Annotated in this window: 110 protein-coding genes, 1 rRNA gene, 1 riboswitch and 1 other annotated feature (1 of these 113 running past the window's edge); of the genes, 100 read left to right on the top strand and 11 right to left on the bottom strand. The window is 27.6% G+C overall.

Annotated features, from left to right (window positions below):
- From nrdD to I2A66_RS05200, 6 genes are all read left to right on the top strand, one after another.
- Positions 1-1,122 carry the 3' portion of an anaerobic ribonucleoside-triphosphate reductase gene (nrdD, locus tag I2A66_RS05225; RefSeq protein ID WP_122640090.1) on the top strand. The gene continues 1,008 nt to the left of window position 1, outside the view, so the window shows 1,122 of its 2,130 coding nt (coding positions 1,009-2,130); its start codon lies off the left edge, out of view; the stop codon is at positions 1,120-1,122.
- Positions 1,123-1,139: 17 nt separating this feature from the next.
- Positions 1,140-1,643: an anaerobic ribonucleoside-triphosphate reductase activating protein gene (nrdG, locus tag I2A66_RS05220; protein WP_122640089.1), complete on the top strand. Its 504-nt coding sequence runs from the start codon at positions 1,140-1,142 to the stop codon at positions 1,641-1,643.
- Between the two features lie 33 nt (positions 1,644-1,676).
- Positions 1,677-2,132 carry a dUTP diphosphatase gene (dut, locus tag I2A66_RS05215; protein WP_122640088.1) on the top strand — a complete coding sequence of 152 codons (456 nt, stop codon included), beginning with the start codon at positions 1,677-1,679 and terminating at the stop codon, positions 2,130-2,132.
- A 153-nt stretch (positions 2,133-2,285) separates the two neighbouring features.
- Entirely contained in the window at positions 2,286-3,170 is an 885-nt protein-coding gene (locus tag I2A66_RS05210) for a DMT family transporter (protein WP_122640087.1), read from the top strand.
- Positions 3,171-3,279: 109 nt separating this feature from the next.
- Entirely contained in the window at positions 3,280-4,440 is a 1,161-nt protein-coding gene (locus I2A66_RS05205; RefSeq protein WP_122640086.1) for a class I SAM-dependent methyltransferase, read from the top strand.
- A 16-nt stretch (positions 4,441-4,456) separates the two neighbouring features.
- Positions 4,457-4,939, top strand: a complete 483-nt coding sequence (locus I2A66_RS05200) for a deoxycytidylate deaminase (RefSeq protein WP_147516288.1) — start codon at positions 4,457-4,459, stop codon at positions 4,937-4,939.
- 112 nt (positions 4,940-5,051) lie between these two features.
- On the opposite strand, the gene I2A66_RS05195 is transcribed toward I2A66_RS05200, so the two are convergent.
- From I2A66_RS05195 to I2A66_RS05185, 3 genes are all read right to left on the bottom strand, one after another.
- Positions 5,052-5,483 carry a threonine/serine exporter family protein gene (locus tag I2A66_RS05195; protein WP_122640084.1) on the bottom strand — a complete coding sequence of 144 codons (432 nt, stop codon included), beginning with the start codon at positions 5,481-5,483 and terminating at the stop codon, positions 5,052-5,054.
- A 1-nt stretch (position 5,484) separates the two neighbouring features.
- Positions 5,485-6,246 (bottom strand): threonine/serine ThrE exporter family protein, encoded by a 762-nt coding sequence (locus I2A66_RS05190; protein ID WP_122640083.1) that lies wholly within the window; start codon positions 6,244-6,246, stop codon positions 5,485-5,487.
- A gap of 134 nt (positions 6,247-6,380) precedes the next feature.
- The gene (locus I2A66_RS05185; RefSeq protein WP_195251147.1) at positions 6,381-7,001 is read right to left on the bottom strand and encodes a PIN domain-containing protein; all 621 of its coding nucleotides are present in this window, start codon (positions 6,999-7,001) and stop codon (positions 6,381-6,383) included.
- A gap of 329 nt (positions 7,002-7,330) precedes the next feature.
- Between I2A66_RS05185 and I2A66_RS05180 the strand changes: the two genes are divergently transcribed.
- The 28 genes from I2A66_RS05180 to I2A66_RS05045 all read left to right on the top strand — a co-directional run bounded on the left by I2A66_RS05180 (position 7,331) and on the right by I2A66_RS05045 (position 35,806).
- Positions 7,331-8,047 carry an energy-coupling factor ABC transporter permease gene (locus I2A66_RS05180; RefSeq protein WP_195251146.1) on the top strand — a complete coding sequence of 239 codons (717 nt, stop codon included), beginning with the start codon at positions 7,331-7,333 and terminating at the stop codon, positions 8,045-8,047.
- 1 nt (position 8,048) lies between these two features.
- Positions 8,049-8,351, top strand: coding sequence for an energy-coupling factor ABC transporter substrate-binding protein (locus I2A66_RS05175; RefSeq protein ID WP_122640080.1), 303 nt, complete (start codon positions 8,049-8,051; stop codon positions 8,349-8,351).
- A 151-nt stretch (positions 8,352-8,502) separates the two neighbouring features.
- Positions 8,503-9,192: a response regulator transcription factor gene (locus I2A66_RS05170; RefSeq protein ID WP_122640079.1), complete on the top strand. Its 690-nt coding sequence runs from the start codon at positions 8,503-8,505 to the stop codon at positions 9,190-9,192.
- 23 nt (positions 9,193-9,215) lie between these two features.
- Positions 9,216-10,625, top strand: a complete 1,410-nt coding sequence (locus I2A66_RS05165; RefSeq protein ID WP_195251145.1) for a HAMP domain-containing sensor histidine kinase — start codon at positions 9,216-9,218, stop codon at positions 10,623-10,625.
- A gap of 219 nt (positions 10,626-10,844) precedes the next feature.
- On the top strand, positions 10,845-11,096 hold the full coding sequence (locus tag I2A66_RS05160) for a TM1266 family iron-only hydrogenase system putative regulator (protein WP_122640077.1): 252 nt from the start codon (positions 10,845-10,847) through the stop codon (positions 11,094-11,096).
- A 120-nt stretch (positions 11,097-11,216) separates the two neighbouring features.
- Positions 11,217-12,668 carry a [FeFe] hydrogenase H-cluster radical SAM maturase HydG gene (gene hydG / locus I2A66_RS05155; RefSeq protein WP_122640076.1) on the top strand — a complete coding sequence of 484 codons (1,452 nt, stop codon included), beginning with the start codon at positions 11,217-11,219 and terminating at the stop codon, positions 12,666-12,668.
- Between the two features lie 243 nt (positions 12,669-12,911).
- Complete coding sequence (locus I2A66_RS05150) at positions 12,912-13,403, top strand: MarR family winged helix-turn-helix transcriptional regulator (RefSeq protein ID WP_195251144.1); 492 nt, start codon at positions 12,912-12,914, stop codon at positions 13,401-13,403.
- Positions 13,404-15,644 carry an ABC transporter ATP-binding protein gene (locus tag I2A66_RS05145; RefSeq protein WP_195251143.1) on the top strand — a complete coding sequence of 747 codons (2,241 nt, stop codon included), beginning with the start codon at positions 13,404-13,406 and terminating at the stop codon, positions 15,642-15,644.
- The gene (locus I2A66_RS05140) at positions 15,637-17,490 is read left to right on the top strand and encodes an ABC transporter ATP-binding protein (protein ID WP_147516293.1); all 1,854 of its coding nucleotides are present in this window, start codon (positions 15,637-15,639) and stop codon (positions 17,488-17,490) included. The genes I2A66_RS05145 and I2A66_RS05140 overlap by 8 nt, the downstream gene beginning before the upstream one ends.
- A 219-nt stretch (positions 17,491-17,709) precedes the next feature.
- The gene (locus I2A66_RS05135; protein ID WP_122640072.1) at positions 17,710-18,396 is read left to right on the top strand and encodes a GntR family transcriptional regulator; all 687 of its coding nucleotides are present in this window, start codon (positions 17,710-17,712) and stop codon (positions 18,394-18,396) included.
- Positions 18,397-18,750: 354 nt separating this feature from the next.
- Entirely contained in the window at positions 18,751-19,362 is a 612-nt protein-coding gene (locus I2A66_RS05130; protein WP_122640071.1) for a bifunctional 4-hydroxy-2-oxoglutarate aldolase/2-dehydro-3-deoxy-phosphogluconate aldolase, read from the top strand.
- Positions 19,343-20,374: a sugar kinase gene (locus tag I2A66_RS05125; RefSeq protein WP_195251141.1), complete on the top strand. Its 1,032-nt coding sequence runs from the start codon at positions 19,343-19,345 to the stop codon at positions 20,372-20,374. Before I2A66_RS05130 ends, I2A66_RS05125 begins: the two co-directional genes overlap by 20 nt.
- Positions 20,375-20,404: 30 nt before the next feature.
- A complete protein-coding gene (locus tag I2A66_RS05120) occupies positions 20,405-21,898 on the top strand; it encodes a tagaturonate reductase (protein WP_195251140.1) in 1,494 nt (497 codons plus the stop codon).
- Positions 21,882-23,369, top strand: coding sequence for a UxaA family hydrolase (locus tag I2A66_RS05115; RefSeq protein ID WP_122640068.1), 1,488 nt, complete (start codon positions 21,882-21,884; stop codon positions 23,367-23,369). Before I2A66_RS05120 ends, I2A66_RS05115 begins: the two co-directional genes overlap by 17 nt.
- A gap of 15 nt (positions 23,370-23,384) precedes the next feature.
- Positions 23,385-24,809: a glucuronate isomerase gene (gene uxaC / locus I2A66_RS05110; RefSeq protein WP_147516296.1), complete on the top strand. Its 1,425-nt coding sequence runs from the start codon at positions 23,385-23,387 to the stop codon at positions 24,807-24,809.
- A 195-nt stretch (positions 24,810-25,004) separates the two neighbouring features.
- On the top strand, positions 25,005-26,057 hold the full coding sequence (locus I2A66_RS05105; RefSeq protein ID WP_207734732.1) for a TRAP transporter substrate-binding protein: 1,053 nt from the start codon (positions 25,005-25,007) through the stop codon (positions 26,055-26,057).
- A 38-nt stretch (positions 26,058-26,095) separates the two neighbouring features.
- Positions 26,096-26,605 (top strand): TRAP transporter small permease, encoded by a 510-nt coding sequence (locus I2A66_RS05100; protein WP_122640066.1) that lies wholly within the window; start codon positions 26,096-26,098, stop codon positions 26,603-26,605.
- A gap of 22 nt (positions 26,606-26,627) precedes the next feature.
- Positions 26,628-27,941, top strand: coding sequence for a TRAP transporter large permease (locus tag I2A66_RS05095; RefSeq protein ID WP_122640065.1), 1,314 nt, complete (start codon positions 26,628-26,630; stop codon positions 27,939-27,941).
- Positions 27,942-28,055: 114 nt separating this feature from the next.
- The gene (locus tag I2A66_RS05090; RefSeq protein ID WP_122640064.1) at positions 28,056-28,757 is read left to right on the top strand and encodes a DUF6198 family protein; all 702 of its coding nucleotides are present in this window, start codon (positions 28,056-28,058) and stop codon (positions 28,755-28,757) included.
- A 148-nt stretch (positions 28,758-28,905) separates the two neighbouring features.
- Entirely contained in the window at positions 28,906-29,361 is a 456-nt protein-coding gene (locus I2A66_RS05085; RefSeq protein WP_147516297.1) for a YaiI/YqxD family protein, read from the top strand.
- 37 nt (positions 29,362-29,398) lie between these two features.
- Positions 29,399-30,034 (top strand): HAD family hydrolase, encoded by a 636-nt coding sequence (locus I2A66_RS05080; RefSeq protein WP_195251138.1) that lies wholly within the window; start codon positions 29,399-29,401, stop codon positions 30,032-30,034.
- 120 nt (positions 30,035-30,154) lie between these two features.
- The gene (locus tag I2A66_RS05075) at positions 30,155-30,430 is read left to right on the top strand and encodes a hypothetical protein (protein ID WP_122640061.1); all 276 of its coding nucleotides are present in this window, start codon (positions 30,155-30,157) and stop codon (positions 30,428-30,430) included.
- Between the two features lie 244 nt (positions 30,431-30,674).
- Positions 30,675-31,583 carry a ribokinase gene (gene rbsK / locus I2A66_RS05070; RefSeq protein WP_147516298.1) on the top strand — a complete coding sequence of 303 codons (909 nt, stop codon included), beginning with the start codon at positions 30,675-30,677 and terminating at the stop codon, positions 31,581-31,583.
- 4 nt (positions 31,584-31,587) lie between these two features.
- Positions 31,588-31,983 (top strand): D-ribose pyranase, encoded by a 396-nt coding sequence (rbsD, locus tag I2A66_RS05065; RefSeq protein ID WP_122640059.1) that lies wholly within the window; start codon positions 31,588-31,590, stop codon positions 31,981-31,983.
- Entirely contained in the window at positions 31,984-33,474 is a 1,491-nt protein-coding gene (gene rbsA / locus I2A66_RS05060) for a ribose ABC transporter ATP-binding protein RbsA (RefSeq protein ID WP_122640058.1), read from the top strand. It abuts the gene before it with no gap.
- Between the two features lies 1 nt (position 33,475).
- Positions 33,476-34,444, top strand: a complete 969-nt coding sequence (rbsC, locus tag I2A66_RS05055) for a ribose ABC transporter permease (RefSeq protein ID WP_330566215.1) — start codon at positions 33,476-33,478, stop codon at positions 34,442-34,444.
- Between the two features lie 15 nt (positions 34,445-34,459).
- Positions 34,460-35,359 carry a ribose ABC transporter substrate-binding protein RbsB gene (gene rbsB, locus I2A66_RS05050; RefSeq protein WP_122640057.1) on the top strand — a complete coding sequence of 300 codons (900 nt, stop codon included), beginning with the start codon at positions 34,460-34,462 and terminating at the stop codon, positions 35,357-35,359.
- A 144-nt stretch (positions 35,360-35,503) separates the two neighbouring features.
- Positions 35,504-35,806, top strand: coding sequence for a PTS sugar transporter subunit IIBC (locus I2A66_RS05045; RefSeq protein WP_147516299.1), 303 nt, complete (start codon positions 35,504-35,506; stop codon positions 35,804-35,806).
- Between the two features lie 89 nt (positions 35,807-35,895).
- Here the strand turns inward: I2A66_RS05045 and I2A66_RS05040 are convergent, their stop codons facing one another.
- Positions 35,896-36,999, bottom strand: a complete 1,104-nt coding sequence (locus I2A66_RS05040; RefSeq protein WP_122640055.1) for a DEAD/DEAH box helicase — start codon at positions 36,997-36,999, stop codon at positions 35,896-35,898.
- 405 nt (positions 37,000-37,404) lie between these two features.
- On the opposite strand from I2A66_RS05040, the gene I2A66_RS05035 reads away from it, so the two are divergent.
- Positions 37,405-38,028: a YitT family protein gene (locus I2A66_RS05035; RefSeq protein WP_122640054.1), complete on the top strand. Its 624-nt coding sequence runs from the start codon at positions 37,405-37,407 to the stop codon at positions 38,026-38,028.
- Between the two features lie 30 nt (positions 38,029-38,058).
- On the opposite strand, the gene ytaF is transcribed toward I2A66_RS05035, so the two are convergent.
- Positions 38,059-38,676 (bottom strand): sporulation membrane protein YtaF, encoded by a 618-nt coding sequence (gene ytaF / locus I2A66_RS05030; protein WP_147516300.1) that lies wholly within the window; start codon positions 38,674-38,676, stop codon positions 38,059-38,061.
- Positions 38,677-38,943: 267 nt separating this feature from the next.
- Here ytaF and I2A66_RS05025 point away from each other — a divergent pair, with 267 nt between their 5' ends.
- From I2A66_RS05025 to I2A66_RS05015, 3 genes are all read left to right on the top strand, one after another.
- Positions 38,944-39,255, top strand: a complete 312-nt coding sequence (locus I2A66_RS05025; RefSeq protein WP_122640052.1) for a helix-turn-helix transcriptional regulator — start codon at positions 38,944-38,946, stop codon at positions 39,253-39,255.
- Between the two features lie 398 nt (positions 39,256-39,653).
- The gene (locus tag I2A66_RS05020) at positions 39,654-40,325 is read left to right on the top strand and encodes a CPBP family glutamic-type intramembrane protease (protein WP_147516301.1); all 672 of its coding nucleotides are present in this window, start codon (positions 39,654-39,656) and stop codon (positions 40,323-40,325) included.
- Positions 40,326-40,432: 107 nt separating this feature from the next.
- On the top strand, positions 40,433-40,702 hold the full coding sequence (locus I2A66_RS05015) for a hypothetical protein (RefSeq protein ID WP_147516302.1): 270 nt from the start codon (positions 40,433-40,435) through the stop codon (positions 40,700-40,702).
- A gap of 65 nt (positions 40,703-40,767) precedes the next feature.
- On the opposite strand, the gene I2A66_RS05010 is transcribed toward I2A66_RS05015, so the two are convergent.
- Positions 40,768-40,962 (bottom strand): hypothetical protein, encoded by a 195-nt coding sequence (locus I2A66_RS05010; RefSeq protein WP_147516303.1) that lies wholly within the window; start codon positions 40,960-40,962, stop codon positions 40,768-40,770.
- Positions 40,963-41,425: 463 nt separating this feature from the next.
- On the opposite strand from I2A66_RS05010, the gene I2A66_RS05005 reads away from it, so the two are divergent.
- From I2A66_RS05005 to I2A66_RS04945, 13 genes are all read left to right on the top strand, one after another.
- On the top strand, positions 41,426-42,565 hold the full coding sequence (locus tag I2A66_RS05005; protein ID WP_195251136.1) for a chorismate mutase: 1,140 nt from the start codon (positions 41,426-41,428) through the stop codon (positions 42,563-42,565).
- Positions 42,566-42,585: 20 nt separating this feature from the next.
- The gene (gene aroF / locus I2A66_RS05000) at positions 42,586-43,599 is read left to right on the top strand and encodes a 3-deoxy-7-phosphoheptulonate synthase (RefSeq protein WP_122641034.1); all 1,014 of its coding nucleotides are present in this window, start codon (positions 42,586-42,588) and stop codon (positions 43,597-43,599) included.
- A complete protein-coding gene (locus I2A66_RS04995) occupies positions 43,596-44,429 on the top strand; it encodes a prephenate dehydrogenase (RefSeq protein WP_122641033.1) in 834 nt (277 codons plus the stop codon). Before aroF ends, I2A66_RS04995 begins: the two co-directional genes overlap by 4 nt.
- Before the next feature lie 80 nt (positions 44,430-44,509).
- Positions 44,510-44,731, top strand: coding sequence for a NifU family protein (locus tag I2A66_RS04990; protein ID WP_122641032.1), 222 nt, complete (start codon positions 44,510-44,512; stop codon positions 44,729-44,731).
- 120 nt (positions 44,732-44,851) lie between these two features.
- Positions 44,852-45,733 carry a protein-ADP-ribose hydrolase gene (locus I2A66_RS04985; protein WP_147516305.1) on the top strand — a complete coding sequence of 294 codons (882 nt, stop codon included), beginning with the start codon at positions 44,852-44,854 and terminating at the stop codon, positions 45,731-45,733.
- Between the two features lie 187 nt (positions 45,734-45,920).
- Positions 45,921-46,355 carry an NfeD family protein gene (locus tag I2A66_RS04980; protein WP_243238661.1) on the top strand — a complete coding sequence of 145 codons (435 nt, stop codon included), beginning with the start codon at positions 45,921-45,923 and terminating at the stop codon, positions 46,353-46,355.
- Between the two features lie 26 nt (positions 46,356-46,381).
- A complete protein-coding gene (locus I2A66_RS04975; RefSeq protein ID WP_122641030.1) occupies positions 46,382-47,374 on the top strand; it encodes an SPFH domain-containing protein in 993 nt (330 codons plus the stop codon).
- Between the two features lie 243 nt (positions 47,375-47,617).
- On the top strand, positions 47,618-49,735 hold the full coding sequence (gene glgB, locus I2A66_RS04970; RefSeq protein WP_330615454.1) for a 1,4-alpha-glucan branching protein GlgB: 2,118 nt from the start codon (positions 47,618-47,620) through the stop codon (positions 49,733-49,735).
- Between the two features lie 50 nt (positions 49,736-49,785).
- Entirely contained in the window at positions 49,786-50,940 is a 1,155-nt protein-coding gene (locus I2A66_RS04965) for a glucose-1-phosphate adenylyltransferase (protein WP_147516307.1), read from the top strand.
- 2 nt (positions 50,941-50,942) lie between these two features.
- Positions 50,943-52,073, top strand: coding sequence for a glucose-1-phosphate adenylyltransferase subunit GlgD (gene glgD, locus I2A66_RS04960; protein ID WP_122641027.1), 1,131 nt, complete (start codon positions 50,943-50,945; stop codon positions 52,071-52,073).
- Positions 52,074-52,087: 14 nt separating this feature from the next.
- Positions 52,088-53,530 (top strand): glycogen synthase GlgA, encoded by a 1,443-nt coding sequence (glgA, locus tag I2A66_RS04955; protein WP_147516308.1) that lies wholly within the window; start codon positions 52,088-52,090, stop codon positions 53,528-53,530.
- Positions 53,531-53,542: 12 nt separating this feature from the next.
- Positions 53,543-55,990, top strand: coding sequence for a glycogen/starch/alpha-glucan phosphorylase (locus tag I2A66_RS04950; protein ID WP_195251134.1), 2,448 nt, complete (start codon positions 53,543-53,545; stop codon positions 55,988-55,990).
- Positions 55,968-57,887 carry a glycoside hydrolase family 13 protein gene (locus I2A66_RS04945; RefSeq protein WP_195251132.1) on the top strand — a complete coding sequence of 640 codons (1,920 nt, stop codon included), beginning with the start codon at positions 55,968-55,970 and terminating at the stop codon, positions 57,885-57,887. Before I2A66_RS04950 ends, I2A66_RS04945 begins: the two co-directional genes overlap by 23 nt.
- Before the next feature lie 47 nt (positions 57,888-57,934).
- Here the strand turns inward: I2A66_RS04945 and I2A66_RS04940 are convergent, their stop codons facing one another.
- The gene (locus tag I2A66_RS04940) at positions 57,935-58,351 is read right to left on the bottom strand and encodes a single-stranded DNA-binding protein (RefSeq protein WP_195251130.1); all 417 of its coding nucleotides are present in this window, start codon (positions 58,349-58,351) and stop codon (positions 57,935-57,937) included.
- A 321-nt stretch (positions 58,352-58,672) separates the two neighbouring features.
- On the opposite strand from I2A66_RS04940, the gene I2A66_RS04935 reads away from it, so the two are divergent.
- The 4 genes from I2A66_RS04935 (at position 58,673) to larA (ending at position 62,663) form a co-directional block, all read left to right on the top strand.
- A complete protein-coding gene (locus I2A66_RS04935; protein WP_122641022.1) occupies positions 58,673-59,944 on the top strand; it encodes a dicarboxylate/amino acid:cation symporter in 1,272 nt (423 codons plus the stop codon).
- Between the two features lie 184 nt (positions 59,945-60,128).
- A complete protein-coding gene (locus I2A66_RS04930; RefSeq protein WP_122641021.1) occupies positions 60,129-61,193 on the top strand; it encodes a YkvI family membrane protein in 1,065 nt (354 codons plus the stop codon).
- Positions 61,194-61,377: 184 nt separating this feature from the next.
- On the top strand, positions 61,378-61,512 hold the full coding sequence (locus I2A66_RS17400) for a hypothetical protein (protein ID WP_279309964.1): 135 nt from the start codon (positions 61,378-61,380) through the stop codon (positions 61,510-61,512).
- Between the two features lie 8 nt (positions 61,513-61,520).
- A complete protein-coding gene (larA, locus tag I2A66_RS04925; protein ID WP_147516312.1) occupies positions 61,521-62,663 on the top strand; it encodes a nickel-dependent lactate racemase in 1,143 nt (380 codons plus the stop codon).
- Positions 62,664-62,716: 53 nt separating this feature from the next.
- Here the strand turns inward: larA and I2A66_RS04920 are convergent, their stop codons facing one another.
- Positions 62,717-63,139 carry a GtrA family protein gene (locus I2A66_RS04920; RefSeq protein WP_164489088.1) on the bottom strand — a complete coding sequence of 141 codons (423 nt, stop codon included), beginning with the start codon at positions 63,137-63,139 and terminating at the stop codon, positions 62,717-62,719.
- 187 nt (positions 63,140-63,326) lie between these two features.
- Between I2A66_RS04920 and I2A66_RS04915 the strand changes: the two genes are divergently transcribed.
- From I2A66_RS04915 to asnB, 10 genes are all read left to right on the top strand, one after another.
- Entirely contained in the window at positions 63,327-64,187 is an 861-nt protein-coding gene (locus I2A66_RS04915; protein ID WP_147516313.1) for an Mrp/NBP35 family ATP-binding protein, read from the top strand.
- Between the two features lie 59 nt (positions 64,188-64,246).
- Entirely contained in the window at positions 64,247-64,711 is a 465-nt protein-coding gene (locus tag I2A66_RS04910; protein WP_122641017.1) for a DUF134 domain-containing protein, read from the top strand.
- 104 nt (positions 64,712-64,815) lie between these two features.
- Positions 64,816-65,022, top strand: a complete 207-nt coding sequence (locus tag I2A66_RS04905; protein WP_122641016.1) for a hypothetical protein — start codon at positions 64,816-64,818, stop codon at positions 65,020-65,022.
- Between the two features lie 102 nt (positions 65,023-65,124).
- On the top strand, positions 65,125-65,994 hold the full coding sequence (locus I2A66_RS04900) for a hypothetical protein (RefSeq protein ID WP_147516314.1): 870 nt from the start codon (positions 65,125-65,127) through the stop codon (positions 65,992-65,994).
- 112 nt (positions 65,995-66,106) lie between these two features.
- Positions 66,107-67,297, top strand: a complete 1,191-nt coding sequence (locus I2A66_RS04895) for a M20 metallopeptidase family protein (protein ID WP_195251128.1) — start codon at positions 66,107-66,109, stop codon at positions 67,295-67,297.
- A gap of 128 nt (positions 67,298-67,425) precedes the next feature.
- Positions 67,426-69,087 (top strand): ribonuclease J, encoded by a 1,662-nt coding sequence (locus I2A66_RS04890; protein ID WP_147516316.1) that lies wholly within the window; start codon positions 67,426-67,428, stop codon positions 69,085-69,087.
- A gap of 96 nt (positions 69,088-69,183) precedes the next feature.
- A complete protein-coding gene (locus tag I2A66_RS04885; RefSeq protein ID WP_195251127.1) occupies positions 69,184-69,375 on the top strand; it encodes a hypothetical protein in 192 nt (63 codons plus the stop codon).
- 247 nt (positions 69,376-69,622) lie between these two features.
- A complete protein-coding gene (locus I2A66_RS04880) occupies positions 69,623-71,131 on the top strand; it encodes a DUF1846 domain-containing protein (RefSeq protein WP_195251125.1) in 1,509 nt (502 codons plus the stop codon).
- Between the two features lie 254 nt (positions 71,132-71,385).
- Positions 71,386-72,480 carry a DNA polymerase IV gene (gene dinB, locus I2A66_RS04875; RefSeq protein ID WP_195251123.1) on the top strand — a complete coding sequence of 365 codons (1,095 nt, stop codon included), beginning with the start codon at positions 71,386-71,388 and terminating at the stop codon, positions 72,478-72,480.
- A 47-nt stretch (positions 72,481-72,527) separates the two neighbouring features.
- Positions 72,528-72,723, top strand: a riboswitch (cobalamin riboswitch).
- A gap of 216 nt (positions 72,724-72,939) precedes the next feature.
- Positions 72,940-74,781, top strand: a complete 1,842-nt coding sequence (gene asnB, locus I2A66_RS04870) for an asparagine synthase (glutamine-hydrolyzing) (RefSeq protein ID WP_195251121.1) — start codon at positions 72,940-72,942, stop codon at positions 74,779-74,781.
- A 69-nt stretch (positions 74,782-74,850) separates the two neighbouring features.
- Here asnB and I2A66_RS04865 read toward each other — a convergent pair whose 3' ends face one another.
- Complete coding sequence (locus I2A66_RS04865) at positions 74,851-75,495, bottom strand: Crp/Fnr family transcriptional regulator (RefSeq protein ID WP_147516319.1); 645 nt, start codon at positions 75,493-75,495, stop codon at positions 74,851-74,853.
- Positions 75,496-75,671: 176 nt separating this feature from the next.
- Here I2A66_RS04865 and nadA point away from each other — a divergent pair, with 176 nt between their 5' ends.
- From nadA to I2A66_RS04775, 18 genes are all read left to right on the top strand, one after another.
- Positions 75,672-76,604 carry a quinolinate synthase NadA gene (gene nadA, locus I2A66_RS04860; RefSeq protein ID WP_147516320.1) on the top strand — a complete coding sequence of 311 codons (933 nt, stop codon included), beginning with the start codon at positions 75,672-75,674 and terminating at the stop codon, positions 76,602-76,604.
- Positions 76,588-77,883 carry an L-aspartate oxidase gene (locus I2A66_RS04855; RefSeq protein WP_147516321.1) on the top strand — a complete coding sequence of 432 codons (1,296 nt, stop codon included), beginning with the start codon at positions 76,588-76,590 and terminating at the stop codon, positions 77,881-77,883. The genes nadA and I2A66_RS04855 overlap by 17 nt, the downstream gene beginning before the upstream one ends.
- Entirely contained in the window at positions 77,864-78,700 is an 837-nt protein-coding gene (nadC, locus tag I2A66_RS04850) for a carboxylating nicotinate-nucleotide diphosphorylase (RefSeq protein ID WP_195251119.1), read from the top strand. The genes I2A66_RS04855 and nadC overlap by 20 nt, the downstream gene beginning before the upstream one ends.
- 448 nt (positions 78,701-79,148) lie before the next feature.
- Positions 79,149-79,517, top strand: a complete 369-nt coding sequence (locus I2A66_RS04845; RefSeq protein WP_122641004.1) for a hypothetical protein — start codon at positions 79,149-79,151, stop codon at positions 79,515-79,517.
- A 128-nt stretch (positions 79,518-79,645) separates the two neighbouring features.
- Positions 79,646-80,341 carry a DNA/RNA nuclease SfsA gene (gene sfsA, locus I2A66_RS04840; RefSeq protein WP_122641003.1) on the top strand — a complete coding sequence of 232 codons (696 nt, stop codon included), beginning with the start codon at positions 79,646-79,648 and terminating at the stop codon, positions 80,339-80,341.
- Positions 80,342-80,573: 232 nt separating this feature from the next.
- Entirely contained in the window at positions 80,574-81,839 is a 1,266-nt protein-coding gene (locus I2A66_RS04835) for a 30S ribosomal protein S1 (RefSeq protein WP_147516324.1), read from the top strand.
- A gap of 67 nt (positions 81,840-81,906) precedes the next feature.
- Positions 81,907-82,632 (top strand): phosphatase, encoded by a 726-nt coding sequence (locus I2A66_RS04830; protein ID WP_122641001.1) that lies wholly within the window; start codon positions 81,907-81,909, stop codon positions 82,630-82,632.
- Between the two features lie 85 nt (positions 82,633-82,717).
- Positions 82,718-82,933, top strand: a binding site (T-box leader).
- A 58-nt stretch (positions 82,934-82,991) separates the two neighbouring features.
- Positions 82,992-83,294 (top strand): hypothetical protein, encoded by a 303-nt coding sequence (locus I2A66_RS17830; protein WP_442970300.1) that lies wholly within the window; start codon positions 82,992-82,994, stop codon positions 83,292-83,294.
- A 166-nt stretch (positions 83,295-83,460) separates the two neighbouring features.
- Entirely contained in the window at positions 83,461-83,640 is a 180-nt protein-coding gene (locus I2A66_RS04820; protein ID WP_122641000.1) for an isocitrate/isopropylmalate family dehydrogenase, read from the top strand.
- Between the two features lie 222 nt (positions 83,641-83,862).
- A complete protein-coding gene (locus tag I2A66_RS04815; protein ID WP_147516325.1) occupies positions 83,863-84,942 on the top strand; it encodes a pyridoxal-phosphate-dependent aminotransferase family protein in 1,080 nt (359 codons plus the stop codon).
- Between the two features lie 46 nt (positions 84,943-84,988).
- Entirely contained in the window at positions 84,989-85,936 is a 948-nt protein-coding gene (locus I2A66_RS04810) for a D-2-hydroxyacid dehydrogenase (RefSeq protein WP_147516326.1), read from the top strand.
- 25 nt (positions 85,937-85,961) lie between these two features.
- The gene (locus tag I2A66_RS04805; protein WP_122640997.1) at positions 85,962-87,200 is read left to right on the top strand and encodes a DUF1015 domain-containing protein; all 1,239 of its coding nucleotides are present in this window, start codon (positions 85,962-85,964) and stop codon (positions 87,198-87,200) included.
- Positions 87,201-87,377: 177 nt separating this feature from the next.
- A complete protein-coding gene (locus I2A66_RS04800) occupies positions 87,378-88,718 on the top strand; it encodes a hypothetical protein (protein ID WP_195251117.1) in 1,341 nt (446 codons plus the stop codon).
- Between the two features lie 198 nt (positions 88,719-88,916).
- Positions 88,917-90,917, top strand: coding sequence for a YgiQ family radical SAM protein (locus tag I2A66_RS04795; protein WP_122640995.1), 2,001 nt, complete (start codon positions 88,917-88,919; stop codon positions 90,915-90,917).
- A 196-nt stretch (positions 90,918-91,113) separates the two neighbouring features.
- Complete coding sequence (locus I2A66_RS04790) at positions 91,114-91,665, top strand: ECF-type riboflavin transporter substrate-binding protein (RefSeq protein ID WP_122640994.1); 552 nt, start codon at positions 91,114-91,116, stop codon at positions 91,663-91,665.
- Positions 91,666-91,682: 17 nt separating this feature from the next.
- Positions 91,683-93,383 (top strand): ABC transporter ATP-binding protein, encoded by a 1,701-nt coding sequence (locus I2A66_RS04785; RefSeq protein ID WP_122640993.1) that lies wholly within the window; start codon positions 91,683-91,685, stop codon positions 93,381-93,383.
- Between the two features lie 2 nt (positions 93,384-93,385).
- Entirely contained in the window at positions 93,386-94,216 is an 831-nt protein-coding gene (locus I2A66_RS04780) for an energy-coupling factor transporter transmembrane component T family protein (protein ID WP_195251115.1), read from the top strand.
- A gap of 133 nt (positions 94,217-94,349) precedes the next feature.
- Positions 94,350-94,550, top strand: a complete 201-nt coding sequence (locus tag I2A66_RS04775) for a hypothetical protein (protein WP_147516327.1) — start codon at positions 94,350-94,352, stop codon at positions 94,548-94,550.
- Between the two features lie 63 nt (positions 94,551-94,613).
- Here I2A66_RS04775 and I2A66_RS04770 read toward each other — a convergent pair whose 3' ends face one another.
- Complete coding sequence (locus I2A66_RS04770; protein WP_195251113.1) at positions 94,614-95,975, bottom strand: APC family permease; 1,362 nt, start codon at positions 95,973-95,975, stop codon at positions 94,614-94,616.
- Positions 95,976-96,385: 410 nt separating this feature from the next.
- Between I2A66_RS04770 and I2A66_RS04765 the strand changes: the two genes are divergently transcribed.
- The 6 genes from I2A66_RS04765 (at position 96,386) to ybaK (ending at position 104,549) form a co-directional block, all read left to right on the top strand.
- Positions 96,386-99,013, top strand: coding sequence for a cation-translocating P-type ATPase (locus tag I2A66_RS04765; protein ID WP_147516328.1), 2,628 nt, complete (start codon positions 96,386-96,388; stop codon positions 99,011-99,013).
- A 55-nt stretch (positions 99,014-99,068) separates the two neighbouring features.
- A complete protein-coding gene (locus I2A66_RS04760; protein ID WP_122640988.1) occupies positions 99,069-99,923 on the top strand; it encodes a bifunctional 5,10-methylenetetrahydrofolate dehydrogenase/5,10-methenyltetrahydrofolate cyclohydrolase in 855 nt (284 codons plus the stop codon).
- Between the two features lie 158 nt (positions 99,924-100,081).
- The gene (locus I2A66_RS04755; protein WP_147516329.1) at positions 100,082-100,567 is read left to right on the top strand and encodes a hypothetical protein; all 486 of its coding nucleotides are present in this window, start codon (positions 100,082-100,084) and stop codon (positions 100,565-100,567) included.
- A 175-nt stretch (positions 100,568-100,742) separates the two neighbouring features.
- Positions 100,743-101,954, top strand: coding sequence for a NupC/NupG family nucleoside CNT transporter (locus I2A66_RS04750; protein ID WP_195251111.1), 1,212 nt, complete (start codon positions 100,743-100,745; stop codon positions 101,952-101,954).
- A 226-nt stretch (positions 101,955-102,180) separates the two neighbouring features.
- Entirely contained in the window at positions 102,181-103,971 is a 1,791-nt protein-coding gene (locus I2A66_RS04745) for an aminopeptidase P family protein (RefSeq protein WP_122640985.1), read from the top strand.
- A 95-nt stretch (positions 103,972-104,066) separates the two neighbouring features.
- Positions 104,067-104,549 carry a Cys-tRNA(Pro) deacylase gene (gene ybaK, locus I2A66_RS04740; RefSeq protein ID WP_147516331.1) on the top strand — a complete coding sequence of 161 codons (483 nt, stop codon included), beginning with the start codon at positions 104,067-104,069 and terminating at the stop codon, positions 104,547-104,549.
- A 31-nt stretch (positions 104,550-104,580) separates the two neighbouring features.
- Here the strand turns inward: ybaK and I2A66_RS04735 are convergent, their stop codons facing one another.
- On the bottom strand, positions 104,581-105,420 hold the full coding sequence (locus I2A66_RS04735) for a CvfB family protein (RefSeq protein WP_122640983.1): 840 nt from the start codon (positions 105,418-105,420) through the stop codon (positions 104,581-104,583).
- 258 nt (positions 105,421-105,678) lie between these two features.
- Between I2A66_RS04735 and I2A66_RS04730 the strand changes: the two genes are divergently transcribed.
- From I2A66_RS04730 to I2A66_RS04680, 11 genes are all read left to right on the top strand, one after another.
- Positions 105,679-106,071 (top strand): PepSY domain-containing protein, encoded by a 393-nt coding sequence (locus I2A66_RS04730; RefSeq protein ID WP_122640982.1) that lies wholly within the window; start codon positions 105,679-105,681, stop codon positions 106,069-106,071.
- Between the two features lie 82 nt (positions 106,072-106,153).
- Positions 106,154-106,822: a response regulator transcription factor gene (locus I2A66_RS04725; RefSeq protein ID WP_147516332.1), complete on the top strand. Its 669-nt coding sequence runs from the start codon at positions 106,154-106,156 to the stop codon at positions 106,820-106,822.
- Between the two features lie 2 nt (positions 106,823-106,824).
- Entirely contained in the window at positions 106,825-108,180 is a 1,356-nt protein-coding gene (locus I2A66_RS04720) for a sensor histidine kinase (protein ID WP_195251109.1), read from the top strand.
- A 92-nt stretch (positions 108,181-108,272) separates the two neighbouring features.
- Complete coding sequence (locus I2A66_RS04715) at positions 108,273-108,878, top strand: DedA family protein (protein WP_122640979.1); 606 nt, start codon at positions 108,273-108,275, stop codon at positions 108,876-108,878.
- Between the two features lie 375 nt (positions 108,879-109,253).
- The gene (locus tag I2A66_RS04710; RefSeq protein ID WP_122640978.1) at positions 109,254-109,793 is read left to right on the top strand and encodes a helix-turn-helix domain-containing protein; all 540 of its coding nucleotides are present in this window, start codon (positions 109,254-109,256) and stop codon (positions 109,791-109,793) included.
- A gap of 18 nt (positions 109,794-109,811) precedes the next feature.
- On the top strand, positions 109,812-110,858 hold the full coding sequence (gene potA, locus I2A66_RS04705; RefSeq protein WP_122640977.1) for a spermidine/putrescine ABC transporter ATP-binding protein: 1,047 nt from the start codon (positions 109,812-109,814) through the stop codon (positions 110,856-110,858).
- Positions 110,858-111,700, top strand: coding sequence for an ABC transporter permease (locus I2A66_RS04700; protein WP_122640975.1), 843 nt, complete (start codon positions 110,858-110,860; stop codon positions 111,698-111,700). Before potA ends, I2A66_RS04700 begins: the two co-directional genes overlap by 1 nt.
- A gap of 98 nt (positions 111,701-111,798) precedes the next feature.
- The gene (locus tag I2A66_RS04695; protein WP_334294993.1) at positions 111,799-112,482 is read left to right on the top strand and encodes an ABC transporter permease; all 684 of its coding nucleotides are present in this window, start codon (positions 111,799-111,801) and stop codon (positions 112,480-112,482) included.
- Between the two features lie 24 nt (positions 112,483-112,506).
- Positions 112,507-113,562, top strand: a complete 1,056-nt coding sequence (locus tag I2A66_RS04690; protein WP_122640971.1) for an ABC transporter substrate-binding protein — start codon at positions 112,507-112,509, stop codon at positions 113,560-113,562.
- 278 nt (positions 113,563-113,840) lie between these two features.
- Positions 113,841-114,803 (top strand): glycoside hydrolase family 73 protein, encoded by a 963-nt coding sequence (locus I2A66_RS04685; protein ID WP_122640969.1) that lies wholly within the window; start codon positions 113,841-113,843, stop codon positions 114,801-114,803.
- A 422-nt stretch (positions 114,804-115,225) separates the two neighbouring features.
- Positions 115,226-115,343: ribosomal RNA gene (locus I2A66_RS04680) — 16S ribosomal RNA — on the top strand; the annotation flags it as partial.

Raw genomic sequence — 115,343 nt, 5'->3', positions numbered from 1 at the left:
AAATTAGTTTATTTACTTGATGAGCATAACTGCTTAGAAGGTGGAAAATATGATTATATTACAAAGCTAGCAGCAAAGTGTAATACGAAGAGATTAGTTCCAGATTATCAAAGTGCTAAAATAATGAGAAAAAATTATGATGGAGAAACATTCCCACCAATGGGCTGCAGATCGCACTTAAGTAACTGGAAAGATGAAAATGGAAATTATAAATGGTATGGAAGATTCAATCAAGGTGTTATAAGTTTAAATTTAGTTCAAGTTGCATTAACAGCTAATAAGAATATGGACAAGTTCTGGAAAGTATTAGACGAAAGGCTAGAGCTTTGTAGAGAAGCATTAATGGTTAGACATAATTTCTTATTAGGAACAACTTCAGACATATCTCCAATACACTGGCAACATGGTGGAATTGCTAGACTTAAAAAAGGAGAAAAAATAGACAAGCTTCTAAAGGATGGATATTCAACGCTTTCTTTAGGATACGTAGGTATATATGAAATGACTCAGGCAATGCTTGGTGTTAGTCATACGACTAAAGAAGGAGAGGAATTTGCTTTAAAAGTAATGCATTATTTAAATGATACTTGTAGTAAATGGAAGAAAGAAACAGGACTTGGATTTGGATTATACGGAACTCCAGGAGAAAGTTTAACATCAAGATTCTGTAGAATAGATAAGCAAAAATTCGGAGAAATAAAAAATGTAACTGATAGAATGTATTACACAAACTCATATCATGTACATGTGACTGAAGAAATAGACGCATTTTCTAAGTTAAAGTTTGAAAGTCAATTCCATGATATAAGTTTAGGTGGATGTATAAGTTATGTAGAAGTACCGGATATGAGTAAAAACTTACCTGCTGTAGAGCAAATAATAAATTATATATACCATAATATACAATATGCTGAAATAAACACTAAACCAGATGTATGTTTTAAGTGTGATTATACAGGTGAGATAAAGTTAGATGATGACTTAGAATGGTATTGTCCAAACTGTGGAAATAGAGATAAAAATGAAATGCAAGTTATGAGAAGAACTTGTGGTTATATAGGCTCAAATATGTGGGGCAAAGGACGTACTCAAGAAATAGGAGAAAGAGTATTACATCTATAAGATTTGGAGTGATAAGGTTGAGATTTTCTAAGATAAAAGATAATGATATAGCAAATGGATTAGGAGTAACAATGTCTTTTTGGACACAAGGATGCCCCCATCATTGCAAAGGTTGCTTTAATAAAGAAACTTGGGACTTCAATGGTGGCAAAGAGTTTACACAAAAAGACCTAAAGTATATTATTGATAATATAGATAAAAATAATATAAAGAGAAATCTATCTATTTTAGGAGGAGAGCCACTATGCTCTCAAAATATTAAAGGTGTTATAAGTTTATGTAAAGAGTTTAAAAAAGTATATCCAGAGAAAATGATATATTTATGGACTGGATATACAATTGAGAACTTGAATGAAGTTCAGAAAGAAGTATTAAATTATATAGATGTATTAGTAGATGGAAAATTTGAAGAAGAACAAAAAAACTTATCTATTATGTTAAGAGGATCTTCTAATCAAAGAGTTATAGATGTTAAACAATCTTTATTATCGAAAAATATAGCCTTACATGAGGTATGCTAAAATAAATAGGACAGAATTAAGGAGACATTACAAATGATAATGAATGTAAAAAAAGTTAGTGAAGATGCTGTAATACCAGTTTTTGCACATGAAACAGATAGCGGGTTTGATCTGTTTACATGTGAAGAAATAACAGTTGCAGGAAGAAAAAAAGCAATAGCAAAAACTGGATTAGTTTTTGAGATACCTTATGGATGGGGAATACAAATAAAAAATAAATCAGGAATAACAGTTAAAGGAGTACCAACTATTTCTGGTCAAAATGCAGATATAACTGTTTTTGAAGGTACTGTAGATATGGATTATAGAGGCGAAGTAGGTATAATGTTAAAAAATGAAGAAGATTTTGAAATAACTATACCAAAACATACTAAAATCGCACAAGGAGTTCTTAGAAAAGTATATCATTGTGAATTTAGAGAAGTAACAGATGTAAATAAAACAGTAAGAGGAGAAGGTGGATTTGGATCTACTGGAACTACAGTATAAATATTTATAAAGATAAAGCGCTTAGATTTTCTAAGGGCTTTATTTCTATTTTAAGAATTTAATAATTGACTACTTATAATAAGAAATATAAACTAAAAAGATAGTGTATACAAAACTTTCAAATTAAAAATTTATTAGAAATAGGAGGTAAAAGTGAATAATATAATAAAATCAAATAGAGTTAAAGGTATAATGTGTATAATAGGATCTGCTTTTGGATTTGCACTTATGTCTGCATTTGTAAAACTAGCTGGTGATTTACCAAACTTTCAAAAAGTATTTTTTAGAAATTTAGTTTCTGCAATTATAGCTTTATATTTAATAGTTAAGAATAAAGGTAGTATGGTAGGAAAAAAAGAAAATAGAAAGCTTTTATTAATGAGATCATTGTTTGGTACATTAGGTGTAATTCTTAACTTCTATGCTATAGACAAATTAGTTTTATCTGATGCTAATATGCTAAATAAAATTAGTCCATTTTTAGTAGTTATATTCAGTGCAATATTTTTAAAAGAAAAAATAAATAAAAATCAAATTATATCAATAATAATAGCATTCACTGGAGCTTTATTCATAATAAAACCCACTTTTAGTGTAGAGGTAATACCGTATATGGGAGGGCTTATGTCAGCTGTATTTGCAGCATCTGCATATACTTGTTTGAGGGCTATAGGAAACAAAGAAGAGGCTCATACAATAGTATTTTTCTTTTCAATGTTTTCTTTAATAAGTATATTACCAATGTTTATATATGTCTATGAGCCTATGACGCTAAAACAGTTAATGTTTCTATTGTTAGCTGGGATATCAGCAAGTTTAGGACAATTTGGAGTAACATTAGCATATAGATATGCACCTGCTAAAGAAATATCTATTTTTGATTATAGTAATATAATATTCTCTGCAATATTAAGTATATTTATATTTAATCAATATCCAGATAAATTTAGTATAATTGGATATATAATAGTATTTACTGCATCTTATTATGTATTTTTGTATAATAAAAAATTAGATAAAATAGAAAAATCAAAATAAGACTATAAGTTATTTAAAATAACAAAAAATTTTAATTAAAAGGATATATGTAATAATATTGTTAATGGAGAAATTTAAGTAGAAAATAAATTATAATAAGGATGTCAAAATGGAAGATTTAAAAAATTCAATTAAAGAAATAGCACAAAATGAAATAATAAAAGTTGTAATTAGTAATAAAGCTAATAAAGATGTTGAGTATAATAAGATAAATATTTCGATAAAAGAAAAAAATAATAAAGAGTATTACCAAATTGAAAAATTTACAGATAAACAAGTTTTTCATGAAAATATAGAAAAAGAAGAATTAGAAGATAAAATAGTAAACTTAATTTCGGATTATAAACAATTATCTGCCTGGTCTATAACTCATAATTTTGACCTGAAGATATCCAAGAAAGGAAAAGTATTTTTAGGAAAGAAAAAAAGTGATAATTCGAATTTAGTTAATAAAGGCCATAATAAAGAAAAAAATTATATATTAAGAGAAGGAACGATTATACAGCCACTTATTGACCTAGGTGTATTTACCAAAGAAGGTAAGGTTGTTAAATCAATGTATGATAAATACAAGCAAATTAATAGATTTGTAGAGATAATTGATGACGAGATAAAGAAAAATAATTATAAAGAACTTACTATATTAGATTTTGGATGTGGTAAATCTTATCTAACTTTTGTACTATATTATTATTTTGTGGAAATTAAAAATATAAATGTAAAAATGATAGGGTTAGATTTAAAGAAAGATGTAATTAAAAAATGCAATGAAATAGCTAAACGATATGGATATGATAACTTAAGTTTTGAACTTGGAGATATAAATGGATTTAAGTATAATAATAAAGTTGATATGGTAATTACATTACATGCATGTGATACAGCAACTGATTATGCGCTGTACAATGCTATAAAGTGGAATAGTAAGATGATATTCTCAGTTCCATGCTGTCAACATGAATTTAATCATCAAATGAAAGCTAAATCTTTATCTATATTAACTAAATATGGAATAGTACAAGAAAGAGTAGCTGCACTTATGACAGATGCATCTAGAGCTAATTTACTTGAAGCTGTAGGGTATAAAACTCAGTTACTGGAGTTTATAGATATATCTCACTCACCTAAAAATATATTAATAAGAGCATCTAAAGGTAACGTAACTAAGGATAAAAGAGAGAAAGCATTAAATGAGGTAAATAACCTAATAGCTCAATTTAATTTTAATCCAACTTTATACAACTTACTAAAGAATGATAATTTAATATAATAATTGGAGGATATATATGAAAAGAGAAGATTATATTTCATGGAATGATTATTTTATGGGTATTGCCTTATTATCTGGAATGAGAAGTAAAGATCCTTCTACTCAAGTAGGAGCATGTGTAGTAGATAAAGATAATAGAATAGTATCAATAGGATATAATGGATTTATAAATGGATGTAGTGATGATGATTTTCCATGGTGTAGAGAAGGTGAATTTCTTGAAACTAAATATCCATATGTAGTTCATGCAGAGCAAAATGCAATTTTAAATGCTAGAGGGAAGTCATTAGAGGGATGTAGAATTTATGTTAACTTATTTCCTTGCCATGAATGTGCTAGAAATATTATACAATCAGGGATAAAAGAAGTATATTATCTTAGTGATAAATATGCAGAAACGGATTCAATAAAAGCATCAAAATATATGTTTGAAAAAGCTAATGTAAAATTAATACAATTATCTCCAGAGATAGATAAATTTGAAATTTGTTTGAAATAAAAATAATTATTGATTAGTTTAATCGTAAAAATGTAAACATAGATAAGTATGTGAATTTATAATTAAAATCAACAAGAAAAAACCTATAAAAGTTTTTTTCTCGTTGATTTTTTTATTTAAATATGCTATATAAATTAAAATTTCTAAATAAAGTAGATATTAAAATAACCCCCAGTGCTAATGCACCAGCACTACTTAAAGTATTAATTCCAATCTCTAAGGCTTTCATATAATCACCTTTTAAGCAGCTATATAGTGTATTATAAACACCATATCCTGGAACTAAAGGTATTAAGCAACACACACTAAGTATTGTTGCAGGAGTCATAAAAACTCTAGCGCAAATCTCGCAATATATACTAAAAACTATTGCAGATAGAAATAAGGATGAGCTATCTCCTAATCCTTGACTCAGACATAATTTATAAGTAAACCAACCTAAAGCTCCTCCAATGCCTGCTATATATAAGTATTTACCTTTTACATTAAAAAGTAATCCGAAGCTAAGTCCAACACCAAATGCCATGATAACTTCTATAATCATACTATATTCCTCCTAATTTTAAGTATAAATGAAGAATAGTACCAGTTCCAACTGCAGTAGATATACCTATAAAAAGTGCTTCAGCAGCTTTAGCTAAACCTGAAAGCAACTGACCTTCAAGTATATCTCTAATAGAATTAGTAAGAGATAAACCTGGGACTAAAAGCATTATACTACCTGCAACTAATTTATCGAGCTGAGTAATTATACCTAAATTTAAAAGAATTATTGAGTATATAGAAACTAATGCACCACATATACTATTGATAAAAAATTCATTAAGAGATGATTTATTTAAAAATAATGATAATGCTTTTGTTAAAATACCTATAATAAATGCGCAAATAAAATCAGTAAAGCCACCACCAAATAAAATTGTGAATGTTGATGTTGCAATACCTGCAGCAAATAGAGTAGTTTTAAGCGAATAAAAATCCTCTACACATAGTCTTTCTAATTCTTTTTCACAAAAATAAATATCTGGTCTATTTTTATAAATAGTTCTAGATAATGAGTTTATATTATGTACCATATTTAAATCGATGCTACGAGAACTAATTCTTTTAACAACCGAATGTATTTTTCCATCAACTATTATTGAAACCATAACAGCTGTAGGAGATGCAAAAACATCGATATCATCAACATCGAAAGATTGACATATTCTTGTTATAGTTTCCTCAACCCTATAAGTTTCTCCACCACATTGAAGCATCATTTTGCCTGCGGTAGAGGCAAAATTAAGAATTCTATTAATACCCATATTAACCACCTTTCTAATAACAATATTGGTATTATAACATGGATAATGATGGTTAATAAACTGATTTTTTATGATTAGGAAGAATTAGTAAGATAAGTTTGGCAATAAGTAATTATGATTTGATGAAATATATGTTATGCAATAGAATTACTATAATACTGATGAACTATGGGTTTACAAATATTTAATATCTTTTTATTCCATCCAAATTGTAAAAAGAAATTAAGCTCAAGGCTTTCTAAATCAAAAGATGATTGTATTACAATTAAAGCCTTTGTTATTGTTTTATTAGTATATCCATAACCTTTCAATTCAACTATAATTTCGTCCTCTAAATCCAACATTGGATCTTTAGCTTCATTATATAAATCATATGAAATGCTTTGTATACTAGGAATAAGATCTATTGTAAAATTTTGAGTATTAGAAATTTCAGATAAAAGATTTATAGAAGATAAATAACCTTTGTCTTTGCTAACTATGTAGTAGTTTATGTTATCTTTATTAGACCCAATTAGATATCCTAGGTATCCGACTAATTGAAAATCTAAGCTATTTTTTATTCCTGTAGTTACATTTATTTTTTTTATTTTAGCACTAGTATTTAAAGCGTCTATAACTGAATCCTTAAAACTAGTTGTTGATGTTCTATTTGTTGTAAATAAAATTATTAGATCGTTAGGATTAAGTAGATGAGCACCATATAAAGCTCTCATATTAACATTTTCAGTATCAATCAAAAAAAATTTTTCCATATTTTATCCCCCTTGACTTTTTATTACAAGTGAATTATATCCAGAATTCTCATAAATATACATAAAATAATAGGGCAAAGTAATAGTCATCTACATGATAAATTAATAATTTTAGAATTTATTAAATTTATAGACTAAATATATAAAAGTGATTTAAAATAATTAAGCTAATAGAATTAAATTAAAATATTCCTATGTATATAAATTTGTACTAAGTATGACAAGAAAAAGACATAATTATGACACAATTTATTCATGTAATATAGCTATAATTAGTGTTGTTAGTGAAATTATTAAACATCATATAAATTTATAGAGGGGAGTTTAATATGAAAAAATTAAATTTAAAAATAGGGGTAATAGCTTCTTTGCTACTTATAGTAATGAATCCTACTGAATCAAGTGCTATGCATATTATGGAGGGTTTTTTGCCAGTTAAGTGGTCGATAATATGGTCTATACTATTTATACCATTTTTTATCATAGGTTTAAAATCCATAAATAAAATAGTAAAAGATCAACCAAAGAAAAAGTTATTATTAGCTTTATGTGGAGCGTTTGTGTTTGTATTATCAGCTTTAAAGATACCTTCGGTTACAGGAAGTTGCTCTCATCCTACTGGAGTAGGTCTAGGTGCAATATTATTTGGACCAAGTGTAATGACAGTACTAGGGGTTATAGTACTTTTATTCCAAGCGATATTATTAGCTCATGGAGGTATAACTACACTTGGAGCAAATGCCTTTTCAATGGCGATAGTAGGTCCTATAGTGTCATTTTTCACATTTAAGTTTTTTAAGAATAAGATAAACAAGAGTTGGGCAGTATTTATAGCCGCAACATTAGGTGATTTACTTACATATACTGTAACATCTTTACAATTAGCATTAGCATTTCCAGACGCCACAGGTGGAATTGCAAGCTCAGCAATTAAATTTTTAGGTGTATTTTTCTTCACTCAAATACCAATAGCAATTGCAGAAGGTATATTAACTACAATATTATACAATTTAATTGTACAAAATGAAGGTGAGGAGGTTGCATAATATGGATACAAAGGTTAATGACAGAAAAGCTAAAGGAGATAATAAACTTAACTGGATACTATTATTCTTAGCAATTATATTAATAATAATACCACTAGTACTTAATCCACATGCAGAATATGGTGGAGCAGATGGTCAGGCAGAAGAAGCTATAACAGAACTTTCTCCAAATTATGAACCATGGTTTACAAGTTTTTACGAACCTCCAAGTGGAGAAATAGAAAGTTTATTATTTTCGACACAAGCAGCATTGGGAGCAGGATTAATAGGATACTATCTAGGTAGTAAAAAGAAAAAACATTAGAATGGAAAGAGTTAGATTAAAGTAAAGTTATTATAACTTTATTTTAGTATAGCTCTTTTATTTTGTAATTATTTATAAAAACACCATAATATGATAATATATTAAAGAATTAATCTAAGATAAAATTAAAAAATATTAGGGGGGATTAACATTGAATGAATCACTTTTAGTTTTAATTTGTGATGATCAACAATCAGTACATGAGACAGTAGGAGAATATTTAAAGTTAAATGGAATCAATTACATATCAGCATATGATGGATTAGAAGCAATAGAAAAAAATAATATATATAATCCAGACCTAATATTATTAGATTTAATGATGCCTAAGATGTTTGGAGAAGAAGTTTGTAGGGAAATTAGGAAAACTAGTGATGTTCCAATAATTATGCTTAGTGCAAAAGATGAGACTATTGATAGAATATTAGGATTAGAGCTTGGTGCAGATGACTATATTACTAAACCATTTTCACCAAGAGAAGTTGTAACTAGAATAAAAACTGTTTTAAGACGAATAACTCCAAATTCAAATAATGAAAAACATTATATTAAATATAAAGATTTAGAAATAAATTTAGATACACATGAAGTTAGTATAAATGGAGAATCTATTAAGATTACTCCTAAAGAAATGAAAATTTTATTTATGTTAGTATCTAGCCCAGGAAGTATATTTAACAGAGAACATATTTTATCTGAAGTTTGGGGATATGATTATTTTGGGGATACAAGAGTAGTAGATACGCAAATAAAAAGATTAAGAAAAAAGCTTCAAAGAGATGATATAACTTGGGAAATAAAGTCTGTTTATGGTGTTGGATATAAGATTGAGGCTGTATAATGGATATAAAATATTATGAATATATGTCGAATAAATTAGTAAGATTAATAATAACAACATTAATCTTAATGATACTATTTTGTAATTTTACTATGAGCCAATATTTTTTAAAAATAAAGCTTGGAGAAACAGAAGAAAGTTTGAGCAAAATAACGAAAAGATATGAGTATGGCAGATATAGTATAGATAAATTGGCAAGTATATATCCTATAAATAACTCAATTATGCAAGCTTATGATAAGTATGGAAACATAATTATTAGTGAAAGTAAATTCACATCAGATTTAGAATATAAATATTTAACCACGGATGAAGTGGATAAAGCACTTGAATCGTATAAAATCTCAGTTTTACATGGGAATTCAATAAAAGGAATTATAAAAGTAACTGGAATAAAAGGGGATATAATGATTGTAGGTGAACCCTTAAAAGATGAAAATGAAAATATTATAGGAACAATTTTTGTTTTAAAGTTTGCAAGGGAATTTAATAGGGTTATATTTGGTTTAAATACAGTTCTGAGTGTAAGTATGATTTTCATATTTATAGCTATAGTAATACCTATATACTTGGTAAGTAAAAAAGAATTCAGTAAAATGAAAAGTATGACGGAAATGGTAATGAAGATGTATGAAGGTGATTTTTCTGTTAGGTGTGACGTTGATGAAGATAATAAAACAGAACTATTATCTAGTGCACTTAATGATTTAGCAATTCGTTTAGAAAATAGTGAAGGACAATCAAAGTTATTAGAACAAACAAGAAGAGACTATGTAGCAAATGTAACTCATGAACTAAAAACACCTATAACTTCAATTAGAGCAATGGCAGAAATATTAAAAGATGGTAGTTTAGTAGATAAGATAGATAAGGATAAATACTATAGTATGATACTTAGAGAATCTGTAAGGATGGAATCATTAATAAAAGATATGTTGGAATTATCTAGATTACAATCAGGAAAAGCATCTTTAGAAAAAGCTAGAGTTAATTTAAAAGATACATTTTTACAAGTTATAGATGAGTTTAAAATTATATCTGAAGATCTAGATATAGATCTTATTATAGATATAAAATTTGATGAGTTACCTTATGTATATACTAATATTAATCGTATAGCACAGGTTTTAGTAATATTACTAGATAATGCATTTAAATATACTGCTGATAATGGAAGTGTAACATTAAGGGTGGTAAAAGAAGAACATTTTTTAAAGGTGAGTGTATGTGATACTGGAATAGGTGTAGAAGACGATGATATTCCATTTATTTTTGATAGATTTTATAAAGCAGATAAATCACATTCATCTGAAGGAACTGGAATTGGACTGTCGATTGCATGGGAAATAATGAAAAATTTAGATGAAAATATATACTATGAAACAACTGAAAAATATAAATCTATATTTAATTTTACAATACATTATGAATAAGATATAATATTAAAAATTAATTGATAATAGGAATACTATGTGATACCATCAAAGTATATCTAACCTTAAAGGATTAAATATCCCAAGAGAGAAGATTTTTTAACTGAATCGTACTGAGATGCATGAGGGTTAGTCCCGAATGAGAAGGCGATGGTATAAGACAGAATAATAATATCCCCTGCCTATATAGGTATGGGGATTTTTTTAGGGGGATTTATAGTGGATACTAGAATAGCATTAGTTGGTATAATAATAGAAGAAAAAGAGGCAATACCGAAGTTAAATGATATTATACACAACTACGAAAAATATATTGTTGGCAGGATGGGAATACCGTATAGAGAAAAAGGAATATCTATAATAAGTATAATAATTGATGCTACTAATGATATTATTAATTCATTATCAGGAAAATTAGGGATGATCAATGGAATTAATGTAAAAATTAACTATTCAAAGATAAGTAAGTAAATCCTATTTCATCTTAAACCATCACTTTTTGTAAAGTAGTCATATTTAAATCATATCAGAATCAGTTTATTTGACATATTATATAAACTGTATAAATTTAATAAAAAGGGGTATGGAGAAATGTGTGATGTAACAACAAAAAGTGTATATGATGTAAAATCAAGTGTAGCAACAGAATTTATAAATCATGAGGAAATATTAGAAACTATAGAGTATGCAGAGCAAAATAAAAATAACAAAGAATTAATAGAAGGAATTTTAGATAAAGCAAATAGATGTAATGGATTAACTCATAGGGAGGCAGCAGTACTTCTTTCCTGTGAAGATAAAGAATTAATTCAGAAAATGTTTAGCTTAGCAGAAGATATTAAAAAAAGATTTTATGGCAATAGGATAGTAATGTTTGCACCACTTTATCTTTCTAATTATTGTGTAAATGGGTGTGTTTACTGTCCATACCATTTAAAAAATAAAACTATAGCAAGAAAGAAACTTACACAAGATGAGATAAGAAGGGAAGTTATAGCTCTTCAAGACTTAGGTCATAAAAGATTAGCGTTAGAAGCGGGAGAAGATCCCAAAAATAATCCAATAGAGTACATATTAGAATGTATAGATACAATTTATAGTATAAAGCATAAAAATGGAGCAATACGTAGGGTTAATGTAAATATAGCAGCAACAACAGTTGAAAATTACAGAAAACTAAAAGATGCAGGAATTGGAACATATATATTATTCCAAGAAACATATAACAAAGAATCTTATGAGAGGCTTCATCCAACAGGACCTAAAAGTGATTATGCATATCATACAGAAGCGATGGATAGGGCCATGGAAGCTGGAATAGACGATGTAGGATTAGGTGTTTTATATGGGTTAAATACATATAAATACGACTTTGTAGGTATACTTATGCATGCAGAGCATTTAGAGGCTAAGTTTGGAGTTGGGCCTCACACGATAAGTGTACCAAGAATAAGACCTGCTGATGATATAAATCCAGATGATTTCCCTGATGGTGTACCTGATGATGTGTTCCAAAAGATAGTAGCAGTTCTTCGTATAGCTGTACCATATACAGGTATGATAGTGTCAACAAGAGAATCTCAAAAAACTAGGGAAAAGGTATTGCACTTAGGTGTCTCTCAAATTAGTGGAGCATCTAGTACTAGTGTAGGAGGATACGCTGATAGATTTGAAGGTAAGCATGAAAAAGAGAATACAGCTCAATTTGATGTAGATGATAACAGAACTTTAGATGAAGTTGTTAATTGGTTATTAGAAATGGGATATATACCAAGTTTTTGTACTGCCTGTTATAGAGAAGGAAGAACAGGTGATAGATTTATGAAACTTGTAAAATCAGGTCAAATAGCTAACTGTTGTCAGCCTAATGCATTAATGACATTAAAAGAATACTTAGAAGACTATGCATCTTTGGATACCAAAGAAAAAGGTGAATCGTTAATAGATAAAGAAGTAGAGAAGATTCCTAATGAAAAGGTAAAGAAAATAGTAAAAGAACATCTAAATGATTTAAAAGATGGGAAACGTGATTTTAGATTTTAATAATAAAAAAGCTATAAATAGTTTATATAAACTATTTATAGCTTTTTTATTATTAAAAGTGATAGTAAAAGTTATGTGAAATATTTTTTATGTTTATGCTATTTATAAATTAATGTATGGAAATAATTAAATTTATAGGGAGTATAAGTTTATATTGACTATAATATAATAGTTAACTATAATAAAAGTTATCATAGTTAACTATTATTAGTGGCAATTAATATATGGAGGTGAATATAATAAATGGATGTATTTGAAGATAAATCTAGAGAGTTATTAAGCGTCATAACACGGATTAATAAATTAACTCACCATGGATTTAGAAAAAGAACTATGCCTAATAGAGAATTTATGCTTTTAAAGGCAATAAATTGTTTAAAAGATCATAATAATTCCAATGGTCAATTTTTTAAAGGGGTAAAAGCATCGGACTTAAGTAAATATTCTATGATAACAAAACCAGCAATATCAAAGCTTATAAATACATTAGAAGAAAAAGGATTTGTTGAGAGAGTTGCAGATAAGTCAGATAGGAGAGTTGTTTATGTCAACTTAACAAATTCAGGTGAGGAAATACTTATTAAAGAAAATCAGATGTTTGAAGAATTTACTCAAAAAGTTGTTGAAAAAATGGGTGAAAAAGATACTGATGAAATGATACGTTTATTTAAAAAAATGTATGACAGTATTGTTGAAATAAAAAAGGAAAACCAAGAGTTAAAGGAGGATGAGTAAGTGAATAATTTAGTTAAGTATCTTAAAAAATCAACCCTATCTATAATATTTATTGTTACATTACTAGTAGGTCAAGCAGTATGTGAACTTTCGCTACCAGATTATACATCTAATATTGTAAATGTTGGTATACAACAGGGAGGTGTAGAAAATGCAGCTCCTAAAATAATAAGAAAAAGTGAATTAGATAAGATTATGATATTCTTAAATTCATCGGATAAGGGGACTGTATTAGATAATTATAAATTGTTAAGGAAAGATACATTATCAGATAGTGAGTTAAAAGAATATTCAATATTAGAAGAAGAAAATCTTTATGAGTTAAATACCACAGATAAAGATACTATAGATGAATTAAATAATATATTATCAAAACCTATATTAATAGTATCTGGAATTGAAAAAGGTGGAGATCAAGTTGATATTATGAAGAAGCAGTTAATGGCTAATCTTCCTCCACAGTCTCAAACTGAAGATATAGATTTATTTACAATATTATCATCAATACCTAAAGAAAATTTAGATAGTATTATAAATGAAATGGATAAAACATTTGATAATTTACCAGAAACGATGGTTGAACAAAGTGCTATAAACTATGTAAAAGGTGAATATGAGGCTATAGGTGTCAATATAGAAAAATTACAAAATAGCTATATAATAAGAACAGGACTAATAATGCTTGGAATAACGCTATTAAGTGTGATGGCATCGGTATTAGTTGGGTTATTGGGAGCAAAGGTTGCTGCAACATTAGGTAAAGACTTAAGAAGTTCTGTATTTAAAAAGGTTATGTCATTTTCAAATAAAGAAATAACAGAATTCTCAACTGCATCATTAATTACACGTAGTACAAATGATATACAACAAGTTCAAACTATGATGGTTATGTTTTTAAGAATTGTATTCTATGCCCCTATACTAGGATTAGGAGGAGTTTTAAAAGTATTACAAACTAATACATCAATGACATGGATAATAGGTGTAGGAGTAGCAGCTGTTTTAGTTTTAGTAATTATAATGTTCTTAGTTGTTATGCCTAGATTTAAAATATTACAAAGTTTAGTTGATAGAGTTAACTTAGTAAGTAGAGAAATACTTACAGGTCTTCCAGTAATAAGAGCATTTAGTACAGAGAAGTATGAAGAAAAGAGATTTGAAAAAGCTAATAAAGATTTAACTAAAGTTAATGTTTTTGTAAATAGAGTCATGTCATGTATGATGCCAGCAATGATGTTCATAATGAATGCTCTTACAGTTATAATTGTTTGGAATGGTGCACACAGTATAGACAGTGGAAGTATGCAAGTTGGAGACATGATGGCATTTATACAATATACAATGCAAATAGTAATGTCATTCTTAATGATATCAATGGTATCAGTTATGTTACCAAGAGCATTAGTATCACTTGATCGTATAGATAAAGTCATAAATACAGATCTTTCTATAAAAGATCCTAAAAAGGCAGTTGAATTTAACACTGAGAAAAAAGGTGTTGTTGAATTTAAAAATGTATCATTTAGATATCCTGATGCAGAAGAAGACATACTTACAAATATTAACTTTACTGCTAATCCAGGAGAAACTACTGCATTTATAGGAAGTACTGGTAGTGGTAAATCTACACTAATTAACTTAATACCTAGATTCTTTGATGTTACAGAAGGTGAAATATTAGTTGATGGTGTTAATATAAAAGATGTAACACAACATGATTTAAGAGAAAAAATAGGATATGTACCTCAAAAAGGGGTATTATTCTCAGGTACTATTGATTCAAATCTAAGATATGGCAAGAAAGATGCAACAGAAGAAGATATAATTAAGGCATCAAGGATAGCTCAAGCTACAGAATTTATAGATTCTAAGCCTGAAAAATATGATACAGAAATATCACAAGGTGGTAACAATGTATCTGGTGGTCAAAAGCAAAGACTTTCTATTGCAAGAGCTATAGCTAAAAATCCAGAGATATATATATTTGATGATAGTTTTTCAGCTCTAGATTTTAAAACGGATTCAAAACTTCGTAAAGCATTAAAGGAAGAAATTTCAGAAAGTACTATATTAATAGTTGCTCAAAGAATAAGTACTATATTACATGCTGAACAAATTGTAGTACTTGATGAAGGTAAAATAGTAGGTATAGGAACTCATAAAGAGCTTTTAAAAAATTGTGAAGTTTATAAACAAATAGCTTTATCACAACTGTCAAAGGAGGAGCTAGCTAATGAGTAATAATCAAAGACCAAGAAGAGGTCCTATGGGAGGACACGGTCCTATGAAAGTTCAAGGGGAAAAAGCTAAGGACTTTAAAGGAACTATGAAAACATTGATGGGATACTTAGGTAAATTTAAACTTTCTATAATTTTAGTTGTGATTTTTGCAATAGGTAGTGTATCTTTTTCTGTAGTTGGTCCTAAAATACTAGGGAAAGCTACAACTAAAATATATGAAGGATTAGTTGCTAAAGTTTCAGGTACAACGGGAGCAGGAATTGATTTTGATGCAATAGGTAGAATATTACTTATTTTAATTGCATTGTATATATTAAGTGCTATATTCTCATTTATACAAGGATTTGTTATGAGTGGAATATCTCAGAAAGTAGCATATAACTTAAGAAATGAATTATCAGAAAAAATAAATAGAATGCCTATGAAGTATTTTGATAGTAAAACTCATGGAGAAGTATTATCTAGAATAACTAATGATATAGATACTTTAAGTCAGAGTTTAAATCAAAGTATGACTCAATTGATAACATCAGTAACTACAATTATAGGTGTATTAATAATGATGTTATCTATAAGTTGGTTAATGACTGGCGTTACATTAATTATACTACCTATATCAATGATATTAATATCATTAATAATAAAAAGATCTCAAAAATACTTTAAAGCTCAACAAGAATATCTAGGACATGTGAATGGTCAAGTTGAAGAATTATATAGCGGTCATAACATAGTTAAAGTATTCAATGGTGAAGATGAGGCTATAAGGGAATTTGATAAATTAAACAATACTTTATATCAATCAGCATGGAAATCACAATTCTTATCAGGTATAATGCAACCATTAATGATGTTTGTAGGAAATTTAGGATATGTTGTTGTTGCAATACTTGGAGGATGGTTAGCAATAAGAAACACTATAGAAGTCGGTGACATCCAGTCGTTTATACAATATGTAAGAAATTTCACTCAACCGCTGTCACAAGTAGCTCAAGTTACTAATTTATTACAATCTACGGCAGCTGCTGCAGAAAGAGTATTTGAATTTTTAGATGAAGAAGAAGAAGATCAATTTGTAGAAAATGCAGTTAGTATTGAAGGGTTAGAAGGTAGAATTGATTTTGAACATGTTAGATTTGGATATAATCCTAATAAAGTAATAATAAAAGACTTTACAGCACATGTTAAGCCTGGACAAAAAATAGCTATAGTAGGTCCTACAGGAGCTGGTAAAACAACTATAGTAAAATTACTTATGAGATTCTATGATGTTAACTCTGGTGCAATACTAATTGATAATCATAATGTAAAAGATTTCAATAGAAGTGAATTGAGACAATTATTTGGTATGGTTTTACAAGATACATGGTTATTTAATGGAAGTATAAAAGATAACATTAGATATGGTAAATTAGATGCAACTGACGAGCAGGTTATAGAAGCGGCAAAAGCTGCACATGTTCATCATTTTATAAAAACATTACCAGATGGATATAATATGGTATTAAATGAAGAAGCAAGCAATGTATCTCAAGGCCAAAAACAATTACTTACAATTGCTCGTGCAATACTTGCAGATCCTAAAATACTTATACTAGATGAAGCCACAAGTTCAGTAGATACTAGAACTGAAATATTAATTCAAAAAGCTATGGATAATCTTATGGAAAATAGAACTAGTTTTATAATTGCGCATAGATTATCTACTATAAAAAATGCGGATTTAATATTAGTTATGAATGAAGGAGATATAATAGAAATAGGAAATCATGAAACTTTAATTTCGAAAAATGGATTCTATGCAAATTTATATAACTCTCAATTTGAAAAAGATGAAGCTATATAATTTAATATTGATTAATTAAAGAATATAAATTAAAATAATATAAGCTTTACAATATAAATAAACATAACAGCTAAGAAGGTGAATAAATTTTTTACGTTTTAATAAAAGATTTATTCACCTTCTTTAATATATATTGAATTATTATATAAATCTAGTATACTAGTAATAAGAATTAAAAAAGTAGGAACTGATAGCGTTAAGGTTAGGGAGTGAATTTAGTTGATATTGTACGAAAGAAATGAAAAGGAAACCGGAAAAGAATATGCATATAGAGTATTAAAGGATAATATAATGTCTTTAGAATTAAAACCAGGCGAACTATTAAGTGAACTTGAGTTAGCTGAAAAATTAGATTTATCAAGAACTCCTATTAGAGAAGTTATAATGAAGTTGAAAAATGAACACTTAATAGAGGTTAAACCTCAATCTGGAACATATGTATCTTTAATAGATATGGACTTAATAGAAGAAGCGATATTTATGAGGTTTGCAGTAGAAGAAAAAGTTTTAAAATTAGCCTGTGAAGATTTCCCTAATAGCGTTATGTTAGAACTAGAAAAAAATGTTTTTGCTCAAGGGATAATAGCAGATATAGATGGTGGAGAAAATGAATTCCATAAGTTAGACACATGTTTCCATGAGTTACTATTTAAAGGTGTTAAAAAGGAGCATATTTGGCAGAGTATATTAAATATAAGCACACATTATAATAGATTAAGATTATTAACTCAGAAAAAGGATTCTAAAAGATCTGTAGTTGAACAACATGAAGAGTTTTTAAATGTAATAAAGAATAAAGATAAAGATAGAGTAGACTCTTTGATAGATGAGCATATGAAGTTCTCTATGAAAAGTTGGGACTACATAAGAAAATATGATGGGGAAATGTCTAAATATTTTAAATAAAATTTAAATAAGAAGTTGGATTATTTTGTATATAATTTGATTTCTTATTTTTTTCATATAGATCTTGTATACAAATTATTAATTTATAATAATTTAATAAAAAAATAACAAAAAAATATTGAAAAAATAATGTTGTGATGTATAATAATACTATATTGGTATACAAGAAAAAGCTTTCATAAAAATAATGTAAGAACTTATTCATTTATAAATAAGGGCAATATTATTTTTAGATTATGGAAAATACTTTAAAATCAACGGATATCATAAATTTTTATTAAAATATATTTTAGAAAATAAAAAGTATATTTTTTTATAAAAAAATTGGTATACAAGATAAATAGAGGGGGTTCTATGTTAGAAAAAATAAAAGATGAAGGAATTGTAGCTGTTATTAGAGCTAACGACCATGAAGAAGCAATGGGATATATAATAGCATGCTTAAATGGAGGAATTAAAGCATTAGAACTTACTTATACAATACCTAATGTAGTGGAACTTATAACTGAAGTTAAATCTAAATATAAAAATGCATTAGTTGGTGTAGGTAGTGTGCTCAATAAAAAGATGGCTAAAGATGCTATTGAAGCAGGAGCTGAGTACGTAGTTAGTCCAGGGTTTTCTGATGAGGTTAATGATGTATGTAGAGAACTAGGAGTAATATACCTACCAGGTTGCATGACTGTTACTGAAATAATGAATGCATTAGAAAAAGGAAATAAAATGGTTAAGTTATTCCCTGGTGATATGTTTGGAGCGAAATATGTTAAATCACTAAAGGCTCCAATACCTCATGTTGAAATAATGCCAACTGGTGGAGTTAGTATAGATAATATAGATGAATGGTTTAAAATGGGGGTTTCTTGTGTTGGAGTTGGAAGTTCACTATTCAATGCAGGTAGCTTAGAAGATATAGAAAATTTAGCTAAGGAGTTTGTAAATAAAATTGAAAAGATTAGAAGTTAAAGATGACGGAAAAGTATTAGGATTTGGAGACGTTATGCTAAGGCTTACACCTTTTAATCATCAAAAAATAATACAAGCAAATTCTTTTGAAGCAACTTATTCTGGTGGAGAAGCAAATGTTATCTGTAGTTTAAGTATGTTTGATCATGATACTAAGTTTCTTACCAAAGTGCCAAACAATCCATTAGGTGAAAAAGTAATAAAGGATTTAAATTCTTTTGGAATATGTACAAAAGATGTTACAAAAGGTGAAGGAAGACTTGGTATATACTTCTTAGAACAAGGTAATGGACTTAGAAATTCTAAAGTGACTTATGACAGAAAGTATTCAGCAATATCACTTGCTAAAAAAGATGAATTTGAAATCGAAGAAATACTTAAAGATGTTAAGTTAGTACATATGTCGGGTATAAATCCTGCACTAAGTGAAGAACTTAAAGGTTTAACTCTAGAGATAGCTAAAGAAGCTAAAAAAAGAGATATAGTAGTATCTTATGATTCTAATTATAGATCAAAGCTATGGAGTCTTGAAGATGCTGGAAGGTTCATGTTAGATATACTTCCTTTTGTAGACATTGCATTTTTAGGAATATTAGATTTTAAAAATATACTAAAATATGAGATATCAGAATCTAAAAAGTTTGAAGATAGCTTAAGTGATTTATATAAGAAATTATTTGAAAAATATCCGAACTTACAATACGCTAGTTGCACTAAAAGAAAAGTAAACTCAGTAAGTAACAACTCTTTACAAGGATTTTTATTTGATGGAGAAAATTTAAGTAAGTCAAAGGTATATACTTTTGATATATTAGATAGAGTTGGAGGAGGAGATTCTTATACAGCAGGTATACTACATGGACTATTAAATAAAATGAAGAATGATGATGTAGTTGAATTTGCGACTTGTGCAAGCTCTTTAAAGCATAGTATACAAGGTGATATAAATTTAGTTTCACTAGAAGATGTTGAAACACTTATGAATTTAGGGATAGAAAATATAAAAAGATAAAATAAATATATTTTAAGGAGAATTATTTATATGAGTAAAGAATTAAGAAGTCTAAGCATGGATTGCTTAACTCAATCACAAAGAGAACATCATGAAAAAGTATTAAATAGCCCAGTAAAAATAATGCAAGTAGGAGAAGGAAACTTTTTAATGTCATTCTTTGACTGGATGGTAGATCAAGCTATAAAGAAAGGGAACTACAATGGTTCAATAGCATTAACTTGTCCTTTAAACTATGATGGAAAGATTAATACATTAAACTCTCAAGATAAACTATATACAGTGGTACAAAGAGGGTTTAAGGGAGATAATGAAATATTCGAACAAGATATAATATCTGTATTTTCAAAAGTATTCAATTATAATGTAGAATGGGATACTTTTATGAATATAGCAGAGCAAGAAAGCTTAGATGTAGTAATATCAAATACAACAGAAGCTGGACTTGCATATAAAAATGTTAGCTTAGAAAACGTTGCGACAGAAGGGTTATATCCAGGGAAACTAACAGCGTTCTTAATGCATAGATTTAATACATTAGGACATATTTCTAAGAAATTACTTATATTCCCTTGTGAATTGGTAGCAGAAAATGGGAGAGTATTAAAAGAATTTGTAGCAAAACATGCTGAAGATTTCGGAGCTTCAGAAGAATTTAAAGCTTGGGTTAATGAAAATTGTGTATTCTTAAATAACTTAGTTGATAGAATAGTTCCAGGTTATCCAAGAGAAGATTCTCAAGCTTATTTTGATAGATTTGGATATAAAGATGAAGCAATGTCTATGTGTGAGCCGTTCTTCTTATGGGCAATAGAAGGAAGTGAAGAATTAGATAAAATATTACCACTAAAAGAATCAGGGCTTAATGTTCAATGGTTAGAATCTTTACATGATACTCAACTATTAAAGGTAAGAATACTAAATGGATCACATACATTAATCACCCCTCAAAGTATATTAAAAGGATTTAACCAAGTTGATGAAGTTGTTGAAAATGAGCAAATGAAAGAATACTTAAATGAAACATTACAAAAAGAGATATTACCTTCATTAAAAAATAAAACTGGAAATAAAGAAGAATTTGCATCAACAGTTCTTGGAAGATTTAGAAATCCACATATAAAACATAAGTTAGAGTCTATATCTATGAACTCAGTATCTAAATTCCAAAATAGATTATGGCCAACCATAAAGTCATTTATAGAAGATAATAATAAATTTCCAGAAAATATGATGATAGGTTTAGCAGGGCTTTTAAGATTCTATCAAATAAGTAAGAGAGAAAATGGATATGTTGGATATGACTTTAATGGAAATGAATATAAAGTATTTGATACTCCAGAAGTATTAGAATTTATGGAGAATGCAAACTCCAAGTTTGAAGAAAAAAATGAAGAGTATGTAAGATATGTATTAAGTGAAGATAAACTTTGGGGAGAAGACTTAACTAAATATTTAAATATAGTGGAAGTTGTAACTGAAAAATTACAAGCAATGGAGAAGGAATATGAGCCAGTTCATTAAGATAAATAAGGAAGACGATGTAGTTGTATTATTAGCTGATGGTGTCCAAGGGGACATCATCAGCATAGAAGATAAAGAGATAAAATTATTACAAGATACACCAAAGGGACATAAGGTTGCAGTAAAAGAAATACATAAGGGGAATGATGTATTAAAATACGGATACAGTATAGGTAAGGCTAAAGAAGATATAAAAATTGGAGAGTGGATACACTCTCACAATATGGGTACAGGATTAGATGGAATACTAGATTATGAATTTAACAAAAATGATTTAAAATATGACAAAAAAAATGAAGACATCTACTTTAAAGGATATGTTCGTGAAAATGGAGATGTTGGAATTAGAAATGAAATATGGGTTATAAATACAGTAGGTTGTATAAATAAAACATGTGCATTGTTAGTTAAAGAAGGAAATAAACTTATAAATGATAAAGTTGATGGAGTGCACTATTTTGAACACCCACATGGATGCTCTCAATTAGGAAGCGATTTAGAAAATACAAGAAATATACTTGCAGGATTAGTTAATCATCCAAATGCAGCGGGAGTTTTAGTAGTAGGTCTTGGGTGTGAAAATAATACACTAGCAAGTTTTAAAGAAATCTTAGAGCCTATAAATCACAATAGAATAAAATTCTTAAATATACAGGATGTTGAAGATGAAATTGAGGAAGGAAAAAAGCTGATATCAGAGTTAGTTGACTATGCTTCTAAATTTAAAAGAGAAGATGTTCACATATCTAAATTAAAGATAGGTCTTAAGTGTGGAGGTTCAGATGCATTTTCAGGAATAACTGCTAATCCATTGTTAGGAAGACTATCAGATGAAATAGTTTCATTAGGAGGAACTTCTATACAAACTGAAGTACCTGAGATGTTTGGAGCTGAAACTATATTATTTGACAGAGCTGTTGATAAAAATGTATTTGATAAAAGTGTTGATTTAATAAATGACTTCAAAAGATACTTTATGAGATATGATCAAGTTATATATGAAAATCCATCTCCAGGTAATAAAAAGGGTGGAATAACAACATTAGAAGAAAAGTCATTAGGTTGTGTTCAAAAAGGTGGAAAAGCTATAGTAACAGATGTACTTGGATATGGTGAAAGAGCACAAAAAACAGGTCTTAATTTACTGTATGGTCCAGGGAATGATCAAGTTGCAGTTACAGTTCTAGCTGCTGCAGGAGCTCATATGGTATTGTTTACAACAGGTAGAGGAACTCCATTTGGAGGTTCAGTGCCAACACTAAAAATATCTACTAATACAGACTTATATAATAAGAAGAAGCACTGGATAGATTTTAATGCTGGTGAATTAATAGAAACAAAAGATACTCAATCTGTAGATGACTCATTCTTTAAGTTAATACTTGATACAGCATCAGGAGAGTACATAGCTAAAAATGAGCAATATGGATATAGAGAAATATCAATATTAAAAGATGGTGTAACTTTATAATAGGGGGAGTTAAATATGTTAAAAGAACTTACAAAAGTTAGAAAATTTATGGATGAAGACTTTTTATTACAAAATGAAACAGCTAAATACTTATATCATGAACATGCAAAGAATATGCCAATATTCGATTTTCATTGTCACTTAATACCAAGTGAAATAGCTGAAGACAAAAAGTATAATAATATAACAGAAATATGGTTATATGGTGACCACTATAAATGGAGAGCTATGAGAAGCTTTGGTATAGATGAAGAATATATAACTGGAAGTAAAAGTGATTTTGAAAAGTTTAAAGCATTTGCAACAGCTATGCCTTATTTAATAGGAAATCCTATATATCACTGGTCTCACTTAGAATTAAAAACATATTTTGGTGTAGAGGAAACATTAAGTGAAAAGAATGCAGAAGAGATATGGAATAGATGTAATGAAGTTATACAAAGTGATAACTTTAGTGCAAGAAGTATAATAAAAAAATCAAATGTTAAGTATATAGCAACTACCGATGATCCAGCAGATGACCTGAAATACCATATACAAATAGCAAAAGATGAAAGTTTTGACTGTGAAGTAAGACCGACATTAAGACCTGATAAAGCAGTTAAAATAGGTAATGAAGGATTTGCTGAATATATAAAAGTATTAGGTGTTACTGAAGATATTGAAATAACTAGCTATAAAGAGCTTATGAAAGTTTTAGAAAAGAGAATAGAGTTCTTCGTAGAAAATGGTTGTACAATAACTGACCATGCTATGGATAGGGTTTACTTTAAGAATACTAATGAAGAAGAAGTAAATGAAATATTTGTAAAAGCTATAAATGGAGAAGAATTAACTCAGGATGAAATAGAAAAATATGCTACTTTAACTATGGTTAATTTAGGTAGAATATATGCTAAACACAATATGGTTATGCAGTTACATATAGGAGCGTTAAGAAATAATAATACTAGAATGTATAAAAAATTAGGTCCAGATGTTGGATTCGATAGTATAGATGATGGTGAAGTAGCTCAGCCTTTATCTAGACTATTAGATACATTAGATGGAGAGGATAAACTTCCAAGAACGATATTATACTGTCTAAATCCAAAAGATAATGAAGTACTAGGAACTATGCTAGGTAATTTCCAAGGTGGAGGAATAGCAGGTAAAATACAATTCGGTTCTGGATGGTGGTTTAATGACCAAAAAGATGGAATGGAAAGACAGATGATGGCTTTATCCCAATTAGGCTTATTAAGTCAATTTGTAGGTATGCTTACAGATTCTCGTAGTTTCTTATCATATACAAGACATGAGTACTTCAGAAGGATCTTATGCAATTATATAGGCGGACTTGTTGAAAATGGAGAGTATCCAGCTGATATGGAAGTTCTAGGGGAAATTATAGAAAATATTTGTTACAATAATGCTGCTAAGTATTGTAAAGGTAATTAATAATTAAATATTCCTCTAATTTTATTTCAATAAAATTAGGGGAATTAATGAAAATTCAATTTTTTATTAAAAAAATATTATTTTTTTTTAATAAAAAATTGAAAATTTTAAGTTAATATGTTATATTATTAACATGATGAATTCTAGTATACTAGCATTCAAGTTGAAATATATATAGAGAAAGGTGGATATTAGATGAAAATAGGAAAACGTATTACTGCATTATTGCTAGCTGCAGCTATTGGAATTGTGGCTGTAGGATGCAATAAAGTAGATGGGGCAGAAAAAAAAGTTAAAGTAGTAAGAGTTGCGCATGGTCAAAATGAAGAACACCCTCAACATAAGGCGATGTTAGAATTTGAGAAATACGTAGAAGAGAAGACTAATGGGGAAATCGATGTACAAATATTCCCAAATGAATTACTAGGTGCTACATCTCAAGCTGTAGAGCTATCTCAAACTGGAGCTGTAGATTTAGTAATAGCAGGACTGGGAACATTAGAAGCATTTAATGAATGCTACACAGTTTTTAACTTACCTTACATAATGGATAGTACAGAGCATTATCATGCGGTAATGAATGATGAAGATATAATGAGCTCTGTATATGAATCAACAAGACAAAGTGGATTTGTAGGATTAACTTGGTTTGATGCGGGTGTAAGAAATATATATACAACTAAGAAAGCTATAATGGAACCAGATGACCTAAAAGGTCTAAAGATAAGAGTTCAAACAAGTCCTACAAATGTAAAAATGCTTCAAGCATTAGGAGCATCACCAACACCAATGTCATTTGGAGAAGTTTATACAGGATTACAACAAAATGTTATAGATGGTGCAGAAAATAATGAATTAGCATTAATTAATAATAAGCACGGAGAGGTTGCTAAACATTACTCTTACAACATGCATGCAATGTTACCAGATATATTAATCGCTAGTACAGATTTACTAGATAATAAATTAACTGAAGAACAAGCTAAAATTGTGATGGAAGCAGCAAGTTATGCAAATAAATTTGAAGTAGACTTATGGGAAGATGCTGCAGCAGAAGCAAAAGAAAAAGCAGAAGCTATGGGGGTTCAGTTCTATTACCCAGATATAAAACCATTCCAAGATAAAATGAAAAATTTACATGCTGAATATACTAAAGATGAGAATATGAAAGCTGTATATGATAAGATACGTGAAAAAGGAGATGAAATACTAGCTAAGAATGCGAGTGTGGAATCTGAGCAGGAATAATAAATATTAGTGAAATATATTATTAAAGGAGAATATAAATGGAAGCTCTTAGAAAAGGTTTAGATAAAATTTTAGAAGTTGTATGCTGTATATTACTATCGTTAATGACTATATTTGCTACATGGCAAGTTGCATCAAGATACATATTCAATAAGCCAAGTACTGTAACTGAAGAGTTAGTATTAATTTGCTTTGTATGGATGGGCTTATTAGGAGCTGCATATGTATTTGGAAAACAAGAACATATGCGTATGTCATTTTTAGTGGATAAGCTTTCTGAAAGAAATCAAACTAAGGTTAAGTTATTTTCAGAAATAGTTGTTATATTATTTGCTGCGTTAGTATTAGTATTTGGAGGTCTTAGAATGTCTCAGTTATCAATGGGGCAAACGTCTTCATCATTACAAATCCCAATGGGATATATATACCTTGCATTACCTTTATCAGGAATAGTAACAATAATATATAATATTTTAAATATATCAGATATTATCAAAGAACTATCAAGTGGAAAAGAAGTAAAGAATAAGAATACTAAAACGGCATAATTAAATTAGGGGAGGAAAGCCAATGGAACTAGCATTACAAACAGGATTAGCTTTAATAGCAATATTTCCAGTTTTATTATTAATAGGAATACCAATATCAGTTACAATAGGTATATCTTCAGTTGTATCTATACTAACAGCGTTACCTTGGGAAAATGCTGTATTTACAGCATCTCAACGTATATTTACAGGAATTAACTCATTTTCATTATTAGCAATACCATTTTTCGTATTAGCAGGGATAATAATGAATAATGGTGGTATAGCAATAAGATTAGTTAATTTTGCAACACTGCTATCAGGAAAATTACCAGGATCATTAGCTCATACAAATGTAGTTGGAAATATGTTATTTGGAGCGATAAGCGGTTCGGGAACAGCAGCAGCAGCGGCTATAGGTGGAACTATGGCTCCTCTTCAAGATGAAGCAGGATATGATACAGATTTCAGTGCTGCAGTTAATATAGCTTCTGCACCAACAGGTTTATTAATTCCTCCAAGTAACTCTTTAATAATATACTCACTAGTTAGCGGTGGTACATCAGTTGCCGCATTATTTATGGCAGGATATATACCGGGTATATTATGGGGATTAGGTGTAATGGTTGTTGCATTCTTTATAGCTAAGAAAAAGGGATATAAGACAAATGGTGAAAAAATAACTTTTGCACAAGGTTTAAAAATATTTTTAGATGCATTACCAAGTTTATCATTAATAGTAATAATAATAGGTGGTATAATAGGCGGAATATTCACAGCTACAGAAGGAGCTGCTATAGCAGTTGTTTATTCTTTAATGTTAGCGATGTTATTTTATAAATCTATAAAAATAAAAGATTTACCAAGAATATTATTAGAATCTATAAATATGACAGCTATGATAGTATTTTTAATAGGTGTATCTTCTATAATGTCATGGGTGTTAGCATTTACGAATGTTCCTACTTACATAACTAATTTAATATTAGGTGTATCAAACAACCCAATAGTAATATTATTAATAATGAATATATTACTATTAATAGTTGGTACTTTCATGGATTTAACTCCAGCTATATTAATATTTACTCCAATATTCTTACCTATAGCTCAAAATTTAGGTATGGATACAATACAGTTCGGTATAATGTTAGTATTTAACTTATGTATAGGTACAATAACACCACCTGTAGGGAATACTTTATTTGTTGGGTGTAGAGTAGCAAAAACTAAGATAGAAGGCGTAATAAAGAATATATTACCATTCTATGTTTCTATATTTGTTGTATTAATGTTAGTTACATTTATACCTCAAATAAGTTTATTCCTTCCAAAATTAATGGGAATGATAGAATAATATTTATTAAGATTTATAGAGAAACGGTAAACTCAAAAGAAGTAGAGTTTACCGTTTCTCTATAAAAAATAAATTTAGTTAGATAAAATAAAAACGCATAAAGTAGGGAAGATTATGAAAGAGAAAAAATTAGTTATTGGGGAGTTAGCGCTGATTATAGGATTAGTTTTTAATAGTTTTGCTAATACACTTATGGTTAAAAGTGGATTTGGAATATCATCCATATCATCAGTTCCATATACATTAAGCCTTGTATTTGATAAGATTACATATGGGAGTTGGAATTATATATTTCAGTGTACATTAATACTTATATTAGTTTTAATAACAAAAAAATTTAAAATAGGTTATATTGTTTCATTTTTTCTTGCAATAATATTTGGAAATATGATAGATTTTTGTAATATATTCATTATGCAGAGACTACCAAACGGATTACTTTATAATATAATTTATTTTATAGTGAGCTTTTCTATGCTTTCAGTAGGCATGTCTTTATTATTAAAGTGTAAAACGCCTGTTTTACCTATAGATACATTCACGAGAGACTTACCTGAAAATTTAAATATACCTTATAAAAAGGCCAAAACAGCATTTGACTTATCATGTCTTGCAGTAACTATAGTATTATCAATAGTATTTTTACAAAGATTTGAAGGTATAGGTATTGGTACTATTGTATGTGCTTTAATAACTGGGAAAGTGGTTTCTAATGTGAATAGTTATGTAGATAAAAATTACTATTTTCAACCAATATTTATCAATCGAAAAGATAGAGAGGTAAATAATGAGGTTGTAAGTCAAGATATAAATTAATATAGAGATTAAAGAGTATATATTATTATAAAAATTTATTAAATTAATGCTGTATTTTATTTAATAAGTTATTTATTTTTATATGTACTCTTTTTTTATATAATGTAATTATTAGATATATAATAAATAAAAAGAATAAGGTGATAATATGAAACTTATAGTAGATGGAGATGGGTGTCCTGTAATTGATATATGTATAAGAGTAACAAAAAGCTTTGGAAAGGATATTCTTATAATATGTGACACATCTCATAATTTATCAAGATATGACGTAGAGACAATAGTAGTATCAAAAGGAAATGATGCAGCTGATTTTATAATTATAAATAAAGTGGATAAGGGGGACATCGTAGTCACACAAGATTATGGTCTTGCAGCAATGGTACTATCTAAGGGGGCAAGTGCTATAAATCAAAATGGACTAATATATAGCAATAATAATATAGACCAACTACTTTTTACTAGGCATATATCGAAAAAAGTAAGAAAAAGTGGGGGAAGAACAAAAGGTCCTAAAAAAAGAACGAAAGCAGATAATGAAAAATTTGAGATAGAATTAATTAATTTATTAAAAAGTAAAGGATATAAAATTAAGTATAAGTAATAATAATAAAGAATTTATTTAAAAGGAGAAAAAGGGAATGTTGGGTACACAAAGAGATATTGATAGCATTATATTTGATTTAGATGGCACATTGTGGGATGCAACTAAAGAAATTGCAAACTCATGGAGCGAGGTACTAATTAAAAATAGAAATATAATAAAAGAAATAACAGAAGATGAATTAAAAGGATATATGGGACTTAGATTAGAAGATATTGCTGAAAAAATGTTACCTGATGTAGATAAAGAAGAACGTGAAAAACTTATAAAAGAATGTGGTAAATATGAAAATGTATACTTAAAAAAATATGGAGCTAAGTTGTATGATAAGATAGAAGAAACCTTAGATAGGTTATATAAAAAATATAAACTATTTATAGTTAGCAATTGTCAGGATGGATACATAGAAACTTTTTTAGAGTATAACAGTTTTTGCAAGTACTTTAAGGATTTTGAATGCCCAGGAAGAACTAATTTACCTAAGTCAGAAAATATAAAGCTTATAGTAAATAGAAATAATTTGAAAAATCCTATTTATGTTGGAGATACTCATATGGATGGTGAAGCAGCAAGAAAAGCAGGAGTTAGATTTATATTTGCTAGATATGGATTTGGTAGTACAAAAGAGTATAATCATGTAATCGATAGTTTTTCAGAACTATTATATTTATAAAAATGCTGATATAGATTATTTTCTATATCAGCATTTTTATTTAATCAAATTATATTTTGTCCATGAAATAGTATGCTTTTGGATAAAATATAATTAAATTGACAATTGGAGGTATTAAATATGAAAGCTTTATTTGAAAATGAAAAATTAAAGATTCATTATTTTAAAGAATGCAATAATGAAAAAAGTAAAACATATTTGTTTAGTATAGAGATAAAAGATTTTGATACACCTATATTAAATTTAGAGTATGATGAAAGTGAAGATATAGTAATAAGAACCTGGATTGATGAAAGAGATGAGAATATACCCAAAAGCCATGTTATATATAAGTTATTTTGTTTAATAGAGTTTGAAGTATGTGAAATAATAAAGTTTATGATAAAACACATTTAAATATTATTAAAGCTAAAAGGTTAGTTCGATTAAGAATATTTAAATTAACTTTTTAGCTTTTTATATGAGTATGTACATATAAAAAGTGTATACTATTTAATTTTAGTTTTAAATAAAAATTTAACGAAATGGGAAAATTGTCTATAAAATAATAAAAATGAAGAAATATGTTGCACTAATAAAATTAATATGTTACTCTAATTAATGTAAGAAAATAAGATAATAAGATTTTAGGAGGAGTACAGTGAAAAATATATGTGTCATAGGAAGTCTAAATATGGACTTAGTAGTAAAGGTAAATGATAGACCTAAGGGTGGTCAAACAGTGATTGGTGGAGATTTCAAAGAAGTTCCAGGTGGAAAAGGCGCTAATCAAGCTGTTGCTATGGCTAGACTTGGTGGAAAAGTAAATATGATAGGTAAAGTTGGAAGAGATGGATTTGGAGATACTTTACTAAATGCCTTAAAAAATGACAATGTAAACACTGAGTATATAAATAAAGAAGATATAGCAACTGGAGTAGCTATGATAACTGTAGATAAAAATGCTGAAAATTCTATAGTAGTAGCACCTGGAGCGAATTTTAAAGTAGATACAGATTATATTGATAAAAGCATAAATGGAATAAAGGATAGTGATATAGTTGTATTACAACTTGAAACTCCAATAGATACTATAAATTATGCGTTAAAAAAATCTAAGGAACTTGGAAAATATACAATATTAAATCCTGCACCAGCTGTTAAATTAGATGATGAAATAATAGCAAATGTAGATTTATTAACTCCAAATGAAACTGAATTAGAAATATTAAGTGGTGTAGAAATAAAAACTGAAGATGATATCAAAAAAGCTTCACAGATAATGATAGATAAAGGTGTAAAAGAACTTATAGTAACTTTGGGTTCTAAAGGAAGTTTATATATAAATAAAGAGTCATCTATGTTTAAGAAAGCATATAAAGTAAATGCTATAGATACTACTGCTGCAGGAGATAGTTATACTGGGGCATTAGCAGTTGCATTTGCTAATGGAAAAAATATAGAAGAAGCAATGGACTTTGCATCAAAGGTAGGAGCATTGAGTGTTCAAAAAGAAGGTGCACAAAGTTCATTACCAACATTATTAGACGTACAAAATTTTAGGGGGTAGAAGGATGAGAAAAACTAAACTTATAAATAGTGAAGTTTCATATACTATATCAAAAATGGGTCATACAGATAGTTTAACTATAGGTGATTGTGGATTACCTATACCAGACGGTGTAAAAAGAATAGACCTAGCTCTTAAGTATGGAGTACCATCATTCATAGAAACATTAGATACGGTTTTAGAAGAATTATGTGTAGAAGAAATTATAATAGCTGAAGAGATAGTTCAAAAAAATAGTTATATATATAATGAAATATTAAAAAGGTTTGAAAATATAAAAATTATAATGGTTAGCCATGAAGAATTTAAAAAAATTACTAAAGAAAGTAAGGCAGTAGTAAGAACTGGAGAATGTACTCCATATGCCAATATAATATTAAAATCAGGAGTTGTATTTTAAATGAAAAACCCTATTTTACAAATGAAAGACATAGTTAAGCAGTTCCCAGGTGTAAAAGCATTAGATGGAGTAAATTTAGAGCTTTATGAAGGTAAGGTAATGGCTCTTATGGGGGAAAATGGAGCAGGAAAATCGACACTTATGAAAATATTAAGTGGTGTATATAAAAAAGATGGTGGTCAAATTTTTTATAAAGGTGAAGAAACTGATATAAAAGGCCCAAAAGATGCAGGAGAAAAGGGAATAGCTATAATACATCAAGAACTTAATTTATTACCAGATTTAAGTATAGGAGAAAACATATTCTTAGGTCGTGAACCTCAAAAAGGTTTTGGAGTTGATTTTAAAAAACTTTATAGTGATGCTGATGAACTACTTAGTAAGTTAAATATGACTATTAGTTCAAGAGAGTTAGTAGGAAATCTAAGTATAGCAGAACAACAGATGGTAGAAATAGCTAAAGCATTATCATTAGATGCCAAGATTATAATAATGGATGAACCAACAGATGCTCTTACAGATAAAGAGACTAAAAGTTTATTTAATGTAATAAATGAATTAAAAAAAGAAGGCAAAGCATTAGTATATATATCACACAGATTAAAAGAAATATTTGAAATTTGTGATTATATAACTGTCTTAAGAGATGGGAAGTTTGTTGGAACAGAGGACTTAGATAATTTAGACGAAGATAAAATGATAGAAATGATGGTAGGTAGAAAGCTTACAGATCAATTTCCAAGATTAGAGACTAAAAAAGGGGATACAGTACTTAAGGTTGAAAATCTTTGCAATGAATATATAGAAAATATATCATTTGAGGTTAAGGCTGGGGAGATTTTAGGAATATCAGGTCTTATGGGGGCAGGAAGAACGGAATTAGCAAAAACTATATATGGTCACTTAAAAAAAACTAATGGAAAAATATATATGAAAAATAAAGAAATAAATAATAAGTCTGCAAAAGATGGATTAAGAAATAGAATAGCATATGTATCTGAAGATAGAAAAGGTGATGGATTAATATTAGATTTATCAGTAAGAGAAAATATGGCTATATCATCTTTAAATAGAATGTCAACATTATTTAGAATTGATAAGAAAAAAGAACTTGAAAGAGTTAATGATTATATAGGAAGAATGAGAATAAAAACTCCAAGTGAGAATCAATTAATAAAAAACTTAAGTGGAGGAAATCAGCAAAAAATAGCAATAGCTAAGGCGCTTATGACTCATCCTGATGTTCTTATACTTGATGAACCTACTCGTGGAGTAGATGTAGGAGCTAAGAAAGAGATATATGATCTTATAAATGAATTTAAGAGTCAAGGGAAAGCAGTGATAATGATATCTTCTGAGATGCCAGAAATATTAGGACTAAGCGATAGAATACTTGTTCTAAGCCAAGGTAGAATAACAGGAGAATTTGATATACAATCTGCAACTCAAGAATCAATATTAAAATGTGCAGTTGAAGCTAAGGAGGCATAAAGTGGATATATCATCAAGAGCAGAAAGCAAAAATATAAATGTAAAAGAATTATTAGTTAAATATAAAAGTTTATTAGGATTAGTGTTACTAATAGCTATAGTATCAGTACTTAATCCTTCATTTTTAAGTCCAAAGAATATAATGAATATTCTTAGACAAACATCGGTAAATGCTGTAATAGCAGCAGGTATGACATTTGTTATATTAACAGGAGGAATAGATCTATCAGTAGGATCTATACTAGGTATAAGTGGAGCAGTGTGTGCTAGTCTTTTAGTTTCCGGACAAAATGCAATTATATCAGTAATTTCAGCACTATTAGTAGGTTCAATAGTAGGATTTTTAAATGGATTTATAATATCAAAAGGAAAATTGCAGCCATTTATAGCAACACTTGCTACTATGACAGTTCTAAAAGGTCTAACATTAGTTTATACAAATGGAAATCCTATAACATTAGGAAGTAATGAACTAGCTATGTCATTTGGAAAAATAGGTGGAGGTACAATTCTAGGAATACCTACTCCAGCTATGATAATGATAGTAGTATTTATGGTATGCTATTATATACTTCATAATACAAAAATGGGTAGATACACATATGCATTAGGTTCGAATGAAGAAGCTACTAAATTATCAGGTCTTAATACTGATAAGATAAAAATATGGGTATATACAATAAGTGGTATACTAGCATCTGTAGCAGGTGTAATAATAACTTCTAGATTATATTCAGCTCAACCAACAGCTGGATCAGGATATGAACTTGATGCTATAGCAGCAGTAGTTTTAGGCGGTACTAGTCTAAATGGTGGTAAAGGTAAAATAACAGGAACAATAATAGGTGCGCTAATAATAGGGGTGTTAAGTAATGCTCTAAATATATTAGACGTATCATCATATTATCAAACAATGGTAAAAGGTGCAGTTATATTATTAGCAGTACTTTTAGATAGAAAAAGCAATTAAGAAAGGAAATCTAAAATGAAAAAGATTCTTTCTATAATATTAACAGTTATAATGAGTGCCATGACTTTAGTTGGATGTCAAAAAACTGAAGTAAGTGGAGTGAAAAAGATAGGATTTATAGTATCGACTTTAAATAATCCATTCTTTGTAGACTTAAAAAATGGTATAGAGAAAAGAGCAATGGATCTGGGGTATGAAGTTGTTGTTTTAGACTCTCAAAATGATCCAGCTAAAGAAGTATCAAATATGGAAGATTTAACAGTAAAAAACGTAGATATTGTTCTTTTAAATCCAGTTGACTCAGATTCAGCAGTAGCATCAGTTATGATAGCTAACAACTATGATTTACCAGTAGTTACCGTGGATAGAGCAGCTAATGGTGGAGAGGTAGTAACTCATATTGCATCGGATAACGCAGTAGGAGGGGCTATGGCAGCGCAGTACTTGATAGATCAATTAGGTGGAGAAGGTAATATAGTTGAACTTGAAGGAACTGCTGGTTCATCGGCCGCTAGAGATAGAGGGCAAGGATTTGATGATAAAATATCAGAAAGTAATATGAAGATAATAGCTAAACAAATAGCTGATTTTGATAGAACTCAAGGCCTTACAGTAATGGAAAATATACTTCAATCTAAGACAGATATAGATGCTGTATTTGCTCAAAATGATGAAATGGCATTAGGGGCACAAAAGGCATTAGAAGATATGGGAATGAAAGATGTTCTTATAGTTGGATTTGATGCAACAGATGATGCAGTAGAGTCTGTTAATAAAGGCAGTATGGCAGCTACAGTAGCTCAACAGCCATTATTGATAGGTGAAACAGCTGTAAATGCTATAGATAAGGTATTAAAAGGTGAGAGAGTAGACGATTTTATACCTGTAGAGTTAAAGTTAATAACTAAAAATTAAGTTAAAAGTAAACATAGATAAATTAACTGGGTAAATATCTAATTAATTTGTCTATGTTTTTTATTTATTAAATTAATAATTAATTTAATAAAGTATAGGTTATAATGGTATATATAATATATATTAAAGAAAGAGGTAAACAGAATGGCTTTAAATATAGTGGCAGTATGTGATGATGAAGAAAGTGTAAAAGCACTTACAGAAGCAGGTGAAAAACTAGGATGTTTAATACACTGTGAACTTCAAAAGGGCAATAAAATAAAAAATAAACTTTCAGATGAAAATATAAGAAATTCAAATGCAATTTTATTTTCGATAGATAAAAGTGTAGAAGAGATAGAGGAAATAGAAAGGTTTATAGATTATGAATATTATGAAGTAGAACCAAGATTCTTAATAGAAAACCCAGTAAATGTTATAAATGAAATATCTATTGATTTGAACTAAGTTATTACTTTAATAAGAAATACTATGTTAAATAAAATAGAGGTAGATATCAAACTTGATATTTACCTCTATTTTATTGATTATTCTTTTTATAGTTCTCTTCTAGGGATCTTAAATTTTATAGTTTCTTCAATTTCTTCAAGAGTTTTTAGATTCTTAGGATCTATAAACATACAAGTATAACCACCCTTGCCAGCTCTACCAGTTCTACCTATACGATGAACATAATCAGCTGCACTTTCAGGTATATCATAATTATATATATTATCAACACCACTAATGTCAAGTCCTCTAGAAGCAACGTCTGTAGCTATTAAATATTGTATATCTGCATTTCTAAAAGACTTCATAATTCTTTCACGCTTTGACTGTTGTATATCACTATGTAGCTTAGCACAGTTGTATCCATTTCTAGCCATAGCTTCCTCTAATGCATCCACTCTTCTTTTAGTTCTACAGAAAATTATTGCCATAAATGGATTATCTTCATTTAAAACTTTAAACAAAGATTCCTGCTTCCATCTATCTGTAGTTTCTACAACTTCTTGCTTTATACTATCAAGAGTTATCTCGGTTTTCTTAACAGAAATCTCTATAGGATTAATCATATATCTATAAGCTAATTTCTTAACTTGAGAATTCATTGTAGCAGAGAAGCATAAAGTTTGACGATTTTTAGATGTCTTAGCAAGTATAGCTTCGACTTCATTTTTGAATCCCATTAAGAGCATTTGGTCAGCTTCATCCAATACAAATGTTTTAATATTACTTAAGTCAATAGTACCCCTATCTAAATGATCTAAAAGTCTTCCTGGTGTAGCTATAATTAAATGGATATTCTTCTTTAATTTATTTATTTGAGATCCAATATCTTTTCCGCCGTAAGCAGCAAGTATATTTATATTTTTTGCTTCATTTAATTTATTTGCTTCTTCACTTATCTGTATAGCAAGTTCTCTTGTAGGCGATAATATTAGAACTTGAGTTGTATTTAAATTAGTAGATATATTTTCAAATATAGGTAGTAGAAAAGCTAATGTTTTTCCTGTTCCAGTTTGAGCTTGAGCAATTACATCGTTACCATTTTTTATATATGGTATACTTTCTTCCTGTATAGGAGTAGGAGTATTTATACCATTTTTATTTAAAATATTTATTATATCATCCTTAATTCCTAAATCTTTAAATTTCATCTTAATTACCTCTCATGTCAATTTATTTTAACTAATTTATAATATCATATTAGATTAATTAATACTATTTATATTATAACTATAAATAGTATTATAATATCATTATATTAACGATAAATTTTAGAATAGTATAAGTAAACAAATAAAAAATTAATATAAACTTAAATTTAATACTACTAAACTAAAAAGGTAGCTAATGTAAACATTGTAAAATTTACATTATGGTTAAAGTATTGAAATTACTAATATATAGAATGTGACATAAAATAAATGAAAAAACTTAATAAAAACACTTGAAAAAAATGGAACATTTTAATATAATTTTAAGTTTAGGAAAGTGATGTATACAAAGGCTATTTTATTCTATATAATTATATTAAATTAATAAGAAAGGATATGGGAATAATGGCCAGGCGGCAAGAATTAGAAAGAATATTACTAATAATCTTAGGCTCAGCAATACTTGCATTTGGAGTTTATAATTTTTATTATTTAAATAATATAACAGAAGGTGGAGTGTTAGGTATTTTACTACTGTTAAAGAATTTATATAATATTCAACCAGATGTAGCAAATATAATAATAGATCTATCACTTTTATTAATAGGATATAAATATTTTGGGAAGAAGTTCTTAATGTATTCTATATTTGCATCAATTAGTTTTTCTATTTTGTATGATATATTTGAGTCTATAGGACCTATATTACCTCATACAAATATGCTTGTATCAACAATATTTGCAGGATTGAGTGTAGGTATAGGAGCAGGTTTAATAGTCACGACCGGATGTGCAGCTGGAGGTGATGATGCTTTAGCATTAGTTATTTCTAAGAATACATCTTTAAATATAGGTAGAGTATATATGTTAGGTGATTGTGCTATTTTGTTATTATCACTATCATATATGCCAATAGATAAAATACTTTACTCCTTAATTGCAGTTGCAATAAGTGGTAATATAATAGATTGTATATATAGTTATGTAAAAAATAGTAAATCAAATATAATGATAAAAAGCGAACTTTAAATAAGGTTCGCTTTTTATTATTAAGTAATATTAGAAAAATATTTGATAAATACCTAATAGCGCGATTAGTAAACCACTTACTAAGTCAGAGTATTCACCAACAAATCTAGATGCATATTTACGTCCTATAAAAAATCCTAGATAAATACTTACTAATGTGAAAATAAAAGTAAATAAGGTATTAAGTAAAATACTAATACCAGCAATGCTTGCAGCTATACCAACGCTTAGGTTATTTAAAGATAGTGCTATTGATAATGAAATACACTCTCTTAAATCAATATCACCAGAGTTGTCGGTATCAGCTTTAACTGGATTATCTAAAATTTCTGAATAACTTACTTTCTTACTTCTTAATAAATTTTTGATCTGATTTTTTTTATATTTTTTTATAAAGTCAAATATTACTTTTAATCCTAAAATTAGTAGAAGCAATCCTCCGATTATAGTTACAATCTTAGGCGAGATAAAATTAGTTATAACTTTTCCTAAAAACATTGATATAAATGTTCCTAAAGATGTTATAAAACTTATTAACAAGGATGCTATAATACTTACCTTTACTTTCTTTATTCCATAAGAAACACACACAGCTAGTGTATCTAAATTAGCAGATATAGAAAGTAAAAGAGCTGTCATATAGTTCATAGAAAAGTCCTCCTTGAGATACAAAAGTCTGTCTAATTCATAATATATATATTTTAAAAATTTGTGATTTAAGTTCAAATAAATATATTTATAAAATATTGTATATATATGAGAAAAAATATTTTAATTTGATAATAAAAATTATAAATACATGAAATATAAAATAAAAAAGTATTAAATATTTGTAGATAATTACAAGGATTTTGATGTTAAATAAAGAAACTATTCAATATATTGATAAAAATATAATTGTAAGGAGGTTAAAATATGGGGATATTCAAATTAAAGACTGAAGAGGATTGGAAGATAAATTATATAAAAGAATTTAATGAAATGAGAAAAAATTATGAGAAAAAATTGCAAAAAAAACAATTAGAAATAGATAATTTAAAATTAGAGATTGAAGAGTTAAAGTCAAATAGAGGGGGATTAAAACCAAAAGAAAAGCAAATTAGGGATTTAGATATAAGTAATATAAAAAAACTAAGAGAGGATGGATTGAGTTATAGAGAAATAGCTAAACAAACTAGTTGGAGCAAAGCTACTATATGTAGAGTGTTAAACGGATTTTATGATTAATAAATAAAAGCGCCTTATATTGAATATTTAAGGTGCTTTTATTTATTTTTCATAAATTTAAATGCTAAAGTAAGCTGTATAAATATAACTAAAAGAATTATAAAAAATAACGAACATGGAGGTATTGGGTATGATAATCCAATAGATTCATTATTATAATAACTTGACATATAAAAATTAAAAAATCCTAAACTTAAAATTGATATTACAGTGAAGATACACAGTAAAGATTTAAAAATGAATTTATTTTTCATTAATTCTCCTTTCATTTACTTAGTGATAATAATATAAATAATTTCTATAAATCTTCTTTTAATAATAAAATTTTACAAAATATTAATACTCAGTTATACTGTGAATATAAATAAAAAAAGAAGAATATATGTAGGTGATTTAAATTGAAATCTAGAGCAAATTATAAAGAGTATATATTGGATTCCATTTTTATTATATTTGTAGTCCAATTAGCTAGAATAAGCATAAAGTTTATTCTACTTAGTCAGCTTAATTTATCTCTAATTAACTTAATTATTACAAGTATAATATCATTTTTAATTGTTGGTACATTTTTTGTTCTAATATTTAAAGATAATGAAAAATTCAATCCATCAAGAATAAAGATTATTAATATGCTCAATAATCAAAGTAAACAAATTCGTATAATTATAGGAACTATATTTTTAATTTGTTTATTTTTGTCTATATACTTTAATGATGAATATGACATTTATAATATAGGGATATTAATTTTATCTATAATTATTATTCCTATTTTTGAAGAATTATTGTTTAGAGAATACATATGGAATTATTTAAGTAATTACACAAAAAATACATTAATAGTTTTTATCTGTATTACCGTAATTTATGCATTATATCAAGTAGGATATATAGATATAATAAAACAGTATATGCAAGTAACACACAGCCCTGGTTATGTAGTAGATTCAATAATGATAAGTACTACAAAAGGTTTAATTATGGGGAGTTTACTAGGTATTGCAAAGATAAAATTAAAGGATACATCTATATGTATGCTACTACATGGGATATTTAGTATATTTTTTTAATTAATTTATAAAATAAAATTCAGAAAATAAAAAATCTTAAATATTTACAAAAATACAATTAGTATTTATAATAAATATATTGAACTAACATTGAGGAGAAATATAACATGTTTATAGATGACAATGTAAATAAAGATAAAGTATATTTAAATTTAAATCAAAATGTTACTAGTCATTACGAAATAGAAGATTTTCGTGATTATAAGAGTGTAGATCAGTATTTAAAAGAATTAATAGAATATTATGATGAAATAAAGGTTGAAGAAAAAGAAAATAACTACACTTTAGAATCTTTATTAGATGAATTAGCGGCATTTGAAGATGAAATGAGTAATAATAACTTTGAATTACTAATGAGTGAAATGAATGAAATATAAAAAAATGGTTATTAATTTTAACTTTAAAATTAATAACCATTTTTTATTTTTATGTAATTTTAAAATTAATGATTTAAGTCAACTTTATTATTTAAAAATAAATTGATTACAGATCCTCCAACTAAAGACGGGAATATTGATGAAGCTAAACATATTTTTAAATTTAAGATGTTTACATTTCCTTGAAAATTTAGGGTATATAATATTGCAAATAAAATATATACACTTAAATAGTGTGATATTTTAAATTTTATTTTCATATATCATCTCAACTCCTTTTATATTAGATACGATTAAATAAGTATATTTAATATAATTATAAATTAAAATTATGTATTAGGCAAATGTTTTCAATATTAAAAATAAATTATATAAATATATCAATTTTATAACAAAAAAATATTAATACATATAAATAAACTGTGAATATTGACAATGTAAAAATATAAACTACAATTATATCAATATTAAAAACTGAGGAGATGAAAATATGAAGATGATTAGAAGAATATTTGTAGAACAACTTTATAGCTTTTTTTATTTATTATTCTGGGGCTTTTATTTTAGCGCTAGCTATTTTTTCTGCAAAACTAAATTTTTTCTAATGGGTTCATATATTCTATAAATATCAATTAAATTATAATTTTTTAATTAATTTAGAATATTCAAAAAGAGCTCATTTGAGCTCTTTTTTTATAAAAAATAATAAAAGGAGTTGAGTAAATGGACTTGTTAGATGATTATAGATTAGAAATAAATAGAATTGACAGAGAAATTACTAAACTTTTTGAACAAAGAATGAATATATCTAAAAAGATTGCTAATTACAAAATAAATAATAATTTAGAAATATATCAAAAAGATAGAGAAGAAAAAGTTATAGATAAAAATATATATTATTTAGAGAAAAAAGAGTATGCTCCATTGTTAAGAAGTTTCTATATAAATTTAATGTACTTAAGTAGATTAATACAAAATGAAGAATTGAATAAAATTAGTTTAAGGGAAATATTGAAAGACAATAAAAAATATTTTGATGTAAGAGTTGGGTATCAAGGTGTTGAAGGTTCTTTTAGTGAGGAAGCGATGTATAAACATTTTGATAGAATAAAGTACTCAAAAAGCTATGATAAATTTGAAGATGTATTTTTAGGGTTAAAAAATAACGAGGTTGACTATATTGTAGTACCTATTGAAAACTCATCAACTGGTGGTATATCCAAAGTTTATGATTTATTAAATCAGTATAAATGTTATATAGTAGGAGAGGAATCTATAAAGATAAGTCAACATCTTTTAGGTATTAATGGAGCTAAATTAAGTGATATACAAGAAGTATATTCACATCAACAAGGCTTTGAACAAAGTAATAAAAGTTTACAAAAGTATAAAAATTTAAAACTAATACCATATCTAAATACAGCTATATCTGCTAAGTTAGTTTCAGATTTAAATGATAAAACAAAAGGTGCAATAGCATCAGAGAGAGCAGCTAAAATATATAACTTAGATATCATAGAAAGAAATATAAATGATATTGAAGATAACTATACAAAGTTTGCGATTATAGGAAACAATTTAGAAGTTAACCATGAATGTAATAAATCAAGTGTAGTTTTTTCAATAGAGCATGAAGCAGGAAGTTTATATAATTTGTTAAGATACTTTGATGAGTATAAAATAAATTTAACTAAGATAGAATCTAGGCCAAATAAGCATATACCTTGGAGATATTTATTTTATGTTGATTTTGAAGGAAATATAGATGATAAAATGATCAAAGATGGTATAAAAATTATAGAAAGTGAAAGTAAATATTTTAAGTTTTTAGGAAGTTATAAAAAATGTGATATAAAAAATTAAATTTAAAAGGAGGTAGTTTTATGATTATAGTAATGAGTCAAGGATGTACAAAAGAAGAAGTAAGAGAAATTATTAATCATGTAGAGTCTAAGGGTGTTAAAACTAATGTTTCAGAGGGAGACTCAAAGTGTATTATAGGTCTTATTGGAGATACTACAGTAATTGATCCAGGTGAAATTTTATCATATAGATATGTAGATAGAATACTTAAGGTTCAGGAACCATTTAAAAAAGCAAATAGACTATTTAAACCAGAAGACACTATTGTAGATGTATTAGGTAGTAAGGTAGGTGGTACAAACTTAGGTATAATGGCCGGACCTTGTTCAGTAGAGTCAGGAGAACAAATAATTGAAATTGCTAAAAGTGTAAAATTATCTGGGGCTAATTTTTTAAGAGGTGGAGCATTTAAGCCGAGAACATCACCATATAGTTTTCAAGGAATGGAGTTAGAAGGGTTAGAACTTTTAAAGTTAGCTAAAAAGGAAACTGGACTTCCTATAGTTACAGAATTAATGTCTACTAATTATATAGATAAATTTGTAGAAGATGTAGATGTAATACAGATTGGTGCTAGAAATATGCAAAATTTTGATCTATTAAAGCAAGTTGGTAGAACTAAAAAGCCAGTTCTATTAAAAAGAGGATTGTCAGCAACCATAGAAGAATGGCTTATGAGTGCAGAATATATCATGGCAGGCGGTAATGAAAATGTAATTTTATGTGAAAGAGGAATTAGAACATTTGAAACATATACAAGAAATACATTAGATTTAAGTGCAGTGCCAGTAGTAAAAAGATTATCTCATTTACCAGTTATAGTTGATCCAAGTCATGCATCAGGAGATTGGAGACTTGTTGAACCAATGGCTAAAGCAGCAATACTTGCAGGATGTGACGGTCTTATGATAGAAGTTCATAATAATCCACAACAAGCTTTATGTGATGGAAAACAGTCTATTAAACCTTCTAAATTTGATTCTTTAATGAAATCAGTTAAAGTCCTTGCACAGTTAGAAGGAAAAACTATATGAATATAGTTATAGTTGGCTTAGGTGTTATTGGAGGTTCTTTTGCAATGGCACTTAAAGAAGCTGGATATAATGATGTATATGGTATAGATATAAATGAGCAAACAATTATAAAAGCAAAAGAGATGAATATTATTAAAGATGGCAGTACAAAAGGCTCTAATTTAATAAGACATGCGGATTTAGTAATAATATCTATTTATCCAACATTAATTAAATCATTTATTGAAGAAAATAAATATAACTTTAAAAAGGGATCTATAATAACTGATACAACTGGTATAAAAGGAATGTTTATAGATGAAGTACTGAAGATGCTTCCTAAAGGTGTTGATTTTGTATTTGGCCATCCTATGGCTGGAAGAGAAAAAAAGGGGCTTGATTTTGCAAGTAGTAGCGTGTTTAAAGGTGCAAATTATATATTAATAAATGCAGATCATAACAATGAAGAAAATATAGAGATTGTAGAAAGTTTAATTTATTCTATAGGATTTAAAAATGTAAAAAAAGTAAGTGCAAGTTTCCACGATGAGATAATTTCATTCACATCTCAATTACCACATGCAATAGCCGTTGCACTAATAAATAGTGATGAAGAAGGAAGAGATACAGGGAGTTTTATAGGTGATAGCTATAGAGATTTAACTAGAATTGCTAATATTAATGAAGAGTTATGGTGTGAACTTTTTATGGGGAATAAAGATAACTTCCTTAACTCTATGAATAAATTTTTAGAAGAAATAAATAAAATAAAAATATGTGTAGAAAAAAATGATAATCAAAAATTAGTAGAATATTTTAAAAAGTCATCTATTCGAAGACAACAATTATAGCTTTAATTTATTTATAAAAAAAGGGGAAAACGTTAGATTATAGAATTATAACTATACTATAATTTTCATGGAGGTATATTATGAAAGATAAGGTATTAGAAGTTATTGAAAGAGTAAGACCGCTTCTTCAAAGAGATGGAGGAGATGTAGAACTAGTAGATGTAAATGAAGAAGGAGTAGTATTAGTTAGGTTAAAGGGTGCTTGTCAGGGATGTCCGGGTGCTACTATGACTATAAAAGCAGTTATAGAAAATTTACTAGTTAAAGAAGTACCTGAGGTAAGACAAGTGATTGGAATATAATATGATAATTAAAAAATGAGTATATCAAAAAATTTGATATACTCATTTTTATATTGACATATATATAAGTATAGTTACTTAAATATATAAGTATGAAAATAAGTACTACAGGAGGAAATTATGAATTGGATAGAGTATGGAAAGGATATAAATTTATTTAGTGATTTTATTAAAGATATAAAAATTATGAATAAAAGTGAAAAATATAGAGCAGTTAAGTTATTAATTAATTATTTTTCAAAAGAAAATATTTTGGATATAAGAAACCTACCAGATACTTATAAATCTAGAAGAGATATGTTACACGCACTCTTAGATGTATATCCACCTAAAGAAATTGATCCTGTATATCTAGAACTATTAGAGAGACTTTTAATAAGTGAATCAAAAGAAAAGTTAGTAACAAATATAGATGATATTGATGAAGTGGATAAAAATATAGGTATATTTAAAGGGGACATAACAACTATAAAATCTGATGCGATTGTAAATACAGCAAATAGCAAGCTTTTAGGATGTATGAAACCTCTACATGCATGCGTAGATAACTCAATACATTCATGTGCAGGTCCAAGATTAAGACTGGATTGTAATAAAATAATAGAGAAACAAGGTCATTTAGAATATATAGGATCTGCAAAAATTACTAGAGGCTATTGTTTACCATCTAAATTTGTAATACATACAGTTGGTCCAATTATACTCGATGAAACTCCAACAAAAGAGCAAGAAAAACAATTATCATCATGCTATATATCATGTCTTAATATAGTAAAAGAGATTGATATGATTAAGAATATAGTATTTTGTTGTATTTCAACTGGTGTATTTGGATACCCTAAGGAAGATGCTACTCTATTAGCAGTTAGAACGGTTAAGAAATGGTTAAAAGAAAATCCAGAAAAAGATTTGAAAGTGGTATTTAATGTATTTAAAGATAGTGATGAAGAAATATATAGACAAGCTTTATTAAATGATAATAAATTTGTGTATGAAAAGTAAATTATATAAAAGAGATCTATTTGAATATTTTCATATAGGTCTCTTTTATATAATTTATTATATTTTTATATTAAACTTTAACTAATTATACCTCTTCTAATAAATGCTTGTAGTAAATCTTTAAAAAGGCTAATATAATATATGACTAGGGTATATTAAAGGTTAAAAAATATATTAAGAAGGATGGATGAGATTGAAATTAATATGGTTAGCAGTGGCTATTATATTTGGGGTTGGAGAATTATTGACAACAAGCTTAACTTTGATTTGGTTCAGTATAGGAGCACTAGTAGTATTAGCTCTTAGTAAGATTGTAACTAACATAGTCGTGCAATTACTTATTTTTGCAGTAATATCTATATCTCTTTTGGTTTTAGCAACAAAGAAAATAGTTAAAAATGATAAAAATCACAAGTATGAAACAAATTTACAGGGAATTTTATCTAAAAAAGGAGTTGTAAAAGAAGAGATACTTCCATACAAAACAGGAATAGTTAGTATTGATGGAGAAGATTGGAGTGCTATTGGAATCAATAATGAAAAAATAGAACCTGGTTCAACTGTAGATATTGTAAAAATAGAGGGTGTAAAGTTAATTGTAAAACTTTCAGTTAATGAATAAATTCTAAGAGAAAAGGGAGAGTATATATGTTTAAAGTAATATTAATAATAGTTTTAATATTAGTAGTAGTTTTGATGAGTTTAAGGTATGTCAGAGTAATTAAGCAATCTAAAGTAGGTATAATTATGAGATTAGGTAAGTTTTTAAAAGTAGCTGATACAGGAGTTCACTTTTTAGTACCGTTTTTAGATAATATGGCATATATAATAGATTTAAGGGAAATTGTTATAGATTTTCCACCACAACCTGTTATAACAAAAGATAATGTAACTATGCAAATTGATACGGTAGTTTATTATCAAATAACAGATCCTGTGAGATATGTTTTTGAAATAGCAAATCCAATATCAGCAATTGAAAATTTAACAGCAACAACTTTAAGAAATATAATTGGTGAATTAGATTTAGATGAAACACTTACGTCTAGGGATTTAATTAATACAAAAATGAGATCAATATTAGATGAGGCAACTGATAAATGGGGAATTAAAGTAAATCGTGTTGAACTTAAAAATATAATGCCACCAGAAGATATCCAAGTGGCTATGGAAAAGCAAATGAGAGCAGAAAGAGAAAGAAGAGAATCAATATTACAGGCAGAAGGTAATAAAGCATCATCAATTCTACAGGCAGAAGGTGAGAAGCAATCAGCCATACTTAGAGCAGAGGCAAAGAAAGAAGCTATGATAAGAGAAGCAGAAGGTGAAAAAGAATCAGCTATATTAAAAGCACAGGGTGAAGCTGAATCAATAAGACAAATAGCCATAGCGAAGGCACAAGGAGAGGCTGAAATTATAATGAAAGTTCAAAAGGCTACAGCACAAGGGTTATTAGATGTATTTAAAGCAATGAAAGAATCTGATATAGATGACAATATGTTAGCATTAAAATCTATGGAAGCATTAGAAAAAGTAGCTAAAGGAGAAGCGACAAAAATTGTATTACCTTCAGATGCAGTTAATATTTTAGGAACTTTTAAAGGTATAAAAGAAGTTCTAAATAATGACAATGAAAAATAAGGATATATGCATGTAAATATATAAGCAAATAGAAAAAAGATTATATAAAAAATAATTAAAATAAGTAAAAAAAAAGGAAATTTATATCTTTAGGAGAATTAAAACATAATGCAGATGGCCCATTAAACAAAAAATTAGAGCATATCAATTAGTCATAGCAAAAAATTTATAAAATAACAGTAATATAAAAAGTTTTGAAAAAATTATTAAATAATTACAAATCAGTACAATTTTTTGTAAGATATAACATTTAAGAGGGGGGCGTTTTCAATTTCAGTTAAGTATGAAGCAATTATAAAAGAAGACAATATATTAAGTTTTAAGAGTGGGAATTCAGTCGACAGCTATAAATTTATGGGAAGTCATTTGGCAACTCATAAAGGTAAAAAGGGTGTATCTTTTATGGTATGGGCACCAAATGCAAAGAAAGTTTATGTAAGTGGTGAATTTAATAAATGGGAATTAGACACACATCAAATGATAAATCTGTATGATAGTGGAATCTGGAGTATATTTATTGAGGGATTAAAAGAAGGGGATAAATACAAATATAATGTAGTTGGATGTGATGGAATTAGTAGATTAAAGTCAGATCCATATGCAACATTTTCAGAACTAAGACCTAATACAGCATCCATTGTATATGATTTAGAAGACTATGAATGGTCAGATGAAAAATGGCAGCAAGATAAATCTAAAAAAATATGTGATCAAGAGCCTATGAATATATACGAAGTTAATTTAGGTTCATGGAAGAGAAAATGGGATGGCGATTTTTTTACATATGAAGAGCTTTATGAGATGATTGATTATGCAAAAGATATGGGATATACACACATAGAAATTATGCCAATAACAGAATTCCCATTAGATATGTCTTGGGGATATCAAACAGTTGGATACTACAGTCCTACAAGTAGACATGGAGAGCCAAATGGATTTAGAAAATTCGTTGAAAGATGTCATGAGAATCAACTAGGTATAATTTTAGATTTTGCATATAGCCATTTTTGTAGAGATGAGCATGGATTATATAAATTTGATGGATCTCCTCAATTTGAATATTCAGATCCAACAAAAGCAGATAATAATGGATGGGGAACAGCCCATTTTGATTTAGGTAAAGCTGAAGTAAATAGTTTCTTATTATCAAACGTATTGTATTGGTTTAAGGAATTTCATATAGATGGAATAAGAGTAGATGCAGTATCTAGTATGTTATATCTAGATTATGATGGGGGCGATTGGAAACCTAATAAGTATGGTGGAAGAGAAAACTTAGAAGCTATAGATTTTTTAAGAAAATTAAATGAAACTGCATATAAATATATTACAAATCCAATTATAATCGCCGAAGAATCTACAGCATGGCCTATGGTTACAGGACCAACATATAAAGGAGCATTAGGATTTACATATAAGTGGAATATGGGATGGATGAATGATACTCTAAAATACATGGAGATGGACCCTATATATAGAAAATATCACCATGATTTAATAACATTTTCATTCATGTATGCTTTTTCAGAGAATTTTATTTTACCATTATCTCATGATGAAGTTGTTCATGGGAAAAAATCTTTATTAGATAAGATGCCAGGAGATTCATGGCAAAAATTTGCTAATCTTAGGTTATTATATGCATATTATATGATTCATCCAGGAAAGAAACTGTTGTTCATGGGATCAGAGTTTGGTCAAGGATTAGAGTGGAGATATGCATATGGATTGGAATGGGAGTTATTAGAAAGAGAACCTCATAGCAAAATGAAGGACTATGTTAGAGATTTAAATCATATGTATAAAAATGATAAAGCTTTATATGAAATAGATAATGTTTATGATGGATTTGATTTTATAGATCCTCATAATAGTGATCAAAGTGTAATAACATTAATGAGAAAAGGAAAAGATGAGAAAGATTTTACAATAGCAGTAATTAACTTCACACCAGTAGTTTATTATGACTATAAGGTAGGAGTACCATTTAGTGGTGTGTATAAAGAAGTATTTAACTCAGATGACGATAAGTATTGGGGATCTAATCAGACTATGAGTGGAGTAGAAATATTCTCAAATAATGAAAAATGGCATAATAAAAATTATTGTATAAATATAAAAGTACCTCCATTAGGAGCGACTTTTATAAAGTTAAAGAAGTCTAGTAACAATGAAGAAGAGATTATCTTAGAAGAAAAAGAAACTAAACATATTAATTTAAAGGAAACAGTAGCAGAAATTAAAGCTGCTTTAGAATCAAGACCTAAAAAAAGTGAAATTGAAAAGAGAGAAAGTATAGAGATTCATAAAAAAGAAGTAAAAATAGATATGATGAAATTAAATAAAATAAAAAAATAAAAATTTTAAAATATATAAATATAAAGTTATCTAAGGGGGAGTCAAATTTAATGAATAAAGAAATGATAGCAATGATATTAGCTGGTGGGCAAGGTTCTAGACTTGGTGTGTTTACAAAGAGTATAGCAAAGCCTGCAGTATCATTTGGGGGAAAATATAGGATAATAGATTTTGTATTAAGCAACTGTTCAAATTCAGGTATAGATACAGTTGGAGTTTTAACACAATACAGACCATTAATACTAAATTCTCATATAGGTATGGGGAGTCATTGGGATTTAGATAGAATTAATGGTGGAGTATACATATTACAACCATATATGAATGAAAAAGAAGGCAACTGGTATGAAGGTACTGCTAATGCAATTTATCAAAATATGAACTTTATAGATGCATATAATCCAGAATATGTTCTTATATTATCAGGAGATCATATATATAAAATGGATTATAGTAAAATGTTAAGTTATCATAAGGAAAAAAATGCAAAGGCTACAATAGCTGTAATAGAGGTACCTTGGGACGAAGCATCTAGATTTGGTATAATGAATACAAAAGAAGATGGCCAAATATATGAATTTGAAGAAAAACCTCAAGAGCCAAAAAGTAATTTAGCTTCAATGGGAGTATATATATTTAACTGGAGTATATTAAGAGATTATTTTATAAAATCTGAAGAAAATAACCTTTGCTTTGATGATTTTGGAAAAAATATAATACCAATGATGTTAGAAGATCAAGAGCAAATGTATGCTTATCCATTTAAAGGATATTGGAGGGATGTTGGAACAATACAAAGTTTATGGGATGCAAATATGGATCTTATAAAATATCCTGATGCAATAGATTTAAATGACTCAAGATGGAGAATATATACAAATACGATGGCAAGCCCTCCACAATATATAGGAAAAGATGCTGATATACGTGAGGCTTTAATAGCAGATGGATGCTCAATATTAGGTGATGTAGAAAACTCAGTTCTTTCTCATGGTGTTCATATAGATGAAAATAGTACAGTAAAAGATTCTGTAATCATGCCTAATGTAAAAATAGGTAAAAACGTAATAATAGAAAAAGCTATGATTGGTGAAGGTGCAGTAATAGAAGATAATTCAATTATAAAAAATGATGAAGATGAAATTAATGTAGTTTCAGAATATGAAACTGTGAAGCCAAAGGAAGTATTACAAGGGGGAATATAATTATGAGAAATGAGTGTATGGGGTTAATAAATTTAGATAAAAAGGGATATCCAAGTGTAAGCAAACTTAGTTATGCTAGGCCGATAGCATCAATTCCAATAGCAGGAAGATATAGAGTTATAGATTTTACACTTTCTAATATGGTAAATTCAAGAATGACAAATGTAGGTATATACGCTAAAGAAAAATATAGGTCATTAACAGACCATTTAGGTAGTGGAAAAGATTGGGATTTGAGTAGGAAGACAGGGGGGCTGTGTATACTTAGTCCAGAAAATACAAAATATCAAAATCAATATGAGGGTAGAAGTGGAGATATATACACAATATTAGCAAACATAGATTATATAGAGAAAAGCGAAGAAGAGTACATATTAATATCACCAAGTTATATGCTTTGTAATATAAACTATGAAGATGTTATAGCACATCACAAAAAATCTAATAATGATATAACTGTAGTTTATAAAAATATAGATAATGCAAATAAAGATTTTAAAGGGTGCTTAACTTTAAACTTAGATAACAATGATAGAGTAATTAACATAGGAAGTAACTTAGGTACTTTCCCAAGAGCAAATATATTTATGGAAATGTATATAATGAGACGTAAAGATTTTATATCGTGCATATATGAAATAGTTAACCTAGGAACATACTCTTATTTCCAAGATTTTATAACACAAGAGATCAATAATATACAAGTTGGTGCATATGAATTTAAAGGGTACCTAAAGTGTATAAATTCAATACAAAGTTATTATGAATTAAGTAAAGATTTACTACTACCAGAAGTATCTAAAGAACTTCTTTACTCAAATAGAAAAATATTAACTAAAGAAAAAAATCAAGCACCTACAATTTATAAAGAAAATTCAAATGTAAAAAACTCATTTATAGCTACAGGTTGTGTTATAGATGGAATAGTAGAAAATAGTATTATATTTAGAAAAGTGCATGTAGGTAAAGATACAGTTATTAAAAATTCAGTAATAATGCAAAATTGTACCATAGAATCAGATGTAGTTTTAAATAATGTTATATTAGATAAGAATATTTCAATATCAGAGGGGAAAGAATTAAGAGGCGATGAAAATTACCCTATGGTTATAGAGAAAAATCTAAGTATATAAGGGGGAAATTTTGGATGAAAGTTTTTTATGTGACATCAGAGTGTTGGCCTTTTGTAAAGACTGGGGGATTAGGTGACGTATCTTATGCGTTACCTAAGGCTTTAAAAAAAGAAGGTGTTGATGTTAGAGTAATACTACCTAAATACTCAACTATACCAACATATTTAAAAGATAAATTAAGAGAAATAGCTGTATTTAATGTCCAAGTAGGATGGAGAAATCAATACTGTGGATTATTAGAAATGGAGTATGAAGGAATTAAATTTTACTTTATAGACAATGAATACTATTTTAAAAGAGATGGCGAGTTTGCATATCTTTATGGATATGGTGATGATGCCGAAAGATTTACATTCTTTAGTGAAGCTGTTCTTAAGGTTATGGAAAAAATAGATTTTTATCCAGATGTGATTCATATAAATGACTGGCATACAGGTATGATTCCTTTAATTTTAAAAGATAGATATAGTCACTTAGAGAAATATAGCAATATAAAAACTTTATATACAATTCATAACTTACAATATCAAGGTGTATTTGGTAAAGAAGTATTAGGTGATTTGCTTAATTTATCATATGAATACTATGATAATAAATCTGTAGAATACTACGGTGGTGTAAGTTTTATGAAAGCAGGTATAGTATTTGCAGATAAGGTAACTACTGTAAGTAAGACTTATGTAGATGAAATTCAAACAGAATTCTATGGAGAAGGTCTAGATGGATTATTAAGAGAAAATTCACATAAGCTAGAAGGTATATTAAATGGAATTGACTATGATTTAAATAATCCTATAACAGATCCTAATATTTTCTTTAAATATGATATTAACAGCTTAGAGAATAAAGTTAAGAATAAATTAGAATTACAAAAAATATTAGGTTTAGAAGTTAACCCAGATATTCCTCTAATAGGTATAGTATCTAGATTAGTATCACAAAAAGGATTTGACCTAATATCATATATTATGCCTGAATTAGTAAGAGAAGATCTACAACTAGTTGTATTAGGAACTGGAGAACATCAATATCAATCTATGTTTAATTATTATAGCTCTCGTTATTGCAAAAAGGTTTCAGCTAGAATAACTTTTGATAGTGGTTTAGCACAACAAATATATTCAGGTAGTGATATGTTCTTAATGCCTTCATTGTTTGAACCTTGTGGAATAGGTCAAATGATGGCTATGAGATATGGAACACTGCCTATAGTTAGAGAAACTGGAGGCCTTAAGGATACTGTAAGTCCATATAATAAGTATACTGGAGAAGGTAATGGATTTAGTTTCACAAATTATAATGCACATGAAATGCTTTACTGCATCCAAAAAGGGCTTGAGCTATATAAAGATAAAAATATATGGTATAACTTAGTTAAAAATGCAATGTATACAGATAATAGTTGGAAAAAATCAGCTCAAAAATATATAGAGGTATATCAGGGAATTCTCAATTAAAGGAGAGATTTGATGATCACAATTAGCAAAAGGAAATTTAAACAAAACTTTGAAAGTAAGATGTATAGTTTATATGCACAGCCTATAAATGAAGCTAGCGATGAACAGTTATTAAATGTTCTTGCTGGTGTTTTGAAAGATCTTATTGCTAAAAGATGGGTGGACACAAAAATTGACAAAGAGAAGGAAGTATATTATTTTTCAATTGAATTCTTATTAGGAAGACAGCTAAAATCGAATTTATTAAATTTAGGTGTAGAAAATAATATAAGAGAAGGACTTAAAGAGCTAGGTATTAACCTTGATGATTTAATAAAGTCAGAGGTAGATCCAGCTTTAGGAAATGGCGGACTAGGAAGACTAGCCGCTTGTTTCTTAGATTCTATGGCATCTGTAGGTATGAGCGGTCATGGATATGGGATAAGATATAAATATGGCTTATTTAAACAAAAATTTGTAAATGGTTGCCAGGTAGAAGTTCCTGATAATTGGTTAACTCAAGGAAATTATTTATGGGAAGTTGTTAGGCCAAATAAAGCTATATTAGTTAAGTTTGAAGGTGATGTTTACTTAGAAGAACATCATGGAAGTTTAAAAGTAATTCATAAAAATTATATTCCAGTTATGGCTATGCCTTACGATATACCTATAATCGGTTATGAAAATGACTGTGTAAACACACTTAGATTATGGAAGAGTGAGATACCAAGAAGGGATTTTGGTCAAACAACAGCAAATGCTAGAAACTATTCAGCAAGCTATGAAGAGGCATTAAATTATAAGTATTATACAGAAGAGATTTCTCAAGTTTTATATCCTAATGATTCTAATTATGCAGGTAGATTATTAAGATTAAAACAGGAATACTTTTTTGTAAGTGCAGGAATACAAGATATATACAGAAAGTATAAAAAGCATAAGTTTGATATACATGAGCTACCAAATAAAGTAGCTATTCACATAAATGATACTCATCCAGCATTATGCGTCCCAGAGCTTATGAGAATACTACTAGACATAGAAGGACTTTCATGGGATGAAGCATGGGATATAACTAGAAATACCATATCATATACAAATCATACTATAATGTCTGAAGCTATGGAAAAATGGCCAACAGAAATGGTAAAAAAATTGCTACCAAGAATATATATGATAATTGAAGAAATTGATAGAAGATACAATCTTTATTTAAATAGTAAATATCAAAATAAAGATAAAGTAAATAATATGAGTATCATAAATAATGGAATGGTTAATATGGCTAACTTATGTATTGTTTCTAGCTATAGTGTAAATGGGGTCGCTAAACTTCATACGAACTTATTAGAAAAAGAAGTATTAAAAGATTTTTATGAAGATGAGCCATATAAATTTAATAATAAGACTAATGGTATAGCTCATAGAAGATGGTTAATTAGTGCAAATCCCCAATTAAGTGGATTAATAACTGATTTGATTGGACCTGATTGGAAGACTGAGACATTTAAATTAAAAGAGTTAGAGCTATATAAAAATGATAATAATGTATTAGATAAATTAGATAATATAAAATATGATAATAAGGTTTTATTATCTAACTATATAAAGGAAAAATATAGTATTGATGTAGATCCAAATTCTATATTCGATGTTCAAGTAAAAAGGTTACATGCATATAAACGTCAATTACTGAATTTATTGAATATAATGACTTTATATCATAAGATATTAGAAAATCCTAATATGGATGTACAGCCAAGAACTTTCATATTTGGAGCAAAAGCAGCTCCAGGATATTATTTAGCGAAGTGCATAATAAAAACAATAAACTCAGTTGCAGACTTAATTAATAATGATATTAGAGTAAAAGATAAGCTTAAAGTAGTATTTATAGAGAACTATGGTGTTTCTCTAGCAGAGCTTATAATACCTGCAGCAAATGTAAGTGAACAAATTTCAACAACTACAAAAGAAGCATCAGGAACTAGTAATATGAAGTTTATGATGAATGGTGCACTAACTATGGCAACGTTAGATGGTGCAAATGTTGAAATATGTGAACTAGTTGGTAAAGAAAATATGTTTTTATTTGGTTTAACGGCTGAAGAAGTATTGAATTATAATAAAAATGGAGGATATTCATCTATAGATTTATATCATACAAATTTGAGACTAAAACAAGTTGTAGATGATTTAGTAAATGGATTTATACCTAACTTAGGTAAAGAAGGAAGAGAAGTTTATGACTCTTTAATAACATATAATGATGAATATTTTGTACTAAGGGATGCCAATGATTACGAAAGAGCACAAAGGGAACTAAGTGCTTTATATAAGAAAAAATATGATTGGAACAGAATGTCTTTAATTAATATAGCTAATTCCGGCGTATTTTCTAGTGATAGAACGATAAAAGAATATGGCGATGACATTTGGTTTAAAGGGTGTGAGAAGAATGAGAAAATGTATAAGTTATAATTCTTGGGATGAAGGGTTTAAGGCTCCGTTTGGAGCCTTGAATACTAAGAATGAAGCAATTATAAATGTTATTACAAATAAGGATATAGATGTATATAACATATCTTTAGTAATTTTAGGGGAACATGAAGATTTAACTAATTTTGTATATGATAGAATAGAATTAAAAGAAATACAAAATATAGGGAATGAAAAAACTTTTACTTGTAAAATAAGACCTTTTGAAAAAGCTGGTATATATTTCTATTATTTTGAGGTTGAAGGAAAAATAGATGGTAATAATCAAAAAGTATTTTACGGTAAGAGTAAAAATGATGGTAGAGCTTGTGAATATAAATATGAAAATATAAACAAATATCAAATAACAGTTCATGAAGATATAAAGGTTCCTAATTGGTATAAGGAAGGTATACTTTATCATATATTTGTAGATAGATTTAATAATGGAAATCGAAATGACAAACCAATAAATCCTAAGAAAAATTCATTTATATATGCAAATTGGGATGATACTCCGATGTATATAAAAGATAAAAATGGAGATATAGCTAGATGGGATTTTTATGGTGGTAACTTAAAAGGAATAATAAATAAATTAGGATATTTAAAGAAATTGGGTGTTAGTATTTTATACTTAAGCCCTATATTTGAATCTTCTAGTAATCATAAATATGATACAGGAAACTATAAAAAGATAGATCCGATGTTTGGAGATGAAGAAGTTTTTGCTGAACTTATAGAAAAAGCTAAAGAAAAAGGAATGTCTATAATATTGGATGGTGTATTTAATCATACAGGAGCTGATAGTAAGTACTTTAATCAATATGGTAATTATGATAGCATAGGGGCTTATCAATCACAGGATTCAGAATATTCATCTTGGTATCGATTTGAAGAATTTCCTAATAAATATGATTGCTGGTGGGGAATTAAATCACTGCCTAATATAAATGAATTATCGCCAAGTTATATGAACTACATAATGTATGATGAAGATAGCGTAATAAAAAAATGGACTAAAATGGGAGTCAAGGGATGGAGACTAGATGTAGCTGATGAACTTCCTAAAACTTTTTTAAGTGAATTAAGAAAAGAATTAAAATCAGTTGATAAGGATGCAATACTTACAGGTGAAGTATGGGAAGATGCATCAAATAAGATAAGTTACGGCAAGAGAATGAATTATTTCTCTGGTGACAAATTAGATTCTGTATTAGGTTATCCATTTAGAAAGAATATACTAGCCTTCTTAAAAGGAGAATGTACATCTTTAGAATTAAGAAATAACTATATGGAAATAAAAGAAAACTATCCAAGTGAACTATTTAAGTCCAATTTAAATTTATTAGGAACTCATGATGTTAAAAGGATAAAAACTGAGTTAAATTGTGATAAAGATATGGTAAAATTAGCAGTCATAACACAAATGACTTCTGAAGGTATTCCATATATATATTATGGTGATGAAGCTGGTCTTGAAGGAAACACAGATCCAGATAATAGAAGAACTTATCCATGGAAAAATGAAGATGAAGAGATGATAGATTTTTATAAAAATGCAATAAATACAAGAAAAAAATATAAAACACTTACATATGGAGAAACAAGCTTTATAGATACCAAGAATGACAATGTATTTGGATATTTAAGAGTAAATGATAATTTAAATAATGAAGATTTACTAATATTAATAAATAGAGATAATACTGTGCAAAATGTATCTTTAGATTTAAATGGTGATGTGCTAGAGGAAGTTTATATTAAATATATTCCTAAGAAGTATGGTGAAATAATAGAAAAAGAAGATGGTGGAGTTTTCAGTAAAGGATTATTCAATATACAAATTGACGAAAAATCTTTTAGAATATTTACACTAAGAAAACATATAGTAGAATAGAGAATAAAAGTGTATCAAGTTATTAATTTGATACACTTTTATTTATTTTAAAATGTAAGTTCTTCATCAGATATATTGGTAGAAGTACTTTCATTAGATTCATTAAATATTTGAGGTGATTCATAGTATTTTTTATCACTAGATTTATTATGATCGAGGAATTTAATTTCATTACCCAAGACCCAAGTTTTATATTTATAAGATCCTTCAGAAGTTTCGTATCTATCAGTTCTAATGGAACCTTCAATAGCTACTAGTTTACCTTTTTGTATATATTGAGCGCAAATTTCTGCTCTTTTGCCCCAAAATTCAATTCTAATAAAATCAGATTCAACTATACCAATTTTATTTTTATAATTTCTACTAACTGCTATTGTAAAACTTGTAACAGTATTATTTGATTCTCCGATAAAGTTTAATTCTGGATTATTTATAAGCCTACCGATTAGAGTAATATTATTCATTAAATCACCTCAAGATAAATTTTATTTTATTTTGATTTTAGACAAATAAATAATATTAAATACAAAAAATAATAAAAAAATTATAGATATAATAAAACATGAAATTTCTTTATTAAAAAGTTTTTACCAGTTCGCATTAAAAAGAATTGTAAAAATGGTGAATATTTTATAAAATAAAGCCAAAACTGATTTCGGGTTAATAAAATAATAAAAAAATCTCTATATCAAAGGTGATAATTAATTTTTTAATGTAATCTATATAAATATAATGTATAATTAAAATATAAGAAAATAAAAAGTTCGAATACGGGGGAATTAAGTATGAAAAAGAAATTAACATTGACGACTAAAATATTACTTGGATTGTTTTTAGGATTCGTGTTTGGTTTAGCACTTAGTAAAGTTCAAGATGGATTTATAAAGAATACACTTTTACTAGATGGAATTTTAAAAGTAGTAGGTACAGGATTTACATCAGCAATAAAAATGATGGTAGTACCATTAGTATTTGTATCTTTAGTATGTGGAACATCATCTATGGGTGATGTAAAAAGGTTAGGACGAATAGGTGGAAAAACTATGTTATTCTACTTAGGTACAACTGCAATAGCAATCATAATATCTTTAGTATTAGGTAGCTTATTAAAGCCTGGTATAGGATTAGATATGAGTAGTATGGTTACAGGAGAAGTTACAATAGGAGAATCTAAGTCACTGGTAGAGATAATATTAAATATAATACCAACAAATCCAATAGCATCGCTGGCTAATGGGGAAATGTTACAAGTGATATTTTTTGCAATGCTTTTAGGAATATCTATGAGTATATTAGGAAAAAAATCGGAACCAGTTAGAGTAGTGTTTGAAAGTGCAAATGAAATATGCATGAAGATGGTAGGTATAATAATGTTAGCAGCTCCATATGGTGTATTTGCCCTGGTATCTACTACATTTGCAACAGTAGGTACTGATGCTATATTTGCTCTATTAAAGTATATAGTAATAGTATTATTAGGTCTTTTAATACATGTAACATTTGTGTATGGAGGTCTATTTAAAATATTTACAAGACAAAAAATAAAACCATTTATAAGTAAATTTAGTGGTGTTGCAGCTATTACATTTTCAACAGCGTCAAGTAATGCATCTGTTCCAGCTAGTTTAGAAATAATGGAAGAATTAGGTGTTAGTAAAGGTGTAAGGTCATTTACTATACCTATGGGTGCTACAATAAATATGGATGGAACAGCTATAATGCAAGGTATAGCAGCATTGTTTATAGCGCAGATATACGGAATTGATTTAGGAATGAATGATATGATTACTATTGTACTTACTGCAACATTAGCATCTATAGGTACAGCAGGTGTACCCGGGGTTGGAATGATAATGTTATCAATGGTATTACAATCAGTAGGGTTACCTCTTGAGGGTATTGGATTGATAATGGGTGTAGAAAGAATAATAGATATGTTTAGAACGACTGTAAATGTTATGGGGGACAATATTTGTACATTAATAATAGCAAATAGCGAAAAGGAATTAGATTTAAAAACTTATAATAGTGAAGACGTTGTAGATAATTTAATATAAATAGGTTAGTAAATATTGATCGGCTAAAGTAAATAGGGTATCTCAACTTGAGATGCCCTATTTTAATATGATAATTATATCCAAATATAATTTGTACAATAAATTATTATTTAGTTATTATAACTAGATATCTTAGCATATAGATAATTATGGACAAAGTTATTTATATGTTAGGAGGATGAACATGCAAGATAAATATAAAGTGAAAGAGATTTTAAAGTTTGCAGGAACATATATATCGGTATGCATAGGTTCAGGGTTTGCAACAGGGCAAGAAATAATGCAATTTTTTTCTGCACATGGAGTACATAAAAGTATTTTTTCTACATTTATTTGTATGATTATAATGTGTTATTGTGGATCAAAGTTATTAGAAATAGGGAAAAGTATTAACTTGAAGTCATCTAATGATATATTCACATATTTATGGGGAGAATCTATTGGAAATTTATTTAAAATGTTTATGCCAGTATTTTTTCTTTGTAGCTTTATAGTGATGGTCTCTGGAGCAGGTGCATCAATAAGTCAATATTATGGCATAGATAGAAATATTGGAAGTACACTTATGGCTGTCTTATCTTTAGTATCGGTATTAATGGGTATAAAAAGAGTTGTAGATATTTTAGGAAATGTTGGACCTATAATCGTAATAGTGTCATTAGCAGTTGGAATTATAACTGTATCGAGAAATTATTCAAGCTTCATCAATAGTGAAAATATAGTTTCAGCACTCAATGTAACTAAGGCAGTAGATAATTGGCACCTTACAGGTATACTATATAGTGGTCTTAATATAATAATGGTTACGACATTTTTAGTAAGTGTAGGACAAACATCTACTAATAAAATTAATTGTAGATGGGGTGGTATTTTAGGTGGGTTAGCTTTTATGTTGGCTTGTTTAGTTATTAATTTAGGGATATTATCAGATATCGAAAATATATGTTTAAATGAAATTCCCACTTTATATATGGCTAAAAAAATAGGACCAATAGTAGGTATTTTATTTTCATTTATACTTATAGCTGGAATATATACAACAGCAGTGCCTTTATTATGGAGTGTATGTAATAGTTTTGCAAAAGAGGGAACGTGGAAATTTAACCTTATAGCATTTTTATGTTCATTAATAGCTTTAATAGGTGGAAGAATTCCATTTTCGGTATTAGTAAACTTTATATATCCTATATCAGGAGCATTGGGAGTACTAATAATAATAGGTTTATTTATAAAAAACATATATGTATAAGATTTAGGTATACTGGTTGAGTAAATATACTTTGTAATAAATACAATTATAAAGTTATGTTAATGTCATACGGAGAAAATACATTTGCCTATATTATTGAAAAAATCTAAAAATTCTGAAAAAGTAAAGAAATTTATAATAATAAGTGGTATAATCATAAATAAAACTAACAAGAGGTGAGGTTATGGGGGAATATAGTTTTAAATATGGAGATACCACATTAATTACATGTATAAAAGATGAGCATATTATTCATTTGCTTAAACCAAAACATGTAGATTCTATAATAGATATAGAAAAAAAGTTAATGAAGTTTTAGATAATCCTATTGGAACAGAAGCACTTCGAGATATTATAAAGCCAGGTGAAAAAATATCTATAATAGTAAGTGATATAACCAGAGCTTGGATGCAGAGTAATAAATTTGTAATACATATAGTAAATTATCTTTCATATTTAGGCGTGAAAGATGAAGATATGTTTGTAGTAATAGCTTTAGGTGGACATAGAAAAAGTACAAAAGAAGAATTAATAGCTGTTGTAGGAAAAGAAGTTCTAGATAGAATTAATGTATATGACCATGAATGTGAGGATAAAAATGAACTAGTTTATTTAGGAGAATCAAGTAGAAAGACTCCTATATATTTAAATAAGAGAGTATATGAAGCAGATAGAGTAATATTAACTGGAGGAATAGTATTCCATATATTTGCAGGATTTGGAGGAGGTGCTAAGAGTATACTTCCAGGTGTTGTAGGAATAGATACAATACAAGCAAATCATAGACTTTGTTTTAATCCAGGAAAATCAAGTGGTCTTAATTTAATGGCAGGACCTAATATAGTACAAGGTAATCCACTAAGAGAAGATATGAATGAAGTTTGTAAAATTGTAAATCCAGACTTTTTATTTAATGTTATTCTTGATACAGAAGGAAACTTTATAAAATTTGTAGCGGGACATTTTTATAAAGCATGGTATGAAGGTGGCTTATTTATAAGAAGTCTTTATGGAGTTCCAGTACAAAGTCAAGCAGACATAATAGTGGCATCAGCAGGAGGATTTCCTAAAGATATTAACTTATACCAAACTATAAAGACCATGGATAATGCATTGTATGGCGGAAAAGAGAACAGTGTATTAATATTAGCTAGTGAATGTAGGGATGGATTAGGTGCTGATGAATTTGCAGAATGGTTTAAGTATACTACCTTAGAAGATATGGAAAATGCATTAAAAGAAAACTTTACTGTACCAGGATATGCAGCTTATAAAACAGCCTATACAGCAAATCATAGAAAAGTTATATTTATATCCAATTTAGATGATGATATAGTGAAAGATTTTAATATGATACCATGTCATGATTTAGATGAGGCCATGAAGTTAGCTTATGAAATTTGTGAAATTGAAAATCCAAAAATAACTTTGATGCCATATGGAGGTAATACATTACCTATATCAATGTAAAAAAGAGTTGTATAAAGTACTTAATGTATTTTGTACAACTCTTTTTTACTTTATTATTGTAGTTTTTGATTATTTATAACAAATTTCATTAAAAAAAATATAGGTATAGTAGAAATCACGGGAGCAAGCATTGGTGCAAATACTTTGCTTATTCCTAATATATTAACCATAAATATAATTACTCCCATATTTAATATATACTCAAATATATAAACTAAGAAAGTAAGCAAAAATTTTTTTAATGAAAGTTTACTATTTTTAAATGTATACTTTGAGTTTAGAAAGTAAGAGGCACTTATGCTAATGACACTGACAATAGTATAGGAAACTAAATAATTTATTTTAAATTTTAAAAAAAGCATAAGATAAAAAAACTGAGATATCCAAAAGTTGCTTATTCCAACTATATTAAATTTTATATATTCAATAAACTTAGATTTTAAGTTGCTAAATTGTATAGAAAAGTGTTTAGACATATTAGCGATCTCCTTATAAGTCATAATATAAAATATTATATTATATATTAATAAAATTTATTTGTATATAAGTTATTATTCCAAGAATTATAAAATTAAATTAAAAATATTTGCCTTTGACATAAATATAAAAAAGTCCTACTATTTAGTTAAAAGTAAATGTATAAATATCAAAGGGGGAAAATAAATGTCAAATTGTGGATCTTGTCCATCAAGTAAATCTTGTAATAAAGAACAGTCAAGCTGTGGAGTAAGTAATAATCCTAAAAATAAAATTAATCGAATAATAGGGGTAATGAGTGGAAAAGGTGGAGTTGGAAAATCAACTAGTACTGCTTTAATAGCAAAAAGTTTAAGGAAGAAAGGGTATAAAGTAGGTATATTAGATGCAGATATAACTGGACCTAGTATACCAAGGTTATTAGGGGTTAGCAACTTAAGAGCTAATACAATAGACGGAGAATTACATCCTGTAATAAGTAAAGATGATATAAAAGTAATGTCTTTAAATTTATTAATAGAAGATGAAAATCAACCTGTCATATGGAGAGGTGCAATGATATCAAATGCAGTTAAACAATTCTATACAGATGTTATATGGGGAGATTTAGATTATCTTATTATAGATATGCCACCAGGAACAGGAGATGTGGCATTAACAGTAATGCAATCAATTCCTCTAAATGGAGTAGTTATGATATCAGTTCCACAAGATATGGTCTCAATGATAGTTTCAAAAGCAGTAAATATGGTGAAAAAAATGAATATAGATATAATAGGTGTAGTTGAAAATATGAGCTATATACTATGTCCAGATTGTGGTAAAAAAATTCGAATTTTTAATAGTAATAATAGTAGGGATTTTTTAGATGAAATGAATTTAAATTTATTAGGATCATTACCAATGAACTCTGAAATAGGTAATGTTTCAGTTGGAATATATGAGAGTGATGAAAATTTAGATGATCTATTTAATCCTATAGTAAATAATATGTTAAATTCATTAAATAAAATTGAAAATGAAAAATACATAATCTCTACTATATAATAATGTAATTATCATTAAATCTGGAATCTGGAAAAGTTATAGTATTAGGAGGTTTTGTTATGAAGCAAACTAGAAGTTATGATAGTATAAAGTTTTTTCCAGAAAAAGGATATATTGAATACTGCGTAAAAAATGATGATAATTTACAAGAAATAAAATTAAGTAATGATGAAATGAAGGCAATTAGCTTAAAAGATGTAGAAGGTTATAGTAGTAAAATATGTTCTAAAAAAATGGGAATAACATTAAAAGATTTTGAATCATTAATTAATGAAGCTAGAAAAAAAATAGCAGTAGCACTAGTTGATGGGAAAAATATAAAATTAACGATAAAAGAAAATGATCCTAAAGAAGATGAAGATTTAGATAACAAAAAAGTTTGTAAGTTTAGATGTGCTACATGTGGATATATTTATTATGTAAATTATGAATACCAAGATATAGTATGTCCGAAATGTAAGTCGACAAAAGTTATGTCTAGCGAAGATGCAGGATTTTCAAAAAAGTGGTCTCTTAAGAAATAGATAATAATTGACTAAAGAAAAGCAGTCTGATATTATAACTTTAATGCCATAATCACAGAACTTGAATTCTTTATTCAAAGTTTTGGAATAGAGGAGATGACAAGGTGAAGATATTAGATACTGTAATAATCGGAATTGATTTAATGTTATTTATGTATTTTTATAATGTAGCGATAAATACAACTGATATGACTACAAGACTGATAGCTTGTGCAGCTATGACTTTTGAAGTTTATTTTATTAGAAAACATATAAGAATAATGAGAAGATTAAATGTAAATAAAAAAGAGAATGTAACTAAAGATAAATAATAGTTAATTACAAAAGTACCTACATTTAGGTGCTTTTTTGTTGTAATTTATAAATTTTGGATAAATTATATAATATAAATTAAAATTAATTAGGAGGACATTATGAGTAGACAATTTGAAATAAGTTATTCTTTTGGATATGTGTATGATAAAAGTAAATTAATAGCAATGTATCCAGTAGGTTCAAATGTAATTAGTGAAGATGAATATGAAATGGAAGTAGAAGTGGCATTTTTAGAAGATGGTATAAATGCAGCTTTTAAAGAAGAGGATATTAAGTTCGCAAATGATACTATGAAACCATTGGAAATGTTTTTAATGAAGCCAAATAATATAATACCTTTTGTTGATACAATAAAAGATTTTGATACAAAAGAAGAACTAACTAAGCTTATAACAGAATTTGATAAAGAGTATGAATTAAAGAATGAGTATATACAAAAAGGTTATGAAATAAAAGATTATTATGATGTATTTAAAAATGTTACTAAATACATACCTAATGAGAACTTAGATAATTTAAATATATTAAAAATTGAATCTGAAAAATTTGATATGAATAAATTTTTAAATGATATAAAGGAAAATCTGGATGAAGTAACGGAAGCAAATCCTATATTTATGGAAAAAAGTGAACTTACTCCAAGATTATTTATAAAATCAAAAAGTGCGAATAGTACTAAATGTTTTTATATTCCATTTGCTACATACGGAAGTTCATATGATGATGGAATCGTTTGTGCAAATAAAGAAAGAATTGAAGATATAGATTCAGATATGGGTGATTTAGAGATAACAGTTACAAAAGATGCAGGATACATAATTGAAAATATAAATAATATTTTAACTTTTAAAATAAGTAATTTTAATTCTAAGACAGAAAATAATAATCAAATAACTCAGGTTGTTGATTATGGAGGGATAATTAAGCCAATGATGATAGAATTTTTAAATTCATACATCAAAAATTAAACTTTTAAAAATATATGAGTAGTTTTTATAATATAAATAAGTAGGAGATCTTTTGATATCCTACTTATTTTTTTATTATATAATTAATTTATAAAATTTAGGGGAGATTATTGTGAGTGTATTAAATATAGAGCAAATTAAATATAAATCTAATGAACTAAAACAGTGGATTGTAGACATAAGAAGAGATTTACATAAAACACCAGAACTTGCAATGAATGAAGTTATAACTAAAGGTAAAATTAAGAAATATTTAGATGAGATAGGTATAGAATATAAAGAATTTAATGATAACTATGGAATAATGGCATATATAATTAAGTCAAATGCAAAAAAAACAATAGCTATAAGAGCTGATATTGATGCCTTACCGATTGAAGAAAAAAATGATGTTGAGTATAAGTCTTTAAATAAAGGTATAATGCATGCTTGCGGACATGATGCTCATACTGCAATATTATTAGGCGCATGTAAAATATTATATGAAATAAGAGATAGTCTAAATATTAATATTAAATTCTTATTTCAACCAGCGGAAGAAAATATAGGTGGAGCTAAATATATGATACAAAATAAATGTTTGGAAAATCCAAAGGTTGATTATATATTTGGACTTCATGTCCAACCTTATTTAGAAACATCATTTATAGAATGTAAGTATGATACTCTGAATGCAAGCGCTAATGGATGTAAAATTAGAATAAAAGGTAAAAGGGCTCATGGAGCATATCCTAATAATGGTGTAGACTCACTAATTGCCTCATCTCAACTTATACTTGCTTTACAAAATATAGTTAGTAGAGAAATAGAACCTTCTAATATTAGTGTTATTACATTAGGAAAAATAAATGGAGGAGAAGCTCAAAATATTATTTGTGAAGAAGTGAAGATTGAGGGAACTATAAGGGCGCTTACAATAAAAGATAGAGAATTTATACTCAATAGAGTTTATGATATGGTTGAAAATATATCTAAAGCGCATAGATGCATTGGACATATAGATATTGACCCAAACTGGTATCCTCCAGTAATAAACAATAATTATTTGGTAGATATAGTGAAAGAAAATACACGTAAATTATTAGGTAAAGATAATTTTTTATTAAAAGAATATCCATCTATGGGGGGAGAAGATTTTTCATTTTATACGGATAAATGTAAAGGTGTATTTTTTCATTTAGGATGTGGAAATAAAGATAAAAATATAATTAGTCCACTTCATACAGCAAATTTTAATATAGATGAAGGGTGTTTAACAACTGGAGTTATGATGCATGTAATTAACACATTGTATTTCAATTAAGGATAAAAAGCAAAGTTACTTTAAACTAAGTGACTTTGCTTTTTATTTATATTAAAAACAACATAGATTTTTATATATTGTTAAAAATAATATAAATATATTACGACAATTGATAAGGAGAAAATAGTATGAATAAAAAAAGTGTAAAAATAATCCCTTTAGGAGGTTTGGGAGAAATCGGTAAAAATATTACAGCAATAGAGTATGAAGATGAAATAATAGTTATAGATTGTGGAGTATCTTTCCCAGATGAGGATATGTATGGAGTTGACTTAGTCATACCGAATATAAGTTACTTGATTGAGAGACAGGATAAGGTAAAAGGTTTATTTTTAACACATGGTCATGAAGATCATATAGGAGCTATACCATATATAATAAAACAATTAAATATGCCTATATATGGTACAAAGTTAACTTTAGGGCTAGTTGAAAATAAGTTAAAGGAGCACAAAATGTTAGACTTATGTACTTTAAATCCGGTTAATGCAGGATATATGGTGAAATTTGATAATATGAGTATAGAATTTATTAGGGCAACACACAGTATAGCAGATTCTTGTTCATTAGCCATATTTACACCAATTGGAACTATAGTACACACTGGAGATTTTAAAATTGATTATACACCTATTGATGGATTAGTTATGGATTTAAATAGATTTTCAACATTAGGGGATGAAGGTGTATTATTACTATTAGCTGATAGCACTAATGTTGAAAGAGAAGGACATTCACTTTCTGAAAAGGTAATAGGAGAAACACTAAATAGAATTTTTAGAAATGCAAAAGGTAGGATAATAGTAGCTACATTTGCATCAAATATACATAGAATGCAACAAATAGCAAATGCATCTATAAAAGAGAATAGAAAGATAGCTTTTAGTGGAAGAAGTATGGAAAATGTATCACAAGTAGCTATGGATTTAGGATATTTACATATACCAGATGAATCTGTTATAGATATTGATGATATTAATAAGTATCCTAATGAAAACATAACTATAATTACAACTGGAAGTCAAGGTGAATCAATGGCAGGTCTTTCAAGGATAGCTCATGGATCACATAAAAAAATTGAAATAGATAAAGATGATTTATTTATAATATCGGCATCTCCAATACCTGGGAATGATAAGATTATTTCAAGAGTTATAAATCAACTATTTAGAAAAGGTGTAGAAGTAATATATGAAGATTTGGAAGATATACATGTATCTGGACATGCATATAGAGAAGAACTAAAGTTAATACATACATTGGTTAAACCTAAATACTTTATGCCTGTTCATGGAGAGTATAGACATTTAAAACATCATAGTGATTTAGCTATAAAACTTGGAATGAGTCCTGAAAATGTATTTACATTAGAAACTGGTCAAGTATTAGAAATATCAGAGAATGAAGCTAATGCAAATCAGAAAATACATACAGGTGTTTTATATGTAGATGGTATAGGAGTAGGAGATGTAGGTAATATAGTTTTAAGAGATAGAAAGTACTTAGCAAATGATGGTATGGTAACAATAGTCTTAGCTATAAATAGAGATACATTTGAGATTGTAGCAGGACCTGATATAATAACAAGAGGATTTATTTATGCTAGAGAATCAGAAGACTTAATAAATGAAATCAAGGATATATCAAGAAATGTAGTAGAACAATGTTTAGAAGAAAAAGTTATAGAATGGCATATTTTAAAAAATAGTATAAAAAAATCTGTTGAGAATCACTTATATACAAAGACAAAGAGAAGACCTAGTGTATTTCCAATAATAATGGAAGTATAAAATTTGATTAAAAAGTAATGTCAAAAATCAAAGTTGTCTCATAGTATAAGCTAGGAGTTAAAAAACTTCAAAAAAATTATATAGGGGGACAACATAATGTTAGACAGATTTTTTGGAGACGATGGATTCTTTGGTGGATGTGGATGGTGGATAATAGTATTATTCTTCTTATTCTTAGCATTCCAAGATGTATGGGTAGATTTTGATATATGTGCATGGATACCATTCTTAATACTATTATTAATAGTATGTGGATGTGGAGACGTTTTTGATAGTGGCTGCTGCTAATCAAATTGATGTAAAAAGTACCGATTAACTTCGGTACTTTTTTATATAAAATAAAAAAATATATACATAAATTTATAGAATATTGAGTGAAAATAATCTTGAAAAATATTGTCTTAAATTGTATAATATAAACTTAGTTAAAAAGAAAAAATAAATATAAACTTTTTAACAAAATACAAATACAAATATATATAAAATACGGTTATCAAGTAAGAAATAAAAATTAAATATTTAGTGAGGTGGCACAATGAAAATAGGATTTGATCATAAGAAATACCTAGAGGAACAGTCAAAATATATACTAGAGAGAGTTAATAATTTTGACAAGTTATATTTAGAATTTGGTGGAAAGTTAATCGGAGACTTACATGCAAAAAGGATATTACCAGGATTTGATGAGAATGCTAAAATCAAAGTATTACAACATATGAAAGATAAATTAGAAGTTGTTATATGTGTTTACGCTGGTGATATAGAAAGAAATAAAGTAAGAGGAGATTATGGGATCACTTATGATATGGAAGTCCTAAGGTTAATCGATGACTTAAGAGCATATGACTTAGATGTTAACAGTGTTGTAATAACAAGATTTGAAGGACAACCTGCAACTACAGTATTCATAAATAAGTTAGAGAGAATGGGGATAAAAGTATATAAGCATGCTCCAACAAAGGGATACCCAACTGATGTTGATACAATAGTTAGTGATGAAGGATATGGTGCAAATCCTTATATAGAAACAACTAAACCTATAGTTGTAGTAACAGCTCCAGGACCAAATAGTGGAAAGTTAGGAACTTGTTTAAGTCAGTTATATCATGAAAATAAAAGAGGAAATAGCGTTGGATACTCTAAATTCGAAACATTCCCAGTTTGGAATTTACCGCTTAAACATCCAGTAAATATAGCTTATGAAGCAGCTACTGTAGATTTAAAGGATGTTAACATGATAGATTCATTCCACCTTGAAAGATATGGTGAAACATCAGTAAACTACAATAGAGACTTAGAATTATTCCCAGTACTTAAGAAAATAATAGAAAAAATAACTGGAAAAGAATCTATATTCCAATCACCAACAGATATGGGCGTTAATAGGGTTGGATTTGGTATAATAGATGATGAAGTAGTTAGAGAAGCTTCTAAGCAAGAAATAATAAGAAGATACTTTAAAACTGCATGTGAGTATAAAAAAGGTCAATTTGATAAAGATGCATTTGACACTATAAAGTTAATAATGGAACAAGTTGGATTAAAGCCTGAAGATAGAAAGGTTGTTACACCATCTAGAGAATACAGTGCGAAGTTAAAAGAAACTGCAGAAAAAACAGATAGTTGCTCAGTTGTAGCATTAGAACTAGTTGATGGAACGATACTTACAGGAAAGAGTTCAAATTTAATGAATGCAAGTGCAGCGGCAATATTAAACGGAATAAAACATTTAGCTAATATATCAGATGATATGCATTTATTATCTCCTGCAATTTTAGAACCAATTGTAAATTTAAAAACTAAAACATTAGCAAGTAGAACTCCAGAATTAAGTTGTGAAGAAATACTAATGGCTTTAAGCGTAAGTGCTGTTACAAATCCAACTGCTCAAGCAGCTGTGGAAAAACTTCCAATGTTAAATGGATCTCAAGCTCATTCAACTACAATATTAAGTAAAACAGATGAACAAACATTTAGAGAACTTGGCATAGATGTGACTTGTGATCCAGAATATCCATCACAAAACTTATATTACGCTAACTAACAAAATAAAAGTATAGAAAATCAGACCATGCTACAATAGTAGAATGGTCTTTTTTAAATATAAAATACAAAATACAAATAAAAATATACATAAAAATAAATTTACGGTTATCAATAAGGAATAAATACTTAGTTCCTTGGAATACTTATTTTAAATGTTTTTAAGGGATTTTGCAAGAAAAACTTTTAAAAATACAAAAAAAATATTTTATAATAATTATTAACTTGAATTTTTAAGTGGAGGTAATAGTTTGGATGGAAAATAGAAAAATAATTCATATAGATATGGATGCATTTTTTGCATCTGTAGAACAAAGAGATAATCCGTTGTTAAAAGGAAAACCGGTAGTAGTTGGTGGACCTCCAGAAAGTAGGGGAGTTGTTACAACATGTTCATATGAAGCAAGAAAATTTGGAATACATTCAGCTATGCCATCTAAAATAGCTTATAAAAGATGTCCTTATGCAATATTTGTGTATCCTAGATTTGATGAGTATCGTAAAGTATCTAATCAAATAAGAGAAATATTTCATAGATATACAGATTTAGTGGAGCCATTATCATTAGATGAGGCATATTTAGATGTTACAAACAACAAGAAAAATATAAAGTATGCAACAACTATAGCTAAAATGATAAAAAATGATATTTTAAAAGAAACTAATCTAACAGCATCAGCTGGAGTTTCATATAATAAGTTTTTAGCTAAGCTTGCATCAGATTATAAAAAACCTAATGGTTTAACTGTTATAACACAAGAGGATTCTCAAGAATTCTTAGATAAGCTTCCTATAAATAAATTTTTTGGTGTAGGAAAAGTAACTGGAAAAATACTTAAAAATATGGGGATACAAAATGGATATGATTTAAGGCAATTAAATATTTATGAACTAGAAAATATTTTTAAAAATAGGGGATATCTATTTTATCAATTTTCTAGGGGTATTGACTATAGACCCGTAGAGCCTTATAGAGAGAGAAAATCTATTGGTTCAGAGGCTACTTTAAGCCAAAACTTAAGTATTGATGAAGAAGAGGTTACTAATATATTAAGTGAGTTATGTGAAGATGTTGCATATAGATGTAAATATTCAGATAAGCTAGGAAAAACAGTTACATTAAAGATAAAGTATGAAGATTTTACTCAAATAACTAGAAGTATAAGTTTAGAGCATCCTATAAACACTAAGAAAGATATTAGAATTAATGTATATAATCTGTTAAAAAACCTAGAAGATAATAAAAAGCAGATAAGATTATTAGGAGTTACACTATCTAATTTAGTAGATAAGGAAGTTGAAGCTGGCAATATAACAATATTTGAATATATGAATAATTTAAAAAAATAGTAATTTTAGCTGTTGAAAAATAAAAGTATAGTAAATATAATTAAAGTATAAATATAAATTATTAAGGTGTACAAATGAGTACTTAAAAGGGAATATGGTGAAAGTCCATAACAGCCCCCGCTACTGTAAGAATGACGAACGCTTGAGAGTTTGGAGACTCTAATTCCACTGGTGTATACTGGGAAGGATAAGCTATTAGGTTGAGTTCAAAGTCAGGAGACCTGCCTAAAATTAAGCATTAATCTTTCGGAGGGAGAGAATATGTAATATGAGGGTTATTTTTATATAGATATATTTTAAAGTACATATTATATATTTTGAGAACCGAGAGATATTGGTTCTTTTTTATTTTATATATTTATATTAAAAAAACTATTTAAGAAAAAAATACTTTCTATAACATTAAGCCTAAGCATACATAAAATAAATTATGCAGTTTAAGTTTAAGGAGGAAGGCTAATGTGTGGAATATCAGGATGGTGTAACCTTAATGACAATATAAAGGATTACACAAATATAGTTGAGAATATGATATCAACCTTAAGATTTAGAGGTCCTAACTCTGAAGGTATAAAGACATATTCACACTCTATTATTGGACACAAAAGATTAGCGATTGTAGATCCAACAGGTGGATTACAACCGATGAGTAAAACTATAGGAGATAGAGAATATACAATTTGCTATAACGGAGAGTTATATAATACTGAAGAGGTTAGAGATAGATTAAAGGAAAGAGGATATACATTTGATTCATATTCAGATACAGAAGTTCTTTTAACAGCATATATAGAGTTCGGTGAATTGTGCTTAGATTATATAAATGGAATTTATGCATTTGGAGTATGGGACGAGTATAAACAAGAATTATTTTTAGCAAGAGACACACTTGGTGTAAAGCCATTATTTTATTCTTACAAGAATGGGAACTTAGTTTTTGGATCTGAAGAAAAGGCATTACTAACTCATCCATTAATTAGTCATGTTGTTGATCGAGATGGATTTTTAGAGTTAATATCACTAGGACCTGCTAGAAGCCTAAATAGTGGTATTTTTAAAGATATAAGAGAAGTTCCACCATCACATTATTTAAGATTTAATAAATCAGGCATAAAATTAAAAGAGTATTGGAAGCTTCAAGCTAAAGAACATGAGCATAACTTAGAAGAAACTAAGAAATATGTAAGAGATTTATTGATTGAAGCAATAGAGGGTCAACTTGTAAGTGATGTACCTGTGTGTACTTTTTTATCTGGTGGATTAGATTCTAGTATAATATCAAAGGTAGCAGCAGATGCTTTCAATAGACAAGGAAAAGAAACACTTAATACTTTTTCTATAGACTATACAGATAATGAAAAATATTTTAAGAAAAGTTATTTTCAACCAAACTCAGATTCATATTGGGTAAAGGTTATGGCAGAGTATATCGGAAGTAATCATCATGACGTAGTTCTTGATAATGTAGAACTTGCGCATGCTTTAATAGATGCAACTATGGCATCTGATTTACCAGGTATGGCAGATATTGACTCATCCTTAGACCTTTTTTCAAGAGAGGTAAGTAAACACGCTACAGTTGTTTTATCTGGAGAATGTGCAGATGAGGTTTTTGGAGGGTACCCTTGGTATACTAGAGAATATGATTCTATAGAAATTTTCCCTTGGGCTACCACAATTGGTTATAGGAAAAATGTATTAAATGATAGTTTGAAGTTGTTACCAATAGAAGATTATGTAAAGCAAGCATGTAGAGATAGTATAGCTAAGGTGCCTAAGCTTAATGGAGAATCAAAGGAAGATTCAATAATGAGAGAATTATCATACTTAAATCTAAAATGGTTTATGATAACTTTATTAAATAGGAAAGATAGAATGACTATGCATAATAGTTTAGAAGGTAGAGTACCTTTTGCAGATAAAAGATTAGTAGAATATGCATTTAATATGCCTAAGCATATAAAACTGCTAAATGGAAGAGAAAAAGGACTGTTAAGAGAAGCATCTAAAGGAATATTACCAGAAAATATCGTTGAAAGAAAAAAAAGCCCTTATCCTAAAACTCATAATCCAATATACACAAAAGAAGTATGTAAGATGTTAAAGAGAATATTAGATGATAAAAGTTCCCCTATTCATCAAATTATAGATGAAGAATTTGTAAAAGAATTAGTTCAGACTGGTGGTTCAGCATTTAACCAACCTTGGTTTGGACAATTAATGACAGGTCCTCAAGTTATAGCATATTTAATTCAAATAAACACTTGGATGAATCTTTATAATGTAGACTTACAATTATAGATAGAATGCTAAAAATAGCTTAATTTTATACAAATATAAAGTATAAAATTAAGCTATTTTTGTTTTAAGTTAGTCCATCAGAATATCTTCCAAAGCCTCTCTATCTAGTATCTTTATTATGTTTTTTTGATAATCTATTAATCCTTCATCTTTCATGTTAATTAATTCTCTTGAAAGTGAAGGTCTAGGAATTCCAAGTGATTCAGAAAGCTTTTGTTTTGTCATGTTTAATTTTATAAAATTACTTTTTTGGATGTTAGATTCTTGTATTAAAAAGTTGCATAGTTTTTGTTTAATTGTGCTAAATGATAAACCAGTTATAGATTTATTTAAAGTTATTATCTTATTAGTTAAGTCATTTAAAAATAACTTCAAGAAACTAGGGTGGCTAGTACAAAAATAAATAAAATCATCTTTATCTATAAACATTACCTCGCTATTAGTTGATGAAATAACTGTAGCTGGATAAGAGTTAGCATCAGAGAATGCAATTATTTCTCCGAATAAATAGCCAACACTAAATGAAGAAAGATGAACTACTTTGTTACTAGTTAAAATTCTTTTTATATCTATATTACCACTTAGAACTAATCCAACCTTATTACATGGTGAATTTTCGATAGCAATAATATCATTCTTATCATATTTAACTATACTATAGTTTACATCTCTAAAGAATTCTATTAATTCTTTTTTAGTTTTATTTTTTAGCATTTTATCACCTATATCTTATATATAAAAATTATATATTATTTTATACCCAACTAATATATATAATATCTTAAAAAAATAATTCTATAAAGTAATTAGTTTATATTGAAGATTAAAATATCAAATGATACAATGGATTTACAGGTGTATATACAGATGAAAGGTTAAGGGATTTATTTATGTCAAATGATTTAATAGAGAAAATAAATAAAATAAAGGTAGATAGAAATGCTATTATACTAGCTCATTATTATCAACCACCAGAGATACAAGATTTAGCTGATTATGTAGGAGATTCATATTTTTTAAGTGAAATAGCAAGAGATTGTGATGAAGAAGTAATTGTGTTTTGTGGAGTCAAATTTATGGGGGAGAGTGCAAAAATATTATCTCCAAATAAAAAAGTCTTAATGCCTATAATAGATGCCGGATGTGCTATGGCTGATATGGCAAATGAAAAAGTTATATTAGAACTTAAAAAAAAATATCCAAATGCTATAGTTGTTTGTTATATAAATTCTACAGCAGAAGTAAAATCACATTGTGATGTAGCTGTAACATCTTCAAGCGCAGTTAAAATATTAAATAATATTCATGAAAAACAAGTAATATTTGTACCTGATAAAAATTTAGGTAAATATATATCAGAGGAATTTCCAGAAAAAGAATTTATTCTTTGGGATGGATACTGTAAGTATCATCACAATATAAAGGTATCAGACATAATAGAGTTAAAAATAAGATATAAAAATGCAAAAGTATTAGTGCATCCAGAGTGCCAAAGTGAAATCAGAGATATAGCGGACTATATAGGATCTACATCGGGAATTATAGATTATGCTACAAAAAGTAATTATAAAGACTTTATAGTTGCAACAGAAGAGGGAATACTACATGAATTAACAAAAAAAAATCCTAACAAAAATTTTTACATACCTGGAGATAGTGTATGTTGTGAAGATATGAAGAAAACTACATTAGAAAGTATATATGAAACTTTATTAAAAATGGAAAATGAAATATATATAGAAGAAGAGATAAGAGTTAATGCTTTAAATTGTTTGCTAAATATGCATAGATTTGCAGGTGATAAAAATGAATCTACAGTATGATGTTTTGATTGTTGGTAGTGGAGTTTCGGGCTTATATTGCGCTCTTAACTTAGATAAAAAACTAAACATATTAGTTATTTCAAAAGATAGTATAGAGAATAATAACACATACCTTGCTCAAGGAGGGATTTCTACTGCTAGAGGAAAAGAGGATATAAATTTATTTATAGAAGATACTTTAAGAGCTGGACAATATAAAAATAAAGATGAAGCGGTAGAAGTCTTAGCTATAGAATCTATGAACAATATAGAGTCAATGATTAAACTTGGACTTAATTTAGATAAAGATGATGGAAAAATAGCATTTACAAGAGAAGGTGCACACAGTATAAATAGAATTGTATACAGCAAGGATACTACAGGTAAAGCTGTATTTGAAACTTTAATAAATGAGGTTAAGAATAGAAAAAATATAACTTTATTTGAAAATACATGTCTAATAGATATAATAACTTTTAATAATGAATGTTTAGGTGGAATAGTACTAAAAGATAAAGATAAAATTAATATATTTTCGAAAGTTGTTGTTTTAGCAACTGGTGGAATAGGAGGACTATTTAAAAGTTCAACTAATCAAAGACATTTAACTGGCGATGGATTGGCTATTGCGCTTAAACATAATATAAAAGTAAAAGATATAGGATATATACAAATACACCCAACGTCTTTTTATGAAGAAAATAGCCATGGTAGAAAGCTATTAATATCAGAATCTGTAAGAGGAGAAGGCGGGAAGTTATTAAATAAAAATAAACAAAGGTTCATAAATGAGTTATTACCAAGAGATATTGTAAGTAAGGCAATTTTTGAGCAAATGAAAATTGATAATAGAAATTATGTTTACTTGGATGTAACACATTTAGATGCAAAATATATAAAAAATAGATTTGCATATATATATAAACAATGTTTATTGAGAGGAATAGATATAACTAAAGAATATATAAAGGTTACTCCAGCACAACATTATTTTATGGGTGGAATTGATGTTGACTTAAATTCATATACATCAATGACTAGATTATATGCAGTGGGTGAGGTAAGTTGTACAGGTGTCCATGGTGCAAATAGATTAGCGAGCAATTCATTATTAGAAGGATTAGTTTTTTCTAAAAGAGCAGCGGACCATATAAATAAAAATATAGATATTATAGAATTTAATATAGTTGAAGATGACAAGTTAAATATAGAACTATGTACACACCTAAATAAATCTATTTTATTAAATAAGATAATCACTATAAGAGAGGATTTAAAAAATGAACTACTTGCTAATTGATAAAATGATAAAAGAGGCTTTAATTGAGGATATACCAAATGAAGATATAAGCACTACCTCAATTATAGGAGTAGATTTAAAATGTGAGGCTGATTTAATATGCAAGGAAGATGGTATACTCGCAGGACTTCCTATATTCAAAAGAGTATTTGATATACTTGGTGAAGTGGAAGTTATATCGCTTAAAAATGATGGAGATAAAATTAAAAAATACGATAAAATAGCCTTATTAAGAGGTAGTACTAGAAATATATTATCTGGGGAAAGAGTAGCATTGAACTATTTACAGCGTATGAGTGGAATAGCTACGAAAACAAATAAATTTGTAGATAAATTAAAAGATAGTAATACGAAATTACTAGATACTAGAAAAACTATTCCAAACTTAAGAATTTTAGATAAATATTCTGTAAAAATTGGTGGTGGAATAAATCATAGATTTAACTTGTCTGATGGAATAATGATTAAAGATAATCATATAGAAGCTGCTGGTGGAATAAAAAAAGCGGTTGAGTTATTGAGGGAAAATACATCTTTTGTTAGAAAGATAGAAGTTGAAGTAGAAAATTTAGATATGGTTAAAGAAGCTGTTGAAGTTGGAGTGGATATAATAATGCTCGATAATATGGATATAGATACAGCTAGGGAAGCATTGAAAATAATTGATAGAAAAGCATTGGTTGAATTTTCAGGTAATGTTACTTTAGAAAGAATGGAAGAGATAAGTAAAATAGGTGTAGACTATATATCTGTTGGTGAGTTAACTCACTCAGTAAAAGCTTTAGACTTAAGTTTAAAGAATTTAAGAAATATATAAATTTAATGTAGTTAAGCAAATAAAATGACTATCTAAAAATAATGAAATTTATTTATAGACAGTCATTTTTTATATTTATTATCATATATTTTATATAACTAATAATTTATATAAAAGGAGATGATTCGATATAAATTATTATGAAGAATTCGAGATAGATAATAGACTAAAACAGGTCGGTATAGAAAGTGAAAAACTAGACCTAATATATGAATTAGTAAATGAAATAATAAATGCTAAAGATAAAGCTCTTAATATTATAGTAGGATTATATAGATATAAAGGGATCGAATTTAATGATGAAGAAAAGCTAGAACTATCTAGAGAACTCACAACTCAAATTAAAGATAAAGTAATAGAATATGTTTACTCAAATGATAGTACATCATATAGTGAAGCTATGATAGTAATTAATTATTTCTTATTACAAATATATAGGGGCATTGGATTGAGGGTTGAAGAAGTTACTCAAGATCCATATAAAAGTCAGTTTATGATAGAGTTTGAATTATATGAATCTGGAGGAGAGGAAAGTAAGAGAGTTAAGTTATACAATGATTTAGCTAATCCAATAAAAGATGCAGTAGATACTCTTATAAAGTTTATAAAAAGTATTTATAAAACTAACAACTTAGTATTTAAAGAAGAAGAAGAAAAAACTGTTTATGAAAGCTTAATTTATGAGCTATCTGACATTATAGTTCACTATATTTATAGTGATGAAGAAGCTAATTATAAAAACTCTATAGAGAAAATAAATGAATATATGGTTGAATTTATTGGAAGATTCATAAAAGTAAGAGATAATAAAGAGTAAGATGTATTAAAAGGTGTATACATAATAAGTATACACCTTTAATTATTTGAATTTTAAGTTTAATATTGTGAAAAATAGTTTTAATAGGGTATAAGTAAGTTAAATTAGTTAATAAAAAGGAGCAAAATATGAATTATAATAAAGTTGTAAAGGCAAAATTTATAGAAAGGCCAAATAGATTTATAGCTTACTGTGAAATAAATGGAAATATAGAAAAGGTTCATGTTAAAAATACAGGTAGATGTCGAGAACTTTTAACTCCCAAATGTAGTGTTTATTTAGAAGAAAGCGATAATCCTAATAGAAAAACAAGGTACTCTTTGATTGCAGTTGAAAAAGAAGATAGACTTATAAATATGGATTCTCAAGTTCCAAATAAAGTTATATATGAGGCTTTAAAAAATGGAAAAATAACATTACCAGGAATAGATGAAAAGGTTACTTTAATTAAGCCAGAAAAAACTTATGGAAATTCAAGATTTGATATATATTTAGAAGCTGGAGATAAAAAAGCATTTATAGAAATTAAAGGGGTTACCTTAGAAGAAGAAAATATAGTTAAATTTCCAGATGCAAAAACTGAGAGAGGAGTAAAACATATAAGGGAACTTATAGAAGCTAGAAAAGAAGGTTATTATTGCTATATAATATTTTTAGTACAAATGGATAATGTACTTTATTTTACTCCTAATAATAAAATGCATAAAGAGTTAGGGGATGCATTAATAGAAGCTAAGAATAATGGAGTTGAAGTTTTAGCATATGATAGTTTAGTTACTAAAAACTCAATAGATATAAATAAAGATATTGAAGTTAAATTATAAAATATGTTGCAACTAACGATAGTATTAGCTACTATTTAAGTGTACATATAGTGTAAATTTATTTTAGGAAGGATGTCACATACACCTTCTTATTTTTTTACGAAAAAATAAAGTTTTATTTTAATTATTCAAAATATTAGATGAAATATGTAAGTATTTATAAAATATTAATGGTATAATATTTATTGAGAAAATATATTTATACGATAAAATATGAAAGGAATACATTAATATGACAAACGAATTATCGATGAAAGATTTACTAGATGAGCAAGAAAAGGCTTTTAATGAAGTAAAGGTAGGTAAAACTATAACTGCTAAAATAATTAAAGTTGCCCATGATGAAGTTGTATTAGACTTAGAATATGGATTTGATGGAATAATACCAGTAGGAGAATTAAATATAGAGGGTAATAAAAGTATAGAAGAAGTATATAATGTAGGAGATGAAGTAACTGCAGTTATACAAAGGGTTTCGGAAAAAGATGGAACAATAAGACTGTCTAAATTACAAGCAGATAAAAGAAATGATCTAGCAGAGATAACTAAAGCATATGAAGATCATAGAATAATAACTGTAAATGTTGAAAAAGCTATAGAAAGAGGAGTATTTGCAAAATATAAATCAATAGATGTATTTATGCCAATATCTCAAATAGATACTAAGTTTGTAAAAGAAACTAAAGAATATATTGGAGCAAATTTAGAGTGTTATCTAATAGAATTAGATGCTAAGAGAAATAGATTTGTGGTAAGTCATAGAGAGGTATTACAAGAAAGAATAAACATAGAAAGAGAAGAAAGAAGAGCTAGAATACAAGCTGAAAAAGAAGCTGAGAGAGCTAGAATTAAAGCTGAAAGAGATGCAGAAAGAACTAGAATAAAGCAAGAAAAAGAAGATCTGTTTAACTCTTTACAAGTAGGACAAAAAAGACATGGTAAAGTAACTAAGATAATGTCTTATGGTGCATTTGTAGATATTGGAGGGCTAGAAGGTTTAGTTCATTTAAATAATCTATCTTGGAAAAGAGTAGAATCTGTTGAAGATATGTTACAAGAAGGACAAGAAGTAGACGTTTATGTTTTAGATGTTAATATGGAAACTAGAAAAATAGCGCTAGCATTAAAAGATATAAATAATGACCCATGGCAACTAATATCTGAAGATGTATATGTTGATGATATAATAACAGGTAAGGTTGTTAGAATAATTGATAGAGGAGCATTCCTTGAAATTAGAGAAGGTGTAGAAGCATTTTTACCAATATCTGAGTTAAGTGAAGATAGAGTTGTAAAAGTGACTAACGTAGTAAATATTGATGATGAAGTTAAGGTAAAGGTTCTTAACTTTAATCCAGAAAATAGAAGAATGTTAGTATCTAAAAAAGAAGCTGAAAGAGAGCCTGAAGAAGATTACACAGAATATTTAGAAGTGGAAGATTCTTTAGGAACTCTTGGAGATTTATTTAAAGATAAATTTAAAAATTTACAAAAATAATAAGTCAAGGATATCTCAAATAGTTTGAGGTATCCTATATTTATATGATTAATAAGAGGAGGTATTTATGAAATCAATTTTAGATTTACATACACATACTATAGTAAGTGGACATGCATTTAGTACTATAAAAGAGAATATAGAATTTGCTGTAAGGCGTCAGATTAAATATCTTGGTATATCAGATCATTCATCTAATATGCCAGCATCACCACATAAATACTATTTTCAAAATTTAAAGGTAATTCCTAGAGAAGTTGATGGAGTCAAAATTCTTAGAGGTATAGAAGGAAATATACTTGATTTTGAAGGAAACTTAGATATAGATGAAGATTTATATTCAGGATTAGATTATGTAATAGCAAGTCTTCATCCACCTTGTGTTAAATTTGGTTCTATAGAAGAGAATACTAGAGCAATACTTAATGTAATGGATATAGAAAAAGTTAGAATAATAGGTCATCCAGATGATAGTAGATATGCACTTGATTATGAAGCAGTAGTATTAAAAGCAAAAGAAAAAAATATATTATTGGAAATTAATAACTCTTCACTAAATCCAAATTCATTTAGAGAAGGTGCAAAAGAAAATTTATCAAAAATGTTAGAGCTTTGTAAGGAGCACAATGTAAGAGTAATAATGGGAACGGACTCTCATATTTGCTATGATATAGGGAGATTCGATAATTGTGAAAAATTAATTAAAGAAGTTGATTTTCCAAAAGAATTAGTTATAAATTATCATGAAGATCAAATAATAGAATTTTTTAATTTAGATTTTATGAAGAGGTAACATAAGTAATATATATGTATAAATTTAACTATATAATTGACAAATAAAAAGTAAAATAATACTATAACTAATAAACAATTTAAAATAAAAGGCGTTGATTAGGAGTAGTAGAAATGATGAAGCTTACAGAGAGCCAAAGGATGGTGTGATTTGGCAGTGGATAAATTCGAACTTGTCTATGAGCTGTTGCAATTTGCAAACCGATTAATCTAGGTTATAGGATATATAATGATTTATCATTATTATAAAGTAGGCTTTATAGCCAAATCGAGTGGTACCGCGAGCTAAACTCGTCTCTAATTTTTTAGAGGCGAGTTTTTTTATTGGAAAAAAGATTTTAAATATATAGGAGGACTATTATGAACCATGAGAAATATTCTAGATTTAAAAAGATTACCATGAAAAATAGAAAATGTCCAGATAATGAGATTATAAAATCACCTATATGGTACAGTGTTGACCTAAGAGATGCTAACCAAGTTTTACTAAATCTTATGAATGTAGATGAGAAAATTAAGATGTTTAATATGTTGGTAGGTATTGGTTTTAAGCAAATAGAGGTAGGATTTCCATCTGCATCAGATACAGAATATAAGTTTATAAGAAAATTAATTGATGAAAATCTAATACCAGAAGATGTTACTCTTCAGGTGATAACTTAAGCAAGAGAGCATTTAATATTAAAAACTTTTGAAGCATTAAAAGTATGTAAGGAAGTAATTGTTCATATTTATAATTCAATATCAACACTTCAAAGAAATGTTGTATTTGATAAAACTAAAGAAGAGATAATTGAAATAGCTGTAAAAGGAGCGAAGCTTGTAAAAGATGAAGCTGAAAAATATCCAGAAACTAAATTTAAATAGAGAATCTAATAGCAAAGATAAAGCTGTTGAAAAAGTATTGAGTAAAGGATATAAGACAGAGGATATTTATGACGGATATGGTATAAAAGTTACCACGAAAGAAATTGGAGATTTAATTTCTAATCATAAATATTACAAATAAATTTTGAGATAATATTAAAAAGTAAACTATTAAGGTAAATAATAAATTTTATTTTAAATGTAAATCTATATTTTTATTAAAAAATGTAGAACTTAAATAAAAAAAATAAATATTATATAATAAAGAAACTATAAAATTGACATATTTATTTAGAAAACATACTATAGATATTAAAATATTAAAAATTTAAATAATAATAATTTTTAAGAAAGGAGGCTTATTATGAGCAAAAGGTTATTTATTCCTGGACCTATAGATGTAAATAAAGATGTCCTAGAATATATGTCTACTCAAGTAATCAGTCATAGAGGAAAAGAAGCATCTAAGATACAATATGATATAAGTAAAAAGTTGCAAAGTTTATTTTATACAAATAGCGAAATACTTTTATCTACATCATCCGGTAGTGGATTAATGGAAGGTTCCATTCGATCCTGTACATCTAAAAGGGCAGTTGTATTCTCCTGTGGATCCTTTGGAAAAAGATGGTATAAAATGGGAGTGTCAAACATGATACCCGTGGATTTATTTGAAGTAGAATTAGGGAAGGCGATAAGTCCTGAAATGGTTGATAAGGTACTTTCTACCGGTAAGTATGATTTAATAACTATAACTCATAATGAGACTTCAACAGGCATAACAAACCCAATAGAGGCTATTGGAGAGGTTATTAAAAAATATGAAGATATAATTTACTGTGTAGATGCAGTAAGTTCGGCGGGTGGAATAAAAATAGAAGTTGACAAAATTGGAATAGATATATGTATAACATCGGTGCAAAAAGCACTTGGATTACCACCTGGTATGTCAATCTGTACATTTTCTAACAAAGCAGTTCAACGAGCTAAAAAAGTACCTTATAGAGGAACGTATTTTGATTTATTAGCAATGTATGAATACATAGTTAATAAGAATTACCAGTACCCTTCAACACCATCCCTTTCACATATGTTCGCTTTAGACTTCCAATTAAACCAAATCTTAAAAGAAGGCCTAGAAAATAGATTTTTAAGACATGGAGAAATGGCTAATATAGTTAGATCTTGGGCTAAAGAACACTTCCAAATTTTTACCGATGAAAATTACTTATCTAATACTCTTACCGTAGTGAAAAATACAAAAGGTATAAGTATATCTAAATTGAATGATCAATTAAAAGAGAGAAACCTTGAAATTGCCAATGGATATGGGGAACTTAAAGAAAAGACATTTAGAATATCTCATATGGGAGATTATTCAGTAGATGATGTAAAAGATTTATTAAATAATATTGATGAAATATTAGGATTTGAAAAAAATTAAATTCAATATAAGGCGGTAAAAAAAGGTTAAATTTGGAGGTATAAATATGTTTAATATATTAATAACTGATGGTGTGAATAAGGATGAAATAGAAAGATTAAGAAAGTCAAACTTTAATGTTATAAATGAATTCTTTGATGGATTAGAATTAGGGGAAAAATTAAAAGATATGGATGCTTTAGTAATAAGATCTAAAAATAAAATAACTAAAGAAATAATAGATAAAGCCTGTGAGGGTAATAGATTAAAACTAATAATAAGATCTGGCGTAGGTTTGGATAATATAGAGGTAGATTATGCTGAGAGTAAGGGTATAAAAATAATGAATACACCTTGTGGAAGTACAGTTTCAGTAGCAGAGCTTACAATATGCCAAATAATAAATATAGCAAGATTTGTAAATATATCAAATGTAAGAATGAGAGAAGGTAAATGGGAAAAGAAACATTATATAGGAACTGAAATTTACGGAAAAACATTAGGTATAATTGGTATGGGAAGAATAGGAAAAGAAGTAGCTAAAAGAGCTTGTGCTATGGGCATGAATATTATATACTATGACATTTTGGGTAAGATGGATGTGCCTAATAAATATAGATTTTGTGAATTTGAAGAAGTATTAGCAAACTCAGATTTTTTAACTATTCATATACCTTACGATAAAGAAAAGGGATATTTAATAACTAAAAAAGAAATAGAAAAAATGAAAGATAGAGTATACTTGATAAATCACGCTAGAGGTGGACTGGTTTGTGAAAAGGATTTAATAAATGCATTAGATAATGGAAAAATTGAGGCAGTAGCATTAGATGTTTTTGAAAGTGAGCCAAAATTTAATTTAGAATTAGTAAATCATCCCATGGTATCTCCTACACCTCATATAGGAGCTTCAACGGTAGAAGCACAAAAAAGGATAAGTGCTGAGATAGTAGAAATTATAACTGAATATTTTCAAAGTGAAGAAGGTCGTAAAAATATAAGGCTAGCGCTATAAGAGCATATAAATAAGGGGGATGAATATGGCAGTAATAAAACCATTTAGAGCAATTAGACCATCTAAAGAATATGTAGATAAGGTAGCTGAATTACCATATGATGTTATGAGTAGAGATGAAGCTAAAAATATGGCGTATAACAATAAGTATTCATTTTTACACATAGATCGTGCAGAGATCGATTTACCAGATTATATAGATGAGTATGATGAAAAAGTATATTTAAAAGCAAAAGAAAATTTAAATAAATTTAAAAAGGAAAATATTTTAATTCAAGATGAGAGTGAATGTATATATATTTATAGAGAAATAATGGATAATAGAGCTCAAATAGGTATAGTTGCATGTGTATCTGTAGATGATAGTTTGAATGGTATTATAAAGAAACATGAATATACTAAACCAGACAAGGAACTAGATAGAACAAATCATATAAGGTATTGTAATGCAAATACAGGTACTATATTAATAACCTATAAAAATAAAAAAGAAATAGATGATATAATAAATAGCTATACAAAAGAAGAACACTTATATGATTTTATATCAAATGACAATATAAGACATACTGTTTGGAGAGTAAGTGAAAGTAAGGCTATAAATAAAATAGTAGATGAATTTAAAAGTATACAGTATTTATATATAGCAGATGGACACCATAGAGCAGCTTCAGCAGAGAATATTGCAAAAGAAATGAGAATTAAAAATTCTAGTTATACAGGAAAAGAAGAATTTAATTACTATTTAGCAATGATTGCACCAGAAAAAGACTTATTAGTACTAGATTATAATAGAGTAGTTAAAGATTTAAACAATTTAAATGAAATAGAGTTTATGAATAAAGTTAGAGAAAACTTTAAAATAATTAATTTAAAAGAAGATGGCTATAAACCTAAAGAAAAAGGAACGTTTGGAATGTATTTAAATAATAAATGGTATAAACTTCAATTTAAAAAGTTATCAGAAGTAGAAAATGATACAATAAGATCATTAGACGTTAGCATACTACATGATTATTTAATAGAACCTATTTTAGGAATAAAAAATCCTAGAAGTGATAAACGTATAGAATTTGTAGGAGGGATTAAAGGAATTAAAGAACTTGAAAATAGGGTTAATAAAGATATGAGGGTAGCCTTTTCTTTATATCCAACTAAAATAAAAGAATTAATGAAGGTGGCGGATGAAAATAAAATTATGCCAGCTAAATCAACTTGGTTTGAACCAAAAGTTAGATGTGGATTATTTTTGCATGAAGTATAAAAGCTATATAAAAAGATGATTACTTAATCTGAGTAGTCATTTTTTTATATAATTTTTAATTGATTAATTAATATAATTTTACTCTATGCTAAGTGTGAAAATGATAGTATACTAATACTTGCGTGAATATATGAATAAAATATAAAATCATAAAACTTAATAAATCGAGGTGGCATCATGGAAGTTATATTATCTCAATTGAACCATATAACTGTGGTAATATCAAATGTAATATGGCCAATATTTATACCATTTTTATTACTTATGGGAATTTACATTTGTGCTCAAGTAATACTAAACATAAGATCATTGACAACTGAAAAAAGAGAGTTTAGTATAATGCATTTAATACCTCAAGCATCAGTATCTCTAGGTGCTATGATGGGAACTGGAATTATAATTGGCTTTTTAAGCGCATTAAGTAACTTGTATGTAGGTGGTCAAGTATATGTAGAATCGGTAGCTTTATGGGCATTAATAGGATCATTAGTATTAATACCAATATCATATTGTGAAACATTAATAGCTAAAATTGTAAATATGGATCCTAGAGACTACATAGAAAAATTTGTATCTAAAGGTGCAGCAAAGATTTATGTTATAGCATTAATTTTATTATATGTATTTGCTATAGGTGGTGTTCAATTTAGTGGAATGGATGCTATTATAATAACGAGTTTGGATAAGATATCTGGAATTAAACTTACTCAAATGCAACAATATTTATTTGTAATAATACCCATTATATTTATTTTATTTGTAGTTGTATTGAAAAATAGACAAGATATATTTATCAAATCTATGGTAAGTATGATTTTAGTTGCTGCAGGCGCTTACTTTGTGTTTTTTGGAATATTTTTAATAAAAACACATATATATGTGCCAGCATTTATCGAAAGGATGCTTATAGGATTTAAAAATCCAGTAAGTATGTTGTTTGGAATTCCTTTAGGTCTTATATTTGGTATGCAAAGAGTAATTCAAATTGCAGAACCTGGATTAGGGACATTGCCACTAGCAGCAGTTAAAACAAATTCTAGTCCAAGAGTAGCTGCGTCTATATCAGCTATTATGACTACATTCCTTGTTGTAATATCAGTATTAGTTACATCTTATATAGCTTCATATGGAGTTGATCAAAATATTATATCGTTTACAGAAAATAGTGCTCAAAGATTAGTATCTTATTTTGAAACTGTAATAAGTGTAACAGGTATATTGGGATTAGCAATATTATTTATATTTATAATATTGTCGGGAATGACGACTTTACTAGGTTCATATTATCTTTTAAGTTTATCTAGCAAGATTAATATAAAGAATAGAAATATTATGTATCTAAGCATGTTATTAATATCAGGCATTTTATCAATATTTAAATTTGAAATATTATTTAATTTATTAAATATATTACTTTTTGTAGCAACATCTTTAAATATTGGTGCATTAGCTATGTTTGTGGAATTTGAATGGAGCAAATATAAGTTAAATAAAAATAATAAAAAGCAAGTTGCATAAAAAAATCGAGATAATTATCTCGATTTTTTTATGCGTATAATATCTACATATTTCTATAAATTACATATATAACCATGATTATTTTTAGATATATATTATTTTTTATGATATAATTATAGGTCAGAGTTGAAAAATAAGTTTCATACTATAATAAAAAGGATATAATAAATCTTATTATAAATTAAGCAGGTGATTATCATGGAAAATAAATTTTTACCAATATGTAAACAAGATATGATAGATAGAGGTTGGGAACAGCTAGATTTTGTATTAGTTACAGGAGATGCGTATGTTGACCATCATAGTTTTGGTACAGCTATAATTTCTAGAGTATTAGAAAATGCAGGATATAAGGTTGGTATAATAGCCCAACCAAATTGGAAGTCTACAGAAGACTTTATGAAGTTAGGAAGACCAAGACTTGGATTCTTAGTTAATTCAGGGAATATGGATTCTATGGTTAACCATTATTCAGTAAGCAAAAAACAAAGAGAAAAAGATCTATACTCTCCAGGGGGAAAAATGGGATGTAGACCAGATAGAGCAGTAATAGTTTATTGTAACAAAATAAGAGAAGCATACAAAGATATACCAGTAATAATAGGTGGTATAGAAGCAAGTTTAAGAAGATTTGCGCACTATGATTATTGGGCTAATAAAGTTAGAAAATCAATATTAGTAGATAGTGGTGCAGATTTACTAGTTTATGGAATGAGTGAAAAGCAAATAGTAGAAGTTGCAGATGCTCTTAATAATGGATTTGATCCGAAGTATATAAGACATATAAATGGAACATGTTATATGGTAGATAGTTTAGATGAAGTATATGAAGATTATGTATTACTTCCATCATATAAAGAAATATGTGAAGATAAAGTAAAATATGCACAATCATTTAAATTACAGTATGATGAGCAGGATCCATATAGAGGAAAAGCTATAGTCGAACCATATGGAGATAAGTTCTTAGTTCAAAATAAACCAGAGAAGCCTTTAAATAGAGAAGAACTAGATGATGTATATGCCTTACCATATCAAAAAACGTATCATCCTATATATAAAGAAATGGGTGGCATTCCGGCAATAGAAGAGGTTAAATTTAGTATAGTGAGTTCAAGAGGATGTTTTGGAAGTTGTTCATTCTGTGCAATAACATTCCATCAAGGTAGAGCTGTACAAAGTAGAAGTCATGATTCAATCGTGGATGAAGCAAAATATATAACTACACTTCCAGACTTTAAAGGTTATATACATGATGTTGGTGGTCCTACAGCAAACTTTAGACAAGAGGCTTGTAAAAAACAAATAACAAAAGGTGCTTGTAAGCATAGACAATGCTTGCATCCAGAACCATGTAAAAATCTAAAAGTAGATCATACAGATTTTATAGATTTATTAAGAAAGGTAAGAAGTTTACCAGGAATAAAAAAAGTATTTGTACGTTCTGGAATAAGATATGATTATGTCATGGCAGATAAAGATAATAAGTTCTTAAAAGAATTAATAAAGCACCATGTAAGTGGTCAATTAAAGGTTGCTCCAGAGCATGTTGCAAGCGAGGTATTACATCATATGCAAAAGCCAGCTGGAAATACTTATGATAGATTTAGACAAAAATTCTTTGCTATAAATGAACAATTAGGCATGAAACAGTACTTAATACCGTATTTAATGTCAAGTCATCCAGGTTCAACATTAAATTCAGCAATAGAACTTGCTGAGTATTTAAGAGATACAAACTATCAACCAGAACAAGTACAAGACTTTTATCCAACTCCAGGAACATTATCTACAACAATGTTCTATACAGGACTAGATCCACTTACTATGCAAGAAGTGTATGTGCCTAAGACTAAGCAAGAAAAAGCAATGCAAAGAGCTTTATTACAATATAGAGCCCCTAGAAATTATGAACTAGTTCATGCGGCCCTTGAAGAAGCAGATAGAGAAGATTTAATAGGGTATGGTCCTAAGTGTTTAATAAAGCCTAGAGAAGGTAGAGGATTTGGACATAGAGGTAATTCTAATAACAAAAATTCTAGAGGTAAGAATAATCAAAGAGATAACTCAATAAGAGTTTCTAAAAATAATAAAGACTCTAGAAATAAAAAAAATACTAAAAGTAAGAACTCAAGAAGTAACAAAGTAGAAAATATTAAAGTGGAAAAGAGTTCTAATAATAGAAGAAAAAAAAGATAATAATAAAGGATATGAAATTAATTCATATCCTTATATTATTTTCAGAATAAAATAATATAAGGAAGTCAATAAATAGGATAATTATAGAAAAAAACGACTTATATTGACAATTATTTTATTTGCATTTATACTAAAATTTGCGTGAATTTTAATAATTAATATGAAGATAAAAATTAAAATAGAGAGGATAATGTAAATGAATAAGAAGTTATCAATAAAAACGATAGTTTCTATAGGAATAGGAGCGGCAGTTTTTATGGTATTAGGAAGATTCGGGTCTATTCCTACATTTATTCCAAATACTAATATAGAGACATCTTATGCATATTTGGCATTAATGTCTGTAGTATATGGTCCTATGGCAGGATTCCTTATAGGACTTATAGGACATGGATTAAAAGATTTAGTATTTTATGGATCACCATGGTTTAGTTGGGTAATAGCATCAGGAGTAGTTGGATTAGTAATCGGAATTGCTTCAAAAAAATTAGATTTAGAAGATGATTTTAATATAAAACAAATAATACTATTTAACATAACTCAAGTTATAGCAAACGCATTAGCGTGGTTTTTAGTAGCACCTGGATTAGATATAATAATATACCTAGAACCTGCAAATAAAGTATTTTTACAAGGAATCATAGGTGGTATATCTAATATGGTAACAGTTGGAGTTTTAGGAACATTAATATTATCGGCTTACTCTAAGACAAAAATAAAGAGCGGAAGTTTAAGAATGGAAGAGTAATACTAAAGGAGATAGGAATGAAAAGAAAGATAATAGAGTTTAAAGACTATAGTTTTCGATATAGAGTGCAAGCAGAGCCTACTCTTAAAAATATAAATTTAACTATATATGAAGGAGAAAAAGTACTTATAGTGGGACCTTCTGGCTCTGGTAAAAGTACTTTAGCTCATTGTCTTAACGGATTAGTTCCATTTTATTATAGTGGGAAAACATCTGGAGAGCTATTAATTGATGGTGAAAATGTTCAAAATAAAAATATATTTGAATTATCTAAAATAATAGGTACAGTACTTCAAGATCCAGATAGTCAATTTATAGGTTTAACAGTAGGTGAAGATATAGCGTTTAAGCTTGAAAATGACTGTGTAGAGCAAGAAAAAATGAAGAAGATAGTTAGTGATTCAGCAAAATTAGTGGATATAGATAAGGAATTAGAATCCTCACCATATAAGTTATCTGGAGGTCAAAAGCAAAGAGTTACTCTTGCTGGTGTTACTGTAGATGATGTAAAGATTCTATTATTTGATGAGCCATTAGCGAGTTTAGATCCATTGACAGGTAAAAGTGCAATAGAATTAATTGATAATATAAAAAATAAAAATAACAAGACTATGATAATTGTAGAACATAGATTAGAGGATGTACTACATAAGGATTTAGATAGAATTATTGTTATGAATAAAGGTGAAATAGTAGCAGACACTACTCCGAACGAACTTCTCTCAACTAATATATTAAAGGAAGTTGGAGTTAGGGAGCCACTATATTTATCAGCTTTAAAATATGCTAATTGTGATATAAATCCTGGGATGAATCCTGAAAGAATAGAAAAAATAGATTTAATAAATTGTAAAGAAAAATTAAAAGCTTGGTACTCAAGTATAGATGAGGATGTTTGTAATGAAAATACTTATCCTATACTTGAAGTTGAAGACTTAAGTTTTTCATATAGTATAGAAAAACAAATATTAAATAATGTTTCGTTTAAAATAAATAAAGGTGATATGGTAAGTATTGTTGGAAAAAATGGTGCAGGAAAATCTACTATATCAAAACTAATTTGCGGTTTTTATAAACCAACATCAGGAAAAATAATATTTGATGGAGAAGATATAGCAAATCAAACTATAAAAGAACGTTCGGAAAAAATAGGATTTGTAATGCAAAATCCAAATCAAATGATATCTAAATCTATGATTTTTGATGAAGTTGCATTTGGACTTAGAGTTAGAGGATATTCTGAAAGTGAAGTTCAAGAGAGGGTTTATAATACTCTTAAGATATGTGGCCTTTATCCACTTAGAAATTGGCCAATATCAGCGCTAAGTTTTGGACAAAAGAAAAGAGTTACAATAGCATCTATACTTGTACTAAATCCAAATATAATAATATTAGATGAGCCTACAGCAGGCCAAGATTTCAAACATTACTCAGAAATAATGGAGTTTTTAGTAGATCTTAATAAACAAGGAATTACTATAATAATGATTACTCATGATATGCATCTAATGCTAGAGTATACAAATAATGTAATTGTTTTATCAGAAGGTGAAAAAATAGCAGATGATACTGCTATAAATATATTAACTAATTATGATGTTATAGAAAAAGCAAACTTGAAAGAAACATCATTATATGAACTAGCTCAAAAATGTGGAATAAAAGATGAGAGAAGTTTTATTAAAAGATTTATAGATTATGATAGGAGGGTTAGATAAATATGAACTCAGAAATGTTATCATATATAAAGAAAGATTCCCCTATACATAAGTTAACAGGAGCTACAAAACTGATAATTTTTTTATTATGGTCCATAGCCTCTATGATAACTTATGATACTAGATTACTAGTAGGAATGCTTATAATAGGTATTATATCTTTTAAGATATCTAAAATAGAATTTAGAGAAGTTTCATTTATACTTTATTTTATAATGATATTTTTACTTTTAAATGCTGTTATGATATTTGTATTTGCACCAAAACAAGGTGTTCAAATATATGGTAGTAGAACAGTTTTAATACACTTAATAGGTCCATATACTATAACCTTAGAACAATTATTCTATGAACTTAATGTTGTGTTAAAATATTTTGCTGCAATACCTATGGCCCTTTTATTTATATTAACAACAGATCCAAGTGAATTTGCTGCATCATTAAATAAAATTGGTATTAGTTATAAGGCTGCATATTCTATATCAATAGCTTTAAGGTATATACCAGATATCCAAAAAGATTATAAGGATATAGCTTTTGCTCAGCAAGCTAGAGGAATTGATTTATCTAATAAGGAAAAGTTCTTTAAGAGAATCAAAAACGCAGCATCAATACTTATGCCACTTATTTTCTCGAGTTTAGAGAGAATTGATAAAATAAGTATAGCCATGGAGTTAAGAGCTTTTGGAAATCAAAAAAAGCGTACATGGTATAAAAGAAAAGATTTCACTAAAAATGATTATATATCAATATTATTATGTACTTTATTAGTTTTAGTATCAATAATACTAATTAAAGTAGATGGAGGAAGATTCTATAATCCGTTTATATAATATTAAGCCGTGCTAATTTAGCATGGCTTTTTTTATTTAATATATGTGTTAAGAAAGATTAGAAATGTAAAATTAAATATAGTACTAAAATTTAATTATTGTGGAACAATAATTAAAAGAAAGGAGTGTAGATATGAAAAAAGTGAATCAAAGTAAAAGAATATTAAATGAGCCAACAGAATTAACTAATTTAGTTAATCATGGTCACACATATAATGAAATTAAAAATATAATTGAAGATGAGAATGAAGAAGTTGTAAGAAAATCTCATAAAAAGGGGAATTTAAAAGCTCCATCATATGATGAAGCACATAACCATAATAAGCTAAAGTAATAAAGTTATTTATTTTAGATAAAAAAGATGTACTTTTAAAGTACATCTTTTTTTATTAAATAATTAAGCTACATCATCTAATCTATTATCGAAACCTTCTTTTTTAGCCATATAGCTATATACAGGTAAACCTATAAGTGTTATTATAACTCCACCAATTGACATTAAAGTATTTGTCATTCCAGCAAAGAATAATTGATTTAATACTACAAATAATCCACCAGCTATAGCTACGAATGGTATAAATGGATATAAAGGAACTTTATAAGGTCTATGCATATCTGGATGAGTCTTTCTTAATTTTATAACACCAACAAATGTTAATACATAGAATGACCATACAGCAAACATAGATAAATCACTTAGTAAGTTGAATTGTCCAGATAGTGCATATAACGCAGATATAAAAGCCATTATCATTGTTGCATTAGCAGGAACATCATTTTTATTTAGTGCACCTATAAATTTATATCCTGGTAAAGTTTTTTGTTGAGCTAATGTATAAAGTATTCTTGGTCCAGTCAATAAGTAACCGTTAATACATCCGAATACAGATATTAGTATACCAATAGTTATTATTTGACCACCAACTCTACCAAATAATACTTCTGCAACAGCTGAAGCTGGTGAAGCAAATTGAGCAAGTTGATCAGCTGGTAATACAAATAAATAAGCTATGTTTATTATAACATATACAGCCATAACTAATGATAAGCCACCAACTATTGCTTTTGGTAAATCTTTTCCTGGATCTTTCATTTCTCCAGCTATAGCACCAACATTTATCCATCCATCATATGCAAATAATATTGCTATTAATAATTGTCCGAATACTCCTCCAGGACTAACACCTTTTCCTACAAGAGGCGTGAATACTGGGCTAGATGCATTTCCTTTGAATAATCCAAATCCTATTATTAAAATAAGTGGAACTAATTTACATATTGTAGAAATTGTTTGTATCATACCACTTGTTTTAGAACCAAATGAGTTTATAAAACCTATAAATAATATTACACCTGCAGTTAAAAATATAACTAATGTTTGATTATTTCCGTTTCCAAGTAATATTGCAGATTGTTGACCGAACATTACTGATATTGCAGCTATAGTAGCTGGGAAAAATAAAACACATTGCATCCATCCTGTTAAGAAACCTAATTTCTTACCATATATTTCTTCGATATAAACCATCATACCACCAGTTTTAGGTATCGCAGCCGAAATTTCTGCAGCTGTAAGACCAGCAGTTATTGTTACTATACCTGCAACGATCCAAGCTATCATCCCAAGACCAGGTGCTCCACCTGTTAATGTAAATACTGCTTGTGGCTTAAAGAATACACCGCCACCAATTACCATACCAACAACAGTTGATAGAGCTGCAGCAAATCCAAGATTTTTTTGAAGACTCTTGTTTTCCATATTATTATTCCTTTCTTTTATTAGAAAAATTATTATATAAAATTAGTGCTTTTTTTAGCGACAAGAACCATTATAATACTTTTAAAAATAAAAACAATGTTTTCTTTAAAATTTCCTTTCAAAATTCGACAAAAAAATTGGTAAATATTAAATTAAATGTAACATTTGGTAAAATATTGAAATATATTTACTTTATCTTTAAATAGTTTATTATTATATTTTTATCTAAGATAAAAAATATATAAGTAAATTATATAGGTAATATGTGGGATTGAATTTTAAAAGACACTATTATTGTTATATAGTATTTTAATAATAAATTTTTAATAAATTTTATAGAATAATAAACTAAATTAAATTTAAGAATAAATAATAAAGTATAAATTTTATTATATGTAAGGAGAAGTGTTATGTTTTATAAAAGAACATATGAAGATGTAATGTCAAATTTAAACTCTAGTCTACAGGGATTATCCGAAGATCAAGTTAATGAACTATTAAAATCTAAAGGGTACAATGAATTAAAAGAAAAAGATAAGATACCTACATATAAATTATTTTTAGAATCCTTTAAAGATCCTTTAGTAATAATATTACTTATTGCTGCAATAGTCCAAATTATATTAGGTGAAGTTGTAGAATCTATAATAATATTTGCGGTTGTAATAATAAATTCAGTATTAGGAGTTGTACAGACTAAAAAGGCGGAGGGGTCATTAGAAAGTTTAAAGAAACTATCTGCACCTCAAGCTAAGGTTATAAGAAATAATAAAAAGGTAACCTTAGAATCTAGACAATTAGTGCCAGGAGATATAGTAGTATTAGAAGCTGGTGACTATGTTCCTGCAGATGGAAGACTTATAGAAGCGGAAACATTGAAGGTTGTAGAAGGAATGCTAACTGGAGAATCAGAACCTGTATTAAAGTATACTGATGTAATAAATGAAGAAGTTGGGCTAGGAGATCAGAAAAATATGGTATTTAGTGGGTCTATAGTCGTATATGGTAGAGGGATGTTTATAGTAACTGACACTGGTATGAATACAGAAATGGGTAAAATAGCAGGTCTTTTAGAATCTTCAGAAAATAAGTTAACTCCTCTTCAACAGAAGCTAGAGGAGTTTAGTAAAAAATTAGGTATTGGAATAACTATACTTGCTTTAGTAATTTTTATAATAGAGGTTGCAAGAGCATACTTTACTAGAAATACAACAAATATGATAGGTGTAGCCTTAGATAGTTTTATGTTCGCAGTGGCCGTGGCGGTAGCAGCGATTCCGGAAGCTTTATCATCAATTGTAACTATAGTTTTAGCTGTAGGAACTAATAATATGGCAAAACGACAAGTTATAATAAGAAAGCTACCAGCAGTTGAGACTTTAGGATCTGCAAGTATTATATGTACAGATAAAACTGGTACTCTTACACAAAATAAGATGACAGTTGTAGATTATTATATGTATGGAAATGATGATGATGTATTTGAAAAAGGAAATGTACATTATAATTATCAAGCTAAACTACTGACAATGATATCAACTCTATGTAATGATTCTCATATTACTGAGGAAGGAAATGAGATAGGAGATCCAACAGAAGTTGCACTAATTACTTATTCAAATAAAAATGATTTAAATTATAGTACTTTACGAGGAAAGTATGTAAGAAAAGGGGAAATACCATTTGATTCAGATAGAAAATTAATGTCTACTGTAAATGATATTTACGGTGATGCAGTAATGTATACAAAAGGAGCCCCGGATGTATTATTTAATAGATGTAAATATGCTTTGAATAATGGTGAAGTAGTTGAAATAAATGATGAAATCTTAAATGAGTATAGAAAAGTTAATGAAGAGTTTTCAAAAAATGCATTAAGAGTTTTAGCTTTTGCGATGAAAGATGTACCAGATAAAGATTTTGTTCCTAGTGTAGAAGATGAAATTGACATGATATTGGTAGGCTTAATGGCAATGATAGACCCTCCTAGGGAATCAGTATATAGCGCGGTTAAGGAAGCTAAAGAAGCTGGTATAAAAACAATTATGATAACTGGGGATCATAAAACTACAGCTCAAGCAATAGCTAAACAAATAGGCATAATGGATGAAAGTGAATTAGCACTTACAGGTCAAGAATTAGATGCTTTAACTGATGAGCAATTAGATAAGGAATTAGAAAAAATAAGTGTTTATGCTAGGGTTTCACCTGAGAATAAAATACGTATAGTTAAAGCATGGCAAAGAAAAGGTAAGATAACTGCGATGACAGGTGATGGAGTAAATGATGCACCATCATTAAAACAGGCAGATATTGGAATCGGTATGGGGAGTGGAACTGATGTATCAAAGGATGCATCAGCAATGATACTAGTAGATGATAATTTTTCAAGCATAATAAGTGCAGTTGAAGTAGGTAGAAGTGTTTATGATAATATAAAAAAGGCAATTACTTATTTATTTGCTGGAAACTTAGGAGCGATAGTAGCAATATTGTTTGCTGTATTTGCAGATTGGAATAATCCGTTTACTGCACTGCAATTATTATTTATAAATCTAGTAAATGACTCATTACCTGCTATTGCATTAGGTCTTGAACCGCCTGAAAAAAGTATAATGAAACATAGTCCAAGAGACCCAAATGAGAGTATATTAGCAGGAGGTACGCTAAAAAGAGTAGTCTTTAGAGGGGTAGTTATAGGGATTGTAACTATATTTGCTCAGTATATAGGTAATTTAACATCAGAGTACTTAGGAGTAGCTATGGCATTCTCTACATTAATAATATCTAGGATTCTTCAAACATTACCAGCAAGATCTAATGAAAGTACATTAATTCAGTTGGGGATTTTTTCTAATAAATTTGCATTAGGAGCTGTAGTAGTTTGCTTTATACTATATAGTATAACTTTAGTACCAGGTGTTAGAGAATTATTTTCAATACCAAATTCATTTGGTATTAGTCAATTTAGTATTTGTCTAGGTCTAGCGTTAATTTCAACATTTATCATGGAAATTGCAAAAATAATAAAAAAATAGATGGAATATATTATATAATTGTAAAATAGATAAATAAACAATTAGGAGAGACAGTATGACAAGAATAATAGACGCAATAGAAATGTGTGAAGGAAAAATACAAAAATTTAAAGAAGAAATTACAAAAATTGAAAAAATTATAAACAAGCAGCCTGAATTTATAATAATAAATGCATCTGACGATGAGGGAAATGCAAGGTATATAAAAGGAAAAATAACTGAGGGTGAGAAAGCAGGTCTTAAAGTAAATGCAATAAAATTAGAAGAAAATTGTACAAATGAAGATGTGAAAAATATAATTGATAAATGTAATGCAGAAAAAATTCCAGTAATACTTCAATTACCGACATTTAAGCATTTAGATACAGATAATCTAATGAAGTCGATAGATTATAGTGTTGATGCAGATGGATTTGCAAAAGAATGGATAGGAGAGATAAATTTAGGTAATGATAAAATATTAGCCCCAGCAACTCCAAAAGGCGTAATATCATTATTAGAGTATAATGATGTTGAAATACAAGGTAAAGTTGCGTTAGTTATAGGAAAATCTAATCATGTTGGTAAACCCCTATGTTCTATGCTTATGAATAGAGGTGCAACATTGATAAATGCGAATAGTAAGACAAAAGACTTGTCATCTTTAGTCCAAATTGCAGATATAATTATTTCTTGTGTAGGAAGACAAAATCTTATTAACTCGAAAGATATTAAAGAGGATGCTGTTGTAATTGGTGTTGGTTTTACTTATGTTGGTAGAAAACAGATATTAGACTTTGATGTAGATGAAGTTGTAAGTATAGGAAAAGCTAGTATGGTATCAAATAGAATAAACTGCACAGGTAAAGCTACAATAAATTCACTTATTGAAAATGTTATTGAACTGTATAAAATTAATTTTAATATATAAATAATATTATTTATGTTAATAAAAACATCAAAATAAAAGGATATCATAAAGTTAAATTACTTATACTTTGACTTTAGATATCCTTTTTATATTGTATCAACTTATATATATATAACATAATATAATATAATATATACATTGTCTAGTGGAGGGAGAGTATGAAAATAAAAGAACAATTTACAGGTTTAATACTTTCTATTATGTCAGGATTGTTAATAAGTTATATTCCAATTATATGTTCGGATAAATTAGAAGTTATTACAATATTAAATATAATACCAGTATATATTATAAGCAGAAAATCACCTAGTATAGGATTAATATCATATATATTTACGTTTTTATTAATTGGAGTATCTAATCAAGTTGAGTCCATAAGGTTTTTATTTATTAATGGGTTATTAGGACTTTTTCTTGGTATGTTTAGTTATTATATAAGAAAAAAACTCTTGATGAGTTTATTTACAGGAATAATATTATATATTTCTATAAATGGAATCTATAATTTAATTAACATTAATATTAATATTATATATGGTTTACATCTTAATGGATTAGCTATCCAATGTATAATAATATTACTCTGTATATTATATAGTTCAATTGTATTAATGATATGTGATTATCTATATAAAAAAATATGATTTATATTTTAATATCATTACTATATAAAACTTAAAATAGTAAGTTTTATAAAAATAAGAAATATATATAAATACGAAAAAAATGTCTAAAAATGTTGAACAATTGCATATTTAGAGGTTATAATAGAAAAGCATAAAATAAAAATATACAATAGAAGAGGAATGAGTAAAACAAATGGAAATCTTATTAAACGTAATTGGTATAGTTGTTTTACTAGGTGCATTATTCTTATTCTCAACGGATAAGAAAGCTATCGATAAAAAAATGATAATAAAAGCACTAGTAATACAATTTATACTAGCATTTTTATTAGTAAAATTCCCTCTAGGTCAAATGGCCTTAGAAAAAGTATCTGACTTTGTAACTGCAGTTCTGGGTTATGGTGCAGAGGGATTATCGTTTATGTTTGGAACACTTGCAGATTCATCAGAGCCAACGGGAAGTATATTTGCAATAAGTGTATTAGGAAACATAATATTTGTTTCTGCATTAGTTGCAGTTTTATATTATTTAGGTGTTATAAGTGCTATAGTTACAGCAATAGGTGGAATAGTAGGAAAGGTTCTTGGAACATCTAAAGTTGAAAGCTTTGTAGCTGTTGCTAACATGTTCTTAGGACAAACTGAATCTCCAGTATTAGTAAGTAAGTACTTAAAATCTATGACTGAAAGTGAAATAATGTTAGTTCTAATATCAGGTATGGGTAGTATGTCTGCTACAGTACTTATGGGATATGCTGGTATGGGAATACCTATGCAATATTTACTTTTAGGAGGAGCATTAGTTCCATTTGGAAGTATATTAGTTTCTAAAATGTTACTGCCAGAAGATTTAAGTTTAGTTGGTAAAAGTGAAGTTAAAGATATTAAGATTGATAATAAAGGAGATAATCCGAATCTTATATCTGCAATATCTCAAGGTGCTTCAGATGGGCTTCAAATGGTTTTAGGAATAGGTGCAGCTCTTATAGCTATAACTGGTTTAGTTGCATTAGTTAATGGAGGGCTTGGAATATTTGGACTATCTTTAGAAAAGATATTATCAGTAGTTTTTGCGCCTATAGGATTTTTAATGGGATTAAAACCAGATGAAATATCTCTAGCAGGGCAATTACTAGGAAGTAAATTAGTTCTTAATGAGTTTGTTGCATTTGGTCAACTAGGAGATGTTATAAAGACATTAGAACCAAGAACTGCCATGGTGTTATCTGTATCTTTATGTGGATTTGCCAATATATCAAGTATGGGTATATGTATATCAGGAATATCAGTATTCTGCCCCGAAAAAAGAAATCAATTATCAAAACTAGCATTTAGAGGTATGATAGGTGGATTCTTAGTAAGTATATTAAGTGCATTAGTTGTAGGTCTAATCGCTGCTTTATAAAATTAATAGAATTATATTTAATCAAAAACCACTTTAAAATAAGTTAATTATTTTAAAGTGGTTTTTTTTTAAAGGAATAATATATAGATTAACATAATTATAAATATAAGGTTATGGGTAAAATGAATATAGAATATTATTCTAATTTAAAAATAATATATTAATTATTTGACATTAAGTATATAATATAAAAAAATAGAAAATAAAGACTAGAGGGGGTATACATATGATAAAAAATAGAATTGAAAAATTAAGAAAACTAATGAGTCAAAAAGAAATTTATGCCTATATAATACCATCTTCAGACTTTCATCAAAGTGAGTATGTTGGAGAGTATTTTAAAAGTAGAGAATATATATCTGGATTTACAGGGTCGGCAGGTACTATAGTAATAACTAAAGATGATGGTGGATTATGGACTGATGGAAGGTACTTCTTACAAGCTGAAACTGAACTTAAAGATAGTGGCATAAAACTATATAAGTCTGGAATGGAAGGGGTTCCTACTATTGAAGATTATTTATATGATAATATGCCGGAAAATTCAACGTTAGGATTTGATGGAAGAGTGATATCTGTTGATGAAGGAGAAAAATTAAAACATCGATTAAAAAGTAAAAATATAAAAATTTCTTACGAAGATGATTTAATTGATTATATATGGGAAGATAGATCATCGATGTCATCAGAAATAGGATTTTTATTAGATATAAAATATACAGGAGAAGATTTTTTAAGTAAATTAAATAAAGTAAGAAAATCTATAAAAGAAAATAATGCAACAATGCATATAATTGCATCATTAGATGATATAGCATGGTTATTTAATATAAGAGGTAGAGATGTAAAGTATAATCCTGTACTTCTTTCATATGCAATAATAACTTTAGATAAAGTTTATTTATTTGTTGATGATAATAAACTTACAATTGAAATGAAAGAAGAGTTAAATAAGGCAGATACAATTATAAAACCATATTTTGAAATATACGATTTTATAAAAAACATAGATAAAGATCAAGTTGTATTACTAGATAAATCTAAGATAAATTATGCAATTTATAACAATATTTCGAGTGAAATAGAAAAAGTAAGTGTACAAAACCCTACTGTATTACTTAAAGCTATAAAAAATGAAGTAGAGTTAAATAATATAAGAAAATGTCATATAAGAGATGGCGTTGCTATGACTAAGTTTATGTATTGGTTAAAAAATAATGTAGGAAAAATTGAAATGGATGAAGTTAGTATAGATGAGCAATTGCTAAAGTTTAGACAAGAGCAAGAAAACTTTATTGAGCCTAGTTTTAACACAATAGCAGGATATAAAGAGCATGGGGCAATAATTCATTATAGTGCTACAAAAGAAAGCGCATATAAATTATACCCAGAAGGATTATTGTTAGTAGATTCTGGGGGACAATATTTTGATGGAACCACAGATATAACTAGAGTATATGTATTAGGTGATATTCCTGAAGTTCAAAAAACACATTTTACAGCTGTAGTTAGAGGTATGGTAAAATTATCAATGGCTAAGTTCATGTATGGATGTAGAGGGTACAACTTAGATATACTAGCAAGAGGTCCAATTTGGGATTTAGGTATAGATTATAGAACAGGTACAGGACATGGTATAGGATTTGTTTTAAATGTACATGAGGCTCCAAATGGATTTAGATGGAGAATAGTACCTGAAAGGAATGATAGTTGTGTATTAGAAGCTGGTATGGTTACTACTAATGAACCAGGTATTTATATAGATGGATCTCATGGTATAAGAATAGAGAATGAGCTTATAACAGTTAAGAGTGATGTAAATGAATATGGACAATTTATGGAATTTGAAGCTGTTACACTTGTTCCTATAGACTTAGATGGAATTAATCCGATGTTAATGGAAAAAGCAGAAATTGATTACTTAAATGATTATCATAAGAAAGTTTATAATGAGATTTCTCCATACTTAAATGAAGAAGAAAAGGAATGGTTAAAGAAATATACTAGGGCTATATAATGAAATAAAAAGGTGTATCCTAAATTATATGGATACATCTCTTATTTTATAAAATAATTAGATAGTAAAATATATAAAAAGGGATGAGATATAACATGTCAAAATCAAAAGTAAAAACTAATGCAATGAGAATACTTGATTCGAATGATATTAAATACAATATATATTCTTATGATATTGGAAAAAAACATGTGGATGGAATTGAAGTTGCAAGTAAAATAGGTAAGGATATTAAAGTGGTGTATAAGACATTGGTAGCACAAGGTTTAAGTAAAGAATACTATGTATATGTTATACCAGTTAATGAAAATTTGGATTTAAAGAAGGCGGCAAAAGCTTCTAAAGAAAAGAATATAGAAATGATACATGTTAAAGATATTAATAAAGTTACTGGATATGTAAGGGGAGGGTGTTCACCTATAGGTATGAAAAAGTTGTATAAAACTTTTGTAAATATAAGTGCTAAAGAATTAAATGAAATTATTGTAAGTGCAGGTAAAATAGGATATCAAATTGAAATATCTCCTACTGATTTACAAAAACTAGTTAAATTTGAATTTGAAGACATTATAAAATAGACTGAGTAAAATACTCAGTCTATTTTATAATCTATTTAATATAAGTGCCTTTTGAATCTTGAGTTATGACACCTTTTTTCATAAGAATACCTAAAGCACGTTTAAAGTTTTTCTTACTAGAATTAAACACAGTGGCAATTTCTTCTGGCGTAGATTTATCATTAAATCTCATAAATCCATCATTACCCTCTAAGTAACTAATAATAGAAGATTCTAAAGTATCTAGTTCATCTTTTCTACCTTGTCTAGGAGAAAGTCCTAGTTTTCCATCTTCATATATTTTTATAACTTTTAAAGTTAACTCCTGCCCATGTTTTAACTCAGTGAAATATTCATTATGTAGTATTACCCCAGCATACTTATTATCAACTACAACCATAGCTGAATTATTCGTTTGGAATCCATATACAACTCCATTAACTGTATCTCCAATATTATATTCATGATCAGTAGTTAAGTATGAATCTATATCAGTAGTAGCTGCTAATCTTTCGCTTTTATCTACATATATATAGAATGGATATCTTTCTCCTTTTTCTAAATCATAAGTTCTAGCCTTAAAAGGAACTAGTATATCTTTAGGAAGACCGATATCTATGAAACTTCCTATTTTCGTATGAGCAACAACTTTTAACATAGAAATTTCACCAACTTTAGCTTTAGGGGCTATTAAAGTTGCAGATAGTCTATCTTCTGAATCCTTAAAAATAAAAGCTTCAACTTCATCTCCTATTTCTATACTGTTTTTTCCAAGTAATCTATTATGTAATAATATATCATCTTTAGTTTGATTAGTTTTACCATCTAAGAAATAACCAAAATCAGCTTTCCTTTTAACTTTTAATTTATTAAAATCACCTATTTTTATCAAATTAAGCATCTCCTTACTAAATTATTATTTATAATTGTGCATTTCTATATAATATCATATATTATGTGAGTTATATAAAATATTTTTTACAAAATACTAATAAATTATTGAAATAGTTAGGAAAATAAAATGAATTAATTATAAAAAGGTAATAATATAATAAAATTAGATGATTTTCTCATTAAATTTTAATACTTCATTAATACGCCTCTAATTTAAAAAATATATAATACAATTAAAGATTGGAGGTAGCTAATTATGAATATGAATGAAAATAAGAAAGAAGAAAAAGTGAATAAATTAGATATAATAGAAAAGATAAAATTAAAGAAGAAAAAAATAAAGAAAAGTATAATAATGATATTAATTTTTTCTATAATAGGAATTGGAAGTGTTGGCATAGGAGTGTTTTCATATGCAGAATCTAAAGTAAATTATACAGAAGATCAGTTAAAAGAAATTGCATTAAGTAAAATTCCAGGTGATATTATTAAAGTTGAAAAAGATTTTGATGATGATAGTTTTACCTTCGAATATGAATTTAAAATAAAGGATGAGAATAATCTACTTAGAGAAGTTACTGTTAACAGCAATAGTGGAGCTATAATAGATCTAGATGATAATTTTAGAAATAGCTATAAATATGATTAAATAATTAATATAGTAAAGTGGGGATATAATTAATATATTCCTATTTTTGTATAATAAATATAAACAAGAAAGGAATATGTTTATGAAAAAAATATTAGTCATAGAAGACGAGAAAAATATATCTTCTTTTGTAAAAATGGAATTACAATTTGAAGGATATAATGTAGTTATAAAAGAGGATGGTAAGAGTGGATTGTATGAAGCAATTAAAGAAAGTTATGATTTAATCTTATTAGACTTGATGTTGCCAGAGCTTAATGGGCTAGAAGTTTGTAGAAGATTAAAAAGAGAAAAAGATACACCAATAATTATGTTGAGTGCAAGAGATAGTGTTATGGATAAAGTTACTGGACTTCAAACTGGAGCTGATGATTATATAGCTAAGCCGTTTGCAATAGAAGAATTATTAGCAAGAATTCAAGTTGTATTTAGAAGACAAGGAGAAGCAAATTTAAAAGAAATAAAAATAAAAGATATAAAAGTTTGTAAAGATTCTAGAATAGTAAAAAAGGGTGATAAAGAAATTAACCTTACAAATAAGGAGTATGAGCTCTTGCTATACTTAATAGAAAATAAGGATAAGGTAATTTCTAGATATTCACTTTTAGAAAATATATGGGGTTACGATTATGAAGCAGAGACTAATGTAGTAGATGTTTATATAAGATATTTAAGAAATAAATTGGATAGTGAAAATAAAGAAGAATATATTCAGACAGTCAGATCAGTTGGATATGTTATGAGGTCTTAGATATGAAATTAAAAAAGAAATTATCAGTATCTAAGGAGTTTAGTCTTGTTTCTTTGGCTATTATAGTTGCAATACTTACAATTTATACAATAATACAAGTTATAAGTTTTACTGCATTTAGCATAGAACATCAATGTGAATTGATAGACAAAACATATAATCAGTTAAGATATATGATTACTAGAGAAGGTGAAGAAAGTTATAAAGATTTAACTAATTTTATAAGTAATTTAACTGAAGATGAGTATGTTAGGGTTTATAAAAATGGAAAATCTATTTTCCAAACAAATTCAGACATATGGGATAAAATAAGTGTTAAAAATAATATAAAATATAAATTAAAGATAATAGAATATAGACCATATATATTATTAGATAAAGATATAAATAATACTTATCAAGTTCAAATTTTACAAAAAATAGATATATTAACTGATTTTTTAGAAAATTATATTTTTATATTTATAGGAGCTATTATACTTAGTATAGTACTTAGTATTTTTGGATCATTATACTTATCAAAGCGATTTGTAAATAGGCTAAAAGTTTTAACTAATACAATGAAAAATATTAAAGAAAATAATATTGATTTAAGAGTTCCTTTGTTAAATACTAATGATGAATTTGATAAAATGAATATTTTATTTAATTCTATGATGGATGATATAGAAGATGCTTTTAACAATCAAAGTCAATTTGTATCAGATGCATCTCATGAATTAAGAACTCCTTTAACTGTTCTTCAAGGTCATTTGAAGATGTTAAATAGGTGGGGAAAAGAAGATAAGGATGTCTTAAATAATTCAATAAATGTATGCTTAGATGAAGTTAATAGAATGATAAAAATGGTTAATGATTTACTTTCATTATCAAGGGCGGATAAAGAAATTATAGATTTAAATAAAGTAGAATTAATTTATCCTAAGGATATTATCTTAGACACTATAGATAATTATAAGTTTTTAAATGAATCTATAGATTTTAAAGTTGATATAGATAGTAATATTAAAATAAAAATAACAAAAGAACATTTAAAACAATTGTTATTTATAATTATTGATAATGCTATAAAGTATAATAATAAAGATAATATAAGAATAGAATTATCTGTTTATAGAGAAAATGAAAATATGTGTATATCAATAAAGGACAATGGTATGGGTATTGATAAAAAACATATCAAAAAAGTTACCGAACGATTTTATAAAGCAGATGAGGCTAGAGTTAAAAATAACTCCTTTGGCTTAGGTCTTTCAATAGCTAAAAGAATTATATTAATGTATAAAGGTGAAATAAAAATATATAGTGAAGTTAATAAGTATACAAATATCATATTGAAACTTAAAAATTCTCATTAAATTTTAATATTTTATTAAGAAATATTTAACCTCTTATATTTAAAATAAATATAACAAAGTCGATTTGATTATATTTAAAAAGAGGTGGATTTATGGATATAAATACTTTAGTGATAAATTTCATGAATCAGTATGGGCTAATAAGTATTTTTATTATTATAACTTTAGAGTATGCAAATTTTCCTTTGCCTAGTGAAGTTGTGTTGCCACTAGTAGGAATAATGATTTCTAAAGGTGATTTTAATTTTTTAGTGGTTCTTATAATATCTATATTAGCTGGTATAACTGGAAGTATTACAAATTACTTAATTGGATTAAAGTTTGGAAAATCATTAATGAAATATTTATTAAAGAAGTATCCGAAGATAAAAAAATCAATGAATGTATCAGTTTGGTGGTTAAATAAATATGGAAAAGTATCAGTTATGATATCAAGGGTAATTCCAGTAGCTAGAACTTTTATATCTATACCTGCAGGTATAAATAAAATGAATATGTACTCATTTATATGCTACTCATCTATAGGTATAGGTGTATGGAATTCTGGACTAATTGGATTGGGATATATTTTAGGTGATAATTTATCTGAAATAGGATACATAATGAAAAACTATTCTATATTAATTTTTATTTTGATATTAATTATAATAGTTACTTTGTTCTTAAGAAAAGATAGGTACATAAAAAATAATTGCTAAATATATATACTCTAAAAAGCCTCTTGAAGAAATTTAAGAGGCTTTTTAGAGTATATATATGTAATATTGAGAAAATATAAAGATAGGATAAAATATAAAAGGTTTATAAAATTATTTAATAATTAAATTAGATATAAAGTAAGGTAAAGGTATTAAAAAATTAGGCATACTAAACTTTATAAATATTAATATAAACTTAATATACAAAGTAAATAATAAAAACATTAAAAATACTAGGTTTTGACAGTTAGGAAAAAATAAAAAATAGTTAAAAAACTATTGAATAAAATCTTAAAATTTTATATAATAACTTTTGTTGTTTAGAAATTTTAAACTCAATGTTTAGTCATTATAACAAAACGAGGAGGTGTAAATATGGATATAGGTGAGAAAATTAAAAGGATGAGAATTGAAAAACAATTGACCCAAGAAGAACTTGCAAATAGATGTGAGTTATCAAAAGGATTTATATCTCAAGTTGAGAATAACCTTACGTCGCCATCCATAGCTACTCTTATAGATATATTGGAAATCTTAGGAACGAACTTAAGAGAATTTTTTAATGAAATAGATGATGAAAGAATATCTTTTACAAAAGATGATATGTTTGAAACTGAAGATGAAGAATTAAAATATAAATTAAAATGGTTAATTCCGAATTCTCAAAAAAATCAAATGGAACCTATAATAATAACATTATATCCAGGGGGTCAATATAAAGAAGAAAAGCCTCATGAAGGAGAAGAATTTGGATATGTTCTTGCAGGTTCAATATATGTACATATAGGAGATAAAAAAAGCAAGGTTAAAAAAGGAGAAAGTTTTTATTTTAAACCTAGAGCAAATCATTATATATCAAATGTAGGAAAAAAAGAAGCTAGAGTGGTTTGGGTAAGTACTCCACCATCATTTTAGGAAAGAGGTGCTATATAATTGACAGATAACATAATAAGTTTACAAGGTATATCTAAAACTTATGAAGATAATAAAGTTTTAGATGGTCTAAATTTAGACATTAAAAAGAATGAATTTTTAACATTACTAGGTCCAAGTGGATGTGGAAAAACGACTACGTTAAAAATAATAGCTGGGTTTGAATATGCAGATGATGGAAAGGTATTATTTGAAAATAAAGATTTGAATAATATACCGCCTTATGAAAGGCCTGTAAATACAGTATTTCAAAAATATGCTTTATTCCCACATATGAATATTTATGAAAATATAGCATTTGGGCTAAAAATAAAGAAAATGCCTAAGGATGAAATAGATAGAAAAGTAAGAGAAATGCTAAAGCTTGTTGCACTTGAAGGATTTGAAAAAAGAAGTATAGATTCTTTAAGTGGTGGCCAACAACAAAGAATCGCTATAGCGAGAGCATTAGTAAATGAACCTAAGGTTTTATTATTAGATGAGCCACTAGGAGCACTAGATTTAAAATTAAGACAAGAGATGCAAACTGAGTTAAAAAAGATACAACAAAAGCTTGGGATAACATTTATATTTGTAACACATGATCAAGAAGAAGCATTAACTATGTCAGATACAATAGTAGTAATGAATAAAGGTAAAATACAACAAATGGGTAGTCCTGAAGATATATACAATGAGCCTAAAAATGCTTTTGTTGCTAGATTTATAGGTGAAAGTAATATATTTGACGGAGTTATGCATGATGATTATAAAGTTGAATTCTGTGGAAAGCACTTTGAATGTGTAGATAAAGGATTCAAAAAAGATGAAGTTATAGATGTTGTAATAAGGCCAGAAGATATAAAGATGACAAGTGCGAATGAAGGAATGTTAAGAGGTATAGTTACATCAGTTGTTTTCAAAGGTGTACATTATGAGATAGAAGTTGAAGAAAATAGTAGGAAATGGATAATTCATAATACGCAAAATGCCAAGGTAGGAGAAGAACTTGGTATGAATATATATCCAGAAGATATACACATTATGAAAAAGGTAAGTGAAGTATAATGAAAAGAAAAACTAACTCATATTTAGCTTCTCCTTATGCAATATGGAGTATGATATTTATAGTCATTCCTTTATTATTAATAGTATTTTTTGGATTTACTAAGGAAGTTGATGGTAGATATATACTATCGTTAGAAAACTTCCAAAGATTAATGGATCCTATATTTTTCAAGGTATTTGCTCGTTCACTATGGCTTGCTCTAATATCAACATTACTATGTATATTAATTGGATATCCAACAGCATATATTATTTCTAAGGCAAAAGTAAGTAGACAAGGGATATTAATAATGTTATTTATATTACCAATGTGGATGAACTTTTTATTAAGAACTTATGCATGGATGTCAATATTAGGTAAGAATGGCTTTATAAACACAATTCTTACATCATTAGGATTTGAGCCCGCTAATATATTATACACAAATACAGCAGTACTATTAGGTATGGTATATAACTTTTTACCATTTATGGTACTTCCGATATACACAATACTTTCAAAAATGGATCAAGACTTGATTAATGCAGCAAAGGACTTAGGAGCAAATAGTTTTCAAGTGTTTACTAAAGTTATTTTCCCTTTAAGTATACCGGGTGTTGCATCAGGTACAACAATGGTATTTATGCCAGCGGTATCTACATTTGTAATTTCTAAGTTACTTGGTGGTGGTAAAATAATGCTAGTTGGTAACTTAATTGAGCAGCAATTTATGGCAGTTGGAGATTGGCACTTTGGATCAGCAGTATCTATATTTATGATGATATTAATTCTACTGTCAATGGCATTTATGAATAAATTTGAAAATGAATCTAGCAAAGAAGGCGGTGGATTACTATTATAAAGAAACTAACGTCTAATATATACTTAACGTTGGTGTTCATATTTTTATATGCACCAATAATGGCTCTAGCTGTTTTCTCATTTAATGATTCTAAGTCTATGGGGAAATGGGAAGGTTTTACGTTTAAATGGTATCAAAGTTTATTTCAAGATGAACGAATAATGACGGCTTTATTTTATACTATAGTAATAGCAGTTGTAGCATCATTAGTAGCTACAATAATCGGTACGATTACAGCAATTGGTATACATAATATGAAGAGGGGTAAATTAAAAAAAGTAATATTAAATGTAAATAATTTGCCGATATTAAATCCAGATGTTGTAACTGGAGTATCTTTAATGACACTATTTGTATTTTTAAATGTTGAATTTGGATTTAAAACTATATTACTTTCTCATATAGTATTTAATATTCCATATGTAATACTTTCTGTTTTACCAAAACTAAAACAATTACCTCCTAATATTGAGGATGCTGCAATGGATTTAGGCGCTACACCTATGTATGCACTTAAAAAAGTTGTAATACCTCAAATAAAGCCAGGTATAATATCAGGTATGTTAATAGCATTTACTATGTCTATAGATGATTTTGTAATAAGCTTCTTTACAGCAGGTAATGGAGTGACAAATTTATCAATAGAGATATACTCAATGACAAGAAGAGGAATTAGTCCAGAGATAAATGCATTATCTACAATAATGTTTGTTGTTGTTTTAATACTATTAATATTATCTAATGTAAGTGGTAAAAAACAGCCAGTATTAAATAAAGAATAATAAATGTTCTTGAGGAGGGTAAATATGAAGTCTAAAAAAATTATATGCTTAGCTACTATATTTGCACTAGCCTCTACATTATTAGTTGGATGTGGTAGTTCGAAGCCATCTAATCAAGTTCTTAACATATATAATGTCGGAGATTATATAGATGAAGACTTATTGACTAAGTTTGAAGAGGAAACTGGAATAAAAGTAGTTTATGAAACATATGACACAAATGAGTCTATGTATCAGAAGGTAAAAAGTGGAAGTTCAAAGTATGATCTGGTATTCCCATCAGATTATATGGTTGAAAAAATGATAAATGAAGATATGTTAGAAGAAATTGATTATAACAATATACCTAACTATAAATATATAGATGAAGAATTTAAAAATGTGCCATATGATAAAGGTGATAAGCACAGTGTGCCTTATATGTGGGGAACATTTGGAATTGTATATAATAAAAATATTGTAGATGAAGAAGATGTTAAAACTTGGGATGTACTTTGGAATGAAAAGTATACAGGTGAAATTCAAATGCTAGATTCTGTTAGAGATAGTATGGGAATATCATTAAAAAGGTTAGGATACTCAATGAATTCTACAAATCAAAATGAAATAGAAGAAGCTAAACAACAACTTATGATTCAAAAACCTATAGTACAGTCTTATGTTAATGATGATGGTAAAGATAGACTTGTAGCAGGTGAAGCAGCTATGGGTATAGTTTATTCTGGTGATGCGATTGTTTTACTTGAAAGTAACGAGGATTTAGCGTATTCAATTCCAGAGGAAGGAACTAACAGATGGATTGATGCAATGTGTATACCAAAAACTGCAGAAAATAAAGAATACGCAGAGCAGTTTATAAACTTTATGTTAGACCCTGAAAACTCAGCTCAAAATGTTGAGTATATATGGTATTCAACACCGAATACTGGTGCTATAGAAATTTTAGGAGAAGATTATACTGAAGATCCTATAATGAATCCTTCTAAAGAAGTTATAGAAAAAACTGAAGTTTTCTCTGATTTAAGTATGGATGTACTAAAACTATATGATAATGCATGGATAGAAGTTAAATGCGAATAAGAAATAAAAAGGTCTGATTGAATTCAATCAGACCTTTTTATTTTTTATTGATTTTTAATACTATTAAATTTACACTTATTAAAGTATATGATTAATATACTTGTAAGAGTAGATTCGATTATTATATTATAAAATATTAATTTTATATCATGTAATGAATTTAATATTCGTATAAATAGATTATCGATTGGTGTAATTTAAATAAAATTTATACATAATAAAGGCGATTAGTAATAGAATATAGTATAATATATAAGTAATAAAGATAAGGAGGGGTTATGGGGAAGAAAAAAATAAAACATCTAAAAAGAAGAAAAATAAGAAAGAAAAAAGTAAAAAAAATTATCTCTATAGTTATTAGTTTAATTTTTATAATCGTATTGGTTGTAGGACTAAAGTATGCAATTGAGATGTTTAAAGCTAAAAATATAGAAGACTCTAAAATTGAATTTTACATGGATGTAGCAGATGAAGCAGGCAAACAAGAAACTCAAATTAATTGGAAAGAGCTTCTGGCTATTGATATGGTGATATATAATAATGATTTAAGTAAGGTAAAGAAAAGTGAAGTCTTAAATAGGGCTAAAAAGTTTTTAAATAAATCTAAAGATGAAAATGGTAATTATACTTATACATTGAAGTCTATAAAAGAAGTTCTAAATGAATTAAACTTTGATGAGAAGCAAAAATCAAAAGTAGAAAAAAATCTAAAAAGTTTAGAATATTTATGCTTAGGTAATATAAAGTTTACTGAAAATAGTCCAGAAATTATATTTATAAACAAAATAGAGGATATTGCTATAAAAAATTATAATGAATATAAAATACTACCGTCTATAACTATAAGTCAATGTATACTAGAGTCTGGGTGGGGAAACTCTGAACTTGCTAAACAAGGAAATAATTTATTTGGAATAAAAGCAGATTCATCTTGGGATGGAGAAAAAATAAGCATGGAAACATCTGAAAATTATGATGATAAAATAATAGCAACCTTCAGGGTGTATCCGTCTGTTGATCAGTCTATAAAAGATCATGGTAAGTTCTTAAAGGAAAATCCTAGATATGAAAAAAATGGTCTTTTTGAAGCTAAACACTATACTACTCAAGCTCAGGCTTTAGAGGATGCTGGATATAGTACTAAAGAAAATGAATATGGTGAAAAGATATATGCGGATATGTTGATTAAACTTATTAGAAAGTATAACTTACAGTTGGTTGACTCTAAATTATATAGATAAAAAATATTTTGATATTGAATGCAGTAATTAGATACATACTAATGGATAAATAAGTCTAGTTTTAAATAGGCTTATTTATCCAAATTAATATAATAATTTTTAGTATGAATAAATAAGGAAAAATGATATATAATATTAAAGCAAGGTAAAAAATATAATAAATTAAAAAAATATTAAAAAACTATTGACTAAAAAATACAAAAATGATAAAGTATAACTTGTCTGAAAGATAAGAAGACAAAATTAAGAACTTTGAAAATTAAACAGTAGGTTAATTTATATAACTAATTCTTATTTAAGAATTAAAACACAAACAACCAAGCCAGATATTCAGATAATGATTAGCTGAGCGATGGACAACTTTTGAGCATCGGGATATTCTCGTAGAGAATGGACGATGGCGAAATGAACGAAAGTGAATTTTATTTGAGAGTTTGATCCTGGCTCAGGATGAACGCTGGCGGCGTGCCTAACACATGCAAGTCGAGCGAACTTCTTCGGAAGTGAGCGGCGGACGGGTGAGTAACGCGTGGGTAACCT

It is taken from the genome of Romboutsia sp. 1001713B170207_170306_H8, assembly GCF_015550495.1.
In the GTDB taxonomy this organism is placed as follows: domain Bacteria; phylum Bacillota; class Clostridia; order Peptostreptococcales; family Peptostreptococcaceae; genus Romboutsia_E.
The sequence above is the reverse complement of the archived record's forward strand: the minus strand, read 5'-3'. Positions and strand labels throughout refer to the sequence as shown.

Coding starts and splice junctions, on each gene's coding strand:
- dut (WP_122640088.1), top strand. CDS start 1,677: ATGATAATGAATGTAAAAAAAGTTAGTGAAGATGCTGTAATACCAGTT.
- I2A66_RS05205 (WP_122640086.1), top strand. CDS start 3,280: ATGGAAGATTTAAAAAATTCAATTAAAGAAATAGCACAAAATGAAATA.
- I2A66_RS05200 (WP_147516288.1), top strand. CDS start 4,457: ATGAAAAGAGAAGATTATATTTCATGGAATGATTATTTTATGGGTATT.
- I2A66_RS05195 (WP_122640084.1), bottom strand. CDS start 5,483: ATGATTATAGAAGTTATCATGGCATTTGGTGTTGGACTTAGCTTCGGA.
- I2A66_RS05190 (WP_122640083.1), bottom strand. CDS start 6,246: ATGGGTATTAATAGAATTCTTAATTTTGCCTCTACCGCAGGCAAAATG.
- I2A66_RS05185 (WP_195251147.1), bottom strand. CDS start 7,001: ATGGAAAAATTTTTTTTGATTGATACTGAAAATGTTAATATGAGAGCT.
- I2A66_RS05180 (WP_195251146.1), top strand. CDS start 7,331: ATGAAAAAATTAAATTTAAAAATAGGGGTAATAGCTTCTTTGCTACTT.
- I2A66_RS05175 (WP_122640080.1), top strand. CDS start 8,049: ATGGATACAAAGGTTAATGACAGAAAAGCTAAAGGAGATAATAAACTT.
- I2A66_RS05165 (WP_195251145.1), top strand. CDS start 9,216: ATGTCGAATAAATTAGTAAGATTAATAATAACAACATTAATCTTAATG.
- hydG (WP_122640076.1), top strand. CDS start 11,217: ATGTGTGATGTAACAACAAAAAGTGTATATGATGTAAAATCAAGTGTA.
- I2A66_RS05150 (WP_195251144.1), top strand. CDS start 12,912: ATGGATGTATTTGAAGATAAATCTAGAGAGTTATTAAGCGTCATAACA.
- I2A66_RS05140 (WP_147516293.1), top strand. CDS start 15,637: ATGAGTAATAATCAAAGACCAAGAAGAGGTCCTATGGGAGGACACGGT.
- I2A66_RS05130 (WP_122640071.1), top strand. CDS start 18,751: ATGTTAGAAAAAATAAAAGATGAAGGAATTGTAGCTGTTATTAGAGCT.
- I2A66_RS05120 (WP_195251140.1), top strand. CDS start 20,405: ATGAGTAAAGAATTAAGAAGTCTAAGCATGGATTGCTTAACTCAATCA.
- I2A66_RS05115 (WP_122640068.1), top strand. CDS start 21,882: ATGAGCCAGTTCATTAAGATAAATAAGGAAGACGATGTAGTTGTATTA.
- uxaC (WP_147516296.1), top strand. CDS start 23,385: ATGTTAAAAGAACTTACAAAAGTTAGAAAATTTATGGATGAAGACTTT.
- I2A66_RS05105 (WP_207734732.1), top strand. CDS start 25,005: ATGAAAATAGGAAAACGTATTACTGCATTATTGCTAGCTGCAGCTATT.
- I2A66_RS05100 (WP_122640066.1), top strand. CDS start 26,096: ATGGAAGCTCTTAGAAAAGGTTTAGATAAAATTTTAGAAGTTGTATGC.
- I2A66_RS05095 (WP_122640065.1), top strand. CDS start 26,628: ATGGAACTAGCATTACAAACAGGATTAGCTTTAATAGCAATATTTCCA.
- I2A66_RS05090 (WP_122640064.1), top strand. CDS start 28,056: ATGAAAGAGAAAAAATTAGTTATTGGGGAGTTAGCGCTGATTATAGGA.
- I2A66_RS05085 (WP_147516297.1), top strand. CDS start 28,906: ATGAAACTTATAGTAGATGGAGATGGGTGTCCTGTAATTGATATATGT.
- I2A66_RS05080 (WP_195251138.1), top strand. CDS start 29,399: ATGTTGGGTACACAAAGAGATATTGATAGCATTATATTTGATTTAGAT.
- I2A66_RS05075 (WP_122640061.1), top strand. CDS start 30,155: ATGAAAGCTTTATTTGAAAATGAAAAATTAAAGATTCATTATTTTAAA.
- rbsD (WP_122640059.1), top strand. CDS start 31,588: ATGAGAAAAACTAAACTTATAAATAGTGAAGTTTCATATACTATATCA.
- rbsA (WP_122640058.1), top strand. CDS start 31,984: ATGAAAAACCCTATTTTACAAATGAAAGACATAGTTAAGCAGTTCCCA.
- rbsB (WP_122640057.1), top strand. CDS start 34,460: ATGAAAAAGATTCTTTCTATAATATTAACAGTTATAATGAGTGCCATG.
- I2A66_RS05045 (WP_147516299.1), top strand. CDS start 35,504: ATGGCTTTAAATATAGTGGCAGTATGTGATGATGAAGAAAGTGTAAAA.
- I2A66_RS05040 (WP_122640055.1), bottom strand. CDS start 36,999: ATGAAATTTAAAGATTTAGGAATTAAGGATGATATAATAAATATTTTA.
- I2A66_RS05035 (WP_122640054.1), top strand. CDS start 37,405: ATGGCCAGGCGGCAAGAATTAGAAAGAATATTACTAATAATCTTAGGC.
- ytaF (WP_147516300.1), bottom strand. CDS start 38,676: ATGAACTATATGACAGCTCTTTTACTTTCTATATCTGCTAATTTAGAT.
- I2A66_RS05025 (WP_122640052.1), top strand. CDS start 38,944: ATGGGGATATTCAAATTAAAGACTGAAGAGGATTGGAAGATAAATTAT.
- I2A66_RS05015 (WP_147516302.1), top strand. CDS start 40,433: ATGTTTATAGATGACAATGTAAATAAAGATAAAGTATATTTAAATTTA.
- I2A66_RS05010 (WP_147516303.1), bottom strand. CDS start 40,962: ATGAAAATAAAATTTAAAATATCACACTATTTAAGTGTATATATTTTA.
- I2A66_RS05005 (WP_195251136.1), top strand. CDS start 41,426: ATGGACTTGTTAGATGATTATAGATTAGAAATAAATAGAATTGACAGA.
- aroF (WP_122641034.1), top strand. CDS start 42,586: ATGATTATAGTAATGAGTCAAGGATGTACAAAAGAAGAAGTAAGAGAA.
- I2A66_RS04995 (WP_122641033.1), top strand. CDS start 43,596: ATGAATATAGTTATAGTTGGCTTAGGTGTTATTGGAGGTTCTTTTGCA.
- I2A66_RS04990 (WP_122641032.1), top strand. CDS start 44,510: ATGAAAGATAAGGTATTAGAAGTTATTGAAAGAGTAAGACCGCTTCTT.
- I2A66_RS04985 (WP_147516305.1), top strand. CDS start 44,852: ATGAATTGGATAGAGTATGGAAAGGATATAAATTTATTTAGTGATTTT.
- I2A66_RS04980 (WP_243238661.1), top strand. CDS start 45,921: ATGAGATTGAAATTAATATGGTTAGCAGTGGCTATTATATTTGGGGTT.
- I2A66_RS04975 (WP_122641030.1), top strand. CDS start 46,382: ATGTTTAAAGTAATATTAATAATAGTTTTAATATTAGTAGTAGTTTTG.
- I2A66_RS04965 (WP_147516307.1), top strand. CDS start 49,786: ATGAATAAAGAAATGATAGCAATGATATTAGCTGGTGGGCAAGGTTCT.
- glgD (WP_122641027.1), top strand. CDS start 50,943: ATGAGAAATGAGTGTATGGGGTTAATAAATTTAGATAAAAAGGGATAT.
- glgA (WP_147516308.1), top strand. CDS start 52,088: ATGAAAGTTTTTTATGTGACATCAGAGTGTTGGCCTTTTGTAAAGACT.
- I2A66_RS04950 (WP_195251134.1), top strand. CDS start 53,543: ATGATCACAATTAGCAAAAGGAAATTTAAACAAAACTTTGAAAGTAAG.
- I2A66_RS04945 (WP_195251132.1), top strand. CDS start 55,968: ATGAGAAAATGTATAAGTTATAATTCTTGGGATGAAGGGTTTAAGGCT.
- I2A66_RS04940 (WP_195251130.1), bottom strand. CDS start 58,351: ATGAATAATATTACTCTAATCGGTAGGCTTATAAATAATCCAGAATTA.
- I2A66_RS04935 (WP_122641022.1), top strand. CDS start 58,673: ATGAAAAAGAAATTAACATTGACGACTAAAATATTACTTGGATTGTTT.
- I2A66_RS04930 (WP_122641021.1), top strand. CDS start 60,129: ATGCAAGATAAATATAAAGTGAAAGAGATTTTAAAGTTTGCAGGAACA.
- I2A66_RS17400 (WP_279309964.1), top strand. CDS start 61,378: ATGGGGGAATATAGTTTTAAATATGGAGATACCACATTAATTACATGT.
- I2A66_RS04920 (WP_164489088.1), bottom strand. CDS start 63,139: ATGTCTAAACACTTTTCTATACAATTTAGCAACTTAAAATCTAAGTTT.
- I2A66_RS04915 (WP_147516313.1), top strand. CDS start 63,327: ATGTCAAATTGTGGATCTTGTCCATCAAGTAAATCTTGTAATAAAGAA.
- I2A66_RS04910 (WP_122641017.1), top strand. CDS start 64,247: ATGAAGCAAACTAGAAGTTATGATAGTATAAAGTTTTTTCCAGAAAAA.
- I2A66_RS04900 (WP_147516314.1), top strand. CDS start 65,125: ATGAGTAGACAATTTGAAATAAGTTATTCTTTTGGATATGTGTATGAT.
- I2A66_RS04890 (WP_147516316.1), top strand. CDS start 67,426: ATGAATAAAAAAAGTGTAAAAATAATCCCTTTAGGAGGTTTGGGAGAA.
- I2A66_RS04885 (WP_195251127.1), top strand. CDS start 69,184: ATGTTAGACAGATTTTTTGGAGACGATGGATTCTTTGGTGGATGTGGA.
- I2A66_RS04880 (WP_195251125.1), top strand. CDS start 69,623: ATGAAAATAGGATTTGATCATAAGAAATACCTAGAGGAACAGTCAAAA.
- dinB (WP_195251123.1), top strand. CDS start 71,386: ATGGAAAATAGAAAAATAATTCATATAGATATGGATGCATTTTTTGCA.
- asnB (WP_195251121.1), top strand. CDS start 72,940: ATGTGTGGAATATCAGGATGGTGTAACCTTAATGACAATATAAAGGAT.
- I2A66_RS04865 (WP_147516319.1), bottom strand. CDS start 75,495: ATGCTAAAAAATAAAACTAAAAAAGAATTAATAGAATTCTTTAGAGAT.
- nadA (WP_147516320.1), top strand. CDS start 75,672: ATGTCAAATGATTTAATAGAGAAAATAAATAAAATAAAGGTAGATAGA.
- I2A66_RS04855 (WP_147516321.1), top strand. CDS start 76,588: ATGAATCTACAGTATGATGTTTTGATTGTTGGTAGTGGAGTTTCGGGC.
- nadC (WP_195251119.1), top strand. CDS start 77,864: ATGAACTACTTGCTAATTGATAAAATGATAAAAGAGGCTTTAATTGAG.
- sfsA (WP_122641003.1), top strand. CDS start 79,646: ATGAATTATAATAAAGTTGTAAAGGCAAAATTTATAGAAAGGCCAAAT.
- I2A66_RS04835 (WP_147516324.1), top strand. CDS start 80,574: ATGACAAACGAATTATCGATGAAAGATTTACTAGATGAGCAAGAAAAG.
- I2A66_RS04830 (WP_122641001.1), top strand. CDS start 81,907: ATGAAATCAATTTTAGATTTACATACACATACTATAGTAAGTGGACAT.
- I2A66_RS17830 (WP_442970300.1), top strand. CDS start 82,992: ATGAACCATGAGAAATATTCTAGATTTAAAAAGATTACCATGAAAAAT.
- I2A66_RS04820 (WP_122641000.1), top strand. CDS start 83,461: ATGAAGCTGAAAAATATCCAGAAACTAAATTTAAATAGAGAATCTAAT.
- I2A66_RS04815 (WP_147516325.1), top strand. CDS start 83,863: ATGAGCAAAAGGTTATTTATTCCTGGACCTATAGATGTAAATAAAGAT.
- I2A66_RS04810 (WP_147516326.1), top strand. CDS start 84,989: ATGTTTAATATATTAATAACTGATGGTGTGAATAAGGATGAAATAGAA.
- I2A66_RS04805 (WP_122640997.1), top strand. CDS start 85,962: ATGGCAGTAATAAAACCATTTAGAGCAATTAGACCATCTAAAGAATAT.
- I2A66_RS04800 (WP_195251117.1), top strand. CDS start 87,378: ATGGAAGTTATATTATCTCAATTGAACCATATAACTGTGGTAATATCA.
- I2A66_RS04795 (WP_122640995.1), top strand. CDS start 88,917: ATGGAAAATAAATTTTTACCAATATGTAAACAAGATATGATAGATAGA.
- I2A66_RS04790 (WP_122640994.1), top strand. CDS start 91,114: ATGAATAAGAAGTTATCAATAAAAACGATAGTTTCTATAGGAATAGGA.
- I2A66_RS04785 (WP_122640993.1), top strand. CDS start 91,683: ATGAAAAGAAAGATAATAGAGTTTAAAGACTATAGTTTTCGATATAGA.
- I2A66_RS04780 (WP_195251115.1), top strand. CDS start 93,386: ATGAACTCAGAAATGTTATCATATATAAAGAAAGATTCCCCTATACAT.
- I2A66_RS04775 (WP_147516327.1), top strand. CDS start 94,350: ATGAAAAAAGTGAATCAAAGTAAAAGAATATTAAATGAGCCAACAGAA.
- I2A66_RS04770 (WP_195251113.1), bottom strand. CDS start 95,975: ATGGAAAACAAGAGTCTTCAAAAAAATCTTGGATTTGCTGCAGCTCTA.
- I2A66_RS04765 (WP_147516328.1), top strand. CDS start 96,386: ATGTTTTATAAAAGAACATATGAAGATGTAATGTCAAATTTAAACTCT.
- I2A66_RS04760 (WP_122640988.1), top strand. CDS start 99,069: ATGACAAGAATAATAGACGCAATAGAAATGTGTGAAGGAAAAATACAA.
- I2A66_RS04755 (WP_147516329.1), top strand. CDS start 100,082: ATGAAAATAAAAGAACAATTTACAGGTTTAATACTTTCTATTATGTCA.
- I2A66_RS04750 (WP_195251111.1), top strand. CDS start 100,743: ATGGAAATCTTATTAAACGTAATTGGTATAGTTGTTTTACTAGGTGCA.
- I2A66_RS04745 (WP_122640985.1), top strand. CDS start 102,181: ATGATAAAAAATAGAATTGAAAAATTAAGAAAACTAATGAGTCAAAAA.
- ybaK (WP_147516331.1), top strand. CDS start 104,067: ATGTCAAAATCAAAAGTAAAAACTAATGCAATGAGAATACTTGATTCG.
- I2A66_RS04730 (WP_122640982.1), top strand. CDS start 105,679: ATGAATATGAATGAAAATAAGAAAGAAGAAAAAGTGAATAAATTAGAT.
- I2A66_RS04725 (WP_147516332.1), top strand. CDS start 106,154: ATGAAAAAAATATTAGTCATAGAAGACGAGAAAAATATATCTTCTTTT.
- I2A66_RS04720 (WP_195251109.1), top strand. CDS start 106,825: ATGAAATTAAAAAAGAAATTATCAGTATCTAAGGAGTTTAGTCTTGTT.
- I2A66_RS04715 (WP_122640979.1), top strand. CDS start 108,273: ATGGATATAAATACTTTAGTGATAAATTTCATGAATCAGTATGGGCTA.
- I2A66_RS04710 (WP_122640978.1), top strand. CDS start 109,254: ATGGATATAGGTGAGAAAATTAAAAGGATGAGAATTGAAAAACAATTG.
- I2A66_RS04700 (WP_122640975.1), top strand. CDS start 110,858: ATGAAAAGAAAAACTAACTCATATTTAGCTTCTCCTTATGCAATATGG.
- I2A66_RS04695 (WP_334294993.1), top strand. CDS start 111,799: ATGGGGAAATGGGAAGGTTTTACGTTTAAATGGTATCAAAGTTTATTT.
- I2A66_RS04690 (WP_122640971.1), top strand. CDS start 112,507: ATGAAGTCTAAAAAAATTATATGCTTAGCTACTATATTTGCACTAGCC.
- I2A66_RS04685 (WP_122640969.1), top strand. CDS start 113,841: ATGGGGAAGAAAAAAATAAAACATCTAAAAAGAAGAAAAATAAGAAAG.